This is a genomic window from Bacillus nitroreducens, from assembly GCF_964021195.1.
The window spans coordinates 57,672-173,014 of the sequence record NZ_CAXHYI020000001.1 but is presented as its reverse complement, the minus strand read 5'-3'; the positions used below and the strand labels follow the sequence as shown (position 1 = coordinate 173,014).

Annotated in this window: 127 protein-coding genes and 1 riboswitch (2 of these 128 cut by a window edge); of the genes, 100 read left to right on the top strand and 27 right to left on the bottom strand. The window is 36.7% G+C overall.

Annotated features, from left to right (window positions below; all coding sequences use genetic code 11):
• From ACWPVE_RS00905 to ACWPVE_RS00865, 9 genes are all read left to right on the top strand, one after another.
• Positions 1 to 341, top strand: partial view of a DUF6904 family protein gene (locus tag ACWPVE_RS00905; RefSeq protein WP_453989995.1) — the final stretch only. Its footprint begins 412 nt before the window's first position; 341 of the gene's 753 nt are visible here — the last part of the coding sequence; its start codon lies beyond the left edge, outside the window; the stop codon is at positions 339 to 341.
• A 14-nt stretch (positions 342 to 355) separates the two neighbouring features.
• Positions 356 to 757 (top strand): (deoxy)nucleoside triphosphate pyrophosphohydrolase, encoded by a 402-nt coding sequence (locus ACWPVE_RS00900; protein ID WP_453989993.1) that lies wholly within the window; start codon positions 356 to 358, stop codon positions 755 to 757.
• 276 nt (positions 758 to 1,033) lie between these two features.
• A complete protein-coding gene (locus ACWPVE_RS00895) occupies positions 1,034 to 2,707 on the top strand; it encodes a DUF262 domain-containing protein (protein ID WP_453989991.1) in 1,674 nt (557 codons plus the stop codon).
• A 122-nt stretch (positions 2,708 to 2,829) separates the two neighbouring features.
• Positions 2,830 to 3,156, top strand: a complete 327-nt coding sequence (locus ACWPVE_RS00890) for a pyrophosphohydrolase domain-containing protein (protein ID WP_453989989.1) — start codon at positions 2,830 to 2,832, stop codon at positions 3,154 to 3,156.
• Positions 3,149 to 5,575: a DEAD/DEAH box helicase family protein gene (locus ACWPVE_RS00885; protein ID WP_453989987.1), complete on the top strand. Its 2,427-nt coding sequence runs from the start codon at positions 3,149 to 3,151 to the stop codon at positions 5,573 to 5,575. The genes ACWPVE_RS00890 and ACWPVE_RS00885 overlap by 8 nt, the downstream gene beginning before the upstream one ends.
• Before the next feature lie 194 nt (positions 5,576 to 5,769).
• Complete coding sequence (gene istA, locus ACWPVE_RS00880; protein WP_341330073.1) at positions 5,770 to 7,332, top strand: IS21 family transposase; 1,563 nt, start codon at positions 5,770 to 5,772, stop codon at positions 7,330 to 7,332.
• The gene (istB, locus tag ACWPVE_RS00875) at positions 7,322 to 8,071 is read left to right on the top strand and encodes an IS21-like element helper ATPase IstB (RefSeq protein WP_453989984.1); all 750 of its coding nucleotides are present in this window, start codon (positions 7,322 to 7,324) and stop codon (positions 8,069 to 8,071) included. The genes istA and istB overlap by 11 nt, the downstream gene beginning before the upstream one ends.
• 432 nt (positions 8,072 to 8,503) lie before the next feature.
• Positions 8,504 to 10,423, top strand: a complete 1,920-nt coding sequence (locus ACWPVE_RS00870; protein ID WP_453989982.1) for a 3'-5' exonuclease — start codon at positions 8,504 to 8,506, stop codon at positions 10,421 to 10,423.
• A gap of 265 nt (positions 10,424 to 10,688) precedes the next feature.
• Complete coding sequence (locus ACWPVE_RS00865) at positions 10,689 to 11,432, top strand: NERD domain-containing protein (protein ID WP_453989980.1); 744 nt, start codon at positions 10,689 to 10,691, stop codon at positions 11,430 to 11,432.
• Between the two features lie 94 nt (positions 11,433 to 11,526).
• Here the strand turns inward: ACWPVE_RS00865 and ACWPVE_RS00860 are convergent, their stop codons facing one another.
• The 3 genes from ACWPVE_RS00860 to ACWPVE_RS00850 form a co-directional block, all read right to left on the bottom strand.
• Positions 11,527 to 12,516 (bottom strand): DnaD domain-containing protein, encoded by a 990-nt coding sequence (locus ACWPVE_RS00860; protein ID WP_453989978.1) that lies wholly within the window; start codon positions 12,514 to 12,516, stop codon positions 11,527 to 11,529.
• Positions 12,517 to 12,557: 41 nt separating this feature from the next.
• The gene (locus ACWPVE_RS00855) at positions 12,558 to 13,061 is read right to left on the bottom strand and encodes a competence protein ComK (RefSeq protein WP_453989976.1); all 504 of its coding nucleotides are present in this window, start codon (positions 13,059 to 13,061) and stop codon (positions 12,558 to 12,560) included.
• A gap of 91 nt (positions 13,062 to 13,152) precedes the next feature.
• Entirely contained in the window at positions 13,153 to 13,500 is a 348-nt protein-coding gene (locus ACWPVE_RS00850; RefSeq protein ID WP_453989975.1) for a helix-turn-helix domain-containing protein, read from the bottom strand.
• A gap of 362 nt (positions 13,501 to 13,862) precedes the next feature.
• On the opposite strand from ACWPVE_RS00850, the gene ACWPVE_RS00845 reads away from it, so the two are divergent.
• The 10 genes from ACWPVE_RS00845 to ACWPVE_RS00800 all read left to right on the top strand — a co-directional run bounded on the left by ACWPVE_RS00845 (position 13,863) and on the right by ACWPVE_RS00800 (position 25,421).
• Positions 13,863 to 14,093: a DUF1659 domain-containing protein gene (locus tag ACWPVE_RS00845; protein WP_453989973.1), complete on the top strand. Its 231-nt coding sequence runs from the start codon at positions 13,863 to 13,865 to the stop codon at positions 14,091 to 14,093.
• Positions 14,094 to 14,129: 36 nt separating this feature from the next.
• Positions 14,130 to 14,345 carry a DUF2922 domain-containing protein gene (locus tag ACWPVE_RS00840; protein WP_453989971.1) on the top strand — a complete coding sequence of 72 codons (216 nt, stop codon included), beginning with the start codon at positions 14,130 to 14,132 and terminating at the stop codon, positions 14,343 to 14,345.
• Between the two features lie 62 nt (positions 14,346 to 14,407).
• Positions 14,408 to 14,578, top strand: coding sequence for a YvrJ family protein (locus ACWPVE_RS00835; RefSeq protein ID WP_453989970.1), 171 nt, complete (start codon positions 14,408 to 14,410; stop codon positions 14,576 to 14,578).
• A gap of 279 nt (positions 14,579 to 14,857) precedes the next feature.
• Entirely contained in the window at positions 14,858 to 16,309 is a 1,452-nt protein-coding gene (locus tag ACWPVE_RS00830) for an IS1182 family transposase (RefSeq protein WP_453989969.1), read from the top strand.
• A 447-nt stretch (positions 16,310 to 16,756) separates the two neighbouring features.
• A complete protein-coding gene (nhaC, locus tag ACWPVE_RS00825; protein WP_453989967.1) occupies positions 16,757 to 18,184 on the top strand; it encodes a Na+/H+ antiporter NhaC in 1,428 nt (475 codons plus the stop codon).
• A gap of 361 nt (positions 18,185 to 18,545) precedes the next feature.
• Complete coding sequence (locus ACWPVE_RS00820) at positions 18,546 to 19,502, top strand: FCD domain-containing protein (RefSeq protein ID WP_453989965.1); 957 nt, start codon at positions 18,546 to 18,548, stop codon at positions 19,500 to 19,502.
• Positions 19,503 to 20,111: 609 nt separating this feature from the next.
• A complete protein-coding gene (locus ACWPVE_RS00815; RefSeq protein ID WP_453989963.1) occupies positions 20,112 to 20,561 on the top strand; it encodes a DUF3830 family protein in 450 nt (149 codons plus the stop codon).
• A 140-nt stretch (positions 20,562 to 20,701) separates the two neighbouring features.
• Positions 20,702 to 22,117 carry a dihydropyrimidinase gene (gene hydA, locus ACWPVE_RS00810; protein ID WP_453989961.1) on the top strand — a complete coding sequence of 472 codons (1,416 nt, stop codon included), beginning with the start codon at positions 20,702 to 20,704 and terminating at the stop codon, positions 22,115 to 22,117.
• A 347-nt stretch (positions 22,118 to 22,464) separates the two neighbouring features.
• The gene (gene codA, locus ACWPVE_RS00805; protein ID WP_453989959.1) at positions 22,465 to 23,727 is read left to right on the top strand and encodes a cytosine deaminase; all 1,263 of its coding nucleotides are present in this window, start codon (positions 22,465 to 22,467) and stop codon (positions 23,725 to 23,727) included.
• Positions 23,728 to 23,990: 263 nt separating this feature from the next.
• Positions 23,991 to 25,421 carry a cytosine permease gene (locus ACWPVE_RS00800; RefSeq protein WP_453989957.1) on the top strand — a complete coding sequence of 477 codons (1,431 nt, stop codon included), beginning with the start codon at positions 23,991 to 23,993 and terminating at the stop codon, positions 25,419 to 25,421.
• A 452-nt stretch (positions 25,422 to 25,873) separates the two neighbouring features.
• On the opposite strand, the gene ACWPVE_RS00795 is transcribed toward ACWPVE_RS00800, so the two are convergent.
• Complete coding sequence (locus ACWPVE_RS00795; protein WP_453989956.1) at positions 25,874 to 27,151, bottom strand: IS110 family transposase; 1,278 nt, start codon at positions 27,149 to 27,151, stop codon at positions 25,874 to 25,876.
• Positions 27,152 to 27,348: 197 nt separating this feature from the next.
• Between ACWPVE_RS00795 and ACWPVE_RS00790 the strand changes: the two genes are divergently transcribed.
• The gene (locus ACWPVE_RS00790; protein ID WP_453989954.1) at positions 27,349 to 28,254 is read left to right on the top strand and encodes a fumarylacetoacetate hydrolase family protein; all 906 of its coding nucleotides are present in this window, start codon (positions 27,349 to 27,351) and stop codon (positions 28,252 to 28,254) included.
• 50 nt (positions 28,255 to 28,304) lie between these two features.
• Here the strand turns inward: ACWPVE_RS00790 and ACWPVE_RS00785 are convergent, their stop codons facing one another.
• From ACWPVE_RS00785 to ACWPVE_RS00765, 5 genes are all read right to left on the bottom strand, one after another.
• Positions 28,305 to 29,090 (bottom strand): alpha/beta fold hydrolase, encoded by a 786-nt coding sequence (locus ACWPVE_RS00785; protein WP_453989952.1) that lies wholly within the window; start codon positions 29,088 to 29,090, stop codon positions 28,305 to 28,307.
• A gap of 163 nt (positions 29,091 to 29,253) precedes the next feature.
• Entirely contained in the window at positions 29,254 to 30,630 is a 1,377-nt protein-coding gene (locus ACWPVE_RS00780) for an alanine/glycine:cation symporter family protein (RefSeq protein WP_453989951.1), read from the bottom strand.
• Positions 30,631 to 31,002: 372 nt separating this feature from the next.
• Positions 31,003 to 32,175 carry a Ger(x)C family spore germination protein gene (locus tag ACWPVE_RS00775; RefSeq protein ID WP_453989949.1) on the bottom strand — a complete coding sequence of 391 codons (1,173 nt, stop codon included), beginning with the start codon at positions 32,173 to 32,175 and terminating at the stop codon, positions 31,003 to 31,005.
• A 1-nt stretch (position 32,176) separates the two neighbouring features.
• The gene (locus tag ACWPVE_RS00770) at positions 32,177 to 33,607 is read right to left on the bottom strand and encodes a spore germination protein (protein ID WP_453989947.1); all 1,431 of its coding nucleotides are present in this window, start codon (positions 33,605 to 33,607) and stop codon (positions 32,177 to 32,179) included.
• On the bottom strand, positions 33,604 to 34,689 hold the full coding sequence (locus tag ACWPVE_RS00765) for a GerAB/ArcD/ProY family transporter (protein ID WP_453989945.1): 1,086 nt from the start codon (positions 34,687 to 34,689) through the stop codon (positions 33,604 to 33,606). The genes ACWPVE_RS00770 and ACWPVE_RS00765 overlap by 4 nt, the downstream gene beginning before the upstream one ends.
• 326 nt (positions 34,690 to 35,015) lie before the next feature.
• Here ACWPVE_RS00765 and ACWPVE_RS00760 point away from each other — a divergent pair, with 326 nt between their 5' ends.
• Both ACWPVE_RS00760 and ACWPVE_RS00755 read left to right on the top strand, forming a co-directional pair.
• Positions 35,016 to 35,213, top strand: a complete 198-nt coding sequence (locus ACWPVE_RS00760) for a helix-turn-helix transcriptional regulator (RefSeq protein WP_453989943.1) — start codon at positions 35,016 to 35,018, stop codon at positions 35,211 to 35,213.
• Complete coding sequence (locus ACWPVE_RS00755) at positions 35,213 to 35,668, top strand: DUF3278 domain-containing protein (protein ID WP_453989941.1); 456 nt, start codon at positions 35,213 to 35,215, stop codon at positions 35,666 to 35,668. The genes ACWPVE_RS00760 and ACWPVE_RS00755 overlap by 1 nt, the downstream gene beginning before the upstream one ends.
• A 253-nt stretch (positions 35,669 to 35,921) precedes the next feature.
• Here ACWPVE_RS00755 and ACWPVE_RS00750 read toward each other — a convergent pair whose 3' ends face one another.
• Complete coding sequence (locus ACWPVE_RS00750; RefSeq protein WP_453989939.1) at positions 35,922 to 36,542, bottom strand: DUF3298 domain-containing protein; 621 nt, start codon at positions 36,540 to 36,542, stop codon at positions 35,922 to 35,924.
• A gap of 95 nt (positions 36,543 to 36,637) precedes the next feature.
• The gene (locus ACWPVE_RS00745; RefSeq protein WP_453989937.1) at positions 36,638 to 37,477 is read right to left on the bottom strand and encodes a serine O-acetyltransferase; all 840 of its coding nucleotides are present in this window, start codon (positions 37,475 to 37,477) and stop codon (positions 36,638 to 36,640) included.
• A 190-nt stretch (positions 37,478 to 37,667) separates the two neighbouring features.
• Between ACWPVE_RS00745 and ACWPVE_RS00740 the strand changes: the two genes are divergently transcribed.
• From ACWPVE_RS00740 to ACWPVE_RS00620, 25 genes are all read left to right on the top strand, one after another.
• Positions 37,668 to 38,447 (top strand): alpha/beta hydrolase family protein, encoded by a 780-nt coding sequence (locus tag ACWPVE_RS00740; protein WP_453990822.1) that lies wholly within the window; start codon positions 37,668 to 37,670, stop codon positions 38,445 to 38,447.
• A 426-nt stretch (positions 38,448 to 38,873) separates the two neighbouring features.
• Positions 38,874 to 39,005 carry a hypothetical protein gene (locus ACWPVE_RS00735; RefSeq protein WP_453989934.1) on the top strand — a complete coding sequence of 44 codons (132 nt, stop codon included), beginning with the start codon at positions 38,874 to 38,876 and terminating at the stop codon, positions 39,003 to 39,005.
• Positions 39,006 to 39,056: 51 nt separating this feature from the next.
• Positions 39,057 to 39,542: a GNAT family N-acetyltransferase gene (locus tag ACWPVE_RS00730; RefSeq protein ID WP_453989930.1), complete on the top strand. Its 486-nt coding sequence runs from the start codon at positions 39,057 to 39,059 to the stop codon at positions 39,540 to 39,542.
• Between the two features lie 232 nt (positions 39,543 to 39,774).
• Positions 39,775 to 40,785 (top strand): DUF3231 family protein, encoded by a 1,011-nt coding sequence (locus ACWPVE_RS00725; protein ID WP_453989929.1) that lies wholly within the window; start codon positions 39,775 to 39,777, stop codon positions 40,783 to 40,785.
• A 328-nt stretch (positions 40,786 to 41,113) separates the two neighbouring features.
• Positions 41,114 to 41,611, top strand: coding sequence for a hypothetical protein (locus ACWPVE_RS00720; RefSeq protein ID WP_453989927.1), 498 nt, complete (start codon positions 41,114 to 41,116; stop codon positions 41,609 to 41,611).
• Positions 41,612 to 41,842: 231 nt separating this feature from the next.
• A complete protein-coding gene (locus ACWPVE_RS00715; protein ID WP_453989926.1) occupies positions 41,843 to 42,244 on the top strand; it encodes an MFS transporter permease in 402 nt (133 codons plus the stop codon).
• 340 nt (positions 42,245 to 42,584) lie between these two features.
• Positions 42,585 to 42,881, top strand: coding sequence for a hypothetical protein (locus ACWPVE_RS00710; RefSeq protein ID WP_453989924.1), 297 nt, complete (start codon positions 42,585 to 42,587; stop codon positions 42,879 to 42,881).
• Between the two features lie 117 nt (positions 42,882 to 42,998).
• Complete coding sequence (locus ACWPVE_RS00705) at positions 42,999 to 43,316, top strand: PadR family transcriptional regulator (RefSeq protein WP_453989922.1); 318 nt, start codon at positions 42,999 to 43,001, stop codon at positions 43,314 to 43,316.
• Positions 43,313 to 44,032, top strand: coding sequence for a DUF2812 domain-containing protein (locus ACWPVE_RS00700; RefSeq protein WP_453989920.1), 720 nt, complete (start codon positions 43,313 to 43,315; stop codon positions 44,030 to 44,032). Before ACWPVE_RS00705 ends, ACWPVE_RS00700 begins: the two co-directional genes overlap by 4 nt.
• Before the next feature lie 19 nt (positions 44,033 to 44,051).
• Positions 44,052 to 44,654, top strand: a complete 603-nt coding sequence (locus ACWPVE_RS00695; RefSeq protein ID WP_453989918.1) for a nuclear transport factor 2 family protein — start codon at positions 44,052 to 44,054, stop codon at positions 44,652 to 44,654.
• A 314-nt stretch (positions 44,655 to 44,968) separates the two neighbouring features.
• Positions 44,969 to 45,409: an NUDIX domain-containing protein gene (locus tag ACWPVE_RS00690; protein ID WP_453989916.1), complete on the top strand. Its 441-nt coding sequence runs from the start codon at positions 44,969 to 44,971 to the stop codon at positions 45,407 to 45,409.
• A 144-nt stretch (positions 45,410 to 45,553) separates the two neighbouring features.
• Complete coding sequence (locus ACWPVE_RS00685) at positions 45,554 to 45,832, top strand: hypothetical protein (protein ID WP_453989914.1); 279 nt, start codon at positions 45,554 to 45,556, stop codon at positions 45,830 to 45,832.
• Between the two features lie 357 nt (positions 45,833 to 46,189).
• On the top strand, positions 46,190 to 47,038 hold the full coding sequence (locus tag ACWPVE_RS00680; RefSeq protein ID WP_453989913.1) for a pentapeptide repeat-containing protein: 849 nt from the start codon (positions 46,190 to 46,192) through the stop codon (positions 47,036 to 47,038).
• Positions 47,039 to 47,156: 118 nt separating this feature from the next.
• Complete coding sequence (locus ACWPVE_RS00675; RefSeq protein WP_453989912.1) at positions 47,157 to 48,383, top strand: erythromycin esterase family protein; 1,227 nt, start codon at positions 47,157 to 47,159, stop codon at positions 48,381 to 48,383.
• Positions 48,384 to 48,523: 140 nt separating this feature from the next.
• Complete coding sequence (locus ACWPVE_RS00670; protein ID WP_453989910.1) at positions 48,524 to 49,399, top strand: GNAT family N-acetyltransferase; 876 nt, start codon at positions 48,524 to 48,526, stop codon at positions 49,397 to 49,399.
• A 446-nt stretch (positions 49,400 to 49,845) separates the two neighbouring features.
• Positions 49,846 to 50,703: a 3-hydroxyacyl-CoA dehydrogenase family protein gene (locus tag ACWPVE_RS00665; RefSeq protein ID WP_453989908.1), complete on the top strand. Its 858-nt coding sequence runs from the start codon at positions 49,846 to 49,848 to the stop codon at positions 50,701 to 50,703.
• A 27-nt stretch (positions 50,704 to 50,730) separates the two neighbouring features.
• Complete coding sequence (locus ACWPVE_RS00660) at positions 50,731 to 51,507, top strand: enoyl-CoA hydratase/isomerase family protein (RefSeq protein WP_453989906.1); 777 nt, start codon at positions 50,731 to 50,733, stop codon at positions 51,505 to 51,507.
• Between the two features lie 11 nt (positions 51,508 to 51,518).
• On the top strand, positions 51,519 to 52,697 hold the full coding sequence (locus ACWPVE_RS00655) for an acetyl-CoA C-acetyltransferase (protein ID WP_453989904.1): 1,179 nt from the start codon (positions 51,519 to 51,521) through the stop codon (positions 52,695 to 52,697).
• Between the two features lie 61 nt (positions 52,698 to 52,758).
• Positions 52,759 to 54,342: an AMP-binding protein gene (locus ACWPVE_RS00650; RefSeq protein WP_453989902.1), complete on the top strand. Its 1,584-nt coding sequence runs from the start codon at positions 52,759 to 52,761 to the stop codon at positions 54,340 to 54,342.
• Positions 54,343 to 54,369: 27 nt separating this feature from the next.
• A complete protein-coding gene (locus ACWPVE_RS00645; protein WP_453989900.1) occupies positions 54,370 to 54,597 on the top strand; it encodes a hypothetical protein in 228 nt (75 codons plus the stop codon).
• A gap of 5 nt (positions 54,598 to 54,602) precedes the next feature.
• Positions 54,603 to 55,727, top strand: a complete 1,125-nt coding sequence (locus ACWPVE_RS00640) for an acyl-CoA dehydrogenase family protein (protein WP_453989898.1) — start codon at positions 54,603 to 54,605, stop codon at positions 55,725 to 55,727.
• 90 nt (positions 55,728 to 55,817) lie between these two features.
• Positions 55,818 to 58,016, top strand: coding sequence for a helix-turn-helix domain-containing protein (locus ACWPVE_RS00635; RefSeq protein WP_453989896.1), 2,199 nt, complete (start codon positions 55,818 to 55,820; stop codon positions 58,014 to 58,016).
• Between the two features lie 323 nt (positions 58,017 to 58,339).
• Positions 58,340 to 58,639: a DUF2089 family protein gene (locus ACWPVE_RS00630; RefSeq protein ID WP_453989895.1), complete on the top strand. Its 300-nt coding sequence runs from the start codon at positions 58,340 to 58,342 to the stop codon at positions 58,637 to 58,639.
• Entirely contained in the window at positions 58,639 to 58,926 is a 288-nt protein-coding gene (locus ACWPVE_RS00625; RefSeq protein ID WP_453989893.1) for a hypothetical protein, read from the top strand. Before ACWPVE_RS00630 ends, ACWPVE_RS00625 begins: the two co-directional genes overlap by 1 nt.
• Before the next feature lie 113 nt (positions 58,927 to 59,039).
• Positions 59,040 to 59,519: a sigma factor-like helix-turn-helix DNA-binding protein gene (locus ACWPVE_RS00620; protein WP_453989891.1), complete on the top strand. Its 480-nt coding sequence runs from the start codon at positions 59,040 to 59,042 to the stop codon at positions 59,517 to 59,519.
• A gap of 200 nt (positions 59,520 to 59,719) precedes the next feature.
• On the opposite strand, the gene ACWPVE_RS00615 is transcribed toward ACWPVE_RS00620, so the two are convergent.
• Positions 59,720 to 61,219, bottom strand: a complete 1,500-nt coding sequence (locus ACWPVE_RS00615; RefSeq protein WP_453989889.1) for an alanine/glycine:cation symporter family protein — start codon at positions 61,217 to 61,219, stop codon at positions 59,720 to 59,722.
• A gap of 490 nt (positions 61,220 to 61,709) precedes the next feature.
• Between ACWPVE_RS00615 and ACWPVE_RS00610 the strand changes: the two genes are divergently transcribed.
• Both ACWPVE_RS00610 and ACWPVE_RS00605 read left to right on the top strand, forming a co-directional pair.
• Positions 61,710 to 63,050, top strand: coding sequence for a D-serine ammonia-lyase (locus ACWPVE_RS00610; RefSeq protein WP_453989887.1), 1,341 nt, complete (start codon positions 61,710 to 61,712; stop codon positions 63,048 to 63,050).
• Between the two features lie 69 nt (positions 63,051 to 63,119).
• A complete protein-coding gene (locus ACWPVE_RS00605; RefSeq protein ID WP_453989885.1) occupies positions 63,120 to 64,382 on the top strand; it encodes a serine hydroxymethyltransferase in 1,263 nt (420 codons plus the stop codon).
• Between the two features lie 96 nt (positions 64,383 to 64,478).
• On the opposite strand, the gene ACWPVE_RS00600 is transcribed toward ACWPVE_RS00605, so the two are convergent.
• Positions 64,479 to 65,075, bottom strand: coding sequence for a TetR/AcrR family transcriptional regulator (locus ACWPVE_RS00600; protein ID WP_453989883.1), 597 nt, complete (start codon positions 65,073 to 65,075; stop codon positions 64,479 to 64,481).
• Positions 65,076 to 65,176: 101 nt separating this feature from the next.
• Between ACWPVE_RS00600 and ACWPVE_RS00595 the strand changes: the two genes are divergently transcribed.
• Together ACWPVE_RS00595 and ACWPVE_RS00590 are read left to right on the top strand one after the other, a co-directional pair.
• Positions 65,177 to 65,890 (top strand): GAP family protein, encoded by a 714-nt coding sequence (locus ACWPVE_RS00595; protein ID WP_453989881.1) that lies wholly within the window; start codon positions 65,177 to 65,179, stop codon positions 65,888 to 65,890.
• 24 nt (positions 65,891 to 65,914) lie between these two features.
• Positions 65,915 to 66,139 carry a hypothetical protein gene (locus ACWPVE_RS00590; protein WP_453989879.1) on the top strand — a complete coding sequence of 75 codons (225 nt, stop codon included), beginning with the start codon at positions 65,915 to 65,917 and terminating at the stop codon, positions 66,137 to 66,139.
• Positions 66,140 to 66,348: 209 nt separating this feature from the next.
• Here ACWPVE_RS00590 and ACWPVE_RS00585 read toward each other — a convergent pair whose 3' ends face one another.
• From ACWPVE_RS00585 to ACWPVE_RS00575, 3 genes are all read right to left on the bottom strand, one after another.
• Positions 66,349 to 66,513 (bottom strand): hypothetical protein, encoded by a 165-nt coding sequence (locus ACWPVE_RS00585; RefSeq protein ID WP_453989877.1) that lies wholly within the window; start codon positions 66,511 to 66,513, stop codon positions 66,349 to 66,351.
• 156 nt (positions 66,514 to 66,669) lie between these two features.
• On the bottom strand, positions 66,670 to 66,999 hold the full coding sequence (gene csaA / locus ACWPVE_RS00580; RefSeq protein WP_453989875.1) for a chaperone CsaA: 330 nt from the start codon (positions 66,997 to 66,999) through the stop codon (positions 66,670 to 66,672).
• A gap of 234 nt (positions 67,000 to 67,233) precedes the next feature.
• A complete protein-coding gene (locus ACWPVE_RS00575; RefSeq protein ID WP_453989873.1) occupies positions 67,234 to 68,166 on the bottom strand; it encodes a DMT family transporter in 933 nt (310 codons plus the stop codon).
• Positions 68,167 to 68,288: 122 nt separating this feature from the next.
• Here ACWPVE_RS00575 and ACWPVE_RS00570 point away from each other — a divergent pair, with 122 nt between their 5' ends.
• From ACWPVE_RS00570 to ACWPVE_RS00510, 13 genes are all read left to right on the top strand, one after another.
• Positions 68,289 to 69,167, top strand: coding sequence for a LysR family transcriptional regulator (locus tag ACWPVE_RS00570; protein WP_453989871.1), 879 nt, complete (start codon positions 68,289 to 68,291; stop codon positions 69,165 to 69,167).
• A gap of 123 nt (positions 69,168 to 69,290) precedes the next feature.
• Positions 69,291 to 69,680 (top strand): VOC family protein, encoded by a 390-nt coding sequence (locus tag ACWPVE_RS00565; protein WP_453989869.1) that lies wholly within the window; start codon positions 69,291 to 69,293, stop codon positions 69,678 to 69,680.
• A 182-nt stretch (positions 69,681 to 69,862) separates the two neighbouring features.
• Positions 69,863 to 70,792: an alpha/beta hydrolase gene (locus tag ACWPVE_RS00560; protein ID WP_453989868.1), complete on the top strand. Its 930-nt coding sequence runs from the start codon at positions 69,863 to 69,865 to the stop codon at positions 70,790 to 70,792.
• A gap of 203 nt (positions 70,793 to 70,995) precedes the next feature.
• Positions 70,996 to 71,244, top strand: a complete 249-nt coding sequence (locus tag ACWPVE_RS00555; protein ID WP_453989866.1) for a DUF3923 family protein — start codon at positions 70,996 to 70,998, stop codon at positions 71,242 to 71,244.
• A gap of 310 nt (positions 71,245 to 71,554) precedes the next feature.
• The gene (locus tag ACWPVE_RS00550; protein WP_453989864.1) at positions 71,555 to 72,562 is read left to right on the top strand and encodes a LacI family DNA-binding transcriptional regulator; all 1,008 of its coding nucleotides are present in this window, start codon (positions 71,555 to 71,557) and stop codon (positions 72,560 to 72,562) included.
• Positions 72,563 to 72,750: 188 nt separating this feature from the next.
• Entirely contained in the window at positions 72,751 to 73,509 is a 759-nt protein-coding gene (locus ACWPVE_RS00545; protein WP_453989862.1) for a sugar phosphate isomerase/epimerase family protein, read from the top strand.
• Between the two features lie 71 nt (positions 73,510 to 73,580).
• On the top strand, positions 73,581 to 74,888 hold the full coding sequence (locus ACWPVE_RS00540) for an ABC transporter substrate-binding protein (RefSeq protein WP_453989860.1): 1,308 nt from the start codon (positions 73,581 to 73,583) through the stop codon (positions 74,886 to 74,888).
• Between the two features lie 60 nt (positions 74,889 to 74,948).
• Positions 74,949 to 75,899: a carbohydrate ABC transporter permease gene (locus ACWPVE_RS00535; protein ID WP_453989858.1), complete on the top strand. Its 951-nt coding sequence runs from the start codon at positions 74,949 to 74,951 to the stop codon at positions 75,897 to 75,899.
• Positions 75,896 to 76,717, top strand: coding sequence for a carbohydrate ABC transporter permease (locus tag ACWPVE_RS00530; RefSeq protein WP_453989856.1), 822 nt, complete (start codon positions 75,896 to 75,898; stop codon positions 76,715 to 76,717). Before ACWPVE_RS00535 ends, ACWPVE_RS00530 begins: the two co-directional genes overlap by 4 nt.
• A gap of 90 nt (positions 76,718 to 76,807) precedes the next feature.
• Positions 76,808 to 77,857, top strand: coding sequence for a Gfo/Idh/MocA family protein (locus ACWPVE_RS00525; RefSeq protein ID WP_453989854.1), 1,050 nt, complete (start codon positions 76,808 to 76,810; stop codon positions 77,855 to 77,857).
• A 142-nt stretch (positions 77,858 to 77,999) separates the two neighbouring features.
• Complete coding sequence (locus tag ACWPVE_RS00520; protein WP_453989852.1) at positions 78,000 to 78,521, top strand: GNAT family N-acetyltransferase; 522 nt, start codon at positions 78,000 to 78,002, stop codon at positions 78,519 to 78,521.
• Positions 78,522 to 78,566: 45 nt separating this feature from the next.
• Positions 78,567 to 78,851, top strand: coding sequence for a hypothetical protein (locus tag ACWPVE_RS00515; protein WP_453989851.1), 285 nt, complete (start codon positions 78,567 to 78,569; stop codon positions 78,849 to 78,851).
• A gap of 31 nt (positions 78,852 to 78,882) precedes the next feature.
• Positions 78,883 to 79,254, top strand: a complete 372-nt coding sequence (locus ACWPVE_RS00510) for a peptidylprolyl isomerase (RefSeq protein ID WP_453989849.1) — start codon at positions 78,883 to 78,885, stop codon at positions 79,252 to 79,254.
• A 110-nt stretch (positions 79,255 to 79,364) separates the two neighbouring features.
• Here ACWPVE_RS00510 and ACWPVE_RS00505 read toward each other — a convergent pair whose 3' ends face one another.
• Positions 79,365 to 81,431 (bottom strand): catalase, encoded by a 2,067-nt coding sequence (locus ACWPVE_RS00505; RefSeq protein ID WP_453990820.1) that lies wholly within the window; start codon positions 81,429 to 81,431, stop codon positions 79,365 to 79,367.
• Positions 81,432 to 81,978: 547 nt separating this feature from the next.
• Here ACWPVE_RS00505 and ACWPVE_RS00500 point away from each other — a divergent pair.
• From ACWPVE_RS00500 to ACWPVE_RS00480, 5 genes are all read left to right on the top strand, one after another.
• Positions 81,979 to 82,266 carry a DUF2325 domain-containing protein gene (locus ACWPVE_RS00500; protein ID WP_453989848.1) on the top strand — a complete coding sequence of 96 codons (288 nt, stop codon included), beginning with the start codon at positions 81,979 to 81,981 and terminating at the stop codon, positions 82,264 to 82,266.
• Positions 82,267 to 82,382: 116 nt separating this feature from the next.
• Positions 82,383 to 83,057 (top strand): hypothetical protein, encoded by a 675-nt coding sequence (locus ACWPVE_RS00495; RefSeq protein WP_453989846.1) that lies wholly within the window; start codon positions 82,383 to 82,385, stop codon positions 83,055 to 83,057.
• Between the two features lie 72 nt (positions 83,058 to 83,129).
• Positions 83,130 to 83,534 carry a hypothetical protein gene (locus ACWPVE_RS00490; RefSeq protein WP_453989844.1) on the top strand — a complete coding sequence of 135 codons (405 nt, stop codon included), beginning with the start codon at positions 83,130 to 83,132 and terminating at the stop codon, positions 83,532 to 83,534.
• Between the two features lie 413 nt (positions 83,535 to 83,947).
• Positions 83,948 to 84,826, top strand: a complete 879-nt coding sequence (locus ACWPVE_RS00485; protein WP_453989842.1) for an SMP-30/gluconolactonase/LRE family protein — start codon at positions 83,948 to 83,950, stop codon at positions 84,824 to 84,826.
• A gap of 93 nt (positions 84,827 to 84,919) precedes the next feature.
• Entirely contained in the window at positions 84,920 to 85,315 is a 396-nt protein-coding gene (locus ACWPVE_RS00480) for a GyrI-like domain-containing protein (protein ID WP_453989840.1), read from the top strand.
• Positions 85,316 to 85,413: 98 nt separating this feature from the next.
• On the opposite strand, the gene ACWPVE_RS00475 is transcribed toward ACWPVE_RS00480, so the two are convergent.
• The 3 genes from ACWPVE_RS00475 to ACWPVE_RS00465 are packed head-to-tail and all read right to left on the bottom strand — an operon-like array spanning position 85,414 to position 89,179.
• The gene (locus ACWPVE_RS00475) at positions 85,414 to 86,577 is read right to left on the bottom strand and encodes a Ger(x)C family spore germination protein (protein WP_453989838.1); all 1,164 of its coding nucleotides are present in this window, start codon (positions 86,575 to 86,577) and stop codon (positions 85,414 to 85,416) included.
• On the bottom strand, positions 86,574 to 88,097 hold the full coding sequence (locus ACWPVE_RS00470) for a spore germination protein (RefSeq protein ID WP_453989836.1): 1,524 nt from the start codon (positions 88,095 to 88,097) through the stop codon (positions 86,574 to 86,576). The genes ACWPVE_RS00475 and ACWPVE_RS00470 overlap by 4 nt, the downstream gene beginning before the upstream one ends.
• Positions 88,094 to 89,179, bottom strand: a complete 1,086-nt coding sequence (locus tag ACWPVE_RS00465; protein WP_453989834.1) for a GerAB/ArcD/ProY family transporter — start codon at positions 89,177 to 89,179, stop codon at positions 88,094 to 88,096. The genes ACWPVE_RS00470 and ACWPVE_RS00465 overlap by 4 nt, the downstream gene beginning before the upstream one ends.
• A gap of 802 nt (positions 89,180 to 89,981) precedes the next feature.
• Between ACWPVE_RS00465 and ACWPVE_RS00460 the strand changes: the two genes are divergently transcribed.
• Complete coding sequence (locus ACWPVE_RS00460) at positions 89,982 to 90,131, top strand: hypothetical protein (RefSeq protein WP_453989832.1); 150 nt, start codon at positions 89,982 to 89,984, stop codon at positions 90,129 to 90,131.
• 130 nt (positions 90,132 to 90,261) lie between these two features.
• Here the strand turns inward: ACWPVE_RS00460 and ACWPVE_RS00455 are convergent, their stop codons facing one another.
• Together ACWPVE_RS00455 and ACWPVE_RS00450 are read right to left on the bottom strand one after the other, a co-directional pair.
• Positions 90,262 to 91,017 carry a DUF4367 domain-containing protein gene (locus tag ACWPVE_RS00455; protein WP_453989830.1) on the bottom strand — a complete coding sequence of 252 codons (756 nt, stop codon included), beginning with the start codon at positions 91,015 to 91,017 and terminating at the stop codon, positions 90,262 to 90,264.
• Complete coding sequence (locus tag ACWPVE_RS00450) at positions 91,014 to 91,586, bottom strand: RNA polymerase sigma factor (RefSeq protein ID WP_453989828.1); 573 nt, start codon at positions 91,584 to 91,586, stop codon at positions 91,014 to 91,016. Before ACWPVE_RS00450 ends, ACWPVE_RS00455 begins: the two co-directional genes overlap by 4 nt.
• 287 nt (positions 91,587 to 91,873) lie before the next feature.
• On the opposite strand from ACWPVE_RS00450, the gene ACWPVE_RS00445 reads away from it, so the two are divergent.
• From ACWPVE_RS00445 to ACWPVE_RS00360, 18 genes are all read left to right on the top strand, one after another.
• Positions 91,874 to 92,074: a hypothetical protein gene (locus tag ACWPVE_RS00445; protein ID WP_453989826.1), complete on the top strand. Its 201-nt coding sequence runs from the start codon at positions 91,874 to 91,876 to the stop codon at positions 92,072 to 92,074.
• Between the two features lie 139 nt (positions 92,075 to 92,213).
• Positions 92,214 to 92,825 carry a GyrI-like domain-containing protein gene (locus ACWPVE_RS00440; protein WP_453989824.1) on the top strand — a complete coding sequence of 204 codons (612 nt, stop codon included), beginning with the start codon at positions 92,214 to 92,216 and terminating at the stop codon, positions 92,823 to 92,825.
• Between the two features lie 277 nt (positions 92,826 to 93,102).
• The gene (locus ACWPVE_RS00435; protein ID WP_453989822.1) at positions 93,103 to 93,192 is read left to right on the top strand and encodes a PspC domain-containing protein; all 90 of its coding nucleotides are present in this window, start codon (positions 93,103 to 93,105) and stop codon (positions 93,190 to 93,192) included.
• Between the two features lie 256 nt (positions 93,193 to 93,448).
• Complete coding sequence (locus tag ACWPVE_RS00430; protein WP_453989820.1) at positions 93,449 to 93,856, top strand: DUF1761 domain-containing protein; 408 nt, start codon at positions 93,449 to 93,451, stop codon at positions 93,854 to 93,856.
• A gap of 568 nt (positions 93,857 to 94,424) precedes the next feature.
• Positions 94,425 to 94,877 carry a LytTR family DNA-binding domain-containing protein gene (locus tag ACWPVE_RS00425; RefSeq protein ID WP_453989818.1) on the top strand — a complete coding sequence of 151 codons (453 nt, stop codon included), beginning with the start codon at positions 94,425 to 94,427 and terminating at the stop codon, positions 94,875 to 94,877.
• A 13-nt stretch (positions 94,878 to 94,890) separates the two neighbouring features.
• Positions 94,891 to 95,415, top strand: coding sequence for a hypothetical protein (locus ACWPVE_RS00420; RefSeq protein WP_453989816.1), 525 nt, complete (start codon positions 94,891 to 94,893; stop codon positions 95,413 to 95,415).
• A gap of 701 nt (positions 95,416 to 96,116) precedes the next feature.
• Entirely contained in the window at positions 96,117 to 96,284 is a 168-nt protein-coding gene (locus ACWPVE_RS00415) for a hypothetical protein (protein WP_453989814.1), read from the top strand.
• Between the two features lie 42 nt (positions 96,285 to 96,326).
• Entirely contained in the window at positions 96,327 to 96,971 is a 645-nt protein-coding gene (locus ACWPVE_RS00410) for a hypothetical protein (RefSeq protein WP_453989813.1), read from the top strand.
• 219 nt (positions 96,972 to 97,190) lie between these two features.
• Entirely contained in the window at positions 97,191 to 97,562 is a 372-nt protein-coding gene (locus ACWPVE_RS00405) for an NUDIX hydrolase (RefSeq protein WP_453989811.1), read from the top strand.
• Positions 97,563 to 97,611: 49 nt separating this feature from the next.
• Positions 97,612 to 97,821 (top strand): hypothetical protein, encoded by a 210-nt coding sequence (locus tag ACWPVE_RS00400; protein WP_453989809.1) that lies wholly within the window; start codon positions 97,612 to 97,614, stop codon positions 97,819 to 97,821.
• 112 nt (positions 97,822 to 97,933) lie between these two features.
• Complete coding sequence (locus ACWPVE_RS00395) at positions 97,934 to 98,110, top strand: hypothetical protein (protein WP_453989808.1); 177 nt, start codon at positions 97,934 to 97,936, stop codon at positions 98,108 to 98,110.
• A 76-nt stretch (positions 98,111 to 98,186) separates the two neighbouring features.
• Positions 98,187 to 98,372, top strand: a complete 186-nt coding sequence (locus ACWPVE_RS00390) for a DUF4177 domain-containing protein (protein ID WP_453989806.1) — start codon at positions 98,187 to 98,189, stop codon at positions 98,370 to 98,372.
• A 183-nt stretch (positions 98,373 to 98,555) separates the two neighbouring features.
• Positions 98,556 to 98,602, top strand: a riboswitch (PreQ1 riboswitch).
• Between the two features lie 88 nt (positions 98,603 to 98,690).
• Positions 98,691 to 99,125, top strand: coding sequence for a 6-carboxytetrahydropterin synthase QueD (gene queD / locus ACWPVE_RS00385; protein ID WP_453989804.1), 435 nt, complete (start codon positions 98,691 to 98,693; stop codon positions 99,123 to 99,125).
• On the top strand, positions 99,119 to 99,847 hold the full coding sequence (gene queE / locus ACWPVE_RS00380) for a 7-carboxy-7-deazaguanine synthase QueE (RefSeq protein WP_453990818.1): 729 nt from the start codon (positions 99,119 to 99,121) through the stop codon (positions 99,845 to 99,847). The genes queD and queE overlap by 7 nt, the downstream gene beginning before the upstream one ends.
• A gap of 185 nt (positions 99,848 to 100,032) precedes the next feature.
• Positions 100,033 to 100,182 carry a hypothetical protein gene (locus ACWPVE_RS00375; protein ID WP_453989803.1) on the top strand — a complete coding sequence of 50 codons (150 nt, stop codon included), beginning with the start codon at positions 100,033 to 100,035 and terminating at the stop codon, positions 100,180 to 100,182.
• A gap of 139 nt (positions 100,183 to 100,321) precedes the next feature.
• On the top strand, positions 100,322 to 100,990 hold the full coding sequence (locus tag ACWPVE_RS00370) for a DNA alkylation repair protein (protein ID WP_453989801.1): 669 nt from the start codon (positions 100,322 to 100,324) through the stop codon (positions 100,988 to 100,990).
• Between the two features lie 53 nt (positions 100,991 to 101,043).
• On the top strand, positions 101,044 to 101,553 hold the full coding sequence (locus ACWPVE_RS00365) for a GNAT family N-acetyltransferase (protein WP_453989799.1): 510 nt from the start codon (positions 101,044 to 101,046) through the stop codon (positions 101,551 to 101,553).
• Positions 101,554 to 101,644: 91 nt separating this feature from the next.
• On the top strand, positions 101,645 to 102,493 hold the full coding sequence (locus ACWPVE_RS00360) for a sialate O-acetylesterase (RefSeq protein WP_453989797.1): 849 nt from the start codon (positions 101,645 to 101,647) through the stop codon (positions 102,491 to 102,493).
• Positions 102,494 to 102,569: 76 nt separating this feature from the next.
• Here the strand turns inward: ACWPVE_RS00360 and ACWPVE_RS00355 are convergent, their stop codons facing one another.
• On the bottom strand, positions 102,570 to 104,402 hold the full coding sequence (locus ACWPVE_RS00355; RefSeq protein WP_453989795.1) for an IS1182 family transposase: 1,833 nt from the start codon (positions 104,400 to 104,402) through the stop codon (positions 102,570 to 102,572).
• A 723-nt stretch (positions 104,403 to 105,125) separates the two neighbouring features.
• Between ACWPVE_RS00355 and ACWPVE_RS00350 the strand changes: the two genes are divergently transcribed.
• The 4 genes from ACWPVE_RS00350 to ACWPVE_RS00335 all read left to right on the top strand — a co-directional run bounded on the left by ACWPVE_RS00350 (position 105,126) and on the right by ACWPVE_RS00335 (position 107,040).
• The gene (locus ACWPVE_RS00350) at positions 105,126 to 105,542 is read left to right on the top strand and encodes a hypothetical protein (RefSeq protein ID WP_453989793.1); all 417 of its coding nucleotides are present in this window, start codon (positions 105,126 to 105,128) and stop codon (positions 105,540 to 105,542) included.
• A gap of 144 nt (positions 105,543 to 105,686) precedes the next feature.
• Complete coding sequence (locus ACWPVE_RS00345; protein ID WP_453989791.1) at positions 105,687 to 106,148, top strand: GNAT family N-acetyltransferase; 462 nt, start codon at positions 105,687 to 105,689, stop codon at positions 106,146 to 106,148.
• 52 nt (positions 106,149 to 106,200) lie between these two features.
• Entirely contained in the window at positions 106,201 to 106,653 is a 453-nt protein-coding gene (locus ACWPVE_RS00340) for a hypothetical protein (protein WP_453989789.1), read from the top strand.
• A 144-nt stretch (positions 106,654 to 106,797) separates the two neighbouring features.
• Positions 106,798 to 107,040 carry a hypothetical protein gene (locus ACWPVE_RS00335; protein ID WP_453989787.1) on the top strand — a complete coding sequence of 81 codons (243 nt, stop codon included), beginning with the start codon at positions 106,798 to 106,800 and terminating at the stop codon, positions 107,038 to 107,040.
• Between the two features lie 180 nt (positions 107,041 to 107,220).
• Here the strand turns inward: ACWPVE_RS00335 and ACWPVE_RS00330 are convergent, their stop codons facing one another.
• Together ACWPVE_RS00330 and ACWPVE_RS00325 are read right to left on the bottom strand one after the other, a co-directional pair.
• The gene (locus tag ACWPVE_RS00330; protein ID WP_453989785.1) at positions 107,221 to 107,490 is read right to left on the bottom strand and encodes an antibiotic biosynthesis monooxygenase; all 270 of its coding nucleotides are present in this window, start codon (positions 107,488 to 107,490) and stop codon (positions 107,221 to 107,223) included.
• Between the two features lie 49 nt (positions 107,491 to 107,539).
• A complete protein-coding gene (locus ACWPVE_RS00325) occupies positions 107,540 to 108,703 on the bottom strand; it encodes an ABC transporter permease (RefSeq protein ID WP_453989783.1) in 1,164 nt (387 codons plus the stop codon).
• Between the two features lie 129 nt (positions 108,704 to 108,832).
• On the opposite strand from ACWPVE_RS00325, the gene ACWPVE_RS00320 reads away from it, so the two are divergent.
• Both ACWPVE_RS00320 and ACWPVE_RS00315 read left to right on the top strand, forming a co-directional pair.
• Entirely contained in the window at positions 108,833 to 109,420 is a 588-nt protein-coding gene (locus ACWPVE_RS00320) for a TetR/AcrR family transcriptional regulator (protein ID WP_453989782.1), read from the top strand.
• Positions 109,421 to 109,595: 175 nt separating this feature from the next.
• Complete coding sequence (locus tag ACWPVE_RS00315; protein WP_453989780.1) at positions 109,596 to 109,787, top strand: hypothetical protein; 192 nt, start codon at positions 109,596 to 109,598, stop codon at positions 109,785 to 109,787.
• A 582-nt stretch (positions 109,788 to 110,369) separates the two neighbouring features.
• Here the strand turns inward: ACWPVE_RS00315 and ACWPVE_RS00310 are convergent.
• A complete protein-coding gene (locus ACWPVE_RS00310; RefSeq protein ID WP_453990816.1) occupies positions 110,370 to 111,140 on the bottom strand; it encodes an SDR family NAD(P)-dependent oxidoreductase in 771 nt (256 codons plus the stop codon).
• Positions 111,141 to 111,642: 502 nt separating this feature from the next.
• Between ACWPVE_RS00310 and ACWPVE_RS00305 the strand changes: the two genes are divergently transcribed.
• The 6 genes from ACWPVE_RS00305 (at position 111,643) to ACWPVE_RS00280 (ending at position 114,910) form a co-directional block, all read left to right on the top strand.
• Positions 111,643 to 112,260: an NUDIX hydrolase gene (locus ACWPVE_RS00305; protein WP_453989778.1), complete on the top strand. Its 618-nt coding sequence runs from the start codon at positions 111,643 to 111,645 to the stop codon at positions 112,258 to 112,260.
• Positions 112,261 to 112,444: 184 nt separating this feature from the next.
• Positions 112,445 to 112,684, top strand: a complete 240-nt coding sequence (locus tag ACWPVE_RS00300; RefSeq protein ID WP_453989776.1) for a hypothetical protein — start codon at positions 112,445 to 112,447, stop codon at positions 112,682 to 112,684.
• A complete protein-coding gene (locus ACWPVE_RS00295; RefSeq protein WP_453989774.1) occupies positions 112,681 to 113,181 on the top strand; it encodes a hypothetical protein in 501 nt (166 codons plus the stop codon). The genes ACWPVE_RS00300 and ACWPVE_RS00295 overlap by 4 nt, the downstream gene beginning before the upstream one ends.
• A gap of 85 nt (positions 113,182 to 113,266) precedes the next feature.
• Entirely contained in the window at positions 113,267 to 113,683 is a 417-nt protein-coding gene (locus ACWPVE_RS00290) for an immunity 70 family protein (protein ID WP_453989772.1), read from the top strand.
• A gap of 74 nt (positions 113,684 to 113,757) precedes the next feature.
• A complete protein-coding gene (locus ACWPVE_RS00285; RefSeq protein WP_453989770.1) occupies positions 113,758 to 114,174 on the top strand; it encodes an HIT family protein in 417 nt (138 codons plus the stop codon).
• A 295-nt stretch (positions 114,175 to 114,469) separates the two neighbouring features.
• A complete protein-coding gene (locus tag ACWPVE_RS00280) occupies positions 114,470 to 114,910 on the top strand; it encodes a GNAT family N-acetyltransferase (RefSeq protein WP_453989768.1) in 441 nt (146 codons plus the stop codon).
• A 305-nt stretch (positions 114,911 to 115,215) separates the two neighbouring features.
• On the opposite strand, the gene ACWPVE_RS00275 is transcribed toward ACWPVE_RS00280, so the two are convergent.
• Positions 115,216 to 115,343: the 3' end of a DUF3231 family protein gene (locus tag ACWPVE_RS00275; RefSeq protein WP_453989767.1), read on the bottom strand. The gene runs 421 nt beyond the window's last position; the window shows 128 of its 549 coding nt (coding positions 422-549); its start codon lies beyond the right edge, outside the window — the gene reads right to left on this strand; it ends in the stop codon at positions 115,216 to 115,218.

The window sequence follows — 115,343 nt, the reverse complement described above, 5'->3', positions numbered from 1 at the left end:
TTGCATCTGTTAGGGGGTTTCAGGCGGCCATTGCAACCCATCTTATGAATTCGATACCTGAAACGTCGCACGTCCGAATCCTACGTTTAATGAATGACAGGTTCATTTCATTTGATTATTATGCAACACAATATGTGGACAAGCTTAACGGTAAATTTATTCGTATGACAAAGGAAAAGCGAGAAAAGAACATCACCATCATGGTAAAACGAATTGCGGAACAAGGAGACGACTATCAAAGAGTAAGGGAAGATGTACTAGAGGCAGCAGAAGAATATAACTGTTCCATGACCGAAATCCGTCCAATCAAAGATGAGTATCCAGACGATTTTGAGTGGTAATCAGGAGGAAAACCATGCCAAAACATATCAATGTAGTAGCAGCTGTAATCATTGATAACGATAAAATCTTATCTGTTCAAAGAGGTCCGAATAATCAACTTCCTCTAAAATGGGAATTCCCAGGTGGAAAAATCGAAGCGGGAGAAACACCCGAAGAAGCACTCCGACGCGAAATCAAAGAAGAAATGAAATGTGAGATCGAAGTTGAATCCCAAATCGAAGAAACGGTCTATGAATATGAATTCGGCACCGTTCATTTATCAACCTATTGGTGCAAAGTAATAGAAGGAGCGCCAACGCTAACTGAGCATGTGGACCTACGTTGGCTGACACAAGAAGAGCTCTTTAGTTTGGATTGGGCACCAGCGGATTTGCCGACGGTGAGGAGAATAATGGATCGAGTCAAGATTAAGTAAATTTTTATAATACATTTTTTACTGTAAAGGTAATATAAAATATAATATTTTTCATGTTTGTAAATAACATTTTAAATTGACTTTAAACAATTACAAATTATGATAAGATCTTTAATTTATAATTTGTGCGAATGTGTTTTTAGATGCCAAACTAGATTTGTTGTAATAAAATAGGGAATATATTACAATGTTTAGAAGTTGAAAATGTTTACAATAGGTATAATTGTCTATTTTCCTTGAGAAAATTATACAAGCTTTAAAGGAGAATTAAAGTATATGGGGATTAAGAATTTTGGTTTTGAAACAATTGAAACTTATTTACAAAAAGGAATATATTACATTCCGGACTATCAAAGAGAATACTCCTGGGTAAAAGATGAACAAATCGATGATTTCTGGTCAGACTTAGTGAATGCTATTGAAGAGGATAGAGATACTCATTTTTTTGGTCAAGTAGTTATACATGATGATAAAGTTGAAAATCGAAAATATATTATTGATGGACAGCAAAGAACAACTACCTCAGTTATATTTTTGGCTGTTCTTCGGGATTTATTTGAAGAAATATATCAAGAATCAAATAATCTAAGCTCTCGTAATAAATTTGAGGATATTAGATTAAAGTTTATTGGTCGTTGGTCAGAAGAAGAAAATGAATTAAGACTTACTTTAGGAAGAGTAGATAGGGACTATTTTAGAGAAAATATTCAGATTGGAAAACCAAGTGTTTTAGATCCTGAGGAAGCTTCACATAACAGAATAAAGTATGCATATAAAGTTTTAGAAGATAATCTTAGAAAAGAATTAAAAGGACATAATGAAAGTAGAGAAAAACATAATCTACTTGTTCAGTTCTATAATAAGTTTGTAAAAGGTTTTCAATTAATGTATGTTGAGACTGATGAAATAAATGAAGCATTTATAATTTTTGAGACATTAAATGCTAGGGGTAAAGATTTGGAAACCTCAGATCTTCTTAAAAATCATTTGTTTAGATCAGCTGGGAGTTTAATTGATAAGGTGAAAAATGAATGGATGAGTACTGTTGATAATATCGAAAATATAGATATTACAAAATTTCTTAGACATTATTGGAATTCTCAATTTAAGTTTACTCGTGAAAAAGATTTATATAAAAAAATTCGCACTCATATAAACACCCCTAAAAAAGCTGAAGAATTTGTTGAAAACTTTAGAAAGATTTCAGATCCGTATAAAAACTTAGTGAATCCATCTGAGGAATTATATTTTGTTGACCAAGATATTCAAAGAGCACTCATTAATTTAAAAACTCTTAATGCAAGCTCATTTTACCCAATAATTTTATCAATGGTAAATAGTTCATTTACTGAAAATGATATTAAATATGTTTTAAAAGCTATTGAGAGTTTCATTGTAAGGAATAATGTCGTGGCAGGTAAGGTTGCAAATAAATATGAAATATTATTTGCAAAAATTGCCCATAAGATATCAGAAAAAGAATTAACAACTCTTGATCAAATATATAATGAAATAAAGCCAGAGATGCTTAATGATGAAGAATTTGAACATATATTTGCAACTTTTACTGTTAAGTCTGCGAAGGTTGCAAAATATATTTTAAAAGAGATTAATGATTATTATGAAAATGAAGTAAATGTGATTTCAGACAATAAAAGGGTTCATTTAGAGCACATTATGCCAAAAAAACCAGCAGAATGGAATATAGACTCAGAATTACATCAAAAGTATTTAAATAGGTTGGGAAACCTTACGTTATTAGGTCAGGAATTTAACACTAGTATTCAGAATAAGCCATTTGAATTGAAAAAACAGGTTTATCAAAGATCAAATATTAAAATAACTAAACCATTGAGTAATTATCATCTCTGGGATAATAATTCAATAGAAGAAAGACAAAAAAAATTATTTAAAATTGCTGTTAATCGTTGGAATATACCCAAGGTTTAACATATTCCTGTCAAAGAAGAACGTAGTATTTATTTATTAAATAATTTCGTTCTTCTTTTTATGTGAATATTTGAGAAGAAAAAACTATTGTTATTATATCAATCTATCTAAAGGAGTTAATTATGCCAGTACACAATAAACTAGTCCGAGATAAAATACCAGAAATTATAGAAAGTACAGGGAAAAAATTCATCACTAAAGTTCTATCAAATGAAGAATATTTTGAACAATTACGAAAAAAAAGTTATGAAGAACTTGAAGAATATATGAATGCTTCTAATAACGAGAATGCCTTAGAAGAGCTCGCAGATCTGCTTGAAATCATTCATGCTTTGGCCGCTGCTCATGGATCTTCGATTGAAGAAGTAGAAGAGATACGTGAGAGGAAAGCACAAGAACGTGGAGGCTTTCAAGAGAAAATCTTCTTAATAGAGGTTGAAGATGACTAAAATTGATTTAATTACAAGAAATCTAGTTGAGCATTTACATGTTCAGATAGAAAAATCGTCAAGTATTTTTATTTTGACTTCTTTTGTAATGAAATCAGGTGTAGAAGTTTTAAAAGAATCTTTAAAGGGAGCTGCTGAGCGTGGGGCAGATATCAAAATTTGTACTGGTGATTACCTGTTTATTACCCAACCAGATGCATTGAAGAGCTTAATTAATATACATAAAAATATTGAGGTTAGACTCTGGAGAAGTAATGGAACTTCCTTTCATCCAAAATCCTATATTTTTCAAAGTGAAAATGACGGTGTATTAGTAGTTGGATCATCAAATTTATCCCGTTCTGCATTAACAAGTGGGATTGAATGGAATTTGTCGATTGATGCGTCCAACAAAAATGAAACGTTTCTGAAGGCGATAAATCAATTCTCATACCATTTTCTGAATGAGAATACCGTTAGAGTTAATCTTGAGATTGTAAAATTATACCATCTGGAGTATGAGTATTATCATAAGAAAAATCCATCTTTGGTAAAAGCCTGGACTCAACGAGAAGAATTGGAATTAATGCTCCCACATCAAAAACCAGATATAAATTATGAAGTAATTAAAGAAGAGACGACTGTCTACGGGGACATAAAGCCTAGGTATGCTCAGGTTGAAGCACTTGAAGAACTGGAAAAAACACTTGAAGAAGATTATTCAAGTGCATTGGTAGTTATGGCAACTGGATTAGGAAAAACCTACTTAGCAGGTTTTTTTGCTCGGAATTTTAAACGTATTCTATTTATTGCACATAGAGAAGAAATTCTATATCAAGCACAAAATTCATTTGACAAAATCATTTCTAATAAAACAACTGGTGTTTTTAATGGAAGTAAAAAAGAGGGAGATGCTGACATTGTTTTTGCATCAATCTATACTCTATGCATGAAACACCATTTAGAGAATTTCTCAGACGATGAATTTGATTTGATAATAGTAGATGAGTTTCATCATGCAGCCGCCGATTCATATCAAAGAGTAATAGATTATTTTAATCCAAGGTTTCTGTTAGGAATAACAGCTACACCAGATCGAAATGACAATAAAGATGTGTATGCCATTTGCGCCGGAAATGTGGCTTATCGAATAGACTTTCTCGAAGCAATTCAGAGACAGTGGTTAGCACCATTCAGATATTATGGTGTTTATGATGAAACTGATTATTCACAAATTACTTGGTTGGGGACTAGATATTCCGAAGATGAGTTATTGCAGGTACAACTTCGTGAAGAAATGGCAGAAAACATACTACAGTCGTGGGTAAAGCATAAACAAACGAGAACGATTGTATTTTGTTCATCCATTAAACAGTCTGAATTTCTCTCTTCATATTTTAATAAAAATGGTTATAAAACTGTTGCAGTTCATTCCCAACAGCAAACAATTGGCCGTAAGCAAGCAATTACGATGCTAGAAGATGCTGAATTAGATGCTATTTTTACTGTAGATTTGTTTAATGAAGGTGTGGACATTCCATCAGTAGATACATTATTATTCGTGCGCCCGACAGAGTCTTTAACCGTCTTCACTCAACAAATTGGTCGAGGACTTCGTCTTCATCCTGATAAAGAATCTTGTGTAATTATTGATTTAATCGGAAACTATCGTAACGCTGATATTAAACTAAGCTTGTTTGATACTCAAGCAAGAGACAAGAAAAGATTAACAAACGGTATTGAACCAACATTACCAAAATCATGTTCATTAAATTTAGAAGTAAAGGTAATCAATTTATTAAAAGAACTTGCGAAAAAAAGAAAACCTCGTAAAGAAAAACTTCTTCAAAGTTATAAGGAATTAAAGATAACTCTTGGTAATAGGCCGACCTATTTAGACTTGCATTTAAAGGGTGAGACAGATGCTTCACAGTATAAGTCTGAATTTAAGTCATTTGTAGGCTTTTTATATTGGGCGAATGAATTATCAGACAAAGAGCAAGAGGTATACAAACGGTACGAACAATGGTTGATAGAGGTAGAAAAAACAGGTATGGCTAAAAGTTACAAGATGGTTGTACTTCTTGCCATGCTTTCCAGAGGTGTAAACCATTGGATTGATCCTATTACTCCCGAAGAAGTTGCTCCATTTTTTCATCGATACCTAACCGAAAAAGAATATCGTAAAAATATTGATTTCTCAGATGGTGAAACTAAAAGATTATGGGAATATGATGAAGCAAAAGTAGCAAAGCTTATTTCCAAGATGCCAATGACCAAGTGGAGTGGAAGTTCAAAAGGACTGGTTACCTTTAATGATAATCAATTTGTTATTGGATTCGAGGTACTACAAGAAGATCTGGAATTGCTTTACAATTGGACAAGAGAAATATGTGAATATCGTCTGCATTACCATTTTGAACGAAAAGCGAAGAAGTAAGAAGGGCTTATTGCTCTTCTTTTTTTATTTTTTATAGGTATATTTGAATATTGCCACCCAGTAGACCCTCCTTTGCCATGTTTTTATCCCATTAATGACAAGTTTTAGACCCACCTCTGCCAAACTGAGGACCACCCTCCTATATAATGGAATTGCACTATGCTGTGCAAATCTATTATATAGGAGGTTTTTTTGTGGTTAAATACCGAGAAATCCTTAGGCTACATGCCCAAGGAGTAAGTCAAAGGGGGATCGCTTCTAGTTGTGCCAACTCGAGAAATACAATTAGAGAGGTAGTTAAAAGGGCTCAAAAGTTAAATATTTCTTGGCCATTCGAGGAGGATATGACAGATAGCGATCTTCAAGAACTTCTGTTTCCAGAAAAGCATGAAGCATCTAATTTCAGGAGAAAACCAGATTGTGAACACATCCATAAGGAATTAGCTAAGCCGGGAGTGAACTTAGCTCTCCTGTGGGATGAGTATTGTTTAAGTTGTAGGGCGAGTGATGAAATCCCCTATAGCTATAGGCAGTTTTGCCGTTTCTATCATGATTACGCTAGGAAAACAAAAGCAACTATGCGTATTAAACGTAAGCCAGGCGAACAGCTGGAAGTGGATTGGGCTGGTCAAACTATGAGTCTAACAGATAATTTGACTGGCGAAGATATTCCTGTCTATATATTCGTCTCTGCCCTATCGTGTAGTCAGTACGCTTATGTAGAGGGTTTCTTATCTATGGACACCGAAAATTGGATTACAGCCCATATTCACGCCCTACAGTTTTTTGGTGGTGTACCTCGGATTATTGTTCCTGATAATTTAAAGACTGGGGTAATCAAAGCCTCTCGATCTGAGCCTATCATTAATCCAACCTATCAAGAGATGGCTGAACATTATCAAACAACGATTATTCCAGCACGTGTACGTCATCCAAAGGATAAACCGAGTGCTGAAGGGGCAGTTGGAGATATATCAACTTGGATTATTGCTTCACTACGAAACCAGAAATTTTTCTCTCTGGCGGAACTAAATGAAGCTATTAAAGAAAAGCTTCAAGAATTTAATACAAAACCATTTCAAAAGAAAAAGGGGAACAGGCATACAGCCTTTACAGAAGAAGAAAAGTTTGCGCTAATGCCGTTGCCTGTTTCCCCGTACGAGATGGCCACTTGGCTAAAGGCGACCGTACAATATGATTATCACATAAATGTAGACAATATGTCTTATTCTGTTCCTTATGATTATATCCAACGTCGTGTAGATGTTCGTGTAACGAGAACCATTGTGGAGGTTTTTTATAAAAATTTTCGAATTGCATCCCATAAAAAACTCACTGGTAAACTCGGACAGTCAATTACTATTCCAGATCATATGCCAAAGGAACACAAACAATTTCTTGAATTCAATAAAGAGTATGTTTTGGATTGGGCAACCTCTGCAGGTGAAAGTACACTAGCCACGGTTAAGAGTATACTAGCTTCTTATAAAGTGGAAAAACAAGCCCTGAAATCCTGTCTTGGATTAATAAAACTGTCAGATAGGCATTCTATAGAGCGTGTTGAAAAAGCGTGTGAAAGAGCTCTATCTTATACTCCAAGACCTACACTTAAAAGTATACAAACGATATTAAAGACTGGACAAGATAAACTATCTGAATCGAAAGAAACAAAAGATCCAAAAAAGGAAAAGCAGACAAATGATTATGGATTCACTCGTGGATCCGAATATTATGGAGGTAAGAACAATGACAAATGAAAGCACATTAACTAAATTAAACGAAATGAGAATGTCTGCCATGGCAGAGATGTATGTAGAGCAGTTAAAAAACCCTGATTATCAAGACCTATCTTTTGAAGACCGTTTTGGAATACTTGTTGATTTGGAATGGACCCGCAGACAAAATAGTAAACTAGAACGATTGATTAAAAGTGCGGAATTGCGTGACACGCAGGCTTCTATTGAAGATATCGAATATCACCCAGATAGAAAGCTAGATAAGTCACAAATTCTTCGCCTAGCCTCTGGACAATATATTGAGGACCACCACAATATCATTCTTAAAGGGGCTCCAGGAAATGGAAAGACATATCTAGCTTGTGCATTTGGCATTGCAGCTTGTCGCCAATTCTACAAAGTTCAATATACTAGATTGCCAGATTTATTAGATGAACTCTCTATCGCAAGAGGAGAAGGTGTTTACCGCAAGGTAGTGAAAAAATATAAAAAAGTCGATTTACTCATCCTTGATGAATGGCTTCTTACACCATTAAGGGAAAGTGAAGCTAGGGATCTCTTGGAGATTGTAGAAGCTAGACACCAACAAGGTTCTACAATATTTTGTTCCCAATTTGACCCTAGAGGGTGGCATGAAAAGATTGGAGAAGGTACTCTAGCTGACGCAATTTTAGATCGCATTGTCCATGACTCTTATCAAATTTTGATAGATGGTGAAATATCCATGCGAGAGCGTCATGGATTAGGTGGACAAGCTTGATATGACTAATATAACGAGAGATGACCTAATGAAAATAGAGGATTATTATTATAAGACTGGATACAAGCACTGGTGCCGATTCCCTGAGGAACTAAAGACAAATCTATTAGATAACCATTCCCCCAGATCTGGACTGAGCAGGATATTTATAAGGGCTTAAGAAAAATAATTATGGGGTATTTCAATAAAAGGTTTAATTAAGGTTTTATTAAGAAAGGCCCTGCAGATATAAAATTGGCCCTGTAGGGCTTTTTCTAGGCAATGGTACTCTTTATGTCAGTAGTGGGTCATTTTTATGGCAGAGGTGGCTCAAAAAGATGGCAACACTGGAACTATCCCATGACAATATTCATATTTAACTACTAATTTACAGAGATTTGTAAAATTTTGTGGTATAATTTAGAAAAATGTAGAAATTTTGGAGTGGGTAAAATGGCGCAAACTGTCCCTGAGTCTATACGATCCTCCGCTACAACTGGCGAAAGGTTATTATTCCGAACTTTGAAGATGTATTTACCTGATGATTATATTGTTTATTATGAACCAGAAATACATGGTAGAAGACCTGATTTTGTTATCATTGGCCCAGATTTAGGCCTTGTCGTATTAGAAGTGAAGGACTATACCAAAAGTACTTTGCTTCAGATTAATCCAGACGAATGGGCAATTGTTAGTTCAAGTGGTCAACAGGCAGTGGTGAAGAGTCCTATTAAACAGGCACGAGATAATATGTTTCATATTGTAAATGTCCTTAAAAAGGATAAGAGTTTAGTCCAATTAGATGGCAAATATAAGTTTCAATTAAAGTTCCCTTACGGGTATGGAACTGTATTCACAAGGTTATATCAAAAGGATTTTATTCAGGAAAATTTATATAGTGTCATTGATCCAAGTCTTTGCTTAACACGGGATGAAATTGATCCTGAAAAGGATGCATTCTCAGAAGAAAATCTTCATGAAAAAATCCTAAATATGTTTATTGTGCCATTTCGCTTAAAACAGCCACTGGAATATACAGATATTAACGCAATTCGTTATCACTTATTTCCTGAAGTTCGAATAAGTGCAGAATTCAAGCCGCCAGTACCTTATCAAGATCAGTTACTACTATCATTACATGATATTAAAGCTATGGATCTACATCAAGAGAACCTGGCAAAACAAATTGGTGATAAGAATAGGCTGATACGTGGTGTGGCAGGTAGTGGAAAAACATTGATATTAGCTAGTCGAGCAAAGTTATTATCAAAACAAAATCCGAATTGGAAAATCCTTATTCTATGTTATAACATCTCGTTAGCGCAAAACATCCGTCATATGGTTACTCACATGCTAAATGAACCAGATAATCTCTTTGATTTCGATTTCAGTAAAGAAACAGATGCACTAAGTAAAAATGGAAATATAGAGGTTTATAATTTTCATGAGTGGTTAAAGAAAGAACTTCATATACATGAGAAACAAATACCTACTATACTGGAAAAACTCGAAAATAAGGAAGCAATATTACCAAAATATGATGCGATTTTAATTGATGAGGGTCAAGACTTTGAAGCTGAATGGCTTTCGCTTGTTAGTAAACTTCTGAATGAAGATACACAATCATTGCTATTAGTAGAGGATCGAGCTCAAACAATTTATAAAAGAAAACGAAGCTATCTTCAGGATACAGGATTAAGCTTTCAAGGACGCTCTAAAATATTGTCAATAAATTACCGTAACACTGCTCAAATTGTATCATTTGCTTGGGAATTTTACCGAAATAATTCACAGTTTAAAAATAAAGTGGTTAATCGTGAATTTGAAGGTGAAATTATCGCACCACAAAGCACAAGGAGAAAAGGTCCAGAACCAGTAATTATTAAAGCAGATAACTTCGTTAAAGAAATGGTTATCGTTTCCAAACTTATAAAAAAACTCAACCATCAAAGAAAGATACCATTTTCAGAAATGTTGATTTTATACAGAGTGAAAAAAACGAACAAAATTAATATAATACATGTGATTCAACGAATACTAAAACAGGAAGGAATTCCTTACTTTTGGTTGACAGAAGATGAAAAATCTAAGCGTTCTTATGATAAAGATGAGGAATCTGTGAAAATTAGCACGATTGATAGTAGTAAAGGATTAGATTTTCAATCTGTCTTTATTGTAAACATCGATAATATGCCTTTTGCTCTTGAAGATGATAAAGAGCGTGAAGCATCACTTTTATACATCGGCATGACAAGAGCAAAACAGATTTTATGTCTTTCATATTCTGGGGTGTCAGAATTCACAAAATATCTGGATGAAATTGAAGAGGGAAAGGCTAGATTAATAGACACATCAAAAAAAAGTAATGGCTGATCCCTATAGTAAGATACTTTCGATTAGTGAAACTTACTTTATTTCCATTTTTGAAAATGTATATCATAGATTTGGATTTATACACCCCAGATGAAGATTTTTAATAAAAGGTAGAACCGAATTGGAATCACAAGAATAAGTTATGAGGGAGGTTGCGATAGAAACAACCTTCCCAATAAGTTATTATGACTACTCTGCTTCGCACGTTTTTAGATGAAGAAAACTGCTAGACATAAAATCATTAAAATAAAAAGAGGGTAAATAAATGGAACTACTAGCAATACTGCTAATTATAATTTTTATAGTTTTAGGTGCCCCAAAAGTAAAAGGTTTTATAGGAGAAGCGGCCGTACGAATTTATTTAAACAAGCTTGATAAAGAGAAGTACATGGTGTTTAATGATGTCCTAATCCCACTGAAAAATAAAAAAACATCACAAATTGATCATGTTGTCGTTTCGCCGTATGGAATATTTGTGATAGAGACGAAGAATTATAAAGGTTGGATTTATGGTGACTCTAAGGACAAGTACTGGACACAAGTTATTTATAAACGGAAGGAAAAGTTTTACAATCCGATTTGGCAAAACTACGGCCACATAAAAGCATTGAAGGAATACTTAGAAATTCAGAACGAAGAAATCTATCATTCTATTATTTCCTTTAGCCATCGTGCTACAATTAAAAAAATTGAAACGGGCAATTCGGATGTAAGAGTTGTGTATTCCACAAGACTTGTAAGTACCATTCTTGATCATAAAAGTAATTTATTGAATGTTGGTGAAGTCCAGCATATCACTGCCAAATTAGAGAGAGTACTAAAAGCTGATGGAAACAAGAAAAAACAGCATGTAAAGAATATTAAAGATTCACAACGATTTTACCAATATAAAATAAATGCTAATATTTGCCCTAAGTGTGGTTCGGATCTTGTTGAACGCAATAGTAAATTCGGAAGATTTTTGGGTTGTAGCACCTATCCAAAGTGCAGATTTGTTCTGAAGAACTAAAGAACATATTTTGATTTAGTGTTGTTGAAATATACTGATGTGCTAATCAAATTAATAAATAAAAATAAAAATTAAACAATTGGTCTACTCAACATCAAGCCCTAAGCCTCTCCTCAAACAGCCTTTTCTTTTCTTCAAATTCCATTTCAAATATGGGTTTAGGTTTATTAGGTTGTGTATCATTTTTTAGCCAATCTGGAATCATCTCTTTCCGTATTGGCTTTTTATTGCTTTGTTGCAGTTTTTGCCTCTTGTATGTAAGACGTGCTTCATGTATTTCGCTCATCGTCTGGTATCCCTTGTTACTCCAATCTTTTAAAACCGTCTCCACGTAATTCCAGCGGGTCGATCCATTTTCGAGAGCTACTTTCATGGCCTCTATGACCAGTTCGCAGGACATATTGGCACACCACGTTCTTATAATCCTCGTATAATAATTTCCGATTTTTCCAAAGCCATTTTGGATGAAAAATTTGAATACTGCTTCTATTTCAACTTCTGCATTTTTTGAAGAAGAAGTCTCTAAAGTATTCTCTGTTGTAATCTCTGAAGTACTCTCTGGTATTGCTCTGTTCACTTTGGACACATCGTTTGTCCAGGTTGAGCACTCCTTTTGCTCATATTGAACAGGTGGGCTGTCCATTTTGAGCACATCGTCTGTGCTATTTGGAACATTCAATTGGATATCATTGTTAGATTCTGAACTTACTTTTTCTATTGGAGGATGTTCAGAAATTCCACGACTGATGACATCGCCCGTTAGTTCATATACACCCTCATAATTAATAGTGTACCATTTTGTATGGTCCATTTTCATTTTGTTAAAATTGTCGGAAGAGATATAACCGTAGTTTTCCAATTTAGAGATTGTTCTTCTAATCGTGCTTTTTGACAAGAAGGGGAATTGCGCCTCTAATTGGTCATACGTAAAATAAACCCATTTCTTATCGTTATACACTTTCGTACTTCGCATCAACCAGTAATGGAACTGTTGAAGAATAATACTTTCGTTTAATCCAATCATTTTGGCAAGAGTAGGGATGATGAGTAAGGGTCTGTCATTTACAATTAAATTTCCGTTCATATGAGTAGCCGTCCTTTTTGCGATATTTTTCGAGGTTTGTTTTATATGCTTATCATTGAATGCGTTTGCAAATGATCAGGGATTGAATATTGCAAAATGCACATAGCAGTACGTTGATATTGTTTATGTAGGATATAATAAGATTCTTTCATTGGAAGTGTTTGATTGTCTTTAAAATGAATCATAGATTGAATCGTTGGATGTGTATGTTTAGGTAGAGTGATTGATTTGACTTGATGGAAGAAAATCCAGTGGCACTCAAAACTTGTTGGGGAATGAGTGGGGAAGGCGAAGATTTTTCTTCTAGGATTTACAGGAATAGGGACTTTCTGAACAGCGCTAGTTAAATAGGTTACGGCCTTACGTCTACCTTCATAGGAAGCGCCACCTTTTAAACAAGCAGCCTTAATGATCTGTAAGGGGGTTTGTCTGACCTTTATTCTCTTCTCTCCCTCCATGACCAGGGCTGAATATTCAACTTCAGCAACCGGTAGAATGGCATTTGTTCGGTCATTAATTTCATATTCATTTTGAACTTGTGACATGAGGTTCTCTCCTTTTGAGGTTGTTGTTTTGGGGATATTTCCTAGGGTGATTTCTATGTTGTATCAGGTACAAGTAAAACAGAAGTTTACGCTATTTTTTTGAGCGAAGATGATGAATTGAATCAATTACTGCTATATTAATGTTCAGTAATTCTTCGAGAACTTCGGTAGGCTGGTCTTCCATTAGCTCGATGATTGATAAAAGAGCAGCATTATTTTTCACACGTTCGATATTTTCAAAGTTAACAAAAATTTTTTCAATCGATATATCAAGTGCGAGGCAAATCTTCTCTAGAGTTTCTAGTGTAACTGCGGCCATTCCACGCTCAACTTGACTGATGTATTGTGATGAAAGATCAATCTCTTTAGCAAGTTCTTGTTGGGTATAATTTTTCAGCAATCGATACTTTCGGACTCTTTGACCAATTAGCTTAAACATAAAAATCCCCCCTAAAACTAGTAAATACTAGATTAGGAACAACGTACACGAACTGATAGATTGTATTTTTCTTGAAAGTAAAACTAACAGTTTGTATATTGTGACGAAATTGTGAATTTATTGGACTGAGATGGCTTATATGCAAAACGTCCACGATACGTGACAACTCGTCATACGATATATGCACGACACGTGGACAAAATAAACAACAACAACTACTACAACCGTAATAGGGTTGATGTACTAAGAGGGGAGAACCATCTAAAGAGATTGTTTGTGGTTGTTATAAAAAAATATAAAAAGAGGATGCCCCTTTTGCCTCCTTACTCCTCTATAACAGTAGTGAAAAGGAGGTGAGGGACATGGCAGTAACACAAGATATTCAACGTACACAGTTACGCTTTGTGTTTGAGAATGGATACGATGAGAAAGGGAAAATGACGTACAAAAACAAAAACTACAACAATATTAACCCTGTTGTAGCTGCTGAAGATTTATATGCAGTAGCGGTTGCAATCGTCGATCTTCAAGAATTACAACTAACAAACATTGAGCGTAATGATAGCTTCATGCTATCAAGTGATGGTGAGTAATCGTTTTGGAGAATAAGAGGAAAGGAGGAATAACAGATGGCAAAGACACTTGAAATGCAATTCATTAATGAGGATGGAAAGACGGCAACGGTTTCGATTGAAAACCCAATTGAACCTGTTGATCCAGCGGCAGTATCAGCTGCGATGGACACCATCGTTTCATCCAATGCGTTTCTAACACCTGGTGGACCGATTGTCTCTAAAAAAGGCGCACGAGTTGTGGAACGTAATGTAGAATCAGTTGAACTTTAATGTAGGTAGCCAGCTCTCATCAACGGGAGTTGGCTTTATTTATAGGAGAGGAGGAACTTTTCGTGGAACATCTACTGCCTTTTATTCAAGAGGTTGGCTTTCCTGTCGTCGTGACATTCTATCTACTACATCGCATTGAAACGAAGCTTGATAGTGTCATTGACTCGATCCAAATGCTACCCCAAAGCATGAAGGCCGAACAGTCGTATGAAACGAAGAAGAGTATATCGTAGGATATAGACACCTGACTATAGAGGAGGGCACTGAAAAAGTCCCTTTCTAAAATTGGTGTTGATTTCCGCTGCAGCCACTCGCATTCCGCGGGCGGTCCGGGAGCCTCCTCGTCGCTGTGCTCCTGCGGGGTCTCCCCTGGCCACGCTTTTCCCGCAGGAGTCTCGTGCCTTCCGCTCCAATCAACATTAGTTAAAAAGGTATTATTTTCTCTGAATTTGAGAAAATAATACCTTTTTTCATTGTATAATGGTTGTATCAATTCTATGTGGGTGGGTTCTATGATTCAAAAACAACAATCAATGACTTTTAGTCCGTTTATGCAAATCTATGATATTGTCGTTCCGCAGGATAATATGCTACGGAAAATTAATGAACTTGTGGACTTCTCTTTCGTATATGAAGAGCTTAAGGAAAATTACTGTCATGATAACGGTCGAAATGCTGTCGACCCTATTCGCATGTTCAAATATTTATTGCTAAAGACTATCCATGACTTGTCTGATGTTGATATTGTCGAGCGTTCTAAGTACGACATGTCCTTTAAGTATTTTTTAGATATGGCTCCTGAAGAGCCAGTGATTGATCCGAGTTCTTTAACTAAATTTCGAAAACTGCGTTTAAAAAATGTTGACCTATTAGATTTGTTAATCAATAAAACTGTAGAAATTGCGATTGAAAAGGAAATCATCAAAAGTAAAAGTATTATAGTAGATGCTACCCACACAAAAGCACGGTATAACCAAAAATCACCTAAAGAAATCTTAATGGATCGCTCAAGAAAGTTACGAAAAGCTGTATACCAAATAGATGAAACAATGAAAGATAAGTTTCCTAATAAAACTACAATTGATGCCCTAGAAGATGAAATTGAGTACAGTCAAAAACTTATAGATGTAATTGAGAAGGAAGAAACTCTTGTTCAGTACCCCAAAGTTAAGGAACAATTAAATTTATTGAAAGAAACTGTCGAGGATGATATTGAACACTTACAGATTTCCGAGGACCAAGATGCAAAAATAGGGCACAAAAGTGCCGATACTGCCTTCTTTGGATTCAAAACACATCTTGCGATGAGCGAGGAACGCATTGTCACAGCCGCGGCAGTTACTTCAGGTGAGAAAAATGATGGAAAACAACTTGAGACACTCATAGAAAAAAGTAAAAAAGCTGGAATAGATGTTGAAACGGTTATTGGTGATGCAGCCTACTCTGAAAAAGGAAATATTGAGTACACTGAGAAGAATGAAATAAAACTAGTTGCTAAATTAAACCCATCTGTTACTCAAGGTACTCGTAAGAAAGAGGATGTATTTGAATTTAATAAAGATGCTGGAATGTATGTCTGTAAGGCAGGACATATGGCCATTCGCAAAGCTCGACAAGGTAAAAAAGGCGTAGCTGCTAATCAAGTGGATACCTATTATTTTGATATCGAAAAGTGTAAACACTGTCCAGTTAAAGAAGGTTGTTATAAGGAAGGTGCTAAAAGTAAAACTTATTCTGTTAGTATTAAATCAAATGTACATACTGAACAGATGGAATTTCAGGAAAGCGACTATTTTAAAGAAAAATCCAAAGAGCGTTATAAAATAGAAGCTAAAAATAGCGAATTAAAACACAGACACGGGTATGATGTAGCGAAATCCTCGGGTCTAATTGGCATGGAATTACAAGGTGCCATGGCGATATTTACGGTAAATATAAAGCGGATTTTAAAACTATTAGGGTAATAACCCAGGGTGAAATGGTATCATATGCATAAAAAAGACGACTTTTAATTCAAAAAATGAATTTTAGTCGTCTTTTTTGATTTATCAATTTAATCACCTATAAAAAACGTAAGTTTTTCAGCTGCCTCCTATAGAGTTAGGTGTTTTTTTAAAAGCCATTTTTATCAATCGTCTCATCGATAGTTCTTTTTTTTGTGAAAAGTTCAAATCTCCAGTATGACAGAGTATATGGGAGTATTTTATATGAAAATGTAAGGATGCGTGAGCTCATGTTACTCATATACCTTCATATACAAGGAGGGTATGACATACTTAAATTTACAGAATTTTATAAATAAGTGTGAACTTGGTATACTTTACATATGCATAGTGAAGCGAAGGGTCGACCTTATTCGTTTCATAAAATCAAATGGAGTACTCCTTCTTAAAACGTTAAGGAGTGTTTAGATGAATAACGAAACAGTGAAAAAACCTACGTTAGTCTATTCATTGTTTATTTTGGCAATGGTCGTAGTCATCATTGCGACAGGGATGCTTGTCTTTGGGGCATCGATACAGATTATGATGTTTATCACGTTAATCACATTGATTCCTTTTGTAAGTAGGCTAGGACATTCCTATCAGAGTGTGGAAAAAAGCATCTTTCAGTCCATGCTTCAAGCCTTGCAGCCATCGATGATACTGCTAGCCGTTGGGGTTTTAATCGGATCATGGATGGCCTCTGGAACTGTGCCCGCCTTACTCTACTACGGAATCCAAGCGATCTCTCCACAATTTTTCCTCGTGACCACTCTTTTATTCTGTTCCATTGTTTCGCTGGCGACTGGTTCATCTTGGGCTACATTAGGTACTGCTGGAATCGCGATGATGGGTGTTGGTCAAAGTTTAGGGATTCCTGTAGGGATGACCGCAGGAGCTATTATCAGTGGTGCTTATTTTGGTGATAAGTTATCACCGCTTTCAGATAGTACCAATTTATCAGCGACAGTCGTTGGTTCAGATTTGATGGTTCATATTAAGCATATGCTGTGGACAACCGTACCAGGCTATGTTCTTACTGCGATTATATTTACATTCATGGGTTTAAGGTATGGAAAAGGATCGGTTAACTCAGTGGATGTTGAAACGCTAACCACTTATTTAGCAGAGCATTTCAATCTTGGTGTAGTTCCGTTCATTCCCGTTGTGATTTTGTTTGTTCTATTGATCACGAAACGCCCAGCGATTACATCGATCTTCATTGGAGCGCTTGCGGGTGCTGTCGTAGCGATCTTGTATCAATCATCAACAATTACACAAATTCTCCAAGTGTTTTATGATGGCTATTATGTGGAGTCAGGAATTGACATTATTGACACACTCTTGCAGCGTGGCGGACTGACGAGTATGTTACCATTGGTTGCACTCTTCTTATTTGCGCTTGGTATTGGAGGTCTTCTCCAAAAAGCAGGGGTTCTTGAAACGATTGTTGTATCGATTACAAGTAGAGTCAAGAGTAGGGGAATGTTGGTGTTCGTCTCCATTCTCACGGCATATTTTACATTAGGGATGGGAGGATCCTTCTCCTTCTCAGCGGTGATGACGGGGACATTGTTGAAACCAATCTATGAAAGATTTAACCTGCGTCCTGAAAATCTGTCAAGAATCATCGAGGATTGTGCGACACAAAGTTGTGCGTTACCGCCGTGGACGGCAAGCGGAATCTTTACAGCTGCTGCATTAGGCGTATCACCACTCGTCTATATTCCATTCTGTTTCTTAGCGATGATTACTCCATTGTTCACTCTCATTTATGGTATTACAGGATTCACTCTTAAAGAAACAGCAAAAGGTTCTAGTACGAATCGTTATAAAAATAAAACAGTGGAAGCGTAACGGATGAATTTCAAATAGCTACAGTTTCATCCGTATTGCAAACGAATAGCTTGGAAAAGGGAAAATCCTTATCCAAGCTTTTTCTACTTTTAAAAGTTGAATACTTTACGAACTTCATGATTCTCAGTGTTTGTTGTTTATTATTCTTTAGGAGTCTTGCAGGAAAAAAGTACTTTGTATCGAATATGATACTTTAATTTGATAAAGAGAGAATGTATGGATGTACTTGTACCTCAATGGAAATTATCCACCAATTCTATCTAATATTTTCTTACCTTTATTGATGATGATTGTATGAACTAATTATTGTAATCCTTGAGGAAGTACGAAATACATCAGTTAATTGAAAGGATGAAAGAAGATGGCAATTATAGTAGATGGGTGGAGAATTGTTTCACAATACCGCAAATGTGGAAAGGATACTTGTAGCACTTGTATGAATGGAAAGGGACATGGTCCTTACTATTATGGTTCAAAGGTGATTAAAGGAAAAAGGGAAAGGAAATACTTTGGAACGAAACTTCCGCTATCGCGACGAACTACTGAAATTCATCCTCAAAGTAATCATCAACACCTTAATCAAAAAACTAGTACACCTCCTGTCAATTCTAAAAAAATTACGAAGAAACAACAGAAGAAATCAGTGATTGTAAATGAAGAAGATATCTATCAGAAGATTAGAGAAGCGATTCTTTTTCAGAAATTACGACCGAATATGCAAATGAAGGAAGAGGTTTTGGCAGAGGTGTTTGGAGTCAGTCGAACCCCAATACGAAACGTATTACGAAGACTCGCTCATGAGAAAATAGTGAAGAATATTCCGAACAAAGGGACTTTTGTCTATTGCCCTACAATAGAAGAAGCAAAAGAAATATGTGAAGCACGAAAGGAAATTGAGACCGTTGTTATTCGTAAAGCATGCCAAAAACTAACGGAAGAACAGTTCGAAGAGCTTGAATTGTTTATTAAGGAAGAACATGTGACGCATGATCAGGAAGATTTTTTTGAAAGGTTGCGTTTAACATGCGATTTTCATGTACGCATTGCTGAAATGATAGAGAATCCTTACTTTTATCGCTATTTAGATGAATTAATCTCCTTAGTTTATGTAGTTTTTTCTTTCTATGGTCCTCGAAAAGTAGTCTGTAATTGTAAGGAACATCTCGGACTTTTATTTGCTTTAAAACAAAGGGATGAACATCTTGCGGAACAGCTCTTGATTGAACATCTTGATCAAATTGAATCGAGTTTCGATTTTGACAACGCACATATAACTGAAGGGGAAGTGAGTCTAGAAACGATCTTTAACGACATATAATTTATATTGCTAAGTTGAGTGAAAGGTTTCAATTAAGCAAAATAAATCTTCAATGATTAAAGTAGTGAGGTCCTTAGATTAAGGTTTTTATTAGAGGGATTGAAGGTCAATTTTTCAATTTTAACTAGTGTAAATGTTGTTTATCAATTGAAGAAATAATGATATAGAAGAAAAATGATAAAAAGAGCTACCGTTGCTAGAAACTTTTAGTAACTGTAGCTCTTTTGAATATTAAAAAATATGAATATAGTTTTACAAGGTATATATAAGGATTATTTAGTACAAATCTTGTGTCAAAACTATCAACTATCTTGTGTCTTTCTTGTGTCATTCTTGTGCTGTTTATTTTGTCAGTAAATTCAAAATATTATTGAAAAGTTATGGCATACTTGATATTATAAATCCAACGAAAGGGGTGGTTGAAAAAGAAAGTAAATATTTGTTAATTGTATACAATGTGAAGTTACTATCTTTTTAAATGGATGGATGACAATTGTACAAAAAAGTAGTCGATATGCGAGAATGCAAAACTCTAATAAGAAGGTAAAAAATATTAGGAAACGGCCTTAGTTTTTACAGAACTATTAAAATATATAGGAGGTTTGTAAGATGTCGTTAATTAAAATCAAAGCAGGGAACTACGAATTTATTGCAAAACTGGAGGAAGAGAAAGCTCCAAAGACATGTGAAGTTTTTAAAAAATTATTGCCACTATCGAACAAAACCATTCATTGCCGTTGGTGTGGTGAAGCCGTTTGGGTTCCTCTAGATGATATGGAGTTAGAAAATGAAAATCATACTACATACCCTTCGAAAGGTGAGATTCTGTTTTACCCAGGAGGTTCGATTGGAGCTGAACTACTTCTACCGTACGGAAGTTGTGTGTTTACTAGTAAGGTAGGCAATCTTTCTGGAAATCATTTTCTGACGATTATTTCTAACTTAGAAAATTTAGAAAAACTTGGCGGGGAATTACTTGAAAATGGTGCAGTTGATATTACGTTTGAAGAATTCGTAGATGCAAATCATCCAGCTACTACACAATTTGTTACGAAGTAATTCTTTAAAGTGATTTAGAAAGCGCTGTCATTCTAATAGGGAAAGGGATTTGAAAATCTCAAGGATCTGTATGATGAAACAATCCTATTCTATGTACTTAAAAAACATGAACGATGTAAATATTAAGGAGGAAATGAGTAATGAGAAAGATTATTAAAAATGGCGTAATTGTAAGTCCTTCAGATATTTATAAGGCGGATATCCTGATTGAAAATGGCAAAATTTCGATGATATCAAATGAGATTACTCCGAACGTGGATGACGACGTGATTGATGCAAATGGTCAATATGTCTTTCCAGGAGGAGTCGATGTCCACACCCATTTCGACTTCATAGGCACCGCAGATGATTTTGAAAGTGGTTCAAGAGCAGCGGCTGCTGGTGGAATCACAACAGTTGTAAACTTTGTTGAACCAGAGAAAGACCTAGATTTGGTGGAGAATTTCAGAGATTGGAAAAATAGAAGGACAAAGAATGCGTGCATTGACTATGCGCTTCAACCAATTATAAATGCTGATTACTATGATCGTTTACTTGAAGATCTGCCTGTTTTGGTCAATGAAGGTGTAGCGATTATTAAAATGTTTATGTCTTACCGAAAAGCTGGATTAATCGTAGATGATGTCCAGTTATACAAAGTCCTTAAAAAAGCAGGAGAACTAGGGGTTTTAACGAATGTTCACTGTGAAAATGGGGACGTTATTGATCAAATCGTTGAAGAATCAGTTGCGGCTGGAAATACATTGCCAGTTAATCATGGATATACGAGACTTCCAATCCTAGAAGCGGAAGCAACTTTCAGAGCAATCTCTATTGCTCAAGCGGCTAATGCGCCAGTTCGTGTCGTACACGTATCTTGTACAGAGGCAAAGGAAGTCATTGAACTCGCTCAAAAACGAGGAGTGAATGTTCTGGCGGAGACTTGTCCTCATTATTTAGCGAGAGATATTAGTTATTTTAATCAACCAAACTTCGAAGGAGCAAAGTATGTTTGTGCACCACCGCTTCGCGAAAAATGGCATCAAGATGCCCTTTGGGAAGGTCTGAACTCAGGCGTCATTACAACCATTGGCTCGGATCATTCACCAGTTAATTTTGAAGGCGAATATTCAAAGCAACTTGGTCGAGATGTATGGGCAAAGATTCCAAACGGTATTCCTGGTGTTGAGGAAATGTTCTCCATCATTTATCACTACGGTGTTCACGAGAAGCGTATCTCTTTGCAGAAATTTGTTGAAGTGTTATGTGCAAATCCTGCTAAAGAGTTTGGACTCTATCCGAAAAAGGGAAGCATTAATGTAGGAAGTGATGCTGACATTGTAATTTTTGATCCTAACCAGACGAAGACGATTACGAAAGCAACTCAGTATCACAAAACAGACTATAGTGTATTTGAAGGGGAACAAGTTCAAGGCGTTATTACTTCTGTGTTATCACGTGGAGACGTGATTGTAAAAGACGGTACATTTATCGGGAAGGTAGGACATGGAGAGTATCTAAACTGCAAAAAAATGAAGAATGAAAATTCACAGCAAGATAGCTACGCATTAACTTAATTCCTTACTTATCGTCATGTGAAGATAGAACAAGCGAAAAATACTTTTTGGTAGTTGTTTTTTATGGAGTAGTTGTGCTTTGCTTTAGGGTATTCTCTCTAGTCATCACATCATCTTTTAGTGAATATTTGCCGATATTTTATCAGTACTAGTTGGCTGCTAACAATTGAATCTACCATTTTTCACGCTACGAACTTCGGAAGATAGTGCCCTTGAGCATCTCTATCATTTCTGTTTCAAGTATACAAAGCTAAGTACAGTCACGAAAGACAATGATCAATTGTTTTAAAATGACTACTTAGATATATAAGTTGCAATTTAAAGTTGAGTAAGGAGATGTGAATACTATGAAATTTAGTAACGCAAAGCTATATGGTCAAGAAGGAAATTGGGACATTGAAATTAAAGAAGATACAATCGTTGGCATCACTCCTTCTTCCAATGTTGATGTAAAGGAAGGCGATCAGGTTATCGATCTTGAAGGAAAGGTTGTATCGGCTCCATTTGTTGAGCCACATGTCCATTTGGATTTTGCCTTGGCCGCGGGTACACCTAGATGGAATCAATCTGGTACTCTATTCGAAGGTATTCAAATTTGGTCGGATAGAAAGAAAATCTTAAAAGAAACAAAAGAAGAAGTAAAACAGCGCGCGTTAAAAGGTACGCAAATGCTTATGAAACATGGTGTGCAACATATTAGAACACATGTAGATGTTACAGATCCTAGTTTCATAGGATTAGAAGCTCTACTAGAACTGAGAGAAGAAATGAGACCTTGGGTAGACATCCAAATTGTTGCATTTCCACAGGAAGGATATTATGCCTATCCGAAAGGTGATGAATTAGTAGAAGAAGCTTTGAAGATGGGTGCAGATGTTGTTGGAGGAATCCCACATTACGAATTAACTAGAGAAGATGGGGTAAATTCTGTAAAGAAAACGATTGAACTAGCCTATAAATACAACAAATTGGTAGATATTCATTGTGATGAAAATGATGATGATCAATCAAGATTTGTCGAAGTATTATCAGCTGAAGCATACAAACTAGGTATGGGGGAACTTGTCACAGCAAGCCATACTACTGCAATGGGTTCTTATAATGATGCGTATGCAGAAAAGCTTATTAGGAAACTACAACTATCTAAAATAAATTTTGTCTCACTACCAAAGGCGAACTTGCATTTACAGGGAAGAACCGATAGCTACCCTAAGAGAAGAGGATTAACAAGGGTAAAGGAACTATTAGAAGCAGATATCAATGTATGCTTCGGCCTAGACTCTATTATGGATACTGTGTACCCATTAGGTGATGGTAATTTAATTCGTGTCGTTGAAATGGGACTACATGCATGTCATATGACAGGGTACGACGATATAACAACAGCGTTGAAGCTAATTACAACACATGGAGCTAGAACATTACGTATAGAAGACAATTATGGTGTAAAAGAGGGCAATAAGGCGAATTTCATTGTACTTGATACAGAATCGGAATACGACGCCATTCGCTGTCTATCTCCAGTACTTTATTCCGTTCGAAACGGAGAGATCATTGTTGAAACAAAACCAGCTAGGACGAAGGTAAACATTCCAGTCTTGTCTAAATAGAGTTCTACATGAAGGTGAATATCTAAAATTAGAAAGTAAGAAATGATTCATTTAAAAGGAATCGAAGCAGAATGTTCAGAGAAACATGCCTCAAGTCACATTAAATTGGATTTGGAAGATGTTTTGCTAACGATGAGATTACGTTCTCTAGTATTTATACACACTGAGGTTGGGAATACAATGCAGGAAATATCTTGCTAGTTTGGCAGGAAATTCGAGAGTTATAAAGGATCTTATTTTATTAATATTTAGGAGGGAAAAGTATGATTGGTTTTCAACCAAAACCAGAACATGATCTCTATAGTGAATCGTTGGCTCCAATAGAGTTTTCCAAGAGAACAATCAACCCATTTGGTCTAGGTATGATATGGTTCGGAATTGCGGTACAAGTGACAGGCTTTATGGTTATGACTCCTTTGATAAAGTATTATACAATTGGAGAACTTGTCTGGATTAATTTAATCGGTCAAATACTAGTATGTCTAGCATGCTTTGCGACTCAAGAGATTGGACTAAAATATGGTGTTTCCTTTGCCACGTCGATAACAGCTGTAGCAGGGCCGCTTGGAGGTAAGATTGTTGCGGTTGTGCGGGCATTGCCGGCCATCATTTTTGTCGGCTTAAACGGGTTTGTCGGTGCAACTGCGGTCAATATGTTTACCACGGCTGTGTTTGGATTTGATAACATAATCGTCGGGATAATTATTAACGCTACTCTACTCATACTTGTAACAATTACTGGTGCAAAAGGAATTGAACGATTTACTTCTTTTGCAGCACCTCTGATGATTATTATTGGTGCTATTATGTTCTATGTATTAATGAAAACGCACGCTGTTTCCATATTTGATATTTGGGATCAGGGTGTTACAGGAGGAGAAAGTAAGAACTGGCTCTATGGATTTGGCGTCTGTTTAGGTGGATATGCGGCTATTGCAATGGGATTCAATGACTTTACGAAGGATTGTAAGATAAAAAATGGCAACATGAAAAAAGCATCTAGAAATTTCTTGTTTTCGTACATGGCTTGGTCTGCTCCTGCTTTTATGTTCTTTACAATGCTAGGTATTGTTACCGTTGTTCTGGTACCTGGTATGACAGGTGCACAAGTGCTCCCATACCTTACAGATTTACTTGCTGGTGGAAATAATGCGATTATTGCAGTCTTAGCTATATTCGTTTTTGTAGCTCAGTTATCCACAAACACTGCTGCAAATCTATTCCCATCCGTGTATGTTATATGTGCACTTGCACCTAAGAAGCTTAATTTCAAGACAGCTACTATTATTGTTGGTGTACTTGCGTTTGTTTTACAACCGTGGAAATTTGGTCCTATATTGGATGTGTTCTTGGCTGTATTCGGCGCAGCGGGTGGTCCAGCGCTAGCAATCGTAGTAGTGGATTATTACTACTTCCGAAAACGAAAATTAAGTCTTGGGGATCTATTTAATAGTAAAGGAAAATATTTCTACTGGCATGGAATCAATCCCGTATCCTTGTTCTGTTATGTAGCAGGAATCGTAATGGGCCTTCTGTTCTTGGATTATAATTACTTTGTTTCCTTAGCTACTACGGCATTACTGTATATGGTTGCTGGCAATTTATTTGCGAAAAAGTTTCCAGAAATGGCATCCGAGTCGGCAGAGAATATTACAGATTTTTCAATTGAAGATGAAACGAAGTTATCTGTGTAAGTTCATTAGATTTGCATCAAGCTAATTCTTCTAATCTAGGTATTCTTTGTAAGCAATTTTTTAAAAAATATACTCCCTCTATAAATGTTGATTTACCAACGGTTTGATCCGTTAGTGGGTTGTCAAAAAAATATTTTTCGACACAATTCCTAACAGTATTTTTAAAATATGTGAAACTATTCCAATACATGGGTACGCTACGCGGTCACTACTGGATAATGCTGGTAAGTAGTGCTAGGGAATTATACGATGCACAATGGATCTCTGCGTAGCTTATGATGACGTACCCTCCCATGTCTCTTGGCATCTAAGTGCCTACATTCCTTCGTTCGGTCTAGTCATAAGGCAGAGGCTAGCGAAGCTCCTTTAGGGACTCTAGGTCGAATGGAAAAAAAAGTGCCAGCTTCTCCGTGTCATCCTGATGTCTAAGTCTAATTTAGGGGTGTAAGGACTTATACAGCCTCTTCGAGACCAGGAATATCCCTCATCATTCGCTGTGCGTCAAACGCTTTGTGCTTCGTGCAAATCCCGTGTAATACTTTTAATAGTTTTCCGCATAGAACCACGATGGATTGCTTCTTACGTAAAGGATTAACCTGACGGTTTGTGTAATACTCGTGTAGCTTTTTGAAAGCTTCATTGTGACGAATCATGGGCATCATTACTCGGAACAGGAGGGCACGTAGTTTCCTTCTGCCTCGTTTAGAGATGCGTTTTTGTCCTTTATGCAGTCCAGAGGAATTTTCGCGTAACGTTAATCCCGCAAGTTTGATTAATTGGCGTGGATTCTCGTAGTCTGAAAAGCTTCCTATTTCGGCTAATAGATCGACAATAGTGTTATCTCCAATTCCTTCAACCGTTGATAGCCATTCGTATTCTACTGATGTTTTTACAAGTTCAACTAAGCGTTGAGTAATGCTTTCAATATCTTTTTCTAGTTGATAGTAACGGCGGACAAGTGTGGTGATTTCAATTCGAGCCATCTCATGTCCTTCTGTTACTCCGATAGAATTAGCAGCGACTTCAATAAGGCGCACTGCTTTAGGCCTTTGGGGAGATTTAAGCCCCTCAACCTTTCGATAAAGGGATAAAACTTCATCGGGTTGTTTCTGTTGAAGATCACTTGGAAATGGAGTACATTCAAGTGCAGCCAAAGCCATTTTTCCGAATGACGGAAACACCTGAGTGAATTCAGGGAAATAGCGATCTAACCAGCGAATCATCATGTTTTTGACAGCGCCTAATTCCTCAGTCAGCTTACTTTTGAAAGTTGATCCAACGCGAAGTTCAGCTTCCATACCTTTTAAGATACGGGGATAGCTGAAGCGACCATCTTTTACGAGACGAGCAATCACTAATGCATCCTTACGATCATGTTTAGTCGGAAGATTATCATCCAACTCTTTTGACCGTCTGACATGCATTGGATTAACCATTACCAAAGGTATGCCTCGTTCCTCAAGGAAGTAAGCTAAATTCAGCCAATAGTGGCCAGTTGGTTCAATCCCAATGATAACCTCTGTTTTTTCGTTTTCTTCCATTGCATCCAGAACGCGTTTATAGAAATAATCGAAACCATTTCCAGCCTGGGATACGGAAAACGATTTTTGGAGCACACGGCCGCGATCATCAACAAAGCAAGCAAAATGTGTTCGCTTAGCAATATCGATTCCGACCACTAGTGTTTTTTCAGTGACTTGATTAATTTTTTGATTTTGTTTAAAATCCATTATGGAGTCCTCCTTGGTTAACAAATTAGGGGTCAATTTCTGCAGATCTTGACACCCCGTATCATACCAAGAGGGCTCTTTTTTGTTCAAGTCCCCGAAAATCCTTCTAACAGGAATGCTCCTTATAACTAGGTTTAGTAGTCTAGTCAGAATTTCTAAATTAAATAATTTTCATCGTAAAAAGGGGAATTGAAATAATGAAACTACTAACTTTTCGAACAGTAGAAGGGTTAAGGCTAGGCATCAAAACTGATAAAGGTATTTTGGATGTTTCTCAAGCTCTAACATTATTTCCTACTCGTGATATACCTCAAACAATAGATGAGGTACTTCAGGCAGAGGATAATAGTATTTACTTACTTCAACAATTTGTTAGGAAAATGGAACAAAGTAACAATAGTGAGATCTTTTTGAAAGAGGATAGTTTAAATCTTGGTCCATGTGTGCCCAATCCAGGAAAGGTTATTGGTGTGGGACAAAATTATTATGGTTATTTGGAAAAGGTAAATATGTCTAAACCTGATTTCCCACATTTATTTAACAAGTTTAGTAGTGCGGTTCGGGCAAGCGGTGATCCTATACTTATCCCATCTAACTCTACAGAAGTTGACTATGAAGCAGAATTAGTGATTGTAATTGGTAAAAAGGCAAGACATGTTTCTAAAGAAGAGGCATTAGATTATGTGATAGGTTACTGTAATACGAATGATTTCTCTGCACGGGATTTGCAATACATGACCACATCATGGGTACCTGGAAAATGTTGTGATAGTTTTTGTCCAATAGGGCCATATCTAGTTACTTCCGATGAGGTGGGGGACCCTAATAATCTAACATTAAAAGCGTATGTAAACGGAGAAATAAGGCAGAATGCTAACACTAATGATATGATTTTTAACTGTGCAGAACTAGTAAGTAGCCTTTCAGAACTTTTTACCTTAGAGCCAGGAGATATTATCCTAACAGGAACACCCGATGGAATCGTAATGACTTACCCTGAAGAAGAAAGGGAATGGCTTAAAGAAGGCGATGAAATCGTAGTAGAAATTGAGAAACTTGGACGTTTATATAATGTCATGAAACAAGAGGAGCCACAACGATAACCGTAGTTGTGGCTTTTTCCTTGTTACTGTGTGAAACCAGAGCGTTTCTTTTAAGTTGATTTTGTTTGATGGGACTTAGCAAAGTGAGAAATTAATTCATTTAATTTGTTTGCGGCATCTGTTGGAATTTGATGATCGGCTTTTTCAATAAACGTTAATTCATTATTAGGTAATTGTTGATGCAGTTGCTTTGCGTACTTATGAAATGGCTTATCTTTTTTTCCATAGATTAATAAAACAGGAAGAGAGATCTGGTGTAATTGATTGGTACAATTATATTTCAAGCTATATTGATAGTATTGTTCGATGTTTTGTGCGTCACCTTTTTGAGCTTCTGTACGCATTTTGTTAAACAGTTTTAGGGTGTTTTTTGAATTGCTCCAAGAGATAGACCAGGCTAACAATGGGACAGCTCCCGCATGCGCTAGTTTTACACCTAAAGCAATTTTTTTTCTTAAATGTGGATCACTTGCTTCGGGCATTCCGCCGATTAATATTCCTCCTAATGCTCGTTCAGGTGAAGATATCAAAAATTCTAGTACGATTGAACCACCAGTTGAATAACCACATACATAGGCTTGTTGTATCTCAAGATGATCCAACAAACGTTTGATATCCTCCACAATCAAAGGATAGGTAATTGGTTGACTCGAATAACTGCTTCGCCCGTGACCTCTAATATCAAAGGTTATAACCTGAAAGTCTTTCGATAATTCTTCTACTTGAAAGTGAAAATTGACTGAAGTAAGTGTAGGGGGATGAATAAACACAATGGGTATTCCTTTTCCCTTAACAGAATAATATAGACTCGTTTCATCAATCGTAATGATGGGCATTGGTACTCCTCGCTTCATGATGTATTAGTTATAAACTTACCCACTTATCCGTTTTTTATGAAGAAACGTAAGGAAGAAAGGATGTCTCACACTGATTTTTTTACACTAAAAACGACAGCAAGCCCTGTAAAGGGATTTACTGTCGTTTTTCTAATTCGTTCTATTACAGTTGTGCCTTTTCGCCACCTTGAGCAGCCAGTTCTCGTTCTTCTTTTACTTTTTGTTGGAATCGTTTCGTTTCATAAATAATTACACCTGATAATCCAAGTAACCCAATTAAGTTCGGGATCGCCATTAATCCATTAAGTACATCCGCTAAAGCCCAGACGGCGTCAATGGAGGCTGTTGCGCCCACAAAGATAAAGAGGACAAATACGAAACGATAGATTTTCACGGCTGTTGGATTCTTGACCAGATATTGGAAGCATTTTTCTCCATAGTAGCCCCATCCAAGGATGGTTGAAGATGCAAAGAATAATAATCCAAATGTAACCATGTATGGACCAACGCCACCTAATAGTGTTTCAAATGCAGATGATGTCAGGACACCAGCTGCGATGGATTGATCTTCCCATTGACCAGACATTACAATGGTAATACCTGTAATCGAACAAATGATGAACGTATCAATGAGTACTTGTGTCATGGATACAAGTGCCTGTCTTCCAGGTAAATCTGTTTTCGCAGCTGCTGCAGCAATTGGAGCAGAACCTAGTCCAGCTTCATTGGAGAATAATCCGCGCGCAATACCAAAGCGAATTGCCGCACCAATCGCTCCTCCAACCGCGGCTTCGCCTGTAAATGCATATGTGAAAATGATGCCAACAGCTTCTGGTATCAGATGAATATTCAATACCATGACAATTAAACCAGCAAGGATATAAAAGAGTGCCATAATCGGAACAAAGAAGGCTGTTACGCGACCAATCCATTTAATGCCTCCGAGGATAACCAATCCAGCAAAAAGAACAAGCGCTAATCCTGTTACCCAGAAAGGAACAGAAAATGTACTATGCATCAAATCAGCAACGGCTTTTGACTGAGTACCATTACCTATCCCAAATGCGGCAAGAGCCCCAAAGAGTGCAAACAAGACACCGAGCCATTTTTGTTTTAATCCATGTTCTAAATAATACATGGGACCTCCAGCCATGTTGCCTTCTGGGTCTTTTATACGATATTTCACGGCCAAAATGGCTTCTCCATACTTTGTAGCCATTCCGAATAGTCCTGCGAGCCACATCCAAAAGATTGCACCAGGTCCACCCATTACAACAGCAGTGGCAACACCAACAATGTTTCCTGTTCCAATTGTGGCTGCCGAAGCTGTCATGAGAGCCTGGAAGTGAGAAATATCTCCATCTGAATCCTTATCCTGGTTTCTGGAAAAAGCGAGTTTTAATGCATATGGCAATGATCGAACTTGAAGGAATCCAAGACGAATTGTCAGATAGATACCTGTACCGACTAAGAGGACAAGTAATGGTATCCCCCAAACAATGTCACTCATTTGACCTAAAAAAGCTTCGATTTTCTCCATCCATTTCCCCCTCTTTCTTCAAGTATGTCAGATACTTCTCTAAACACCTAAGCCTCCTCTCAAGCTAAGTTTTTAATAATCTAACTATTCTCATTAAAACGAAAATTTAAGAGTGGGTCAAGGTCTAAAGGATTACGCACACGTACAATTGAAGTTGTTTCGATGGGAGGAGTCAGGAATCGACACGATGAGTAGAAATAAGGAAAAGTCACAACAAATAAGGGACAGCGGTTATTAACCGATGCCCCTTAGACTTTAGGAAGGATATTTTAAAAAACGATTACACATTTATCGACAATTTGCTTAGATTGCATTTTTATCAGACGATTATTAGTAAAATCAACCCATGGCCTTACATTTTACCCAACTCCATTACTCGACAACCTTAAGTTTACGGTTTTTAAATGAACCAGAGTGTTCCAGGTTGATATGGGCCTCAATGGTTGAAATACTGTCTTCTCGGAGGATCGTGTCTTGATTCTTAAGTTTTTTCCAATCAGCAGGGTATTTTCTGTATATCTTATGCTCCAGGTTTAAAAAATCGATATCGTGTTTTAATCCTAGTTGATATAATTCCCTGATTTCTTTCATGATTCCTTTTTTGACGAAATCTTCCATGGCGACTACCTCTTGGATCTTGTCTGTGATCCGATTACTTACAACTCCATTGGCCAAGTAGAGAATTGAAAATTGAAAGTTTCCATCCTGTTTTTTCTCAGGTCGGATTTTTACCACTTGACTCTCCAGTACGGCAATAAATTCAGGATTTTCTTCAGATGGCAAAATGATGGATGTCCGTTGTGTTTCAGGTGTTATCCAACGTATTCCTTTGATTTTTTCAAAGGGAAAAAAGCCTTTGTATTCCTGGTTATCGAGAAAGAACGCCCCATCAATTTCTAATTTACCCTCTGGCTTTTTATTATTCTTCCATTGTGTTTCATTAATAGCTAGTGAAGGAATATAAGTGGTTTGACCAGGCTCGAAAAATCCACGTGCTAAATGATTTAATTTAATTGGTCGGATCGTTGAACTTTGACTATATGAACTTTCTGGATTATGAAGTATGGTATTCAACGAATTTTGATTAAAAAAACCTGTCGATGTTAAAATATCCTCGATGGGGTCCTTTGTTGCAAAAATCCATGGCGTCGGACGAAACTCGTGATAGCGGGTTAAGCCATCATAAATGGCAGCGAGTCCATTTTTTAGTACATTTTCACTTACAACAATGGCGGTCACATGTGCCCAAATAAATCGTTCTTGCGAAGAGGTATAAGCTTTGAAAAACGAATCAATAAAGGTTGTTCCGCTCGTTTCCGATACATATACCTCAGGTTCGGCTTTTTCTCCGTTTTCATGTTTGGCAACAGAGGATAAACCAATTAATTGGATGGATACGTAGTATTTCCCATCTCGATAATCGACTCCGATAGCGGTTGCGAAGTTCATGTTTTCAATTTCGCCCATGTCATGCTCGCAAGCGGTCATGAGGAGGAGACATAGAAATAGGTTAAGACAACAAGCTTTTGTGGTTATACGTTTCATTCTACTTTCTCCGCTTCTGTAAAAAAGATATTTCAAATTTCTTTCTATCAAAGGGATCCACAAACAGCGCTTTGAGATATTCCTTGTATGTTATGGAAGCTACAGGCTCAAGATATGCCACCTTAAACGACTCTAAATTAGCTAAGTAGATGAGTACACTAAATAACCCAATGATAAGCCCATAGACGCCCAAAAATATGGAAAGCAATAAGGTATACACACGGAGGATACTTACCGTTCCAACCAGAGACTGGTTCACAAGCGTGTAGCTCGCGACTGCGGATAAGGCAATGATGACAATCATGGTCGGAGAAGCAAGGCCTGCTCGAATCGCAGCATCCCCAATAATAATACCTCCGACAATTGAGACCGTTTGTCCAACAACAGTTGGCATACGAATTCCAGCTTCTCTAATTAATTCAAACAATGCGAGTATGAAAATCGCTTCAATTCCGATGGGTAACGGTAACCCTTCCCTTGAAACAACTACAGTGGCAAGTAATGCGAATGGTAATTGGTCAATGTTAACAGAAGAGAGAGAAACCCAAAATCCTGGTAGGAAAATGGATATGACCAAGCCGATGATTCGAATCAACCGTCCAAATAGAACAAAATAGTATGGAAAATGAACATCCTCCGGTGATTTTAGCAATTCAAAAAGATTGATTGGCCCAATTAACACTGTTGGAGACCCACTTACAATTAAACAAAATCTCCCCCGTATCATGCTTTGGATGGCAAAATCAGGACGTGTTGTATAGTCAAAGAGCGGAAATAAGGAAAACGTAGAATCCGATAGCCATTGCTCTAATTGACCACTGCTTGACACATTTTCACTGTTGAATTCCGTTAGTCTTTTCCTTACTTCCTCTAATATGTCTGGGTTGGCTTTATTCTGTAGATAGAGCAGGGAAACATCCGTATTGCTTATTGTTCCAAGCTTAAAAGACTCACTATAAAGCTGTGCCGTCTTGATTCTTTTTCGAATTAATGCGATATTCGTATCGATTTCCTCTGTAAAACTATCTTTAGGTCCCTTTATCGAAACATCTGTTGTCGATTCTTGTGGGGAGCGCTGTGGCACTTTACTAAGATCGAACACGTGAAAGTAAGGTGTTCTTTCCCGATACACAATGAATGAACCCGAAAAGACGAGAGTTGCAATCTCTTTTATACTACTCACATGCTGAACAGGAGGCAGCATTTCGGAATGACTCCGCGATACCTCCTCTTCGATACTTAGGAGGATTCGGTTATAATACTCATTTAGTTGTGTCGTATCCAGCATCCCTTTGCAATAAAACGCTTGAAGATCCTCCCTGTTTTCAATCGGTAAAAAATCGATATCTGCATAATGATTGAACATTTCTTTTACTTCCATACAAGTCAATTCTTGGTTTGCCAATTTTTGCTGTAATGTTTCCACGTTCATATGTTTTGGGTTCCTTTCCTTGTAGGCAAATAGCTAATGATCCACAAAGCTAACGTTATTAACACGCCACCTATACATGCAGATGGATAAAAATATCGACCTATTAATGTCTGCACCCACACATCACTAAGTGGTATGAATGAAAACAATCCTAAGAGAATGGAAGCAACGGTAAAGATGTGCTTTTTTTTATCGGGGTGTAAATGACCTTTTACCATATCTCCAAGTAGGTATAACCCCAATGAAACCCGAATGAGTTCTCCGCTCAATAATTGAAAGACAGCCAGAAAGTCAACATGTGAAATATAATTCCCCAACTTAACCAGTCTCCATTGTTCAAACGCTGGAAACCGAATATTAGACGCGATCGCAGGACCAAAAGAAGACAGGGAACCCATGGTAGGACCTAGGATGAGAACGGTTAAAAATGTGATTAGAAAAAAAAGATTAGGAATCGAGAACGATTTTTTTACATGATGCTGTAGTAACAAAAGCACAAGCAAATCTGCACTCCCTCCAAGAATGATCATTGCCCCTTTTAGAACGGGTTGATAGCCGTCAGCAAGGATGGGGAAAAGATAGCTATAGTCTTTTACGGGAAGTGTAAATGTAGCGACAAAAATACCAAGTAGCGAAACAAATGGTAATAAGATCGCCGAAACATAGACAATCGATTTTAACCCATTATAAGCAGACCAAATACAAATCAACAGAAATGGTAGCATGACCACAAAAGATGGTGTACGTGGTAAAAAATAGATGTTAATGGACTGAATGAGATCATAAAACGAAATGGTACTAATAGCAAATACATAAACCAAAAAAACAGTCATAAAAATCTGTGAAACAATGCTCCCAGCACGCGCTTTAATCCAATCTGAAAGATGGAGTTGCTGTTGATTTTGCTTCATGATCAAATAGAGGACTAGCCCCCAAACCAAGGTGATTGCATAGGCAAATAAGGCTGAAATCCATGCATCACGTTTCCCTGTTGTAAGTAAATGGGGCAAGATCAGCACATGATTTGAGATTCCGATAAAAAGTATGAGAACATATAAGATCTGTTTACGAGAGAATTGCATTCCACTACCACCCAACTAGAGCATCTACTGTTAGGGTTTGTATGTCTTTCCAAATTATTCATTATCTGGGAAGTGGAGTGGAATGAATGCATATGCATAGGTATCCATTCATGGATGGAGTTGGGACATAGGGAGAGTGAGGAATTTAGCTTGACTAAAATGTGTGATTTAACAGAATAGGTTTGTACAATAGAAATTACAATTGAATTCTTCAGTAGAAGGGATCGTTTCCTTTTTGTGAGCATGTAATCTTGACATTTTTAAAATCAAAATGTAACATATAAATTGCATATGTAAGATATATATTGCATAATGTAGGTGAATGTATGAAAAACAATGTGAAAATCAGTCGAATTAAAAAGTCAATTACTCAAGAACAGTTAGCGAAAAGAGTCGGTGTAACTAGACAAACAATTGGGTTAATTGAGAAAGGAGAATATAATCCTACGCTACAACTTTGTATTGCAATTGCCAAAGAACTTAATAAAACTCTAGATGAATTATTTTGGGAGGTAGAGGAGTAATGAAATCATGGATATCAAGTATTTTACCAAAAGATGAGTATAAGGAAAAAAAGATGTTATATTTTTTAGCAGAAGGGGGAATCATCCTTTTGCTCTCACTTATCATAGCGGTTTTCTGTAATATGTATTTTCAAATCCACGAAGGATTTCTACTTTTGTTACCCATTGCTGTATTCCTCTTTTATGTCACCACAAGGTATATCGCATCTGGGATTGAATATACCGATATTGTGACTGAACATGCGTACAAGCGAGAAATAAAGACTATTGGGACAAGGACAATTAGCTTCGTCGTAACATTTTTTCTGTTATACATTTTAGTTGATGGTGTACCAAATAACCTACATGGGTGGCTAACTATTGTAGGATTATTATTGATTATTAGTTTCCTTTGGTTTTTCACTAGTTTTCTATCATTAAATAGATCCTATAAGAAAAATAAGGAATTATTATAATAGAAGCTTATGAATATCTACATAAAAGATAAGGTGAAATCGTTAATGGAGCAACCAATTCGTAAGAAGCGTTGCTCCATTAATTTTGTAGAACTAGTTTGGTAAATCTCCAAACCGTTGTTACACGAGGCAAAAAGAACAGACCGAATGATTTGCGAAGGGTCTGTTCTTTTGAAGGCTATTGGTATGTGTCAATAAAAGGTTAGTTTGTACCTGTAATTGTGAAGGTAGGGGTAATTTCTTTCGCATAACGTTAGTTATTTGTTGCCAATCTCCCAAGTGGACCATTCTCATCGATAATATCTTGGATATCATAGACAGAAATCGGAAACATCGGGAAGCCAAATACATAAGGCGTGATTTCATAGAGTTGAAAATAGATCACGAGTGTTTTATCGGCAATGTAAAAAAACTGGTCTGGACGGATTGTGGTAAATTCGGAAATTAAGCCAATATCACGTTCTTTGATTTGGACGTGAATCAATTCGGATAGCCTTTTGACATAATCACTGCCAGGTTTAAAGAGATCTTTGAGATTCACTCGTCTGCCGCGTTTTAAGTCAAATGTCAACGAGTGAATGATGGTGTTCCCATGAGCTGCCCTGTCATGGTAGGTGTAGTTTGATTGGGTTAGGCTTAATACTTGCCGTTGGTTGTTTTTGATTTCGTATTCACCAATCATTTCTTTAACGGTTGTCGGGGAATTCCCAACTTGAACGGAAATCAATCCTTGTGCTTGGCGGACAATCGATTGATTGATAGAATGCTGGAGTTGTTGATTTCTCATTCTTTCAACTTGTGGGTAATAGACTTTTCTTTCGGAATCAAAGCGAAACATATGTGTTGTTATACTCACTGGAAATGAAATAGGCATCTGTCACAATCCTTTTTTTCATATCGTATTCCAGTTGACAAAAAGTGTGCAGAATAAAAAAGGAAATTGCTTATACAAACAATTTCCGTTGGGAGTTATAACATTTTATTTTGGATGACCGTCACGACCTTACTGCCAGCAGGGATGCTTTTTGTCAACCAAACATTCCCACCAACAATTGAATCTCTTCCAATCACAGTGTCTCCACCAAGAATGGTTGCACCCGCGTAGATTGTGACATTGTCTTCAATGACAGGATGACGTCTTTTTCCACCCTTGATGATTTCTCCATTTTTATCGCGATCAAATGAAAAGGCACCGAGCGTTACCCCTTGATAGAGGGTGACATCGTTTCCAATAATCGTCGTTTCCCCAACAACAATGCCAGTTCCATGGTCCATAAAAAAACTATGTCCGATTGTGGCGCCAGGATGGATGTCGATGCCTGTTTTACTATGGGAATATTCGGAAATGCCTCGAGAGACTAGTGAATACCCCATCTTGTGTAGTTCATGAGAGATCCGATGTACCATGATGGAAAAGACACCTGGATAGGTCAATACAATTTCCTCATAGCTTTTGGCTGCAGGGTCTTTTCTGAAAGCCGCATCCACATCTTTCATGATCATTTCCCTTAATCTAGGTAATAATTCTAGGAATTGATATGTATCCTGTTCGGCAGTCATGTTGTCATTTTTATAAGATAGCAAGTGTTGTAATTTGTTTTGAAGGCTTTCTAATTTTGCTAGACTATTCTCGATTGTTCGTTCAACACTTGTCACATAATATTCTGGTAGTAGGACTTCACGTATATTGTCAATAAAATCAGGAATTAGCTTTAAGTTGTGATTGATTTGTGAGCACTTCTCCCGATGTTGTGTTCCAATCACTTCATGTAAATGTTGATTAATTTTCACTAAGTCATTTTTTCCCATCAGTATCATCCCCATTTGATAATTCTACTTTTAAAGTAACGCAAAATGTTGATAAATGCAAAGCTAATAACTTTTTAGAATAGAAGATGTTTAAAAAGGAAGTATTATTCGAATTTTTAAAACCTTTATTTATCAAACTTGCATTATTTTGTATACTTTAAGTAAAGATTACGCATAAAGGTGGTCGGTTATCATCGAAAAGCCTATTGTCATTGACAATCGGAAGGGGAAGAAACTCGTAGGAATCTTACATATTCCACCTAGTCGTTCCTCTGGTCCGCTCGTTGTGTTTGCTCATGGGTTTCAAGGGACAAAATCAGCCCCGCACCGATTATTTACCAAAATGGCACGGAAATTAGCCAATCATGGAATCGCGGCATGTCGTTTTGATTATTATGGAAGCGGGGATTCAGAAGGAGAATTTTCAGAATCCACCATATCAAGTCAAATTGAGGATGTAGTCGATGTCTTTTCTTATGTTAGTAACATGGAGAATTATGAGGTTACGAAAATTGGCCTCATTGGTTATAGTTTAGGTGGTTGTATTGCTTCAATTGCCCAGTCAAAGTTATCTACGAATCTTTCAACCATTGTGTTGTGGGCACCAATCTCAAATCCTTATTGGAATTTCGTTCATCTCCTAGGGATGGATCGAGTCATAAACGGGTTGAAGGGTGAACCAGTTGAGTTTGAGGGGGAACAAATAGGGAGAGCTTTTTTCGAGGAACTATTAGAGTTTGATCCATTAGATTGTATCAATCAATACGAGAATCCTGTTCTCATCATCCATGGTGAACAAGACCAAGATGTCCTATTTGCAGACGCGGTCGCCTATAAACGAATGGTTCAACATCTTTCAAGTCAGTTGATTTCTTTTCCAGACACAGGGCATCTATTTCAAGAGCATGAAACCGAAACAGCCTTGTTTAATCACACATTAGAGTGGTTGAAGAGATATTTGGTTACATAACGAAAATGTATCCCATAAAATGGTATAGTTGTTAATATAGGTGAAACTATGAAGAAGTTTAGTAGATTGTCAATAGGATTGATGGTGTTAGGATTCTTATTCTTCGGATTCAATTGGATTATAGAGAATTTTTCTGAACCCATTGTCTAGTTGGGGATTATTTCTTTTTTGGTTGGAGTTGTATTACGTTTTATTGCAATTGCTCAACAAGAAAAAAGGAAATTCAAAATTCATCTCACTTATTACTTTCTTCGTTGTCATGTTTTTAATGACTTGGTTTGGGCCCTTTCAGTTCGTTCAAGTGTTGACTTGGCTAAAAAATGTTTCTTAAAGAAAAATGATCTAAAGAAAAAAATGGGGAATCCTATGGGGTCTCTCTAATTTATCCAATCTTAACATTATATTTTAAGGGAAGAGGTCGGAAAAATGGAATTTGTACTGACTTTCGCAGTTATTATTGTGGCCATTACGTGTTTATCCATTGATGGGAAATTGAAGAAAGTTAGCAGTCAAAACAAAGAAATAATCGATTTATTAAAACAGCGGGATGAAAAGTAAGAGCCGATGAATATTGAACAAACGAAGCAGGCTACATGAAGAGGGGTTATCATGAACGTAACATCTATTGAAGTTTTACCGAAACATAAAATCATTGAATTTTTTAACGCGCATTGGGGAAGTCCAGAAATGGTTATTTCTAGTGGAGTGTATGATTGTAGTGCATTAGATGGTTTTACCGTTCTAGATAAAGACGGTAAAATAATCGGCCTAATTACATACATCATGAAAGATAATGAATGCGAAATTATATCATTAGACAGTATCGAGGAAGGAAGAGGAATCGGTACTTTGTTAGTTCAAGAAGTCGAGAAACTCGCTAGTAAGAAAAAGTGCAAACTTCTTAAACTCGTAACGACAAACGATAATGTAGTAGCATTAAAGTTTTATCAAAAACGAGGGTTTGTTTTGTCCCGCATTTTAAGGAATGCGGTTGAGAAAGCAAGACAGATCAAACCTGAGATACCATTAATGGGTTATGATGGTATTCCTATCAGAGATGAAATTGAATTAATCAAGGATTTGAACCAAGAGTAGCTTTTGATGAACAATAAGATAGGATTAATACATAGTTTAAGACTAGGATCAGGATAAGATCCTAGTTTTTTCTTTGCTAGTAAATGACTTTTTAAATGTGACAAATTTATGTTTGTACAATCATATTTTTTGTATATCTGTTCGGCTTCTTTTTCATAATCAAAATATAATCACTCTGAATTTTTCTGTTAATAAATGGACACCTTATGAATAAATAGTGAGGTGTGTGAAATTGGATCAACATTCTAAAGTTAAATTAACTTCTGCTGAGATTGCCGCACTCTGGGTTCAGTATACGAACGAAACAGCGAGTATATGTATTCATAAACATATGATGGAACATGTAAAGGACAATGATATTAGAAGTGCATTTGAATTTGCCATGTCACTTAGCACGAAACATATCGAACGTATCAAAACGTTTTTTAAGAGCGAAGGTTTTCCGATTCCAATTGGATTTTCGGAGACTGACTACATAAAAGGAGCCCCCCAATTATTTTCTGATGTCTTTGCCTTAAACTATTTGAATATCATGTCCCTTCATGGTTGTCATGGATATAGTGGAGCAATCACAACATGTACACGTGAGGATATACGAACCTATTTTACGGAATGTCTCGTGAGTGCGACTGAATTGTGTAATCGTACAAAGGATTTGTTGTTAGAAAAAGGACTATATTATCGACCACCTGTGATCCCACCTTCTTATAAGGCAGACTACATTGATGATAAAAACTTTTTAGCAGGTTGGTTCGGGGAAAAAAGACCTCTAAGTTGTATCGAAATTACAGATATTTATTTTAATTTAAAGAAGAGTATGTTTGCTAAAACCTTTATGGCGTCAGCCTTGCAAGTGACAAAGTCAGATAAAGTGAAAAACTTCTTAAAGAAAGCATTAAAAACAAAAGATGACCATATCAAATTGTTTTTTGAGGTGTTGTATGAAGATAATCTTCCAAGTCCACCTATTTTTGATGCTGAAATTACAAATTCTACCGTGTCACCATTTTCGGATAAACTGCTGATGTTCCAAGTTGGCTTCTTATTCTCAACCGCCATGGTTTATTACGGAACGGGATGGGCCTCCTCGCTTAGAAGAGACTTATCACCAAAATACATGACGGCAATGATGGAAGATTTAAAAGTAGGGAATGATTGGGTCAACCTCATGATCAAGAACCAGTGGCTTGAGGAACCTCCATTAGCAGAAGACAGAAGTAAGTTAGCGGATATGTCAAAATAATTCCTCCTGTAGGGTCGCTTTGTATGACTCTGAGAAGACAGTTGCGATTGCGGATGAACAATCATTTTTTTGTTACATTCAAGCACCTACATTCATGGCGAATCATTTATCAACAGCAAATCCATCAACTATTACATAAAGGATACTGGAGGTTTTTTAAAGCGTAAATCCCGATAGGATTTACGCTTTTCTTTATTAAATGATTAAGTCTCAAGGCTTATCAAAAATTAATCCAAAGCCTAATTGGATGAGAAGTAGAGTAGTAGTACATTTATTTAGTAGAAATTAAGCTTTAGTCAATCAAGATTAGAAAGGAACAAGGACTTATATGAAGAAGAAAAGTAAAAATCTACTAACACCTACTACTGCAACACGAAAACTACAGATATTCATCGCCATATGTTCAGTCATTTTTACGATTGGTTCTGTATTACAGAACTTTGTCATTGTCGACATATCGTTAATTGAAGAAATGATGAAGATGGCAGGCGCACCTGATCCAACTGGAGAAGCACCAGGTTTTACTTATGGTTTTAGAATTGTAGGATGTATTTATATTCTTGGGAATGCATTAGGAATACTAGCCATAAAAAGTCGTTCTGAAGCATTATGGTGGGCTGTATTTGTCATTAATATCACTCAAGCGCTCGGTTTCTATATGATTCCGTCATCGATGTGGGCGGCTGCCATGGATGCTTATGGATTTTGGGGTGTTCTTCCATCAGCGATAACTGACGGTGGTGCCATCATACTATCATTCGTGATGATTATTTCTATGGTGAAATATAAAACAACATGGGCACAAAGCTTTACACTACAGCAATAAATGAGTTTATTATGAACGAGGTAGCTTTGATAAAAGAGTGGTCTCTAAGTTTGAAGTCAATGTATTTCGGTCTTAATTTGAAATAGCAATATTGAAGTAAAATCAATCATTTATTAACTTCGTCCAAAACTCAACACGATGCTCATTTTTGTTTATTGCTTCCGTTGTTCATGCGTTTTACACTATTCATTGTAATGAACAGGATGTTCAATTTTGGAGGGAGAAACAGTCATGAATAAAAAAGCAAAAATCATCTTGTCAATTTCATTAGCCATTGTTTTCATAATGATTGGGAAAGCCTTTATTTTAGACGAAGCAGTGAAAAGTTATTTAGTTACGTTCTTTTTTGTGGGTGCTGGATTAGCACTTCTACGTTTATTTGTTAACGGGATGATCCGCAAAATGAAAGGGAAGCACATCGGTGTCAAAGTCGCCTTTTTTGCAGGTTTATTAAGTGTAGGTTTACCATTCCAAAACTGGTTCCGTACAGATGTGTTATTCGCAATGAGTAAAACGTTTATTGTCCCAAGTGTTATTGTGATGGTAGCAAGTGTCGTCTTGATGACCGTTGTATATGGCGCTATTTATGAGCGAGTCCGTGTAACATATGTAGAAAGAAAACAGGTTGTATAACGTAAATAAAAAATCGGGGCTGTCCAAAAAGTCACTGAAAAATGACTTTTGAGGACAGCCCTCATTTTTTGTTTTTTGGGTTTACTAAAAAATCTGGTGTTGATTTCCGCTGCAGGCACTCGCTTTCCGCGGGCGGTCCGGGAGCCTCCTCGTCGCAAGCTCCTGCGGGGTCTCCCCTGGCCACGCTTTTCCCGCAGGAGTCTCGTACCTTCCGCTACAATCAACAAGGTTACAAAATTTAATAGTATTGACTCGTAACTTTTAAAAAAAACACACAAAAAAATCATCCTTTTTAGTAAAATGAAGTTACCACACAACATTCCAGAAAGGATGATTTTTTATGAGCAATCAATTAATTACTAATGAAAATTATAACACGCAAACTTCCCTTTTTCCAGAGTTCGAAGAGGAGAAACTAGAAGTTCAAAATGAAGAAAAACAAAAAGAACCTAATCCAAGACAATTAGCCCCTACTTTCAAACCCTGCGATAATCGACAAATTCAAATGACTTATGATATCGAATCTCTTATTCCACAACATCACGAGGCCCGTGTAGTAGACGAAAAGGCAAGGGAGAAAAACGGTCGTTTTTCTCCCTTGCCTTATTTTTTAGGACTTATCGGACAGCCCCTTTGATATTAATTAAAAAACAGAAAAATGTATCACTTTGTGATATAAAAGTTGTTTACAACTGTATCATAAAGTGATATATTATTTTTAGATATATCACAATATGATATAGGAGGTTATGGATTGAGTAAATCAGAGCAATTAACAGATACGATGTTTTATATTATGGCAACGTTAACTGTTCCTAGGCATGGTTATGGGATTATGAATTTAATTGAAGAAACATCAAAAGGGGCTATATCAATAGGTCCAGCTTCAATGTATACGATTATTAAAAAGTTATTAAAGCAAGAGTGGATTCAGTTATATGATGGATCAGATTCAAGACGAAAAACGTATTTACTTACGGATAAGGGCAGACGGGTACTAGAAGAAGATTTGAGAATAAGAAAGGTAATGATTGACTTAGCTGAAGCTGGGTTGAAGGAGGGGAAAGAATGAAAAGTACAAGATATATTACGTCAGGTGGGTTAGCATTCTCAGAGGGGAAGGACATGGAAAAATTACGCCGATTTTCTTTAAAAGGTTGGCATGTTAGTGATTTTGCATTCATGGGATATACACTTGAAAAAGGCGAGAGTGCAGATTATATCTACAGTATCGATTATCGATCGTTAAAAGAGGACGAAAAAGAGGAATACTTGACCTACTTTTCGTCTGCTGGATGGTCCTTGGTTGCCTCACAAGCGGATATTCATTTATTTCGAGCAAAATCCGGTACAAAACCAATCTATTCTGACCGTGATACAATGGTTGAAAAATATGAAACGTCAAATAAGAATATGAAAACATTGACCATTTCTTCTGTCTTATTAACAATACTCGCGTGGGCTGGAGCAATGTTTAGCTCTGGAATCTTACATTCCATTCTTACTGTTGTAGCCTTTATCCTCACTGTGCCTACCTTACCAATTGTTTGGACTGCAGTCTCAACCTATTCCAACAAGTGGAAAGTTGAAGGAAGAAGTGGACTTGTCCATACGGTAAAAATAATACCTACCCTACTTGCATTAGCATCCATTCTGATTTTGTTTTTTGCCAATGACACAGACAACATCGTTCGCCTCATCGCGTATATCATCATTGGAGCAGTAGGAATTCCAACGGCTGTTTGGGTTTTCATGGCTCTTTATCATATAGTGGGAAAAAGAGCCTAATATTGAGGATGAAACAAGGGTGAATGATCAGCTTGTACTATCGATCAATATAGAAATGAATTTTCTATCGCATTGTATCACTGAAGGATTCCAGGAAAGGAAAACGAGACTAGGGGCGGCATATTTGCTGCCTCTTTTTATCATGATGGGAGAATTTACTACTTTTATTGAATGCATTATTGAACAAATGAGTCAGGGGAGAGAAAGAAGGATAACTACTTCTCCTTGGAGAATTACTAGAAAAATGCTTTACATGGGGAGAGGTTTGATGGAGCAATCATTATTAGCAGAGCATATTCTTCATCTTGAAAAGAGATTAATGAACTATCAGTATCAAGACTTTGAAATGCTTCTTGCTGATGACTTTGTAGAATTCGGCAGTTCAGGAAAATCATATGATAAAAAGGCACTACTCGAAGGGCTTAAACGAATGAGTACGACCGATACAATAACATATACGGTGACTGATTTTAAAATAAAGCAGTTAGCTTCTGATGTGATATTGGCAACGTATCAAACATTCAGACATAATGACAGGAAATACGCTTTACGAAGTTCGATTTGGCAAAGAAAACAAGGTGAATGGCAAATGGTCTTCCATCAAGGAACGCCTACTAAATAATACGTATTCCTACATATGAACAGTGCGTAAATCCAAATAGGATTCGTTATGTTGAAGTTAGTGAACGGACGAGAAAGGGTAGGGAAAATGCATCTTTCATTTTCCAAGTAAGAGTTGTACAATAAAAAAGAACTGGAAAATTGTAGCTAGGGTTCCGCTAGAGATAGGTCAAGTGACCGAGGGCTACATCTTTTACACGATGTAAAAGGCACCTATTGACATAAAAGGTCCGAGGGGAAAGGTTCAGCGTATTTGTGATGCGTTGAAACCTTTCTCTTCGGGCTTTTTTTATTATTTTAAGGGAGGTTTATTAGATGAAACGAATTGATGATTTAAAAGCTGGGGTTGCAGTTATCATTTTGAATGAGGAAAAACAAGTACTGTTACAGAAAAGATCCGATGTAGGACTTTGGGGTATTCCTTCTGGACATATAGAAATAGGAGAAACCGTTTCTGAGGCAGCTATTAGAGAAGTAAAAGAGGAAACAAATTTAGATATCAAAATTAATAAGTTGATTGGAGTGTACTCTGACCCTGATTCACAGGTGTTTGCCTACCCAAATGGAAAGGTAGTGCATTTTATCACAACTTGTTTTCTTGCTGAAATTACAGGTGGTGAACTACGCTGTAATTCTTCTGAGTCGCTAGAATTAAAGTTTTTTAATCAACAAAACTTACCTCAAGACTTATTGAAAATGCATCCTCGATGGTTACAGGATGCACTTGCGAACAGAGACTCGGCGTTTATTCGGTAGTAACATTCATCGGGTGCGTTGATTTAAGAAGGATCATGCACCTTTTTGAAAAAATTTACCTAATGTAACAGAATTGTTTAATAAAGGTCGTATTGTAACAATAAAATTGTATTAGAATGAGGCTTTCCATGAGGGGGAATGGTGTTGAGCGAGAAAAAAACAAAATCAGAATTGACGAGGGCAACCGTTATTTTAGGTTTCTGTATACTTATTTCTGCGTTTACAATTTCGAGTGCGATTCGATATTCGACAAATGAAGGTGGTACAAAATCAGAAGACCTCTATCGATATGAGCTTATTTCAGCGAACGAACAAAATATCATTATGTTCGATAAGAAAACGGGCGATTATTGGAGAAAGTATATCGAACCAAACGAAGGACCAACTGAATGGGAAAAGCAAGTGTCTCCAGTTGGAAATTGATCTTTTTATAAAGAACGAATCGTTGCTTTAGTGGAAATAACATGATGACTAACTAGAATTTCCTGAGTGGAGGTTCTTTTTTTATATCAACGTTAAATATTGCCCAATAAATATGTTTCAAACAGTATCTGATTTTGAACTATCTTATATTTTAAGAAAAAATTCCTTAATCGACGATGGGAAAATTAACATTTTTTACTAACAGATACATGAATGCATGAAGGATTTACGCATTTTTTATTGAAATTAGTAAAAGAGCGGGGCAGGTTCGTTGATGATAAACGATTAACACCTGTTCCATTTGAAGAGGACACGACTATATAAAACTCAAATTTTTTTCAGATAGAGGGTAAAAAAATGGATAGGAAAGAAGCCAAAAAGATTAGAGAGCGTTTAAAAGCAGATTGTTCAGCGTGCTTTGGATTATGTTGTACAGCGCTAAATATTGTCGCATCGAGTGATTTTCCAATTAACAAACCAGCAGGTACACCTTGTACGAATTTGCAGTCTAATTACAGTTGCCAGATTCATAGTCAATTAAGGGATCATGGATTCAAAGGTTGTACAGTATTTGATTGTTTAGGTGCTGGACAGGTTGTTTCTCAAGTGACGTTTAAAGGTCAGAGCTGGCGGGAAAATCCTGAGATTGCGAAGAACATGTTTGACGTTTTTCCGATCATGGAACAAATCCATGAAATGATTGCATACGTAGCAGAAGCTCTGACTTACGAAATACCAGATGATATAACAGACAAGCTGGGAAAACAGTTAAAGGAATTGCAGGATGTAACAAAGTTGGATGCTGAGAATTTATTGTCACTTGATCTAGTGATGTACCGATTCTCTATTAGTGAACTGCTTACATCTGTGAGTGATTTTGTCAGAAGAAGAACAATCGAAACACTGCCCGGGAAACGGAAGTTTAGCGAGTTTAACCATGCGAGAGCCGATTGGATTGGTAAAAAGGTAAAAGGAAAAGACTTAAGAGCAACTGATTTTAGAGGAGCTTACTTAATTGCGGCGGATATGAGAAATACAGATTTAAGGGCAGTCAATTTTATTGGTGCAGATTTGCGAGACGTTGATTTTAGTGGTGCTAATCTGTCCACCAGTATGTTCTTGACCCAGATGCAAGTGAATTCCGCTAAAGGGAATGTAAAGACACAATTACCTTCTCATATCCATCGACCTTCTCATTGGAACTAATCTGATTTGATTATGCTTAGTCAAGAATCGAGTGCGACTGTGAACAAGTGACATCCCTAGAAATGCTGTAGAATCTACTAAAAGTAACGAGTGGTCCTTAGAATGGGGGAAGTGATATATGTGGTTTGTCAGGGAGAGTACGAAAAATCGTTGGAAGAATCAAATGAACAGAACATCTTCAGAAATAAAAACATCGAAAGACTTTTCATTTATAGACCGCTATATAAAAGATAAACGATTCATTCTGCTTGGTGAAAATTCTCACGGAATCGCAGACTATTTCACTACTAAAATAGACTTAATCCGCTACTTACATCAACATCACGGGTTTAATGTAGTCGTACTTGAAAGCGGCCTTTTAGAAGCAACATTGTGTAAGTCGTTTTTACGTGATGATCCCCCTGAAAAACAGATTCAACATTGCTTATTAGATATTTACCATAATGAAGAAATGATGCCGCTGTTTGTTGAGAAATGGGCTCAATCAATAGAAATCAGTGGGATGGACCCTCAACCTACATATCCGTTAATCTCCGAGAAGATAATAGGATGGATAAAAAATCATTCGGATAATGAATTCTATCAATCGATAAAAACAGTTGAAAATAACTTTTTTAATATAGAAAAAGAAATGATGGTAAAGGTAACAAAACCATTAAAAGAGAGAATGAAGGTCGCCATTCGAGATTACGAAACGATCCTAAATATCATAGTTCACAAACAAAAGAACGAAACGGATCCAGCATTACAAAGGATGTTACGGTTGATCCATCGAGGTATGCAAAATCGGCTGCAATGGTTACAGGTGAATCTAAAAGGGTATTTGTCCTCTGGAATTCAAAGAGGTTTTCATATGTTTCAAAATTTAGAATGGCTGATGAATGACTTTTATAAAAATGAGAAAATCATTGTATGGGCTCACAATTTCCACATTCGTAAAAGCCGCCCGCTCACGGCAAAACTATTAGGGATTCGTTCAGTTGGGTATTGGTTGCAAAAGAAATACCCTGAAGACTTTTATTCAATTGGTTTTTATGCGGGGAGTGGACAGTTTGCAACGCAATTACGAGTTGAATTAGAACTAGATGTAAAGAAGAAAAAACACTTTCAACTAGAAACATTACTCTATGAGACATCCGAATTTGATTTATTTCTGCCTTTAAACGAGAACGATCAAAATACGGATAAAAAAATGTGGTTCAACAGAAAATGGTGGTTGTTGGAATCTGGATTTTCAGGTTTATCGCCAATGGTTGTGTATCCCCAAGATCACTATGATGCCATCATTTTTATACGGGAAGTGACCTCACCGACATATTTGAAACGCCCTGAGGAGGCTCATTGAAATTATACGAACGGGGAGATCTGAACAAGGTTTGTGCTACTTCAACAGGGCAGGTTAGATGAACCAAAAACTGGTATTATAGGTTGGGTTAAAAATTCAAAAATAATCGGAAGAAGCTCGTTTTTGAAGAGGATTAGGATATGACAGTAATAACCTTAATGAAAAATGAAGAAGTTGAAAGTGTCGCTAAATTTATTTCACATATGAATAGTATTCAAGAATTTCATATTGGCTATTGTGGTCAAGATTGTTTAGAAATTGCTCACACATTAAGAGAAGACATGACAGATATTCCGTACAATAACAGTTTTTTGACTGTGTATGAGGAAGGTGAACTGATTGGTGTAGTAGGATTTGATGCAGATTTGGAGAACAATAGTGCTGAAGTATGGGGACCATTTATTAAAGAAGATAAATGGGACATTGCGATGAGCGTGTGGAGAAAGATGATTGATTTACTACCTAATGAAATAAACTCGATTAATATGTTTCCAAATAAGGAAAATAAAAAAGTTCTAGAACTTGTAAATGAGCTTGCTTTTAATAGACACAGTGATCAAACAATCTTGGAATTTAGTCGAAGTCGAGTAAAAGAATTAGAAGATGTTGTTATCCAAGAATTAACGAAAGACTATTACTCGGAATTGGTACAACTGCATGATAAATCATTCCCTAATACTTATTATAATGGTCAACAAATTATTAAACGGCTAAATGAGGAGCGAAAAGTATTTATTATTGTAAATGACGGACAATTATGTGGCTATATTTATGTAGAAGCTGAACCAACTTATGGAGAAGCAAGTATTGAATTTTTTGCTGTTGAAGAAAGTGAGAGGGGAAAAGGAATCGGGGGAAAACTATTAACGGTAGCTTTAAAATGGCTTTTCACTTTTGAAAGTATCGATTCAATTACACTATGTGTCAATGCGAGTAATCAAAATGCTATAAATCTATATAAGAAAGTCGGGTTTCAACAGAAACATGAGTTATGTTTTTTCACTAAGGAAATATAAAAGTTGTTCAACAAATAACCAATCCAATAACAACTAACAAAAGAAAACGTATGTATAGAAATTGGTCAATGACAATAGAAGATATTTATATATATGGAGAGGAAAATGCGATAAATAAAATAAAAATATGGAAAGAACAAGTTAGAAAAGATTTGGAAAAATAATATAGTTCTGTTATTCAACGATTGGGTGCTTTAGATGAACCTATTGCACTGCCAAATAAATAGTAAAACCTTACAAACTGACTCGGAGTTGAGTCAGTTTTTTTACGTAATTGCTCAGTCTTGTGAACAAAGACCCACCTTTCCGCCATTTTCCGAAATGCGTCCAGCTCAATTCCGCAAATTTAAGGTAGATAGCATTTTACTAAAAACACTATAATTAACATGAAAATTACAAAGATTTAGACTACTGTATGAAAAATAGACATAATGGAGGGGTTTACCTTGAAATTTAGCCAAATTGGTGTGGTTGGTTCAGGAACGATGGGTGGCGCGATTGCTCATCAAGCAGCCATTTGTGGATACGAAGTAGTGCTTGTAGATGTCGATCAACGATTTTTAGATCGCGCACAAACTCGAATGGAAAAATGGATGGATCGATCCATAAGTAAAGGGAAATTAACAGAGGATGATAAAGCGGTCATTCTTTCAAGAATCAAACTCACAACAAACATGTCTGAGGTCAGAGACTGTGATGCTGTTATTGAGGCGATTATTGAAGATTTAGATGCAAAAAAAGAAATCTTTCAGCAGCTAGATGAAATTTTAAAACCAGAAGCATACATTGCATCAAATACTTCCTCCATGTCAATTACCGTCCTTGCAAGTGCAACCAACAGACCAGAACAAGTAGCTGGAATGCATTTCTTTAATCCCCCGCAAGTGATGAAACTAGTAGAGGTCATTAGAGGGTACAAAACAAGTGATCAAACGATACACGCATTCAAAGAATTAGCGATTGCAATGAAAAAAGAACCAATTGAAGTGAAGAAGGATGTACCAGGATTTATTGTTAATCGAATTATGATTCCTCAATTTATTGAAGCGATCCGCTTAGTGGAAGAAGGAGTAGCTAGCCCAGAAGATATTGATAAGGCTGTTACTTTAGGGCTGAATTATCCAATGGGTCCGTTTACTTTACAAGACTATGCAGGAGTCGATATTGGGCTTCATGTGATGGATTACTTTTACGAAGAATTCAAGGACCAACGATTTGCAGCACCCCTTACATTGCGGAATTTAGTACGCGCAGGACGAGTTGGAAAAAAAGCAGGAGCAGGATGGTACGACTATCATAACTAAAATATCGGAAGGTTGTGTTACAAAACAATGGATACTATTCAATATCTTACAAATAATCAACATATCGGAATCGTCTATCTTAATCGACCTCCATACAATCCATTAAGTAGCCAAGTCTATCATGAATTATTTACGTTATTTGAGGAACTTGAAAAGGATTCAGAAGTTCGGGCTATTATTCTAACAGGAAAAGGTGACCGCGCTTTTGCCGCAGGGGCTGATATTAATGAAATGGTGAATTTAGATGGGGCAGACATGATGGAAATGTCAAGAATCTCACGCCTTGCCTATGACAAAATCGAATCCATTTCAAAGCCAGTCATTGCCGCAGTGAATGGGCTTGCTCTAGGTGGTGGTTGTGAATTAGCACTGGCCTGTGATTTCCGAATCGGCTCACCCACAACAAAGTTTGGATTACCTGAAATTAATCTTGGAATTATCCCAGGTGGGGGTGGAACGCAACGTCTTCCACGTTTAATTGGTCAAGCAAAGGCAAAAGAATTGCTTTATTTTGGAGAGATGATTGATGCCGAAAAAGCACTTGAAGTAGGTTTGGTCAATAAAGTAGTAGAATCAGAGCGTGTACTGGAAGAATCCATTCAGTGGGCTGAAAAACTAGCACAAAAACCACGGATTGCTATGAAAATGTTAAAGACATCTATAAATCGTGGGACAGAGGTGGACTTACAGGCGGCCTTAGACCTAGAAACAGCTTGCTTTGGTAATGCCTTTGCAAGTGAGGATCGTGTTGAAGGAATGAAGTCTTTTGTTGAAAAAAGAAAGCCTCAATTTGTTGGAAGGTAAGGTGAAGTATATTGAGTAAAGATATTGTAGTGATTGATGGTGCACGTACTGCTTTTACAGAATTCGGTGGATCGTTTCGTGATGTATCTGCCATTGACCTTGCTGTACATACAACAAAGGAAGCTATGCGCAGGTCATCCATTCAGCCAGAGGAAGTAAATCAAGTAGTAATCGGAAATGTTATTCAATCTAGCACTGACGCAATTTATATGGCCAGACATGTAGGATTAAAATCAGGCATTCCTGAGCATGTACCTGGATTAACGGTTAATCGACTATGTGGTTCAGGCTTACAAGCTATCGTAAATGCCGCGCAATCTATTAAACTTGGAGAATCCAATGTCAGTATTGCGGGCGGTACAGAAAATATGAGTCAGGTTCCACATGTTGTTCGTGGGGCTAGATGGGGGTTACCGCTAGGAAAAGCACCAATGGAAGATTATCTGTGGGAAGCTCTCTATGATCCGTATGGGAAATGCTCAATGGCTATTACAGCAGAAAACCTGGCAGAAAAATATGAGATTTCAAGAGATCAAATTGATGAGTTTGCATCCAACAGCCATAAGCGTGCATTAGAAGCTCAAGAAAAAGGGGTCTTTGCAGAGGAAATTGTACCCGTAACGGTGAAATTGAGAAAAAGTGAAAAGGTGATTGATGAGGATGAACATCCACGTGATACTCCGCTCAATGTTTTAAATCGATTACCAGCTCGATTTAAAGAAAACGGTGTTGTTACAGCAGGAAATGCCAGTGGTATTAATGACGGTGCCGCAACAATGGTGGTTACTTCTAGTGATTATGCCCAAAAACGAAATCTAAAACCCTTAGCAAGATTGGTTTCATGGGGAATTGTTGGCGTTGAACCAAAGTACATGGGAATTGGCCCTGCCCCTGCCATACGTCAAGCATTAGAGCGTGCAAATATGAGAGTCGAGGATTTGGATTTAATTGAAATAAATGAAGCTTTTGCTGCTCAATATCTTGCTTGTCAAAAGGAATTAGGCTTTGACCCGAGCATCGGAAATGTCAATGGTGGTGCTGTAGCATTAGGACATCCTCTCGGAGCGAGTGGAGCAAGAATTAGTTTATCCCTCATTTACGAACTTAAGAGAAGAAATAAAAAATACGGTGCATCTGCATTATGTATTGGCGGAGGCCAAGGAATCGCGGCAATTTGGGAAGTCTTGTAGGAGGAAACATTCGGGGGTAGTACCTACTAACCTAAGAAATTTTAGTATTGGGGTGAATGACTTGAAAAAAGAATTAAGCAAACAGAGTGTTTCGGAACTTTTGGAAAGCGTTTGCGTAAAAAATCCTCATCGCGAAGTTTCATACGATGGTTACACAAGGCTTTCCTATCAGGAGTTGTGGGAGAAATCTCTACTTCTAGCATCCTCCCTACAAGAAATCGGGATTACAAAGGGCGATAAGATTGCAGTTTGCCTACCAAATTGGAATGAATTTGTCGTGATTTATTTGGCAGTCTCTCATCTTGGAGGTATCATCGTACCTTTCAATACTCGTTATCGACAAGATGAAGTTGAGTACATTTTACGAAATTCTGAGGCGAAGATTGCCTTTTTTACCGAAGAATTTGGTGGAGTTAACCATTATGAACAATTTACGTTAGCGTTTCAACGTGTTTCAAGTCTTGAAAGACTCATTACAGTTCGGTGTATAAAAGATGAACTCATGAGTTATGAACAATTGCTTGAAAGAGTGGACGATCAAACAATCTCTCCTGTTCCAATCGATTCGGCGGATGATATTTTCTGTATCTTATATACTTCAGGTTCTACAGGAGCGCCAAAAGGAGCAATGTTAACCCATAGTAACTTTGTAAACACGGCGATGATTACAGCTGAAGAGATGAAGTGTACGGAAGATGATGTCTTTTATGTAGCTGTTCCACTTTTCCACGTATTTGGTATGGTGCCTAGCATTCTAAGTACGATTGCTGTAGGTGCTCGAATGGTCTTAGCAGAAAAATATAATGCCAAGGATGCGTTGGAAACGATACAAAACGAAAGGATCACCGTTAAGCATGGTGTACCGACGATGTTTATTCTAGAGCTGAATCATGCTGAATTTAAAAATTATGACCTGTCTTCATTAAGAACGGGAATTATCGCAGCAGCTCCATGTCCTGTTGAAATCGTGAAGCGTATCCGCACCGAGATGGGCTGTGATATTGTCGTTTGCTATGGGTTAAGTGAGACATCACCAACCCTAACGATGACGGCTTTTGACGATGACGATCAAATTCGTGCCGAAACTGTTGGAAAGGTACTTCCAGGTGCCGAAGTAAAAATTGTTAACGAATTTAGAGAAGAAGTAGGTCTTAACGTGGTTGGTGAAATAGCTTGTCGTGGTTTCGGTGTTATGAAGGGTTATTACAATATGCCTGAAAAAACGCGGGAAGCATTGGATGAGGATGGCTGGTTTTATTCAGGTGACCTCGGGACATTAGACGAGCAAGGAAACGTAAGAATTGTCGGACGAAAAAAAGAAATGATCATTCGAGGTGGCTACAATATCTACCCTAGAGAAATAGAAGAAGTTTTTTATACACACCCAGATGTGATGGAAGTGGCAATAGTCGGACTCCCTGACACTGTATTAGGAGAAATCTCTTGTGCTTGCGTGAAGGTTAAGCCAAACACTTCACCTAGTGTCGAAGAACTTTTGGCATTCATAAGACCTAGAGTAGCGGACTATAAAGTCCCAGATAAATTGCTCATCTTGGACGAATTTCCAATGACAGCCAGCGGGAAAATTAGAAAAATTACTCTTCAAGAACAATTAAAAGAGAAGTTGGGGGCCGAATTGCGATGAAAAAACAAAACGAGGGTCTGGTCATTTTTGGTCATTTGTTTAAGTATATTCCTCACTGCTGGTTGTAGTGGTGGTTCAAACCAAACGCAAGGTGAAAACAGTGAAGTTAATGCAAATCCGAATGAGGAATCTTCAGATACGATTAAAATCGGTGTTATTGTTTCTAAAACGGGTCCAGCATCTGCGTTAGGGAAACCTGAAGCTGACGTTATCCACATATTTAGATTATACAGAGAATGTCATATAGAAGGGTGATTTATGTGAGTTTTATCGTAACTGACGAACAACAAACAATTAAAAGCTTTGCACGTGATATCGCTACGAATGAAATTACGCCTTATGCAAGAGAGTATGACGAAGAGGAAAAATTTCCGTTAGAAATCATTAACAGATTACATGAGGTAGGTTTATCTAATCTTGCTATTCCAGAGGAGTATGGTGGGCCTGGCATCGATAAGGTCTCACACGCTTTAATTGTTGAAGAGATTGCTAGAGCATGTGCAAGCGTTGCAACAAGCATCGAGGCTAACTCTCTTTCATCCTATCCCATTCTCGTGGGAGGAAGTGAAGAGCTTAAGAAGAAATATCTAACCCAACTCACAAGGGAAGGAAAGTTTGCTTCTTTTGCCCTGACTGAACCAGGCGCTGGGAGTGATGTAAGTTCTTTGAAAACGACTGCCAAAAGAAGTAGTGACGAATACATTATAAATGGGGAAAAGTGTTTTATTACGAATGCAAGCTATGCTGACTTTTTTGTTGTATTAACCCATGTAAAAGACCGTGGTTTTACTGCATTCGTAATAGAGCGGGATTCCGATGGGGTACAGGTAGGTGTTAAGGAGAAAAAGCTTGGTTTACGAGCTTCTAATACAGCCTCGGTTATTTTTGAAGACGTTCGTGTTCCAGTCTCGAATCGAATCGGAGCGGAGGGAGATGGCTTAAAAATCTTTTTGCAAGGGCTTATGAATGCGAGACCTATGGTAGGGGCGCAAGCAGTAGGTATTGCACAAGCTGCCTATGAAGATGCCCTTTCTTATTCAAAGGAAAGAATTCAATTTGGGCAATCGATTTCTAATTTACAGGCGATTCAATTCATGCTTGCTGATATGGCTATGAATATCGAAGCGGCAAGACTCCTTGTTCATCAAGCTGTTCAATATGTACAATCTGGAACCCCATCTATCAAGCATGCTTCCTTTGCAAAATGTTTTGCCTCTGATACCGCTATGAAGGTAACAACTGATGCTGTGCAAATTTTTGGAGGTTATGGATTTATCCGTGAGTACCCAGTAGAGAAATATTTTAGAGATGCAAAAATTATGCAAATTTACGAAGGTACGAATCAAATTCAACGAGTTGTCATTGCGAGAGAAATACTTAAATAGGTATTTCTATATAAATTAGTTGCTTTAAGAAGGAATTCGAATCATCAAGTGGAATGTATATAGAAAACAATGGATAAGGTGGCGATTTCTTTGAAGTTAACGAGTGAGCGAGAAAAGTTAATGAAGAAAATTGATAATCATTTGCGCACGATGGCGCGCCACCTTGTTACATTCGATACGATTGAAGAAACACTAGATTACTTGTTAGAAGGATTTTATAAGGAATATGCATGTGATCTAGTGGGAGTCGTCCTATATGAAAAAGGAAAGCTTGTTCCTAAGGTTTGGAAAGGAGACCAATTCACTATCGACCAAACACTCCACTTAGATGTTAACAACTGCTCTCCTAAGCTCCTTAAAAAAGCCATTTGGTGGCAGAAGGATAAGCGTGAAGAAACCAACTGTGCTTTTCATTCTGCGATTAAAAATGAAAACCTATCAACATGGTTTACAGTCCCCTTACATAATATAAACGAAAGCTTTGGACTTTGCGTGATTGGCTTTCGAGAATTCATTCCATTAATTATAGAAGCAGAGCAAATCTTTACAGAATTCGGTCATGATGTCGCATCATCACTAATCATTGCGCGTGAGAAGGAAAGTCAAAAACGTAAAATGAAGGGAATTGAATGGATTAAGGAGAATATCCTCCCAAACTCTTCAATTGAACATATTATTGAGAAAGTGGTGGAACGAGCATGTAAAGGAACAAAAGCAAATAGTGCGTGTGTCTTTTTATATGATGAAGAAAACACATGCTTTAATCTCCATCCGCCATGGTATGGGCCTGTCGGACATCCATTTAAGATACATATCAATTCGGATCAATCATTAGACGCCTATTTTCCATATGTTGAGGTCACAGGAGGAACAGAACTCACAGTTCCATTACTAGTTAATTTAAAAACAATTGGCGTAATCTATGTCACAACTGGTGGAGAAGCCTATTTTACGGAAGAAGATTTGGAATTTCTGAAATTTGTTTCAGACTTCGTGTCCATGCAAATCGAAAACGCAAGACTTTATCGATTTGAATATGAAAGTAAAAAAAATCTTGAGACCATCATTGAGCATCAACAAGAATTAGTGAAAAAGACAGTAAAAGGTGCTGATTTAGTTGAGATTACAAATACAATCAGCGCTATGATCGATAGTACCGTCTTTTTATATGATCGTTTTCTGAATCCCATCACCTCAAAGGTAAAACAAGAGGAAAAACATCTACAAAATGAATACGAACATGAAATCATTTTGAATAAAAACGATATTACAAACTTACATACAGAAGACCTGACTATTACAGTGAATGGCACAGACTTATATGTATTCCCCATTTTGCAGGGGAATCAAGGATTAGGGTACATGATTGTGAGTTTATTCAAGAAAAAAATGAACCGCCTAATTCGCCTTACGATTGACCATGTCTTAAACGTGTATGCGATTGAATTCATTAAACAGAAACTGGTTCTTGATACAAAAGAACAGATACAGGAAGGGTTTATCAATCAACTGTTTACAGAAACAATTGAAAATCAAGAAAAGATTATTCAATACGCAACTTTGACTAATTGGAATATACTTAAACCCCATACGGTTGTTGTAGGTTCATTTCATCTAACGGAGGCTGATGGGGAGAATGTCGTAGCGATAGAAGCTAAAAAAACACGAGTATGGGACCAGATAAAATCTGATTTATCTTTTCATTATTCAAACATGATCTTCAGTCGTAAAGGTGAAGATTTTATCATGATTGTTCCAACACCGAGTAATCAAAGTTTTTGGGAACGTCTTTATAAACACCTCTCGGATTCAACAAAAAAAGAAGGAATCACGACTTATATCGGAATCGGTGGAAGTACAAACGCACTCGAAGACTATTATGATTGTTACATGAAAGCATCCAAAGCGAAAAATGTCATCATGAATCGTAATCCTGATGGAGGCTATACATTATACGATGATCTCGGTGCTTATACAATTCTAAGCAATACGAGTGATTTGGCATCGGCCAAACTGTTTATCAAGAAAAACCTTGGGATATTGATGCAGTATTCGAAAAAAAATAACGTCGATCTCTTCGGGACACTAAAGGTCTATCTACTCCATAATGGCAACGTAAGAGAAGCCTCTAATGCACTATTCATTCATCGAAGTACATTGGAATATCGAATGGAACGTATCTCAGAGCTACTAGGTGTCGATTTAAATCATGCAGAAGTTCGATTTGAACTCTTGATGGCGTTTAAACTTTATAGTCTTTTTGATTTTGAATCAACTGAAATAATGTAAAAGAAAGTATAAATTTTCCACACTGGGGGCGGAAGATTTATACTTTTTTTATTCATTCTAATAACTAAATGTATGTTTGATTTAAGGGCATTTCTTCTTTTCCCACTTTCCAAAAACAGTCTTCCTATCTGTATATTACTATGTTTCAAGTGATAAATAGCATACCGCACCCGTCTAGAATGAAATATCCCAAAGCCATATAAATATATTTATTATAAAAATTAAAGATTATTTTCGATAAATATTAAATAAAATTAAATAAAACCTTTACTTTATTAAAATTTATGTTAAACTAAAGTTGAATATAAAGGAGTGAAGCATATATGGAACTTAAAAAGGTGCCAGATTGGATTTTAGCTCTAGACGAGGAAGATTTGGAATTTATTAAAAGATTTGTCATGAATTCAGGGTCTTTAAAAGAAATCGCAAAGATTTATGAGGTTTCTTATCCAACCGTGAGAATCAAGTTGGATCGATTAATTGAAAAGATTAAATTAAATGACGCTGCAGATAATGAGGAATTTGTAACATTCATTAAACAACTGTTGATTGATGACCGCATTAATTTAGAGGAAGCAAAGCTAATTATTGAAAAATATAAAAAAGAAAAGGGTGAAAGATGATGTTTGGTTTTGGTTTTTATGATGTTTTTCTTATTGCTGGGATTCTCGGTGTGCAATACTTTTTATCCACCAGAAATAGTGTGTATTGGGGAGCACTTATCCCATTGGTTTTCGTGAGTTGGCGTACTTGGATATTCGTTAATGAAAATGAAAAGTTTCTTGCATATGCATTAATTCTTTTAGTTGGTCTTGCTTTTCTTATTGGAGGCTGGATTGAGGGGCGAAAAGCACTTCATAAAAAGAGAATGAAAGAATTAGACAAAATGAAGTCGTTTGATTTGAGATAAATCACCAATCATAGAAAAGGTAATGGCGAGCTTATGAAAAAGTATTAAATGATAAATGAAATGTCTGATCTGATAGTAGGGTTATTTGGAATATACAGTAATGGGGTAACGAAATGGATATAGTATTAAATTTAAAAAGGAAATACCGCGTGGAGCTTTCCTTTTCCAATTTTATAGAATGCTATCAACACGAAGTGTACCAACTTTGTTTTTATATGATTGGAAAGAGAGAGGTAGCTGAGCAGATTGCTCAAACTGCTTTTATCGAGGCATATAGGAACATAAGAGTTTACAACAACTGTGCTAAAGTTCGATCGAAGCTGTTCCGTATTACCGTAGATTTAGTATTGGAAAGTCTACGAGAGACAACCAATCAAATCACAGAAATAGAGAATGCTGAGTCTATAGATGCAATTCAAAGAGAAATCTTCATGTTAGAAGCCAGTGACCGTTTAGCCTTCGTTTTGAAGCATATCGTTGGCTATTCAGTAGAGAAGATCAGTGATATCATGCAACTCCCTAAATCTAATGTAAGGAAAAAAATTCACTTTAGTCTTGAGGTACTTCGTAAACAAATGATTGATAAAGTGTAATTGTTCAAGACGATTTGTAAAGCAACATTTCCTAGAAAATATGATCTTTGTATCTTGTAATCACAAGAAACGAATGATCCGAGAGGAATTAGGCCGAACGAGAAGCTTAAGTTAAACAATTCGATATCAATAAAATGCAAAAAGACTAGGATAAATGGAGAATCCTAGTCTTTCCTTCGTTAAAATGGATGGTTCATTTATTACATGTCTAAATGGGTGTCGGTGTTTGTATCAACTGTCTGTTTCTTTGGAGAAGAACTTTGTTCTTGTTCATATCGTTCTTCCCAATAATCCGCATTCTTAATTCCTAATGCTTTCGGGTTGAAGATAGGATCTAGACCTTGTTTCTTTTGAGCCTCGTAGTCTTTTAAGGCAATTAATGCAGGTTTCGCAAGGATGAGGATGGCTATGACGTTAATCCAAACCATGACTCCTACACCGATATCTCCAAATCCCCAAGCTAATTCGGCAGAACGAAGTGCACCATAATAAGTAATAACAATCATCCCAATTTTTAATAGACTGAATGCCCATCTTTTACTTGTACCCTTTAGTAAATAAACGAGATTCGTTTCAGCGATATAATAGTAGGCAAGTAGAGTTGTAAAGGTAAAGAGAATCAATGCAACCGCTACGAAACCAGCACCGAATCCAGGGAATACCGTATCAACGGCAAGCTGTGTATAAGCTGGGCCAATTTCTGCATCACCAGCATTATTTACAAGTAAAGTGCCGTCTGGTGCTTCTGTATTGTACATGCCTGTACTGATAATCATAAATCCTGTTGCCACACACACGAGCAATGTGTCAACATACACGGAGAATGCTTGAACAAACCCTTGTTTTGCTGGGTGGGAAACTTCAGCAGCTGCAGAAGGGTGAGCACCAGAACCTTGACCAGCTTCATTGGAGAAGATTCCACGTTTTACTCCCCACATGACGGCCATACCAAGAATTCCACCGAATGTTGAATCTAAACCAAAGGCGCTTTTGATAATGATCGAAATGACTTCTGGAAGAGCAGAAATGTTCAATAACATCATAATAAATGCCATTAAGATATATCCAAGTGCCATAAATGGAACAATGACTTGAGCAAATCTTGCAATACGTTTGATTCCACCAAAGATAATAATAGCAAATAGCAATACATAAATTGCGCCAGAAATATAAGGGTTAAAACCAAACGCATTTTTCATTGCTGCAACCGTTGTATTTGATTGAGTCGTTGGTAGAAGGAATCCCATTCCGATAATCCCAGCAATGGCAAACAGAATGGCAAACCATTTCCAGCCGATTCCTTTTTCAATATAGTAGGCTGGCCCCCCGCGGTACTGTCCATCTACTTTTACTTTATAAATTTGTGAGAGGGTTGACTCAACATAGGCAGTGGCAGCTCCTAAGAATGCCATCACACACATCCAGAAGATTGCTCCAGGTCCACCAAATGCAATGGCAGTCGCCACCCCAGCAATGTTACCAGTTCCAACACGTCCTCCAAGCGCAATCGATAGAGCTTGGAATGATGAAACCCCAGCTTGCGAGCTTTTTCCATCAACTAGTAAACGCACCATTTCCTTTATTTGTCGAATTTGAAGACAACGAGTGACGATGGTGAATAGTACCCCAACTGCTAGTAAAATATAAATGACCGGGTTCGACCATAAGACATCATTAATCCCATTAACAACAGTCTCCATAAAATCCCCCTTAACATATCTTTTTTAAAATAATAGGAATAAAGTTCAGTCCAACATGTTGTGAATCTTAGAAGTCATATATTTTTGGTCCTTACCATTCTTCACCTCCTTAAAACTCAACGATCAAGTTTTCTTTTTAAAGAACGATTTGATTGGTAACGCTTACAATTTAAGTGATTAGCTTTATGTAATATGCACAAGATGTGATAAACAACACGCAAGAAGTAGGATCGAAGTATGTAATAGAAATGAGAGTGTAGTGTAATTTACGTGAATATAATCTGATTATACAGAAAAAATCACAAGAATCAATCATTTTTATAAAATTCTATATTTTTAGTTTAGTAATAAATTACCATTATGATGATTACTATAAAGTAAATTCATTCAGTATAGTGAAAAGTTTGAATTGACAGAAAAATAGTTCATCATTATAATAAAAATTAAATCAACATAGTGAATAATACTTCTGTAAGGGGGGAAGAGAAATTTGTCTGTGACCCAGTCTGTTGAATCATGGAAGAAACATCCACTGATTCAACGAATCATCCAGTATAAAGAAGTCTTTTGGGAAAATGATACATATTCAGAATTTCAAAAAGTCTACGATAGTCTACCACTCGGTAAGAATGATGTAATGACAGCAGAGGCAAGGTTAAAACGATTTGCCCCTTACCTTGCAGAGGTTTTTCCTGAAACGAGGATGAACAACGGCATCATTGAGTCACCTTTAGTACCGATTCCTTCAATGAAAAAACAACTAGACCAAATCTATCAAACGTCGATTAAAGGCCAATTGTTTTTAAAAGAGGATTATCAGTTACCAATTTCAGGTTCTGTTAAAGCAAGAGGAGGAATCTATGAAGTTTTAAAGCATGCCGAAGACTTAGCGCTAGAGGCTGGCATGATTCATCATTCAGGTGACTATCGAAAGTTTGCGAGGAATGAGTTTAAGGAGTTTTTTTCTACACAATCAATTGTATGCGGTTCCACAGGAAATTTAGGATTAAGTATTGGCATCATGGGTGCCATGCTTGGTTTTAACGTCACCATTCATATGTCAGAGGATGCAAAACAATGGAAAAAGGATTTGCTTCGATCCAAAGGAGTCAGTGTTGTTGAGCATTCGGATGACTATAGCAAAGCGGTCGAAGAGGGGAGAAAGGAATCTCTCGCCGACCCAAACAGTTATTTTATTGATGATGAGAACTCAGTCAATCTGTTTCTTGGATATGCCGTTTCTGCCCGACGATTAAAAAATCAATTAGAAGAACGAGGAATTTCCGTCAATGCTGAACATCCACTTTTTGTTTATTTGCCGTGTGGGGTCGGTGGAGGACCTGGCGGGATTGCCTTTGGATTGAAATGTGCGTTTGGTGACGATGTGCATTGCTTCTTTGCCGAGCCTACCCATTCACCGTGTATGTTATTGGGGCTAATGACAGGGGAGCATGACCAAATTTCCGTTCGTGACTTTGGACTTGATAATAAAACAGACGCAGATGGATTGGCTGTTGGAAGAGCGTCTGGGTTTGTAGGAAAGTTACTCAATGAGCTAATTAGCGGGGTATATACGGTTTCTGACGAACAATTATTTGTCCTATTACGTGAAATAGCCGACCAAGAAGGGAAAAAGCTTGAACCCTCTGCCGTTGCTGGAATTCCTGGACCAGCCCTATTATTTTCCCAAAGTCAATATTTATCCAACAATGATTTATTCCCTTATATGAAAGATGCGACGCACATCGCATGGAGTACGGGAGGAAATATGGTTCCAGAAGACGTGTGGCAATCGTATTACGAAAGAGGAATAAGAAAAGAAGAAGCTTAGGCTTTTCCAGACACATTTTATATAAATCACAACTGTTTTTTTAAAAATAAATCCAAAGAGGTGGTAACGATGTTACAAGCTACGAAACTAGCAGATGAGGAATTGTATAACATTGTTGTAGGAGAGTTAAAGCGTCAAGAAAACAATATTGAAATGATTGCATCTGAAAGTACGGCTCCCATTCCTGCATTAGAATTACAGGGCTCAGTGTTCACAAACAAAACGTTAGAAGGGTATCCAGGCGCTCGTTATCAATCAGGTTCAGAATATGCTGACCAGATGGAAATTTTAGGTGTTGAAAGATGTAAGGCTTTATTTAAAGCAGAACATGCGAACATTCAACCGATTTCTGGTTCTACGGCGAATTATAGTGTGTATGCAGCTGTCCTTAAGCCAGGCGATACCGTCCTGTCCATGCGTCTCGATCAAGGCGGTCACTTGACCCATGGAAGTAAGGCAAGCCAAACAAGTCAATATTATCATTTTATCCATTACGGCGTTCACGAAGATACGGAACAAATTAACTACGAGGAATTAGAAGAGTTAGCATTGAAGCATAAACCAAAACTCATTATTTCTGGCGGAAGCTCGTATCCTAGATTAATTGATTACGAGAGAATAGGTGATATCGCGAAAAAAGTAGGCGCTTATTCAATGGCGGATATTGCCCATGTCTCTGGTTTGGTGGCGGCTGGAATCATTCCGAGTCCAATCCCGCACACTGATTTCGTTTCATCTTCCACAACGAAGACAATCTGTGGACCACGTGGAGGAATGGTCATGTGTAAAGCAGAGCACGCCAAAGCATTAGACCGCGGCGTATTCCCAAGAACACTAGGATCCATCCATGTTCATACGATGGCAGCGAAAACTTATATGTTTAAGCGAGCCGCAACAGAAGAATTCAAACAATTAATGATCCAAACGGTTCAAAATGCAAAGCATTTGGCATCCTGCTTAGAAAAAGACGGGTTCCGTATTGTGAGTGGTGGAACAGATAATCACCTCGTGATGGTGGATTTACGTCCGAAAGGAATCACGGGACTAGAGTTCCAAGAGGCACTAGACTTTGTAGGAATCACGGTTAACAAGAATATGATTCCATTTGATCCGCAAAAGCCGTCCATTACAAGTGGCGTTCGGATTGGTACAACAGCAATTTCACAACGAGGACTGAAGGAAGCGGAAGTAGAACAAATAGCGGCAATCATGAACAAAGTTGCACAAAATATTGGGAATCAAGAGGTGCTAGAAGCTTGTAAACAAGAAGCACGCGAGTTGATTAGCAAATTCCCACTCTATCAAGAAAAATTTGATGCAGTGACAATTTAACAGTTTCTGAAACAAAGGCGGTTTAGAACAATTCTAAACCGCCGTTTGTGTTACTGATGGTTCAGTCGAATGATATGCACAACCCAATGAACGTCATTAATTTTCCTTGCAGATGGATTCTACATGATAACGAATTATATCCTTTACCTTTTCTGGAGAGTATTCATCAGGTCTTAACAGTGCATGAATGGACAAGCCTTCAATCAATGCTGATAATCTAGATTCTTCTAATTCAACCTGAGAGGAATCTAATAACAACCCTTGATGAGCCAATATTTGAATCATTGAATGTGCTAATTCATATGTACCGTTCGTCATTTCAACTGTTTTTTCTTTTAATGTTTCACTCGTAAGGGAACGTAGTGCCAAGATCCACCAAACACTCGTTTCAATTTTCCTTTCTTCATCAATAGGTACAAGCTCTAATAAAACTTCCACCACTGCCTGTAATGGGTTTTCAGACCATTCCTTTGTTTGAGTGCGTTTTTTTCCTTCCTCCAAGTAGTAATTCATGATAAACAATAACATCTCGTCCTGAGTTGAAAAATAATGCCTTAATGCACCTGCAGACATGCCTGCTTCAGCTGCAACTCTGCGAATAGATGCTTTTTCAACGCCTTCTTTTTTTATAATGTTCCAAGCTGCCTCGGCAATCGACTTCCGCTTTTGTTCGTGATTCACAATTTTTGGCATAGATAAATATCACTTCCTTATTTTAGCACACTGTGTTATTATGTTTTTAGCACGGTGTGTTATTTTAATAATACCACATCAAGGAAAGGGGGACCATTCATTTGATTGAAACGATAGAAGCCTTAATGCCTGCTTCATCCATAGATTTGTCTATGGTTATTATGATTATTTCCATTTGTGCATGCATTGATATAGCTAGTCCTGGTGTACTTGCTGTAACTGCCTATCTATTATTGACACAACCCAATCAATTAACTTCTCGTCTACTTGTTTTTCTTTTTGTTACTCAGTTAGGTTACTTCATCATGGGTTTATTCCTATACTTTGGTGGCATTCCTTTCTTACAGAGGTTAGAACAATTATCTGAAATCGAATTCATCAATTGGTTCTATATCCTGTTTGGAGCTGTTCTTGCTCTCATAAGCTTCAGTAAACCAACTAAGGCTACAAAAAAACGTATCATTTCATTTATTCCTAAAAGAACAACCAATAAAGGGATGCTTATAGTAGGATGCATTGTTTTCCTTATTGAATTTGTGACGGCATTGCCTTACGTTTATTCCGTCTTTTTATTAGATCATCTAACAATTAAGACGACACCTTCTATCCTACTAATCATTGGATACAATCTAGTCATGATCCTTCCATCTTTGCTATTGGTAGGCGTAAACCTTATATTTAAAGAAAGACTACATCAAATACTTCATAAAATTAGATCGAAAGTTAGTGAAGCTCCAATTTCATCACTCTTAGTTGCAACAGGAGTCATCGGAGCAGTTTTTTTCAACATCGGTCTTAGAGGCATAATAAACTAAAAAATTCGTTAGAGGTGATTCATTGTGAAGGAAATTATTAGTGGAATTAGCCTTCTATTTCTTATCCAAGGAGTAGGGGGATTCATCAATCATTTAACTAATGGTGGAAAAAGTTGGTTTTTGGTAAATTATATTGATGCCTTTCAGGGAATGGAGATTGTGATTGACATTGTATTAATTGCCATTGGTGGATTGATCGCTTTAGCTTCTCGAAAAATCTCGTCAAGTCAAAGTGACAATAACAATTAAACGGCTTAGAATGGTAAAACAGAAGAAGAATATCTTAATGGATTCAAATCAGGGTGAGAAATTGTAAAACACCTTCAATTAGTAGGGTGATTAGAAATGTAGCAAAAAAAATAGACTAGGTTGATCATTTTCAACTAGTCTTTTTGCTGTATTTTAAGTTGTCCTAATGTTCCCCTTGAGCACCATGATGCTTTTTTCACAATCGCAAACTAGAAGATTTTTTTGCTTTTTACCGTTTCAAGGTCCTTTGTCATTTGGATGATTTGTTTCTTTAGCCATGTCGATTTTTTAAAACTTAATAAATACAATATTTTAAATAAAAATAGGTCAATTTTAGAAGTACCAAGCTTATCTTGATTAGCGATGATATTCATAAACTCACCTCCAAAATTACGATTTAGGTTCTCCTTATATAGTAATTCAAACCAAAGATTGGTTCAAATGAAATACTTCATATGCGAAATAGGACATTTATTCGATTTGACAATCGCATACGTAACTACTATAAACAAGTAGATGTTCTTTTGAAATTATGCGATGGGGGTTCCATTTTTAACAGGTTCATCTGGCTTTAAAAGTACAACGTCACCTTCTTCTGGTACACCTCCAATTACCAATACCTCCGATTTAAAACCAGCGATACGTCTTGGAGGGAAATTGACTACTGCAGCCACCTGACGGCCAATGAGTTGTTCTGGTATATATCTTTTGGTAATTTGTGCCGATGATTGTTTCATACCAATCTCTCCAAAATCTATTTCTAATTTGATGGCAGGTTTTCGTGCTTCTGGAAAGGGTTCAGCTTTCATAACCGTACCAATACGTATATCCAATTTTAAAAAGTCTTCAATTGTTGCCACTACTTTAGCCTCCAATCATTTACAATTAGTACCATTTTAACAAATTGGATAAATAAGTTAAACCTTCAATAACAAATGGAGGATGAATTTATTTTCTAATTCATCCTCCATTTGTTATCTTATTTCATGTTTTCTCTCTATCCTCAATATATAAGGCGTATTTCAACTTTACCGAAAAGTAACGGTGATTGAAGGGGACCATGTAAGTATAGTGAGTGATTTAATAAAGTAGGGCTACACATTAGACTTGTCAACTGTATGGTTGAATCGAACTCTGAATAGTGGTTTTTTGAATGTGAACTGAGCGAGTAATACACCAATCATGATAAGAATGGCTCCGATGTATCCATTTTTGTGAAGTGTTTCACCAAAGAAAATAAAAGCAAAGAAAGCTGCAAAAACGGGTTCTAATGAAAAGATAAGGCCTGTATGGGTTGGGGTGGTATATTTTTGCGCGAACGCTTGACCGATAAAACCAATTGCACTACACAGAACGCTTAATGCCATAACAGAAACCCATGAATCCGTTGTGCTAGGTAATTGTGGCTCTTCGAACAGGAATGAAAACACCAGTCCCCAAGCCCCTGCAACACCCAATTGTAAAATTCCGAGTGTGATCGAATCAACACTCTTTGTGAATTTATCTGTCACAATAATCTGTATGGCATAAAAGATCGCACCCAATATGCTTAGAAAATCTCCAAAATTAATACGTAATTCATTTTTTAAAGTTAATAGTGCAATCCCTGTAATGGCGATACAAACTCCAAAAATAACGTTGAAATCAGGTTTTGTTTTAAAAAACACTGCTACTAATATTGGGACAAATACGACGGAGAGACTAAATAAAAATCCTGCGTTTGAAACAGACGTGAACTTTAATCCGAAGATGACGACTGACATGACAATAAATAAAATGGTACCAAGTATAAAGCCGTAAATGAATGTTTTCAAATTCATGCGAATGATACGTTTATAGAATACAGCTCCAGCTAAAAGAAAGGCTATGCCAAAACGCAGTGCGACTAAATTAAACTCTTGAAATGAATCGAGTCCCATCTTCATAAACAAATAAGAAGAACCCCAAAGCATCGTAACAAGTAACATCATGAGATTTGCTTGTAAATGTTTGTTTGTTCCGATCCCTGATAATTTACCATGCTTCATCATTAAACACCTCTACTATCCAAAATTGATTAATAAATAGTATAGATGTAAAATTAGGATTAGAAAAATGAATGTTTATGAAGTATAACATTAAAAAAATTCATGCAAAAGGAGAGGTTACATTGTCTCTAGTCAAATTTGAGATATTTAGTACGGTGGTGGAATTAGGAAGTCTCACAAAAGCAGGAGATACACTTGGTCTAACTCAATCTGCCGTGAGTCATGCCATTTCAAGCCTGGAATCGGAATGGGGTTTTTCTATCCTGAATCGCGGTCGCTCAGGCATTCATTTGACTGGTAATGGGGAGAGGTTGCTCCAATACGTACGTGAAATACTGAAGTGGAACGAAGAATTGATGCAGGAAGTTGCGAACATCAATGGCCTTGAAATTGGGACCGTGCGGATTGGGACGATTTCCAGTGTGTCTATTCACTGGCTGCCAGAAATCCTGAAGATTTTTAATGAGAACCACCCTTCGATTGAGGTTAAGCTGCTGGAGGGTGATTATCATGATGTCGAGCATTGGATTTCAACGGGGATGGTTGATTTTGGTTTTGTATCTCTACCGACGCTACATCATTTCGAGGTCATTCCATTAAAGAAAGATCGAATGCTATGCATCCTTTCAGAAGATCACCCACTTGCTGAGAAAGAAGAGATCCAGTTTGAAATGATCAAAGAGGAGCCTTTAATCAAGTCAAAAGAAGGGAGCGATTATGATTTAATCCGAATATTAAAAGAAAACAATGTTACACCTTCTGTCAGATTTGAACTTTCTGACGACCAAGCCATTATCTCAATGGTGAAAAATGGTATGGGGATTAGTATCCTTCCTGAAATGGTATTACATCACCTACCTGCCAATGTTCGAACTCTTCAGTTAGAGGGAGAATATTATCGAACAATTGGAATAGCGGCTTCATCTATAAAAACACTTCCCCCTGCTACGAAAAAATTCATTGAATATCTGAAAACATGGATAAATGAAGCCCACACGTAAAGTATGAAGGAGGTCATAACCATTTTTTTGGATTAGAGGTAAGAGCTCCTTGAAATGTTTACAGGATTTCTTCCAAATTATAGTATTATTTTAATTGAACATACTGATTTGGGAGGGAGATACATGATTTTTGAAATGACAACTCAGGTTAGAGTTACTACTATTAAAGAAGGTCAAAAGTGGTATGAAACACTGCTAAATAGGAAGCCAGATTTTATTCCACATGAGGGATTTGCTGAGTGGGAACTCATTCCCGGTTGTTGGTTGCAAGTCGCAGAAGGCACACTGACCTACGGTAATGGACCTTTACGTCTAGGAGTTACAAACATTGAGGCAGAAAGAGATCGACTTATAGAAGAATTAAAGATTGATGGTTTTGACATACTTTCAAGACCTGAAGTACCAGTGAAATGGGGAACTTTCACAGACCCTTGGGGAAATCGACTAGGTTTTTTCGAATACGTAGATAAGGGAGAAGAATTAGAACGTATTAAAACAATTATGAAACAATAGAAGTTTTGTTACAAAGGGTCAAAAGGTAAATATTCAACCATTCAACGGGTGCGTGAATCTTAGAAGGTTTCATGCACTTTTTTTGTATCAAGTTCTCATGAAACACTGTAACTTGCCTCAATAAGAAGGAATAAGTCAAAGCATGATTGAATTATATTCTACAGAGATGATTATGGAAAAAAATGGAGGAGATACTCATTTTACCTACTTTTGTTCGTAATTCGTTAGGCGTGATTGGATTTCCTTTGACACTTTGGAATATCATGTTGGATCGTAAAAATAAGGTTGACCCACCAGGGAAAATGATTAAAACAAGACACTCAAATGTTCACGCAATTGTGACGGGGGAAGGACCTGTCACTGTAATTCTTGAAGCGGGATTCGGTTCAATCTCAATTGATTGGTGCTATGTTCAACCAGAGATTTCTAAGGTTGCTCGTGTTATTTCCTATGACCGAGGCAGCTACGGTTGGAGTAAAACGAAAAGGAAAACGATGACCTCTATTGATAGTGTTGAAGAAATGAGAGAAGTCTTACGTCATCTCAATCTAAATCCACCTTATCTCTTAGTCGGTCACTCCTATGGCGGTCTTTCCATGAGGCTCTTTGCAAGTATGTATCCTGATGAGGTGATAGGGCTAGTCTTGGTTGATACGGCACACGAGAATCAATATGTCCTTACTCAAGAAAATATGAAACGAATGAAGAAGTTTCAAAGGCTTGTAACGTTTGGATACATGACCTCATTAGTCGGTATACCTAGAATGTTTAAACAGAATATAGGTAGGAAGTTTCTTGGAAAGGAATTTGATCCTGCACTCAACTACATCGGATATACAGTAGGTGCTTATAAATCAGCCTATCAAGAATATAGGGATTCGGTCACATCCGCTACACAGCTTTTACATGCCAAACCCTTGCGTAAGGAGTTACCCGTCATTGTCATAAGTTCAAAAAATCAACCTGAAAATTGGAGGAGAAACCAGGTTTTATTAACCCATTTAACCGATAATACTGAACATATTGAAACAGATACGGGACATTCCGTTCACCTTGAGAAACCTGAAATTGTAATAGATTGCATTCACAAACTAGTCCAAGATTCGTTATAACTAAACCGATTTTTAAAAGTAAAAGAAGATTCGAGTTTTATAGGTCTCGAGTCTTAGGAGAAAATATAATTAAGGTCTAATAACGAAATAGTATTCTTGTTTTAATATGGAAATATAAGGAGTTTAATGGAAATAACGTCTATATTGAAAAAAATATTGAGAATTTGTCTTCAAAATAATGATGAAAGTTAAAGGGTGATAAGATGAAAACGCTTTGGTTCTTTTGGTGGGTCGCTAACTTATTTTGGGCTGTTGTTTTTGTAATTGGAACAGCATTCGTTTGGCTTAGGGAAGTTGATGGGACAGGTGCTGTTCAAACACCTGAATTAAAATTCATAGCATTTATTGTTTTACTTATAGCCTTCATCATACCAGCATCCATTCAAGGTGTATGGCTAATGGTTAACTTGAAAATGAGCAGAAATAAGAAAGCAAAAATACAGCAGGTTTAAAAAAGTTATGTACGACCTATTGTAACAGGCATAAACAAACATTAATTTGGCGCTTTTCTTTCATGAGAAAGCGCCTTTGTTTCTATTAAAAAAACAACTTAAATAGCTGTTCAGTTATTCATAATTATATCTATAATTTAAAATTTTCTAAAAAAGACCTTGAAATATAAAATGGAATTCATTATACTAAATGACAAAGATAACCAACTAGTTTATTTATATTTGAAACCGATTACATTTTGTGTGCTTTAAATGTAGTAGTTTAATAGTTTACTAACATGATTATACAGGAATGATGAGGAGTAATAACATGGCCAAAATGAGTGATGTTGCAAAATTAGCAAACGTATCAAAAGCCACTGTTTCAAGGGTGTTGCGAAATCCAGAGACAGTGAAAGAACAAACGAGACAAAAAGTGCTTATTGCAATTGAAAAACTAAACTATCAACCGAATTTACTTGCCAGACAATTTCGTAGAACAGAAACAAAAACGGTGCTTGTTGTTGTTCCAACTATTATCAATAATGTGTTTCCTCAAATGATTGGAGGAATCGATTTCGAAGCAACGAAGCAGGGGTATAAAGTGCTTTTAGGCAACACCAATAAAAACCCTCATAAAACAGAAATCTTTATAAATGAGTTAAAGCAAAAACAAGTGGACGGAATGATTCTATTAACCATACCCCTCGATGAAAAGGTAATTACCGAGGTCGCTGCAAACTATCCTGTTGTTCTGACATCAGATTATAATGATGGATTTAATATTCCGACTGTATCAATTGATAATATTAGTAGTGGACGAGAAGCGACGGAACATCTTATTAAACTAGGGCATACAAGGATTGCTCATATTTCTGGACCACTTGAAATATCAATCAGTAGAGATCGATTAAAAGGGTATCGCCAAGCATTGCTTCAGCATGAATTGGAATTAGATAGTTTGTTAGTACAAGAAGGAGACAACTCTTTTGAATCAGGCTACAATCAGATGCAAAAGTTGTTAGCTATCGATTATCCGCCAACTGCTGTGTTTGCAGCTAACGATCTAATGGCAATGGGGGTGGTAAAAGCTGCGAAAGCACAAGGTCTTAAAGTACCTGAAGATATTGCGGTTGTAGGTTTTGATAATATCATGTTTTCAGATATTTTTGAGCCTGCTTTGACGACAATCGAACAACCATTTTTTGAAATGGGGAAACGGTCAATGGAGTTATTACTCCAACAAATTAATGGAGAAAAGATAACCAAAATTAAGCATGTGTTAAGTACGAAATTGACAATAAGAGATTCATGTGGGTTTAAAAAGGCATCTTTTTAGCAAAGGATGCTGCATCTGATGTAATCGGTTTCAATCAAATCCTGTAAATTTCCATTAATAATCGCATTTAACGCTATTTTATAGTGGAAAAATGAAACCGGTTTCAAATTCTTTAAGGAGGTGAAAACAGCGAATCATGTACATAAAACGAAAAAATGAAAAATGATCTTAAAGGAGTGAGTTGAAGAATGAACATTCCAATTGGACTACAAATGTATACACTACGAAATGAATGCAAAGCTGATTTTTTAGGGACTTTAGAAAAAGTCGCAGACCTTGGGTATCAAGGAGTTGAATTTGCTGGGTATTATGGACTTTCTGAGACGGAATTAAAAAAGGCTTTGGATCAACTTGGATTAAAGGTTACATCAAGCCATATACCTCTTTCCTCATTAGAAGATAACTTAAGTAAGATTATCACCTACGAACAAGCAATAGGAAACGATAAAATTGTATGTCCTTTCCTTCCTCCAGAACGACGCAACGAAGAAGATTATCTACAACTGATCAAAAGCTTAAATCATATTGGCCAAGAGTGTCATAAAGAAGGCATTACATTCTGTTATCACAATCATGATTTTGAATTAGAGCTTCTTTCAAATGGACGTACTGCACTTGAAACCATACTTGAAGAAACAAATCCTGAATGGGTAAAAGTAGAGCTTGATATTTACTGGTTAACAAAAGTTGGAGAAGATCCAGTCCAGTGGTTACAACGGTATAAAGGAAGAACACCTCTTGTCCACTTAAAGGATATGACTACTGACGATGAACAATTTTTCGCTGAATTAGGAACAGGTGGAGTAGACCTAGAAGGGGTACTAAAGCAAGGACCAGATTCAAATGTGGAGTGGTTCATTGTTGAACAAGATCAAACAAGGATCTCCCCACTTGAAAGTATTGAAATCAGCCTAAATTATTTGAAAAAGCAATCTGCTCTAGCGTAACAAAATTTCGTAAGTTTGAGGTAGTTAAGGTAGACACTTACTTTCTTATTCGATAAACAGGAGGGAAAAGAATGAAAAAGTTGTTTCCTATATTAACAATTTTATCTGTTTTATTATTAGCTGCATGTGGTCTAGGTGGGAGTAGTGATACAACAAGCAATGAATCAGCGAACGAGGCCGAGGACAGCAAAAGTAATGAAGGTAAGAAAGTGTTAGAATTCTGGCATATTGATCCAGGTGAGAAAGAAAAGGTATATGAAGAAGCTGTTGCTAGATTTGAAGAAAAACATCCTGATGTAGAAGTGAAAGTACTTCGAATTCCGAATGATGCGTTTAAACAAAAGCTCTCTGTGGCTATGTCAGGTAATGAAGCCCCTGATGTCTTTAGCAACTGGGGTGGTGGCTGGTTAAAGAACTTTGTTGACCAAGGAAAAGTGTTAGATATTACAGAGGCGACTGATAAGTCTCATTTTAATGATCTTGCCCTTGCCAATACAACTTTTGATGATAAAGTGTATGGTCTGCCTTTAGGTTTATCCATTGATGTTGTGTTTTACAATAAAGAAATCTTTGAAAAGTACGGATTAACAGCTCCTAAAACGTATGATGAGTGGTTAACTGTCATTGATACATTAAAAGAAAATGGGATTATCCCGATTGCATTGGCAAATCAAACAAAATGGCCAGGGGCTTACCTGTTCATGAACTTTGCGAGTCGTATTGCAGGACCAGAACTATTCGAAAGTGCTTTTAACAGGGAAGGTAGAGGGTTTGATGATCCAGGCTATGTTCAAGCAGGGGAATATCTACAAGAAATGGTTGAAAGAGGTGCATTCAACCCAGGTTTTAATGGAGTTCCGTATGATGAAGGGCAAGGTCGTCAATTACTCTATTCAGGTCAGGCTGCAATGATGGATATGACGATTTCTTTCCTAAATAACGTAAGACAAGAAGCACCTGAGTTCGAAGAAAAACTGGACTTCTTCTTATTCCCAACAGTTGAAGGTGGTAAGGGAGATCAAACCCATGTTGGTGCAGCAACAGGACCTGTTTGGTCAGTAGCAAAAAACACGAAATACCCTGACTTAGCAACTGAATTAGTTAAAGAACTTACAAGTGCAGAAACCGCTCAAAATTATATGGATCGTACAGGTTCACTTTCCGCTATAAAAGTTGTTGAGCCTAATGATGAGTTTACAAAACGTTTTTATGATGTTGTTCAAGGAGCAACCCATTTACAAATGCCATATGACCAAACACTTCCTCCAGAATTAGCTGAACTGCATAAAGATACGACCCAAGCGATTTATGGATTGGAAATGACACCAGAAGAAGCTGCTAAGAAGATGGAAGAAAAAGCAAAAGAGGTACTAGAGTAGCACATAAAAGGGGAGGAGAATTCTCCTTCCCTTGGATATACCTAAAAAGGAGGGGACTGTTTGTTGGAAACAACAGAAGTGAAAGTAGCGAATACTAGATCAATGGTAAAGCCAAAGTCTCGAGCAAAACGCACAAAATTTAAACAAGCCATTACCATTGGACTGTTTGTCGCACCAGCAATCATCGTGTATTCGATTTATGTTTTATATCCCATTTTATCCACGTTAATCTATAGCTTTTATGATTGGGACGGAATGGGAGTCGGGGTCTTTGTTGGATTACAGAACTATCTGAACCTATTCAATGATGCTATTTTCTGGAAAGCACTCACAAACAATTCATGGGTCGTTTTAACATCCGTGTTTGTTCAAATTCCTTTAGGGTTAATCATGGCCCTTATGCTGTTTGCGCCAATAAAAGGGATTCGGTTTTTCAGTAGTATTTACTTCTTCCCGTTTCTCATGTCAACCGTTGCAATCGGTATGTTATGGGTGTTGATGTTTGATCCAATTAACGGATTGATTAATCAGCTTATTAATACCTTAGGATTTGAAAACGTTGCATGGCTAAGTCAGTCGAATACTGCCCTTTTTGCTGTACTACTCGTCATTGTTTGGCAGTTTGCACCCTTTTACATGATTCTATTTAAAGCGGCAATAGTTGGTATTCCAGAAGATTTGTATGAAGCAGCCGATATTGATGGAGCGAATCCGTTGACGAAGTTTTTTCGCATTACACTCCCGTTGTTAATGCCAACAATCGTCAGTTCTTCCATCTTAGCCATTGTAGGTTCATTAAAGGCGTTTGATATTTTCTATATCATGACTGGTGGAGGACCTAACCATGGTACAGAGTTATTAGGTACATATATGTTTAAGCAAGCATTTATTAATTTCAATATGGGATATGCTAGCGCAATTGCCTTTGTAATGTTCTTTGTTGCACTTTTTGTCACCATCATTATTCAAGTGATGGACTATTATCGCAAGAAGAGAGGGGCCTACGTATGACAATTGGATTAAAAAAGATACCTCTTTATATCATTGCCGTTTTGTTGCTCGTCTTTACAGGGTTTCCCTTTTTATATATGTTCTCAACAGCTTTAAAGACGCAGAGTCATTTTTTTGAAAAGCCATTTTCATTGTTTTCTTCTTTTAATCTAGAAAATTTCCAAACTGTATTTGAAATGGGATTAAGTCGTTACTTTTTTAATAGTATATTGGTTTCGACCATCGCTGTTTTTGCCGTCATGATTATCGCATCTTTAGCAAGTTACCCTTTAAGCAGAATGAAATTTAAAATTAATAAGCTTTTGTTTTTACTGTTTATTTCAGGAATGATGCTTCCTATTCATGCAACGCTTATCCCGATTTTTAAACTTTCGCAAAGCATGGGAGTACTTGATACGATTTGGGCGTTATTAGGCCCTTATATTGCATTTAGTTTGCCAATTTCCATCTTTATTTTAACTCAATTTATGCAAGAAATACCGAAAACACTTGAAGAAGCTGCCAAAATCGATGGTTGTAATCATTTTCAGATCTTCTGGCGAATTATACTTCCAATGCTAACGCCAGCCTTAATGACTGTTTTAATTTATAATTTCATTCATCTGTGGAATGAATTTATCTTTGCATTAGTCTTAATTTCTAGTCCAGAAAACATGACATTACCATTAGGACTACAAGATTTTAAAGGGGAGTTCTCTGTCAATATTCCTGGCTTGATGGCAGCTTTGACACTTGCTAGTCTTCCAATCCTAGTTGTCTATCTCTTCTCACAAGAAAAAGTGGTAAAGGGACTTGCTGGGGGTGCGGTTAAAGAATAAAGCCAATCATAAAATAGTGAAAATCGGTGTAGTCACCTGTGTCAATAAGAGAGATTCATACTTTTAAAACATAGTAGGGAGGATTATAGAATGAGTAAAGTTAGAGTTGGTGTAATTGGATGTGGAAGTATCGGGAGACGTCGTCATCTTCCAGAATATGCTTCTCAAGAAAATGTTGAAATAGTTGCTGTTTGTGACATTGTAGAGGAACGAGCTACTGAAATGGCGAAATTATACGGAGCAATAGCATACGTAGATTATCAGGACTTACTGAAAAATGAAGACATTGATGCGGTAAGTGTTTGTTTACCAAATGTTCTACATGCACCTGTTACAATTGATGCCTTACAGGCTGGTAAACATGTGTTATGTGAAAAGCCGATGGCTACATCTAGACAAGAAGCTGAGGAAATGATTCAAGCAGCAAAAAATAATCATAAAAAGCTAATGATCGCTCATAACCAGCGCTTTGTGGCATCCCATGTAAAAGCAAAGCGACTGCTTGACAGTGGAGAAATTGGCAACGTGTACAGTTTTAGAACAACATTCGGACATCCTGGACCAGAACGATGGAGCATTGACGGGGCGACAAGTTGGTTTTTTGATAAGAAACGAGCATTTATCGGTGCAATGGGAGATCTCGGTGTACATAAATCAGATCTCATCCGTTATTTACTCGGTGAGATTGTTGAGGTTGGCGCATTTGTTGAGACAAATGCAAAGGAAAATACGGATGTAGATGATAATGCTGTTTGTATCCTTAAAACAGAAAACAATGTGATCGGTACACTGACTGCCAGCTGGTCCTATGTATCGGGAGGCGATAATTCAACGATTATATATGGTGAAAAAGGAGTCATCAGGCTGGAAGATGACCCAGTACATTCCCTGATTGTTGAATACAAAAACGGTGAAGTGGTGAAATATGAGCTAGATAAAATCCAAACAAATGAAAAAGGCGGGCAAACAAACTCGCATGTCATTGAAAACTTTGTGGATTGTATCATCCATGACACCGTCCCACCTATCAGTGGGGAAGAAGGCATGAAGTCACTGCAAGTCATATTAGCAGCACTTGAATCAAATGAAACAAAGCAAATTGTTCGTGTAAATACAGAAACAGCTGCTGTTTCAAATTAACTCTTTGTACAAACCTATAGGATATGAATGTTATTAATAGGTGCGATTAAAGCAATCCTTGTCGAATGCTTTAATCGCGTTTTTGATTGGGTTAAAATGGAGAAAAAGGAAGAAAATTTATACAGCTAAAAGGAGAGAAAGAATGAAAACGAATTTTATTGAAGGTTTTACAATAAAGCTGGCTATGAATGAAAATACTTCTCATGTTAGAAATATGCTAAAACAAATCGCTTTATGGATGAAAATTCGAGACATCAATCAGTGGGGGTTTCTATTAGAAGGTGGTGACGATAAAGAGATTGAACAAGCCATATCGAATCAAGAAACGTATATCGTTTTAAAAGAGAACGAAATCATTGCCACATTTACACTTTTATCTAAACAAATCGAATGGGATCGACATATTTGGGGAGATGATCAATCCTCTAAAAATCTGTACTTACATAGACTTGCGATTATTCCTACATATATGAAGAAAGGGATCGGTAGAAGGATTCTAGAATGGATAGAGAACAATCACAGTAAGCAAAAATATCTTAAATTAGATTGTGTTGCGGATAATGTAAAGTTAAATACCTTTTATAAGAATAATAGATTTGAGCTTGTTGGGATCAAAGATGGGCATAGTAAATATCAGTTGAGGTTAAATGAGGATCACGAATGATAATGTAGAAGATGGATACGTGAAACAGATAATGGAGGTATCATTATGTGGCTACTAATAGGACTTATTGCCATAGGAGCGACGGTTGCAAATATTTTGTTGTTTCGTCTAGGTAAAGATTATAAGTTAGCAATGGCAATGGGATTATCATTCACAGCGCTAACACTATGTGCTAAATATAGTCTTGTGTCAAGTTGGGTAAAGGTAAACGATTGGACAGCATTAATGGATGTCGTACCTGCAATGGAATGGGCGCTATGGTTACTGACGATCATATCAATCTTTTTAAATATCACACCGATTCTTTTAGAACGAAAAGTTGAAAATTAGGTTAAGTGAACCTTGAGAAGGAGCGAAGACTTTGAAGAAATTATTAGTGGTAGTTGTTTTGGCTTTTTCAATTTTTTCGGCTTGTCATTCAACAACATCGAGTTTTAGGGAAGTAGAAGATGTGCCGAATCATGTACAAGATAAAATCGATCGTACCTATAAACTTCAATCGATTAATAATAGCGGTAAAGGTTATTATATTGTGTTTCATTCAAGTGGAGATGTAGAAGTAGAGGTAGAAACACAGGGAGAAAGCGTAACGATCCGTATAAATGAAGCCAATCTACATAATGAAAGTGTCAAACAGTATACATATTATTTAACTACGGACCAAGAACATGATGTACTAAATGTTTTGGTGAATGGAGAGTCCATGCCATTTGATAATGTAACGATTTTATAATACTGAAGAAGCCAGGAACTGCTTTGCATCTCAAACCAAATACAACGAAAGAGTCTTCGCTTATACTTCCTTAATATAAAAAAGGAGGGGAGACCCCTCCTCAAGTTGTATTATTTTGTGATTCCTGTCATTCCTTGTGACGCGCTACCTGTATCATTGTCTCGGTTCCAGAAACGGCCCTGCGCAATGGCTGTCACAAAGTTTTGCTTGAAATTTGGATTATTTACTGCAAGGACAACACCTTCTACGTTTTCCAATCCTTGTAGTGCAGTCATTTCCTGACCTGTTGACGCAATGCCAATCGGTTTGTAGAGTTTATAGGCCATGTTCACAAACTCTAAAACATTTTCTCTGAACCTTTTTTCATTCGGAGAATGTCCTCCGACAACGTAAACAGAGTCAACTAAATAAGGGCTAGAAGTGAGAAACGATTTAGTCACTTTGATTTTTGCCCCGTTGGCTCCAGTGACGAATCCAAGTCGTTCACTAATAATATCGTAAAACACTTTTTGCTCGTCAAAGAATGTAAGGACTTCATTCACTTCCTGATCATTAAACCCATCGCCAATTAGGATCCCAACTTTTTTCGTATATGCACTAGGTGGTGTGTTGTACTGGCTTAAAGATGGGTAGCTATCAGATACTGGAACATGACTACCTGTTGGCCGAGCAACACCGATATTGTCTGCAACTGCTGATGCTAGTTCCACATCGACATTCGCTAGTAGGTCCACATTTTGCTGACGAACGGATTCGTCCATGACGTTACCGAGTTGATAACTGAATGCTTCAATCGTGTGCATTTTTTCAACAGGCGTTAAGCTATTCCAAAAGATTCTTGTCTGTGAGAAGTAATCACTTACTGAATCAACCCGTTTCCGTGTTGTACGACCACCGACTTCTTTTGGGTGATGTTCATAACCACCTTCTTCAATCGGTGTTTCGTGTGGGGTATTATCTGCTAACGAATTATTATGGTAGTTCACATGGTCCACATCGATTCGATAACGCATAGGTCCACGTCTTTGGTTATTATGGAATGGGCAAACCGGTTTATTAATCGGTAACTCTTGGAAGTTCGGCCCGATCCGATATAGTTGTGCACTATGATATGCAATTAGTCGACCCTGTAATACTGGATCATTGGAAAAGTCAATCCCAGGTACAACGTTGGCAGGATTAAACGCGACTTGTTCGGATTCTGTATGGTAATTTTCAATATTGCGGTTGAGAGTCATCTTACCAATAATTTCGACTGGAATGAGTTCTTCAGGCCAGAACTTAGTCGGGTCAAGAACATCGGCATTATATTTGTCTTCATCTTCGACTGGGATTAGTTGAACGCCTAATTCGTATTCTGGATACGCACCACGTTCAATTGCCTCCCGAAGGTCTTTTCGATGAAAGTCAGGATCAATTCCACCGATTTTGATTGCCTCTTCTTGAAGTAAGGATTGAACACCAAGAACAGGTTTCCATACAAAGCGTACATACGTTACTTTGCCTTGATCATTCACAAAGGTATATGTATTAATGGACCATGATTCCATATGACGATAACTTCTAAGAACTCCTCGGTCCGACATAATCCAAGTGACCATATGAATCGCTTCTGGGTTATTCGCGACATAATCCCAAAAACGATCGTGAGCGCCAGTTGCCGTTGGAATATCATCATCTTGTTTTGATTGGTATGCATGCATCGCATCTGGGAATTTCATCGCGTCAAAGTTAATTAGGACGGGCATTGCGATGGTTGTCAAATCATAATTTCCCTCTTCGGTATATAACTTTACACCCTGACAACGTAAATCTCTCGCTGTATCATAAGACCCTTTTGCCCCTTGAACGGTTGAAAAACGAATTGTTAACGGCGTCTTTTTCCCAGGTTCAGATAAAAAATTTGCTTTTGTTACATGCTTCATTGATTTGTAGCACTCGAACTCCCCGTGAGCACTATAACCTCGGGCATGTACGACACGCTCAGGTTGCTCCTCATGGACAAAGTGTGTGATTTTTTCAAAGTACTGCCAATCCTCATGTAAGGTCGGACCGCGTTCGCCTGCTTTTAATAATTCCCTGTCATTCGCAATCGTCCTCCCTTGATTGGTCGTCAGCGGTTTCCCGATGTTCTGAACTCGATACTCATCTAGTTGCTGTTGTTTAATGTCTTTCATCGGTTCATTGTTCAATATCCTATTCCTCCTGAAATATATTATTAATTTATTCCCATTGTTAGATTTCACCAACGTTCCGTAAATATGCATACTTGAGAAAAAATGGAGTGTGGAGAGCAAGGTGGAATCTTTATGTTAAGGGGTATTAAAATCTGCGGTTTGCATCACAGACACTCATATATTTTTAAAATTTGAAAATAATTTCACTAAATCGGTTGACATTGAGAATCATTTTCATTTAAAGTATTGGTAAATGATAATGTTTATCATTTAAGGTGAAAGGAAACGTCATTTAAAAATAAGTTAATTAACAAAAAATGTACAACAATAGAGGAAATCAATAACACAAAGAGTACGCAAATAGCCAAGAGAAAATTAAAAGGAGGGAAAAGAACCATAAAATGATTTATGAATGGTGTGGTCTTATCAATGACGATGAATGGATAGACAATACAATTTTCAATGACAATGATCAATGTCCGTGTTGTGGGTTGCATGAAGCTGAAATAGGTGAGAATCAAAAAAATATATAAATGAGGAGATATTCATGAGTTCATTACTTATTATAGGTGCTGATCATTTAGGCGAAATTCAGGACAAATTAACCTCTGTGGGATTCAATGAGATCTTACATATTAATGGAAGAAAAGGAAAAATGGTAAAGAAAGAAATACCAGCCAATATTAGCTGTATTCTTGTCTTAACGGATTACGTGAATCATAACCTTTCAACTGTGATAAAGAAACGAGCGAAAAGTCAATCCATTCCTATTTATTATGCCAAGCGTTCTTGGTGTTCCATCTATAAAGTGCTTAAACAAATGGAAAAACATTAAATTTTTTTGAGAACCATTGAGAATGTTTCTCAATATTATCGAGAGCAAAATTTGCAATCATAACCAGTAAAACAAACATGAGTTCAATGGCGATTGCTTGAAGGGAGGATAACTAGATGATAAGGAGACAACCAGGAATCCCTGTAAAAACGATGACGGATTATTCCCTAGATTCATTTATAAAGTGCCCTTATACATTCTACTATCAACATATTTTAATGCTACATCCAAGTCAAATAGAATGGTGGCAGATGACCCAATGTATGATTAATCATGTGGTCCAACATTATTATCAACTTCCACAAGAAGAACAAAACAAATTAAACATAATGAAACTAATTTATAATTATTGGGAGAATATCGATTCAGGGTTGTTTCAATCTCAGGTTCATTACTACACGGTTTTAGCAAAAACAACCGATTATTTACTTCGGTTTTTATCAAATACTAAAAAGAATAAGCCTCCACTATTTTTGTATCAAAAATTCAGTACGTATATTGAGGAACTTGAAACCGACCTTACTGTTACGCTTGACGTCGTCGAATGGGCAAGTCATTCCTTTACAGTTAACACGTTTCTTGTTGAAGCAGATGAGGAAATCATTCTTTTTTATCATTATTTACTTGTAGTGTTTACGAACGCTGCATTTGGAAAACTACCAGTAAGGATTGAAATCAATACTGTATTGGATGGAAAAAAACATACGTTTTTACCAGAAAAGAATGATGTTGTAGAAGGGATAAACTTTCTAGATAATTTCCGATCATGTATACGAAACCACATTCACTAATAAAATGCGGAAGTTGTTCATATTCGACACCGACTATTGTTTATAAATTTGTATGTAATAGGAGAGATGACAATGTTTGCACCTTATATTTCTACAAAAGAGTTTGCACACAATATTGATTGTTTTTGCCCAGATACAACTCATGAGATGGTGATGACCATAAATAAAGGAGATATCATTGAAGTATTGGGCGAACGTACATTTACGATGACAAACGGGTGGTATTTCTTAGTGAAGGTCAATAACCAAGAGATGTTCTATATGGCGATGGAAGATTTGGAGTACTATGTGATGAAAGAGCGGCTTATATCTCTGTTAGACCTCGCGCTCAAGATGAATTATTCACAATTTAAAATAAATCAATCCCTTGAAGTAGGCGATAAGTCCTTATTTATGACGTCCACTAATAATTTAAAAGAATTAAGTAACCTTAAATTAAAAATGGAAGAGTATGTCAGTCAAGTTGCAGTATTTTAATGAATATGTGAGGGCCAAATTTAGCTGCTACGAAACCAATCAGTGCTTTGCTTCGATATGGAGCAAAGCATTTTTCTGTGTAAAAAGAAAACCCTACGCTAGGCGTACGGTTCCGGAAAGCTTACAGCGATGTTTATTAATCCGTTTACTGGTCAAGAAGTAAAGAGAAAAAACAAAAAGAAATAGGAGAAACCCTTTAGGGTTAGCTGGAAAAGTAGTGCGGTTGGCGAACTTTCAGAGCCCTTTGAAGGGCTGGCCAGTAACGAAGGCTTACAGCCGCAGAACAAACCACCCGTTCTCACGGGTGGTTATGATTATTAATATGACAAAGCATTCCGTTTTAAGAAGGAATTCGTCCCTTTTTACAGAATAAAGTATATTAAGATAATGAAAACAGGACGAGGTGATTTTGCTTGGTAGGCGAATTAGAACTGGTATTGGATGTAAAAGCGACATTAGGAGAAGGTCCGTGTTGGGATCGAGAAAAACAAATATTGTATTGGGTAGATATTTTAGAAAAAAAGGTATACCTATTTAATCCAGAAACAAATGAAAACCGTGGTATTCAGTTAGAACAATATGTTGGAGCCATTGTTCCCCGAAATACAGACGAAGCTGTTGTGGTATTGGAGGACGGTTTTTATTTTTTAAATTACACTACAGAGGAAGTTACTCTCATTGAAGAACCAGAGAGCCATCTGAAAAACAATCGATTTAATGATGGGAAATGCGATGCGTATGGACGTTTTTGGGCAGGTACAATGGATAAAACGTTTGTTGATAAGCAGGGTGCTCTTTATTGCTTAGAGCCAAATGGTACCGTAACAAAGAAGCTGTCAAAGGTAGGATTATCGAATGGACTAGCCTGGTCCCCAGATCAAAACTTTATGTATTTCATAGACACCTTAGCGAAAACGGTTACTCGTTTTGATTTTATAATGGAAACAGGGGATATTGGTAACCCAAAACAAATAATCAATTTCTCAAAAGAAGAAGGACTCCCAGATGGGATGACGATTGATGAAGAAGGCATGTTATGGATTGCGCATTTTGGTGGCGCAAAAGTATCGAGATGGAATCCTAAAACAGGAGAACAAATTGCTACGATAGATGTCCCAGCATTGAATGTAACCTCGTGCGGGTTTGGAGGACGAGATCTAAATGAATTATATATTACGACAGCAAGATCAGGACTAAGTGAGGAACAGCTTCAACAATACCCTTTATCAGGCGGCCTTTTTCGTATGAAATTGGATGTGAAAGGAATGCCTGCTTATTCTTTTAGAGGGTAGGAATAAAAGATGGACCGAAGCCTAGTAGATGTTTCAAAAGTAAGGTGTAGCTTAGTTTACATATAAGATAACGAGCTCAAAAGGGTGAGGATGTTGAAATTATCAATTATAAAAAGCATAAGAACCAATAATTTTAATGATGAACGTATCATGCAAAAAATCACAGACCTTTGGCAAGAGGCATCTGAACAGTTACCGAAAAACGAAAATACGTATGGTGTCTATCATAATTATGAAAGTGACTATAAAGGTGATTATTCGTTAAGTATTGCGATTGAAAATCATAACGGAGAATCTATGATAGAAATACCGAAAAACAATAAATATCGTATTTTCAAAGTAGACACAACTGATCCACAAGGTATTTTTTATACTTGGAGTAAAATTTGGGAACAAGAAGAAGCGGGTATCTTACAGAGAGCGTACTCATTTGATTTTGAAAAATACTACCCTAATGGAGAGATTGAAATTCACATAGCTATAAAGTAACAGCCAATAATGTTCGAACTAGTTTTTTTAATGAAAACCTTGATTCTTCAATGCCAGTACAGAAGAATCAAGGTGAATTGAAAACATCTCTACTTGAATCACTTTGTCGATTTACTATGTTCATGTAATTTAATTCTTCCAGAGTAAAGAATATTCACTTCAACATTTACATGGCGAAGGGAATCTTTATTTATAACGAGTTGCTTTTTTCCTTTTGCAATGTGTTGCCATTGTTTTGGATGTTTGCGATACAATGATTCCCCTAAGTTGTAAAGATCTACCCCTTTATTAAATGCCGTTTGATACGTATCTCGGATTTGTTTTTCTATTTCCTTACTGGCCAATTGTGAGATTTCCTGTTCGGATAGATCAGCATGCATTTCATTGATTCCAGCTTTCACTTTTACCCTAATATCGAAAAACGCTTTGTCTGATTGAACGTTGGGGATCACTTCAAACTTTGGTTTTTCCGCGACAATAATAGCAGCTAGTTTCTCATCAGCAAACAGTTCAAGAGGTAATCGGACCGTGTGACTATTTAGCCAGGGAAGTCCGGACAATTCCTGGAGATCGATTCGTCCATAATAATTGTTCCGGTCATATACATGTATCCCTGAATATGTAAGTAACTCTTTTGGTTTATGACTTTCCTTCCACTGGCCTTTACGGATCGATAACTCTGGGATAAAACTAGTTCTAGACTTTTCGTTTGAGTCTAATACAAATTGTTGCAAACGAATTGGCGTAAGAATGGAACGCTGCCTGAAATTTTGTTCGGGGTTGTGAAGAATTGATGCTTTTGGTGATAATCTAAAGAACGGTGTTGCGAGAAAAATATCTTCAATGGGTTCACTTGTACTAAACATCCAAGATAAGTATCTAATTTCACGATAACGGTTAATCAATTCTAGCACTTCCCCGACTTTGTTCGCTTGTAACATTCTCTCGCTAAATAAGATAGCCGAGATTTGTCCAAAGTTTAAACGCTGTTGTGATGTAATATACAAATCATTTGCTGCCTCTGTAAAAGAGGAACCTTCTCCTTTGCCTACCCAAACGGGGGGCTGTTCGGCTTTTTGCTGCCCCTCCAATTTGGCAACTGTCGAGAAATCAAGTAGTTGCACATAAAGAATGTATTGGTCATTTTGATAATCAATTCCTAGAGCCGTCGCATAGTTCAAGTTTTGTACTTCATATCTGCTCCAGCATCCAGTAAGGGTGAGGAGGAGGAGAATTACGAACATACTTTTATATCCCCTCATTTTTGCCTATCCCCTTGGTTTGTTGGATCTTGAGTATTCAACATTTTTGGTCGTGTTTTTCTCCATTGTAAAGGTAATCGTAGTAACGCGTTAGCTACGTCTTTATATGGAGGTGATACTGGAGCCAGGTAAGGTAAGCCGAATGAATGCAAAGAGGCTAAATGGCTGAGCACAACAAATAATCCAAGGAAGAACCCATAGATGCCAAGCACGGAGGAAAGTACGAATAGAAAGAACCGTAGGATGCTAATCGTCCCCGATAAGGCCTGGTTGGATAACGTTGACCCAAATACATGAGTAAGTGCCCCGATAACAACAATACCAGGAGACAAGAATCCTGCACGTATGGCCGCATCTCCCAGAATAAGTCCTCCTACAACCGTTACGGTGGAACCGACCGCAGAAGGCAATCGGATACCAGCTTCTCGTAGGATTTCCAAGAAGACAAGTGCAATAAACATTTCCACTACTACATCAATCGGTATTCCCAACCGATTAATTCCCAACATTGCAAGTAGGTAATAAGGGAGTTGGTCTTGGTGATAGGCAAGAATAGCCACCCAAAATCCAGGTAGAAATATGGAAACGGATAACCCGATTAAACGAAGAAATTGACCAAAAGTAGCAGCAAGTGCACTATAGTGAATATCCTCTGGTGTTTTCACGAGTAGGAACAAATTAGCAGGCGCGATTAACGCAGCAGGTGTCCCATCCACAATCAAGGCTACACGGCCATTTAAGATACAGTTAACGGTAAAGTCAGGTCTACCTGTATACGCCATCAAAGGAAACAAAGCTTCTATCGGTTTCATTAATTCCTCAAGTTGAGTGGCACTTAAAGCACCATCAATTTGAATCTCATCTAATTTATTCTTTATAATTTGAACAAACTTTGGTTCAGCAATGTCACGCATGTATAGAATCGCTACGGTTGTTTTCGTGCGAACGCCCACTTTTTTCGTTTCATACACCATGCTTGTTGTCTTGATGCGCTTGCGAATTAACGCTACATTCACTCCTAATTCTTCTACAAATCCATCTTTTGGTCCCTTAACGGAGACCTCAATACTAGATTCTTCTGGATTTCGTGACGGTTTTTTTGAGATGTCGAGGGAGAACAAGGTTTCTATATTTGGAATAAACAACAGCAGTTTGCCTTCAAAAATATCCGTTTCTGCCGTCTGCTCCCACTCCTCAGGAGTAATAAATTCTAATTCTAATTGACTCGACTCTGTCACTTCATTGCGATGCTGAAAACCATAGTTTTCGTAAAAACGAGTCAAATGAGGAAGGACCGTTTCATGCATTAACGTTTGGTTGTCACTTAAACCTTCACAGTATAGGAATAGGATTTTAGATTGCTCATCATTTGGTTTTAATTTGTATACATGGTGTTTTACGTCTTGACACACATTAAAGTGTTGAATCAGTGATTGTTCATTGAGAGGTTGCATGGCTTTAGTTTCTGTCTGAATGGATGAACTTTGACCTCTTGCCATCTTATTTTTGAATAGTTTCATGATCCGCTGTTTCTCCTTTTATTCTGTCTAGAGAATTTGATACGAACGACATACAAAATAAGGGTACCAATTGTAAAAATGCAGAAGGAAGGAAAATAATATCTTCCTAACAGGTCTAAAAAAGCCATGTCACTAATCGGCAATAAAATGGCAACAAGCATGGTTAATGTGCCTAGTAACATGGGAACCCACTTATGCTTTTGTAAATTCCATATTTCACCCAGGAGATAAATCGAAAGCGATACACGAATGAATGTACCAGATAGCCATTGGTAAATCGAAAAGAAATCAACATGTTCCACATATTCCCCCATCCTAACGATTCTCCATTGAGCGTAAGGAGGGTAACGTTGGTTAGCGGCTTCATCTGGTCCAAATATGGCAATCGAGCCTATCAAAGGTCCTAATGCAAGAGCTGTAAGGAACAAGCACAACAGCATCAATCCTCTGAATCTTGGTTTCTTTGTTAACTTATGCTGAAGCAGCAACATCAAGAAAGACACCTCTAACAATCCCCCAGCAATGTAAGGAATTCCTTTCCAGATTGGAGTAAATCCGTCTTCCAATATTGGTAAAAGCAAGGTATAATCTTTAAATTGAAAATTGATAAACGATACTAGAAAACCAAGGATGATAACAAAAGGCAGTAATATCCCACTCACGATTGCAATCGTGCTAATTCCATGCCATGTAGCAAAAAAACAACCGACAAGTGTTGTTATCGCAAGGAAAAACATGGGTGTTTGGGGCAAGTATGCCGCAATTGTCCAGGTCAGTGTATCTTTTAAGGAAATAATGCCTATGAGCAAAACAAACAAGCTATAGATCATGAGTAACGGTGTAGATAAAAATTTTCCAAACTGCTGCTCTAGCCATAATTTAAAGTGTAGATTCTTCATATTTTGAGTGATATAAATTAAACAGCCTATTAATAGAGATGAAGAGACAAAGACAAGTAGTATGACGAGCCAAGCATCTCGCCCTGATGCTCCTAATAATAATGGGACAATAATAACGTGGTTCAGCAATCCAACCGAAAGCAAAATGATCATGTACGATTGAAGAGGAGATATCTTAGGCAAAACCTCACCTCATTTCCAACAAATGACAACTGAATTTACTATGAGCTATAATGCCCTCAACCACTTTGTTCTATTCATTATGCAAACTGTTGATAATGTCTTAATCAAAAGTATCTACACACTTAAATAACGTTAACGCTGTATTGTGATATTCCATCTGGTTACGAGTGCTGTGACTCTCCTAATAAATGGATAATGGTGGTAGTCCAGCTCATTTTGAGTACAGTGGCTTTCCTAATAAATGGATAATGGTGGTAGTCCAGGTCGTTTTGAGTGCTGTGACTCTCCTAATAAATGGATAATGGTGGTAGTCCAGGTCGTTTCGAGTGCTGTGACTCTCCTAATAAATGGATAATGGTGGTAGTCCAGGTCGTTTTGAGTGCCGTGACTCTCCTAATAAATGGATTATGGTGGTAGTCCAGGTCGTTACGAGTGCTGTGACCCTCCTAATAAATGGATTGTGGTGATAGTCCAGGTCGTTTTGAGTGCCGTGACCCTCCTAATAAATGGATTATGATGGTAGTCCAACTCGTTTTGAGTGCTGTGACTCTCCTAATAAATGGATTGTGGTGGTAGTCCATCTCTTTCCGAGTACCCCAACTTCCTAATATCTGGATTATGGTGATACTCCAGCTCGTTTGGATTACAGTGAATCTCCTAATTATAAGTTGATACGTATAAGGTAAGAAACGTCGAAACAGCATGTCCATTAATGGTGAATCTTAACATAACGAAATAAAATAACCTAAAAAAAGGAAAAAATGTTAACATATAGAGTTATATTTGCGTGTGGGGGACAGTAGTGGTGAAATTTGTTGATGACTTAATAGGAGCTATATATGATGTGTTTAAATGTATCCTCAAGTCTATGGTCTATTTACTTGCAGGAGGAATAATGGTTGCGATTCCAATGTGCTTTTTTGTTTGGTTGATGGGTATAATTCAGAAATAAGATTCAACTGTCAGATTACAATATACAAAACTTGCAGGTTGATTATTGCGATGATTGGTAATTCATTTAAGAGAAACAGTAAAGGAGCTACCTATAACAGTTTAGTCGAACAATTATAGGTAGCTCCTTCTTATTCCATAGATTCTGCTATTGATATTAATTCTTGTCCAGATAAACTCCCTTCTATGATGACACTGGTATTCATATGAGTGAAGGTTAGCCTACTTGTCTGATCCTTAAATGTATACAGGGTTGCCCTTTCTTTATGAATCCTCATGGCTTCTACCTTGATATCTTCATTATCAACGATGGATGTACTCCTCATTTCCTCTTCAAATGCAATTTGCTGGATCTTGAGTTGGTTGCTGTAATTTAAAATAACATAATGACTCGTTTCATTCATGTCGTAAAACACAGTGACATCTATTAGTTCGGTTCCTTGTGGCAAAAAAGTCGGGAGTAGGATATCAAAATCGACTTCTAGTTCTGCGTCAGCTAAACTCATGGTCTCTTCTTTCGAAAAAGAACCTATCTCGATTAAAGAGTCAGGAGAAGGGAGGGGGGTATGAGTTGGCCCGCCAGTGCTCATTGATTCTTCTATTTGAGGAATCGAACCATTGCTTCTTTGAAAATATTTCATAATCCAACCAAATGCACTACCTGGTCTATTTTCAAATATTAATGTTCCAATCAGGCATGCGATTAAGATAGACGCAGCAAATAGGCCTGGTTTAAACCTCAGCTTCTTCTTTTTATTTTCTGTCATTCCTTGTTTTATGTTTATCCATGTTTCTTCTTTCGATGAGGGTGGTGAAGGGATGTTTTGATAGTGACATTTCAATGAATCTCCAAGAACGTGATCCCTTCGTGGATCGGGACTTTTCATAATACTTCACCATCCATATACTGGTTAGAGTTTTTACAAATTAAAATGTCTCTTAATTCTTTTCTAGCTCGAAATATTCTAGATTTCACTGTTCCTTCTTTTAAATGAAGTAATTCCGCTATTTCTTTTTCTTTTAATTCATGAATGTATTTTAATAGCAGGATTTCTCGATACTCGATTCGAAGTTCAGAAAGTACTTCTCCTACTTCTTGTAACATAAGCTTTATTTCAACCTCTTTTTCAACGGAATTTGTATGATTATCTTTATCTATTTCCAAATAGACGTCTTCTGTCGGAATTCCGTTCCATATTTTTTGTTTGCGTATTAAATCGATTGCTGTTCTGGTAGCAATTGTAGATAACCAAGCACCGATCTTAGACTTATCCTTTAAATTATCTAAATCTCTAAACCCTTTAATAAAAGTGTCCTGAACAACATCCTGGGCTAAGTGTTGATCTCTAGTAACGAAATAAGCATCGCGGTAAACACGGTCATAGAATAAATCATAAATCAGTCGGTATTCATCATCTGAATGTTTCTTTTTTGGGCCAAAAAGTTTATTAAGCAAGTCAACATACCTTCCTAACTATATTAATTCGAATAAACTTTACCAAATATGGGTATATTTTACTTTTATATTAACATATTCCAAGTTTAGGAGAAGAAAAAGATTCGTATAAATGCGATGGGTTCATAACCGAATTGGGGGTAAATACAATAGTTTGTAAGGGGCAATACTCTCGGTACGTGAATTGAGAGGATCTATTAAATTACGGATCTATTGAATTTGAGTGAATCAAGTAAGTGAAAAAATGGTATAATTATACAGAAAACTTAGAATTTTAGGGGGATATTATGATTAAGTCTATAAAAGGACAATTAATTTTGTTTATCTTCGTTGCGATTTGTCTTATTTATCATTCCTTATCTAATATTGAATTTATTGGTGACGAGAGGTTTTTGTTCGTTCGGGTATTCTTTTTCTTTATTATGATTTTTTCGGTGTTTAATGTTGGATTCCTCACGCAAAAATACATTCAATCTAGAAAAAAGTAAATCTCTTTATTAACTAAAACCTGCGGTGTTGAAGAAGACAAGTCGTAGATGGACTGTAAGTCGTCATGTTCTGTGATAAGAGAAACCAAGGGGAAATAAGATTCAGTTATCAATTAAATCATATAGAGGTGAGTCCAAGATGGTTATAGGCAGAGGGGGACTTGTAAGAGAAGATTTAAAAAAACAGTATAGAAAGTATTATTCTTTGAAAGACAAGGAAGTTGCCCTATATGTTCTTCCAGAAATGACGTATCTAACAGCATCAGGTTTAGGGGCGCGTAACATCTATCAGATGTACGATTATAAAGAAATTTGGACCATGGGAAGGTTTATCAACCGTGTCAAACATTATACAATCCATCAGCTAGAGCGAAATTTTAGCCGAATGCCCCTAGAGATGGAGTGGAAGGATATTGCACAAGAGGATTCTCTTGTACCGTACAGGGCTATGATGGCAGTACCAGAGTACATCAACCTAGATCTGTATAACCTTACAATGGAAGATTTAAAGAAAAGGCTGGGAGAAATAGATTTTAAATTGGAAATTGCCAATGTTTCTGAACGGAATTGTGCTCAACTCTTACACGAAGGTAGCTATGAATCGATCCATCTTACAAGAGAAAGACTAGTTAATGATTTACAGCAACAGGGGTACAGCCTTAAGGGTGATATGCAAGAAATCTATATGAATCATCCACATTGTAATCCTCCAGAGAAACTGAAAATATTATTGAGACAAGAAGTAGAGTAATAGTGAGAACCTTTCTGATTTGATTTTCCAGCGGTACAACACCAATTGTTGAACAAGATGATAGCCAAAAAACTAGTTATAGTCCTTTTAAATTTAAGGTTGAGCTGATTTAAGAGGGGGTTATTCAAAATTAAAACATCGAGAAACGAGTCTATACTTCTAGTATGTCATTAGTAGAGATTCCATTATCTGTTGCTTATGTGGTAATGGAATATTCAAACAAGACAAATGACAGAGTGAAGCAAAATAGATTAAGCAAGTTAGAAGGGGGACGGAAATGCTACAAAAGGTTTCGAAATCAACCACTGATAGATATTTATTTGGAGTATGTACGGGAATAGCTGAGACTCTCGGATATCCCCATTAATTGTAAGGACGATTTTTTTCGTAACTGCGGTGTTTTCTATCTATTTATATATTTTTTTAGTTGCGGTACTCCGAGATAACTAATTCGTCCCTTTTACTATGTTGGAAAGGGGTCCCTTTTTATTGAATTCCCTCTTCAACTAACTGGTCGGGCAAGCAAAGGAGGGCGGCCTCCTTGGATTCCTATTTGCTATTAAGATTTAATCCTTTTATAATTGAGAACAAATCTTGAATGGCCTAATGTTGGAGGGAAAGACGTGGATTTGTATTTTAATGAAATAAGTTATTTAGCAGTAATGATAAGTGCGGTAGCTATCTGTATTTTTGGTTCAATCTGGTACTCACCTAAAGTCTTTTGGAATACGTGGCAATCGTTAAAAGGATTAAAGGAGGAGGATCTTCCTAACATAGGAAAAGTGATGATGGGATCGATTTTGATGGCTATTGTTAATTCCTTTTTGTTAGCGATTATTGCAGGATGGGCAGGAATCGACGGTTCGGTTGATGGTTTATGGCTTGGGTTAGTAGTGGGTCTTATCATCGCCGGTACCTCTGCCACGAACACCTTCTATGAAGGAATGAAGTTGAAACTTTACTTTATAACGGCTGGTTTTCATGTTATCAGCATGATCCTTGCAGGGATAATTATCGGAAGTTTCTCGTGATCATTCAAGATATCATGGAAAAGGAAAATGTTTTAATTGCACAAAACGGTCACTCAATTAGATGGCCGTTTTGTTGTATTTGGGACAATAATATTTATATAAAATATTGGAGGGAGAAAGGTGGTAAAAATAGTAGCATTTGCAACTGACGAAGTATTACAACAAGTATCGGAACTCTAACACGAGGTATGGAATAATGAGGATCATTCCATAAAAGAACGAATTTTAAAACATAGCTCTAGGTTATAGAGGGCTCACGAATCATGTAATAGGTTGGAAGATTTGAAATTCACAACTGTCACGAGGGCAGTTTTTTTCTTTTTTATGGCCTATGAAAATTCGTAATACCGAGTGTCTTGATGGAGGAGCGGAGATTGGTTTTTCACCATTTTTCACATTCACAACAGTACAATAGAAAAAACTGCTTTCAAGTTGTATCCACCATTTTATGTAATCTATGAGGCTATATATGTAAAGTGTTCATCTTTTATTGAAATACAAAAATCTGATTGTTATAGTACGTTTAAAATATGATGGTGTATCACGGTGAAAGAAAGGAGGATACGAATTGAAAATCAAACTTGACATTCGAAATGAACGTTATGAGGAAATTAAAACCGCACTTGAGGAACGGGGAATTGAAATAGATGATCATGCCGACTTGGTATTAAGTGAAACCAATAGTTTCATTGATAACCTAACTGTAAGAGAAAATGGATCAAATGCGCGGGTTATTTTATCGGTAGAGGATATTGTGTGTATCGAATCGTTCGGTCATGTAGTAGAGGTACAAACGCAAGAATCACAATATCAAGCTACCGACCGATTATACCGAATTGTCAGTTTGCTAGACCCAACAAAATTTTTGCGGATAAGTAACTCAGTTGTCATTGCAAAAAATAAGGTAAAACGAATTAAACCTACACTCTCGTCGAAGTTTATCCTTACCATGGCGAATGGGAAAAGTGTTGATGTAACCAGAAGCTATTACTACATATTTAAAGAATCTTTTGGAATATAGGGGAGGCAATTAGATGGGTTTTCCTATTTTTATTATTGCACTGTTTGCAATTCTACTTATATTAGTCGCTACTGTTTTCGTTTATTTTCAAGTCTATAAGCGACATATCAATAAAGCGTTAGTCACAACCGAAGGCAAGCGTCCTTCAATGATCCCCCCAAATAAAGTTGCAATTGTTATGACCATCACCGTTTTACTCATTTGCATAATGATTAGCTATTTTGCAGGATATGTGAATGCCTATAAAGATTACGAAGAAGAAGCATGGTCGATGTCACATTCTGATATCCAGACATTCTACGCAGAAATAAAAGAAGTTGGTGAGAAATCTCTCATAGTTGAAGGTATTTCTCTCAATGATGAGAAGTATCGTGGGGAGTTTCAATATGATATATGGGGAGAAGTGAGTCTATATCGGCAGAATGATCTAATTCAGCTTTCTGATTTATCAGAAGGTGATTTGGTTTCAATCACAATTCTTACCGACCGCGCAGGCATAACAAATATTTTTAAAATACAGTTATTACCTGATAAGTAACTTATGTTCAAAACGATAATGGAGCAGGACTGGGGAACTAGATATCAAGAAGAGTTCAAATTTGAACTCTTTTTATATGTGAAAAAGATCATGATTTGAAGTTTCCATAAGGGGGTGTTGTGGAATAAAAATGATCGTTGTTTGGCGGATACGGGGTAGATTAACTTCCCGTTCCATTACTCGAAATGCCAACGGTAAAGCTAAATTATGGACATCAACTAAATATGTCAGTTATTAACAAATGACAAAGAGCCGATAACATGTGGTAAAAAAAATTAGTTATAGGCTCTTTTTATGATTTATTTCTTTCGTGTTCCCTTATCCATAGATATCAAATAAATAGTCGTAATCGTCCTTGTTTTTTTCGTTTGTTTTATTTAGATTGTTTTTGGGGAACTGAGAGATGGCAAATGATGCGAATACCAGAACAGAAGCACATAAGAAGATTAAGCATAAGATTCCTTTTAGGACGAACAATTTCTTCACTCCTTATCGTCTTGTGTTATTCAAAATAATTGTAATTGATGAAACGCATTTCATATCAAGAACAAAAAAATATTTCTGGGAACTTCGGCTTTGTTTACCAATAGTACTGGGCACAGTTAGTGGAAATCACGACCATTTTTTAAAAAGAAGGTGTGACTATCCAAGAAGGATTCATATACTTATATGTTGAATTTCTTAAGTAACGGGGAGAAGATTTGAATCATGATATGAAAAAATGGTTTTCTATGAAAGAGAAGCAAATGCCGATTATTACACATACGCAATTGATCCAAGCGCCTGTGAATGGATGTTTTGATTTTGCACGAATTATTGATATACATACTGTAACGACTGCGAAAACAATTCTAACTACCCCTGAGTAATTCAATTCGTTAAATACGATTTTTATAATTGGGAGAGTATAAATGATCGATTTTTTAAATGAGATTCGTAGACCAATAAAAATATCGCCATTAAGGCAGTTCTTTTATTCGACTTTACTATTGATTATAGGGGTACTTTTAGGCGTTCTTTCCAAGGTGCTTGATACAACCCCAAGTAATCATTTACCTTATTTTCTCGAAATTTTCGACTTACGTAATTTCTTTTCTCGCATGGGGGTTTGGATTTTCCTGGCGACCGTTATATCTGTTTATAGTAAATCGCCTGTTCGGTCTGCTGTAAATGTATTTTTGTTTTTCGTCGGTATGGTCGGCAGTTATTATCTATACACCGTTCTGGTAGCTGGTTTTTTTCCTAAATCGTATATGATGATTTGGATTTCTCTAACTTGTATTTCACCATTTTTAGCTTTTGTCACTTGGTATGCAAAAGGGAAAGGTGTAATGGCTCTTTCTATTTCAACAATCATATTTGTGTTCATTACAAGACAGACTTTTGTTTTTGGGTTTTGGTATTTTGATATGATTAATATTTTAGAATTTCTACTCTGGATTGCTACTATATTTGTTTTATATCAGTCTCAAAAACAAATTATCAAAGTACTTTCCATAGGACTCCTTATTTTTCTGCTTACCGCACACACCTATTTATTTTGGGGATTGTTATAGGTTACATCAAGATTGCACTGCTCAACTTTTGTTCATCTTGGGAGCAAGTACATCGCGTGGTTTACAAAATTTATCGTGTAAATGGATAGGACGGGTAAAATGATAGTATGAGTGCTTTTATCCAAGAAGGGTGAAAGCATTTTTTGTTAAAAGGTAGGAAGTTAACGAATCGGCCCACAAGAAATATGTTTAAAACTTATACATTGGAGGGGAAAACGTGTGGAAACGGAGCAATTAAGAATTTTTGATGAAAATAAAAATCACATTGGTATTGCATCTCGTGAAGATGTACATAGACTCGGTTATTGGCACGAAGTATTTCACTGTTGGTTTATTTGTGAAGAAGAGGGAACCTATAAGCTATATTTACAACTTCGTAGCAAAAATAAAAAGGATTATCCTAATCTCTTGGACATAACGGCTGCTGGGCATTTACTGGCGAATGAAAGAGTAGAAGATGGGATAAGAGAGATCGAGGAGGAAATTGGGATTGATCTTTCCTTTCAGGATTTAATCCCCTTGGGAGTCGTCGACTACACGGTTATCAGGGAAAATTTTATCGATAAGGAAATAGCACACGTCTTTTTGTAGTCCACACTACCTTGATGACTTTACTCTCCAGGAAGACGAAGTTGCAGGAATGGTAAAAGTCAATTTTCATCATTTTGAAGAACTCTGGTTAGGTGAAAGAGAAACGATCAAGATTAGTGGATTTGAAATGAAGGATGACGGAAATAAAGTGTATATTCATGAGAATGTTGGAAGGGAAAAATTCGTTCCTCATCAAGTTACATTCTATAGAACTGTAATTGAAAAAATGAAAGAAAAGCTGACACTAGAAATGCCCTAATCCATTTTGTACAAAGAAAACCTCAAGAATATTTGCATATTATGTATGAGATTAGACAAATATACCTGAAACCTAGTCTTTGTGAATTCGTATATCACAATGAATACAGGAGTTGATTGAGATTTTTGATATCACCTTTTTATTCGTTATGGCTTTAGCAGGTGGAATTGTAACAGTCATTGGTCTTTTTGTTATAGGAGGTCAACACATAACTGAACCGAAGAAGGAACTTCAGCAGAAAATTCAAAATCTAGAAGAGGAGATTCATATCCTGAAAAATCAGAAATAGTAGATAAATTGAATGAAACAAAAATGTCTTTTTGAAAAGAAAACTAACTACTATTTATTTAAGAGGAGGTAATCATATGTATGATTACAAGTTCGTTCAAATTCAGGTTGGTGCGTTAACTGGTAAAGCGAAAGAAGACTATGAAGCGATTATTAAAGAACATGCACAAGAAGGATGGCGTTTGCATACGTTTGCACCGTTAACAGTGGGTGCGGGTGGGCAGGCAACAGTAATACAAATCATTTTTGAAAGAAAGCTATAATATTTAAGAGGATAAAAGTTTTACCCTTACTCTTCTAGCGGGTGCGTTATCAATTTTTCGTATGGGATCGTTCGTTTATTTCAAAACAAATGACCTCTATTTTTGAGATTGAGAAATATTCCTTAATTCTACGTATTAGATATGGTAAAGTAATCATGTAAGTGAATAAAGAAGTCTGCGTTGGCAGGAGAGGTTCGAAATTCCATCCCTCTATAAAAAACTAAGGAGCTAGGACAGCATCTACTTAGTGTTGTCTTTTTTTATTTTGATGGATATAAGCTCCGAAAGACAAAAAAACATACGAAGGAGTGATGATTCATGTTGCAACAGATTTATCCAGTTACACAACATCCTTACGCATATGAGTTAAATAAAGATTTTCAATTTGCTGCAGCTCATTATGTTCCACATGAAGATGCTGGTAACTGTCAAAATATGCATGGACATACCTATTTTACAAATATCACCATTGCTGGTGATAAGCTAGATCACACAGGGTTTTTGGTTAATTTTAAACAGATTAAAGATTTAATTCACAAAAGATTTGATCATCGTGTCATGAATGAAGACAGCAAATTCTCCGACCAAGATTCTACTTATTTCCCTACAACAGAGGTAGTTGCTAGGACGATATATGAAATCATTCAAGAACATCTCGATTCTCTTCCGAATCAGCCAACTTGTGTTCAGGTATTTGTAAGGGAGACACCTACGAGCTATTGTATTTACCGACCCAAGGAGAAATCATTATGAGAAAAATACCTGTACTTGAGATTTTTGGTCCAACCATTCAAGGGGAAGGAATGGTGATCGGCCAAAAAACAATGTTTGTTAGAACAGCTGGCTGTGACTATTCCTGTTCGTGGTGTGATTCGAAATTTACCTGGGACGGTTCTGAAAAGGAATTGATACGAATGATGGAACCACGTGAAATCGTGGATGCGTTATTCGAAATGGGCGGCGAACGTTTTAATCATGTTACGATCTCTGGGGGAAATCCAGGATTGTTAGCACAATTAGATAGTTTGATAGATTTGCTTCATGAAAAGCAAGTGAAGGTTGCCTTGGAAACCCAGGGTAGCAGATGGCAGCAATGGTTTACAAAGATAGATGATTTAACCATTTCGCCTAAGCCACCTAGCTCAGGAATGACGACAAACTATGAAACGTTGGATTTTATCATCCATTCATTGAAGGAAGAACAGCAGGGTGACTTCAGTCTAAAGGTGGTTATCTTTGAAGAAGATGATTTACAATATGCAATTCGCATACACAAAAGGTACCCTGATGTAAAACTGTTCCTGCAAGTAGGGAATGATGACTTGGAAACAGAAGACCAGGAAAAGTTGGTACCGCGCCTAATTGAAAAATACGAACGATTAGTTGATGTTGTCATGAATCATGCAGAATTGAATGATGTACGAGTATTGCCTCAGCTTCACACGTATTTATGGGGGAATAAACGGGGTGTTTAATAAAAAATCGATACCTTTCATCTTCCTGATTAGACCTTATCATTCAAATTAAGTTATCTTTATTAAGTAAGGTATTCAACAAAAAGTGCATTAATCCTAGAAGGGTTAATGCCTTTTTTAGTGAATGTATTGAACAAGCAGAGCAGTTTAGTACAAGAGAAGGAATTTCATATTGAGGTGAGCGAATGGATAAGTCCGTTACCTTTTCATCTACTAGTACAAGTTACGAAGGTGTAGAGGCAACCGAAACATTTACTCTTAAAGAATTAGGTATTGTCGAGGAATTGGAGGATGATGCACTAAAAAAAGAAATGGAAAGAGTTTTTCAGGAGTGAGTTTGGGAAAAACTTAATATTTCATGTAGTATAGTAATTGAGTAAGATAAATGCCCAATGGTAGTATATACAAACTTGAGTTCTTGATATTTCCCATAAGTACATAGCATCAAACAATCGAAATGAAGGAGTTGTAAAAATGAGTGAAACCAAAGCTACAGAGCTAGACCGCTCATCAAAAGCAGAAAACATTCTATCACAGATCGATAGTAAATCGAAGCTAGGTGATTTACGAAAAATCGCAAAGGACATTAAACAAGATCACGAACTTGCCATGGAACTCTGGTCTACCGAAGAGTTCAAGCCTAGACTATTAGCCATCTTAATTATGGACAAAAAACTACTTGCACAAGATGTCCTAGATAAGCTTGTTAAGGATATGCTGACTCATACTTTGGAAGAGAGAAATAATTTAATGGATTGGTTAATGGCTAATCAGCTCACCAAAAGTAAGAAGACTATTGCATTGATGGAGTCATGGAAAAATAGTCCTTCGGCCCTTCAAAGGAGAGCTTTCTGGTATTATCAAGCGCGATTGAGATGGACTGGACAAACACCTCCTGATAACACGGAAGAATTGCTAGCTGTAATCGAAGCTACTATTACGCAGGAAGAACCAGAAGTTCAATGGGCGATGAATTTCACAGCAGGCTGGATAGGAGTTTATGAGGAAAAACATCGTGAGCGTTGTATTAAAATTGGAGAGAAAACGGGTCTTTACAAAGGCCAAATGGTGGCTAAAGGATGTACGCCCGACTATTTGCCAGAGTTCATAACGATTGAAGTGAATAAAAGACAAAATAAATAAATTCCACTAAAAGATTGGAAAAGCTCCTCTATCATCCATTCAAGGAGAGTCACATGCTCACGATATTACAAAAAGAACGATTTGATGATCTTTATCATTTATTTGAAGACTCTTTCCCACGTGATGAATTTAGGCCATATAACATACAACGGAAATTGTTGTCCCACCCACATTATCAAATCTTTGTTTATGAAAAAGATTGTGAGTTGGCTGCCTTTTTTGCCACTTGGGAAGGTCCTGACTTTATATTTTTAGAACATTTTGCTGTGAAATCAAGCTTTCGCAATGGTGGCCTAGGTTCGAAACTCCTTCAAGCATTTCTCGAACAACAGGTTAAACCTGTCGTGATTGAAATCGAACCACCAGAGGGGGAAATCGAAAAAAGAAGAGCCCGCTTTTATGAACGAAATGGATTTAGCCTTAGTAAGTGGGGCTATGTTCAACCAGCGCTTGCACAAGGGCAAAGCTCCGTTCCACTTGTATTAATGTCTTACCCCAAGCCATTACAGGAAGAAGCATTTTATGCTTTTAAAAACTGGGTTTTTCAACACGTCTATTCATAAGTAAATTAGACGAAAAATATATCGAAATCAATATTCATTCGACTTGGTAAAATATGTAATGATTTTGTAAACAGAGAAAGAAGGTTTTTCAATGAAATCAATATTGTTAATCGGGCAATCAAACATGGCTGGTAGAGGATTTATTGAGGATGTCCCACCGATTTATAATGAGCACATCAACATGTTGCGAAATGGCATATGGCAAATGATGGCAGAACCGATTCATTTTGATCGTCATATAGCGGGTATTGGACCCGCATCGTCTTTTGCTCATGCTTGGACAGAGGATCACCCAGGCGAGTCCATTGGGCTCATCCCGTGTGCAGAGGGAGGAAGTTCGATTGATGAATGGGCAATTGATGGACCACTAACAAGACATGCCATTTCTGAAGCAAAATTCGCTATGGAAACGAGTGAATTAATAGGCATTCTGTGGCATCAAGGGGAAAGCGATAGTTACGGAGAACGTTATAAAGCATATGAAGATAAATTACTAACTTTATTTAAACACTTGAGAGAAGAACTGGATGTTCCAAATATCCCGATTATTATCGGTGAATTGGGACATTTTCTTGGAGAAGTAGGCTTTGGAAAAAGTGCTGTCGAATATAAGCAAATAAACGAGATCTTATCAAAAGTTGCTCACTCAGAAGAAAATTGTTATTTTGTCACATCAAAGGACTTAACTGCAAATCCAGATGGCATCCATATTGATGCGATTTCACAAAGGAAATTCGGTTTGAGATACTATGAGGCTTTTTCAAAACAAAAGCATGTTTTAGATCGTTTAGAGATAGAACAAGAATGGATTGAAAAGATAGCAAAACGTGAACTAACTAAAAATGAACGTATATTTGTTCAAACCACGAAGTTTGCCTTAGGACAATTGAGTTTTGAGGAATTTTACAAAAATATCTCCACCATTAATGGAAGTAAGTAAATTGCCTAAACAATAGGGTGCTTTGCTCAATAATCGACTATGGATGTGCTCTACACATAAATAAACCTGTATTCGTTCAATAAGTGTTTTGAAAAAAAGGGGCTGTCCGATAAGTCCTAAAAAATAAGGCAAGGGAGAAAAACGACCGTTTTTCTCCCTTGCCTTTTTGTTTTTTTCGATTTTTCTCTGAAAGTAGCTGGCGTATGCCTGCTACTTTCAATATATTGTGGGCTAATGCCACAATTCCAAACTCGACATATACTTTGTCGAGCCCCCGCAGAGAAAATCTGCGAAACGACCTATTGCCCTTGATGTGACCGAACACACTTTCTACTTCAACTTTACGTTGAGCGTAGATAGCGGACTTTTCATCACATTCAAGGGCTGTTTTAGCCTTGGCTTTCATTTCTTCAAAAATCGTATTCCAATGAATCTGACGATTCCCTTTTGCTTTTGTGCATTGTGCTTTTAGTGGACAATCGGTACAATCTTCACATTCATATATTTTAAAACTTTGCTCGTAGCCAGATTTATTCTTTTTATTCAGGTATTTTTTAAACGTTACTTTCATTCCTTTCGGGCAAATAAAATAGTCGTCATCTTCCACGTAAGTCCAATTTTTTGCGTTTTTGATGTCTTTTTTATATTTACGGGTTTGTTCCTGTACATAGCTTCCATACGGAATAAGAAACTCGAATCGTTGCTCTTTCTCATCTCCGACAGCGTAAACATAATTCTCCTCACTACCATATCCTGCATCGGCAATAACCGTTTTGGGTATTGGTAAAGAAGAAGCTGCCAGTTTCTCCATATGAGGGATGAAGCACCGAGTGTCTGTTGGGCGTTGATGTATTGTATAGTATAGAATAAACTGGTTTTCTGTTCCTACTTGTACGTTGTATCCTGGCTTAAGTTGGCCATTTTTCATATGATCTTCTTTCATACGCATGAAGGTGGCATCTTTGTCCGTTTTAGAATAACTATTACGATCACCTAAAACTTCATTATGTTCCTTATATTTAGTCATACGAGGTATAAAATCCTCACGGATTTGCTTGATTGATTTCTTTAATTGACTCCGTTCTTGCCTTTTTTCTTTTCGAACGTCTTTATCTGTTTCGCTATCAATTACCTTTGTTAATGCCTCAACTTTTTCCTCAAGTTCTTCGGCAACTTCTACTAATTCCTGTTCAGTGATTTCTTGTTCCTGATTTATTAATTCTTCTGGTTGTGCTTCTGCCCTGGTTATTTCATGGATATGCTGAAGGGTTTCCTTGATTTTTTCTTTTAATTTCTCTTCAAAATTTGAAGTAGCACGTTTCCATACAAAACTATACTTGTTGGCGTTGGCTTCAATCTTGGTGCCATCCAAAAAGTAGCTTTCGAATGTTATGTAGTTCTCTTCAATCAACTTGTGAATCATTGCTTCGAATAGTTCATCCATAAAGTCTTTCATGCGTCCCCCACGGAACTCATTAATTGTACGGAAATCTGGTTGTTGCATCGCTGACAACCACATAGCTGGGATACTTTCATTTGCTAATTTTTCTATCCCTCGGCAAGAATAAACCTTCTGGGAATAACCATAAAGGATAATTTTAAGCATCATTTTGGGATGGTAAGAACTTCTGCCACCGCCTACATAGTATGAAAATAGATTTTCATCAGGAATAGCTTCAACCATTTCGTCTACTACACGGGCCTCGTGATGTTGTGGAATAAGAGATTCGATATCATAAATCATTTGAATTTGTCGATTATCGTAGGGTTTGAAAGTAGGGGCTAATTGTCTTGGATTAGGTTCTTTTTGTTTTTCTTCATTTTGAACTTCTAGTTTCTCCTCTTCGAACTCTGGAAAAAGGGAAGTTTGCGTGTTATAATTTTCATTAGTAATCAATTGATTGCTCATAAAAAATCATCCTTTCTGGAATGTTGTGTGGTAACTTCATTTTACTAAAAAGGATGATTTTTTTGTGTGTTTTTTTAAAAGTTACGAGTCAATACTATTAAATTTTGTAACCTTGTTGATTGTAGCGGAAGGTACGAGACTCCTGCGGGAAAAGCGTGGCCAGGGGAGACCCCGCAGGAGCTTGCGACGAGGAGGCTCCCGGACCGCCCGCGGAAAGCGAGTACCTGCAGCGGAAATCAACACCAGATTTTTTAGTAAACCCAAAAAACAAAAAATGAGGGCTGTCCTCAAAAGTCATTTTTCAGTGACTTTTTGGACAGCCCCTTTTTCTATTAATTAGTTATTACTAAATAGATAATGAGACGGAATTTTAACAATTATATCTTTGTTAAGTATTCATCTAATTGACCAAAGGTACCAGCATTTCTTTCTTGAGCCATTTCTTTTGAATCCTTAAAGGCTTTCAGCTTATCCTCCAACAGATCTATTTATTCCCAGAAGGATGACACGCTTTTTGGCAGATTATTTGAAAAAGAAATGAAACTCAATTAATTTTAAAACGTATAATAGAACGGGGGATGTGAGATCCACTTATTAGAATAAGAAATAGAGGTGAAATCGTGCCAATGCTCATAATAAAAAGAAACGTTAATCTACAATAGAAAAACACCTTTTCCCTATTAAACAAACGGAGCTGGATATGTAAGAAGGATGAGATAAAAGATGAACATTATGTATAAATCAAATGCTGTAATCGATGAGTATGGTGATGTCATGTTTGAAGTGGAGGGTAATAAACAAACCTTTTCATTTCGGGCTGGGATTAGTGATATGGTTTTACCCGTATTTTTTTCCGATTTGACAGCTATGTTAAATGGAGAAATACACTCTTTTGAAGTAGATGGCAATGAAGCAATGACATTTTATAAGTTTATAAGAAACGGCAGTTCCATCAGAATTGAGACAAAACATCATCATATTCGTGAAATCTATGAATTTTCCTTTTATGCATTTTGTCATGCATTGCAAGTAGCATTTAGAAAGTTTTTTAGACAACAGAGAATACATAACGAAGAAGTTACCAAAGAGATCTTAGAACAATGGAATTCTTTTAATAAGACATGTAGTTCGATGTATTAGTGCTTTTGAATCAAAACATCTTCAACCTCCAAAAGTACAGTAGAAAAAACAATTCTCCAAAAATAACAATTTTAAGTGACTAAAACGACATGAAAAAGGCGTGATGTATAGAGGAAAACAAATATGAATAGGTGGGAATATAAAATGGATTGGAGCATTAGAAAAGCCTCACTTAGTGATGTTGAAGCGATTACTGAATTAAGAATAGAACTCTTAACTGCTGTTGGTGACGTAAACGAAAAAAATCGGCCACAGGTCTTCAAAGCAAATCAGCATTATTTTAAGGATAAGTTGTCTAATGGTGGTTTTTCTGCATGGGTAGCCGAAGCAAGTGGGGCAATTATTGCTATTAGCGGTTTAGTCTTTTTTGAAAGACCTCCCCATGGTGAAAATATAAGCGGGTTAGAAGCATACATCATGAATATGTACACAAAATCAGAATACAGAGGCTATGGTATAGCTCGTTCGTTATTAGAACAGTGCATATCCGATTGTAAAAGGATGGGGGTAGGACGGATATGGCTACATACATCTAAAGAGGGTTACCATCTATACAGGAAAATGGGTTTTATTGATAAGGATTTAGAAATGGAATTACTGTTATAAAATATTTTTGTTCAACTAAAGTATATTAAATAGACTAACAACGAGTTGCGAAATGAACGTATTGATAAGATTATGTATCGGATTGATTTTTCTTTTTATAGTAACAGGTTGTATTGGTGAGGAATATGATTTTTCTCCTCCCACAATTACACTTTCTAGTAACAGCAATATTGAATCAGAAGAATTAGTAGAGGCAAATATCGATTGGCGTGGAGAAGAGAATAAGCCGATTGAGAAAGAAACAGAAAATATTGAGGAATTAGCAAAACAGCAACAACAAATGTATTTTACTGCGGGAGAAAAAGTGGATTTGCTTTCTGATCATGCAGATTTTAAACTCGAGGAGTTACGTGTTTCGATTTGGCAAAATGATCATAAACTAGATTTAGAGGTTACGGATATTTCCTTCGATTTACCAAAGGAAAAAGGGGAATATGTAATTGAGGTAAATCTCCAAACGGATAGAGGGAAAGCTCAATATGTTGAAAATGTTGTGATTAACTAAGGGTTATAGAGCTTTAAAACGAAAAAGATTTAAAATAAAAGGTACATAAATCTAAGGAGGATTCATGCACCTTTTTGTTGAATGAATGACCAAACAGTAATAGACAGTGTTTCACTTTTTTTGGTGAAGAGTAGGAGAGAAGATATGAAATATCGTGTGCAATATATTATGGGGTATATAGGGTATTTTCTACTTGCATTTATGGCCTTAAGAGCTGTGATTATCCAAGATGATATACTAGGGTTTATTATTTTAACTGTTGGCTTACTTTTCCTCATGAACTATCTAGCATTATTAGAAAAACAACACGGAACGCCTAAATATAGTGGTTATATAAAACTAATTCTAGCTTTGGCATTACTAATTTCGGGTTTTACCATGCTTTAAATGACGTGTGGTTATTACGTAGATTCATAGAATTACCCGACGTCCAACATACGATAAGTTTAAGATGAATATACCAATACTTCGCATAAACACCCTCCAAATTCAATAGATAAATTGGAGGGTGTTTGATCCATATAAATCATACTCAGTACGTAAACTGCTGATAAGTTTCTGTAAAAGTTATCCTTCCTTCGATGTTAACGTTGAAACAACCTCAGAAATAATGATTTCACTTTCTAAAATAGGTGAGTCCTGTTCGTTATTACCTGGGCCTTGATGGGCTTCCTTAAAAGCATCGCTATTTTTCCATTGGGTAAAGTCTTCCATTGTGTTCCAATACATATTTACATGAAGCTCATCATAGTCTGTTAGGTTCTTAGTCAGTAAAACTTCGACTTTTACAAAACCTTCCATTTCTTGTAAGGCACCTGGTTTTTTGAGTTTGTGCAAAATAGAGTGACTCAATCTTATAAGGTAGCTCCCACAAAGTCATATAGAATCACTTTGTTGGTTCATTCAATTCGTTTTTTTGCACACGTACTGGTTTAAAAATAGAGAGAATGTAAATGACGAAGCCTGCAATACCAATCCCTAGTATCGTGTTGAATGAAGCACCCGTGTATAAGCCACTACCGAAATAGAAAATTTCACGTAAACCTTCAGAAGCAAAGCGTAGTGGTACCCATGGACGAATAAAGTGTACGAAGAAGCTTGGTAGCATTTCTTGTGGTGTCATAAGAACACCCATCCCTAATAGCATCACGACCATGAATAAGGTAATCGCAGGTTTGCCAATCCAAGCGGTAATCGCTGAGACGAGTAAATAGAAACAGAATGCTGCAAAGGATACAAAGAATGCCACTAAGAAGTAGCTCGGCATGTTAATCCCAGCGATCTGTGCAAGTGTCGCCACAGAAAATCCAGAGAATAGGGCAATAATGATACCAAATAGCAGTTGGCCACCCATTAAGCGTAATGTTTGTTTACGTGTTAACGCTTCTTTCTTATTGATGTTTGATGTGGCTAAAAATAGAATGAATCCACCAATTAGTGCACCTACCCAAGCGGGCACTGCCATTAGTGTTGGCGCACTACCATTCGCGGTAGAAGCGGTAATGGCATTAAATATTTTTTCTTCAGAAACAATCGGGTTCACAAGTACGGAAGCTTGGCTTGCATTGATTTCTTGTCCATCCATCTGTGCAATAAAGGTTTTCGAATATTGGTTGCTAAGCTGTGTGATTAAACCGTTTAATGCTGTCTGCGCATAGTTTGCACCAGTCATATTGTAACCTTGGTTAAGATAGACCTGCAATGTTGCAGAAGAGTTGTTGGAGATGGCATTTTGTAGTGACTCATTATATCCTTTTGGAATAACTAAAGCGGCATAGTACTTTTTATCATTAAATAAATCTTCAATATCCGCTTCTTTTACAATTGTAAAAGCGAGTGTAGGCTCCTTGCCATCGATCCCTTTACTCATTTGTTCAACTACTGATTTTACAGCTTCTACATGATCGCCCTCATCATTTACAATAAGTGCTACGGGAAGATTCTTCACTTGTGGATTTCCTTGGGCGAATAAGTTTACTGAGAAGAGCGCTATAATTAATATAACAGCAATGGGAGCAGCCCATGCTAATTTATTTTTAAATAATTCCAAGTGAACTCATCCTTTCTAAGTGTTCAACATGTTGTTTAGTAATGTGTTTTTATTTTATAATCTGGGAATAGGCAAAGCAATGAACAAAATGAACAGATTGTTGAATTTTGAGGAAGAGAAGGTGTTTTTTTGAGTGTTTATATAGAAAAGAATAGACGAACGAAACAACTTATTCAGGATTCATTTATGCGAGTGTTACAAGCAAAATCATTTGAATCCATTACGGTGGGGGAGATTGCGAAAACCGCAAAAATAAATCGTGGAACTTTCTATCTGCATTATCAAGATAAATTCGATTTGCTAGACCAAATCGAGCTACAATTGTTTGCGGATTTAGGAAAGCATATTGATGAATTACAATCTCGCTACTCATCTACTCATTCGTTCGAGAAGGAACAAGAACACTTAGCAAATACGCTGTTCAGTTGCATCAAGATGCATTCACCCATTTTGCAGATTTTATTAAGTGATCATGGTAGGGCGGGGTTTCATATTCGATTCAGAAATGCCATCTCAGAGAAAGTGCGTGTTAATTTAGAGAAAAATGAAAGCTTCATTGTAAACGTAAAGGTTCCTTTGGAATATTTTCTAGCCTTTATCACATCTGCTTTTTTAGGATTAATCGAACAATGGGTTCAAAATGGGTTAGATAAAACGCCTGAAGAAATGACAGTCTTATATAAGGACATCATCTCCTTTATTCAAAAGAAAGAATGAGGAAGTGTAAAGGGAGTTGTGGTCAAAAATATTTAAAGGTTTCTAGAATTAACTGTGCGATTGCAAACGAGACAATCGCATTTTTTTTTTACGGATGAGAAAAATATATGTAGATTCGGAATATTATGTTAATATTGTTGTGAGTTGGAAGAATAGCCAAAAAGGGGAGAAGTGAGTGAACATTTTTATAATCCTACCTGCGATTGTTTCTATGCTGGGTTTATACTTTATTACAATTGGCTTATGGGAATTAAGACAAGGTGTCGATCGAAAAAAATATGTGACATATATGTTTACTGGGTTAGTTCTACTTTTGATTGTTGCATCTTTTCTCACTCCATTTTTGATGATGTTTTTGAACCATTGATACTGGTTCGATGATATTTGTTTAGTAGCTGGATTAAATAAAAGGAGAAACGGATCATGTATTTACTCTTTTACCATACTGTATTGTATGGTTACACAGTTTTTAAATCTGGCTTATGGACCTGCCATGGGAATTTATTTAATAGGATTAGGATTTGTCAAAGGGTATGTTAGTGAGGAATTAAAAGATGTCTTTAATCTCAAAAATACGAAAGACTTGTACGAGGAAAATAGATGTAAAGCCTCTTTAATGGATTTATTGTCTTTATTGTTGATTTTTGTAAATTCATATGTAATAGACTATGAACCTTTCACTTTTTTCGAGTTTATATATCTGTTTTTTATTATGCTGCTAGTCTATCGCTTTCTATTTTGGGGCACGACACGAACAGTTGATAAACTATTATAGCTTGTAGTGTGAATACTAGGTTTAAAAATATCACGATTCAATAATTCTTTGATAAAAGGACCTGATTCCTATCATGTTAAAACATGAACAAAAGAGGAATCAGGTCTCCGTTTTTTATGTTCTTATGTAGTAATGCAGAGTAACAATGATCATTCCAATGTTAAACTACTCTTCTTAATTAGCTCCCATACCACCATCTACACGGTATTGTACACCAGTAATAAAATTACTCTCATCTGATGCAAGGAATAAAACTAAATTTGCGATATCGACTGGCTCACCGTAACGTCCTAATGGGATTAATTGTGTATATGTTTCTTTCATTTTTTGCGCATCTTCTGGATTTGCACCAGATTCTACAGATCGCATCATTCTCGTATTAGCTGGAGATGGGTGAATTGAATTCACACGTACATTTTTCTCAGCCACTTCTAAAGCTGCTGTTTTTGTTAGTCCGACGACGGCATGCTTAGATGCAGCATATGGAGATAAGCCAGGAAAGCCCATTAACCCAGCAACGGAAGACATGTTAATCACACTTCCTTGCTCTTGTTGCACCATGATAGGGAGTACATGCTTTAATCCTAGAAATACACCGCGAACATTCACATTCATCACTTTATCGAAATCTTCGGCAGTTTGATCTAGAATTGAATTAAATTTCCCTTCAATACCAGCATTATTAAAGAAAACATCAATTTGACCAAATTTCTTTATTGTTTCTTGAACATAGTTTTTAACATCTTCTTCTTTTGAAACATCAGCTTGAATCGTTACTACATTCCCAAATTGACTAAGCTTTGATTTGACTTCATTTAATGCATCCTCATTTAGGTCAACTAAGACTACATTTGCACCTTCTTTTAAAAACACTTCCGCAGTAGCTTCACCAAGACCACCAGATCCACCAGTAATGATCGCTGTTTTTCCATCAAGTCTTTTCACATTAACCAGCTCCTTCATTTTGTTCGTGCATTGTTGATGTTCGAAAAATAGAATAGAGGTTTTTTCACCATTAATGGCATTACTAGGATTGTTCACCCCAATTTGTAAATAGTAATTGGTGACATGGCATTCTGTCATCTCATCTACTCTTTTTTTCTACATTTTTAGTATATAGTCGGGATTAGTTTAAGAGAATAAGTTTGTGAAACATTTCACAAGTTGTTCAAGATGTTTCGTCAAAATTGTGAAAATAACGAAGAGAATGGAAGATGATGAGATGTACCCCTCAAATGTTTATTGCATGATTACTTAGCTAGCCTTTCTCACTAGGAGTGGTCCTTTTTAGTACCCACAGCATTCGTAGATCTACATACTTTCTTCCTGCGAAGCATAATTTTATTTCAACAATCCTTCGTTGAGAGAAGCTTTCTCTTGATATCAACTTTTTAGTTTAATGAGTATATGGTAAAATTAGGTAATAGTTAATGGGTGGTGAAAACAATTGGAACCAAAATGGCTAGAATGGGCAAAACAGCTTCAATCCATAGCACAGGCAGGGCTAACCTATTCTAAAGATGTGTATGATCTGGAAAGATTTGAATTGTTACGAACTATTAGCGTTGACATTATGACTGAGTATACAGACATGGATACAAGAAAAATTAAAGAACTTTTTGCAAATGAAACGGGGTACGCAACACCGAAAGTTGATATTAGGGCTATAGTATTTAGAGGTAATAAAATATTAATGGTGAAAGAAAACAATGGAGGAGGTTGGGCGTTACCTGGAGGTTGGGGAGATATTGGATTGACTCCTAGCGAAGTTGCGGTAAAAGAAGTCAAAGAGGAATCAGGTTTTGATGTTAAAGCCACAAAATTAATAGCAGTACTTGATAAAAAATGCCATCCACATCCATCTTCTCCATATCATGTTTATAAAATGTTTATCCAATGTGAAATCATAGGTGGGCAACCAAAAAGTGGGATTGAAACAGATGAAGTGGAATTTTTCGCAGAGAATGAATTACCACCTTTATCTATCGCTAGAAATACAGAATCCCAAATTCAATTAGCATTTAGACATTTACATCATCCACAAGAACCTGTCTATTTTGATTGATCATCCAATTTACTATTTTCTTGGTTGTTCAACTAACAGGTATAAGAGATTACCAGGGTTGCTACGGCAACTCCTTTTTTGTATACGGGGCAGGTTAATGGAAGATATACAAGACAAATCAAAAAAAGAATATTGAAACTTTTCATGTCTGGGTTCCGTAAGAATACTACAAGGAGGGAGAAGAATGAAAAAATTAATGGAGCTATTTATGGTTGTACTCATTTCAGTAGGAATGGCTGATGTCATTCATGGAGTTGTTTTAACATTTATTTATACACCGAATCCCTACTCAACAAATGGTTTGGAATTAGCGAGTTTTCTAAAATATAGTATGTCTGCTATAACGGTGACTTTATCTCTTTGGATCGTGTCTAAGTTTAAAAATGTATTAAAAAGTTCTAAATCAGAAGTGAAAATCTCGTGAAGTATTATGCGGTCAAGCAAATTGTTACTGTTTTGACATTAATTCTTATAACATTAATAGCAGATTATTATTTTCGAGAAGTAAATATAAGGATTGAAAGTGTTGTACTAAAGCAGTTGATTATCTTTATAGGTATCTCAATACTACTTTTCATATGTAATCAAATGATTTATAACTACGCTAAAAAAGTAGAAGGGTTTATGCAACATAAGATTTGGAATAAAATGTTTAGCATTCTTTTTGTTTGGTTAATGATATCGTTTGTTCTATTTGTATTCTTGTTTTTTGCAACACCCCTGGAAGACTTTATTTCATCACACACTTGGATGATGTTCATTGTTGCTTACTACTTTTTATTTTTTATAAACCTTCTCATTCTATCAATTGTACATAAAATCGTTGATCGTTCGGTAAAGGTTGAGAAAAAAATAGCAATCACATGGGCAAGCTCTTCGTTATTTGTCGCTTTAATCCTATTTGCTTTACCAAGTTTTTAATAACGGAAAAAGACAGATTACCAATAGACAGAAACAGGAATATTCAATTCTAGCTTTATTGAAGTGATACAAATGAGGTGAAAGTATGGCGGTTGGCTTTCAATTTGAATATTTCTTTTATCAAGTAGGGCATGGGGATTTTCTTCATTCTTTCTTTTCAACAATAAGCTATCATCTGGAACCAGATGGCTGGGGGACCCAGTATCCCAAACTAATGAATGACTTGTACTACAATGAACTCTGTTGTAAAGATATACCATATGCGATAGAAGAGATAGATGAAATTAGAGATAAACTGGTTGATTTTCTACCTTCTCAAATCGTTTGGGATATCGATGATTTAAATTTAAGGCCACCATGGAAAGATCATATAAGTAAAGAGATTACAAATTTAGCAAATTACTTTAAAACGAGTGATGGAAGAGACTTATTCGAATTGTTACATACCGTATTAACTGCTGTATATGAAGATAAGTCTAACGTGAAAATAGTATCTTTATAGGATGAAAGTAAGTACCATTTTTGTGTACTACGAGCAATTTCGTCCCAAAAAACGAATAGATCGAGAGGTGTAGGATGGAGACTTGTATTTTTTGTGAGATTATTTCTAAATCCAAAGCTGCTTATATCATTTATGAAGACGATGTTGTATGTTGTTTTTTAGACAAATACCCTATCAATAAAGGACATGTATTAGTTGTTCCAAAAAAACATTATCAGGAATTTAGTGAAGTTGACAAAGACAGCCTGACACAAATCATACTTGTATCTCAACAGGTAGCTACAGCTCTAGAAAAAATAGTAAACACTGACGGTATAACGATCATGCAAAACAATGGAATCTTTAAGGATGTGGAGCACTACCATATGCACATTATTCCACGATTCTTGAATGATGGGTTTTCTTGGATAGAGCCAGAAGTGGAAGTTACGGAGAATGAATTTGTTTCATTACATGTAAAATTAGAAAAAGCTCTGAATATAAGTAGTTGAAGTAATGAATGGGATGCTTCAAAAAATAGTAAGGGGGAAAATGATGAAAAAGTACATACCGTCTATTATTGTATTCTTATGTTTGGTATTATTGGACAAATTTTGGTTGGCAATTGGGGATTCTTAGTAGCTGTTGTGATTGGGCTTTTATTTTTAATTTATCAGAAGCTGAGCACAATCTCATCTCTTTTAAAACAAAGTACCACAACGAAGAAAGTAGGATAACCGTTCAACTCATATGTTATTGATTCATTATAAATAAAGGCACTTTTTTTTATTGAAAGAGGGAAGAAACATGATAGATGTGAGACTGATTGAACCAGAAATGACATACAATCTTAGGCATATAGTTTTGCGTCCTAATCAGAGCATTGAGGAATCAACATATGACACAGACCATGAAAAGGATGCATTTCATGTAGGTGCGTTTTTTCAAGGGAAATTAATTAGTGTTGCTTCGTTTGTCATCGATATAAATCCTGATTTTACAATTGAAAGACAATATCGTTTAAGGCAAATGGCTACTCTAGAGGATTATCGAAAGATAGGAGCTGGAAGGGCAGTGGTACATTTTGCTGAAGAAATCATAAAAGAACGGGGCTTTGACTTCCTATGGTGTAAAGGAAGGACGACTGTTCAAAAATATTACGAGAAATTGGGTTTCAAGCCACATGGAGATGTATTTGATTATCCACCGATTGGTTTACATATCGTGATGTATAAAAAACTTGCGTAAATGAAATAAAGGAGAATACTATAAAACTCGAGGATGCGTTTACTAATCTGTAACAAAAGGTTATCTCAAAGATTAATTGACGTTAAGGCACTTTATTTAATGAAAAGGGTTAAGTCGAAATTATTGGTTGTTGTTAATTTTACAACCTTTATAATTGGGCTTGGATTTATGTTGGGTGAGGCGGAACTTTTCTTCAAGAAAGGTATAACCTTGGATTACTTTACAAAGGGAAGTATATGTAAGAAAGCCAAATTTCGGAGCGGAACATCTCGAAACTTGGCTTTTTGAATGATATACGATTTAGTTCATCTGTCTGGTGCCCCAGGTGGTATATATTTTGGTGGAATCATTAACCAACCTCGTTGCTTCATAAGTCTTTTTAGTGGTGCGGCGTATTTTATCAAGTTCATCTGTATTTCAAGAAATAGCATGC

Coding starts and splice junctions, on each gene's coding strand:
- ACWPVE_RS00900 (WP_453989993.1), top strand. CDS start 356: ATGCCAAAACATATCAATGTAGTAGCAGCTGTAATCATTGATAACGAT.
- ACWPVE_RS00895 (WP_453989991.1), top strand. CDS start 1,034: ATGGGGATTAAGAATTTTGGTTTTGAAACAATTGAAACTTATTTACAA.
- ACWPVE_RS00890 (WP_453989989.1), top strand. CDS start 2,830: ATGCCAGTACACAATAAACTAGTCCGAGATAAAATACCAGAAATTATA.
- ACWPVE_RS00885 (WP_453989987.1), top strand. CDS start 3,149: ATGACTAAAATTGATTTAATTACAAGAAATCTAGTTGAGCATTTACAT.
- istB (WP_453989984.1), top strand. CDS start 7,322: ATGACAAATGAAAGCACATTAACTAAATTAAACGAAATGAGAATGTCT.
- ACWPVE_RS00870 (WP_453989982.1), top strand. CDS start 8,504: ATGGCGCAAACTGTCCCTGAGTCTATACGATCCTCCGCTACAACTGGC.
- ACWPVE_RS00865 (WP_453989980.1), top strand. CDS start 10,689: ATGGAACTACTAGCAATACTGCTAATTATAATTTTTATAGTTTTAGGT.
- ACWPVE_RS00860 (WP_453989978.1), bottom strand. CDS start 12,516: ATGAACGGAAATTTAATTGTAAATGACAGACCCTTACTCATCATCCCT.
- ACWPVE_RS00855 (WP_453989976.1), bottom strand. CDS start 13,061: ATGTCACAAGTTCAAAATGAATATGAAATTAATGACCGAACAAATGCC.
- ACWPVE_RS00850 (WP_453989975.1), bottom strand. CDS start 13,500: ATGTTTAAGCTAATTGGTCAAAGAGTCCGAAAGTATCGATTGCTGAAA.
- ACWPVE_RS00845 (WP_453989973.1), top strand. CDS start 13,863: ATGGCAGTAACACAAGATATTCAACGTACACAGTTACGCTTTGTGTTT.
- ACWPVE_RS00840 (WP_453989971.1), top strand. CDS start 14,130: ATGGCAAAGACACTTGAAATGCAATTCATTAATGAGGATGGAAAGACG.
- ACWPVE_RS00830 (WP_453989969.1), top strand. CDS start 14,858: ATGATTCAAAAACAACAATCAATGACTTTTAGTCCGTTTATGCAAATC.
- nhaC (WP_453989967.1), top strand. CDS start 16,757: ATGAATAACGAAACAGTGAAAAAACCTACGTTAGTCTATTCATTGTTT.
- ACWPVE_RS00820 (WP_453989965.1), top strand. CDS start 18,546: ATGGCAATTATAGTAGATGGGTGGAGAATTGTTTCACAATACCGCAAA.
- ACWPVE_RS00815 (WP_453989963.1), top strand. CDS start 20,112: ATGTCGTTAATTAAAATCAAAGCAGGGAACTACGAATTTATTGCAAAA.
- hydA (WP_453989961.1), top strand. CDS start 20,702: ATGAGAAAGATTATTAAAAATGGCGTAATTGTAAGTCCTTCAGATATT.
- codA (WP_453989959.1), top strand. CDS start 22,465: ATGAAATTTAGTAACGCAAAGCTATATGGTCAAGAAGGAAATTGGGAC.
- ACWPVE_RS00800 (WP_453989957.1), top strand. CDS start 23,991: ATGATTGGTTTTCAACCAAAACCAGAACATGATCTCTATAGTGAATCG.
- ACWPVE_RS00795 (WP_453989956.1), bottom strand. CDS start 27,151: ATGGATTTTAAACAAAATCAAAAAATTAATCAAGTCACTGAAAAAACA.
- ACWPVE_RS00790 (WP_453989954.1), top strand. CDS start 27,349: ATGAAACTACTAACTTTTCGAACAGTAGAAGGGTTAAGGCTAGGCATC.
- ACWPVE_RS00785 (WP_453989952.1), bottom strand. CDS start 29,090: ATGCCCATCATTACGATTGATGAAACGAGTCTATATTATTCTGTTAAG.
- ACWPVE_RS00780 (WP_453989951.1), bottom strand. CDS start 30,630: ATGGAGAAAATCGAAGCTTTTTTAGGTCAAATGAGTGACATTGTTTGG.
- ACWPVE_RS00775 (WP_453989949.1), bottom strand. CDS start 32,175: ATGAAACGTATAACCACAAAAGCTTGTTGTCTTAACCTATTTCTATGT.
- ACWPVE_RS00770 (WP_453989947.1), bottom strand. CDS start 33,607: ATGAACGTGGAAACATTACAGCAAAAATTGGCAAACCAAGAATTGACT.
- ACWPVE_RS00765 (WP_453989945.1), bottom strand. CDS start 34,689: ATGCAATTCTCTCGTAAACAGATCTTATATGTTCTCATACTTTTTATC.
- ACWPVE_RS00760 (WP_453989943.1), top strand. CDS start 35,016: ATGAAAAACAATGTGAAAATCAGTCGAATTAAAAAGTCAATTACTCAA.
- ACWPVE_RS00755 (WP_453989941.1), top strand. CDS start 35,213: ATGAAATCATGGATATCAAGTATTTTACCAAAAGATGAGTATAAGGAA.
- ACWPVE_RS00750 (WP_453989939.1), bottom strand. CDS start 36,542: ATGCCTATTTCATTTCCAGTGAGTATAACAACACATATGTTTCGCTTT.
- ACWPVE_RS00745 (WP_453989937.1), bottom strand. CDS start 37,477: ATGGGAAAAAATGACTTAGTGAAAATTAATCAACATTTACATGAAGTG.
- ACWPVE_RS00735 (WP_453989934.1), top strand. CDS start 38,874: ATGGAATTTGTACTGACTTTCGCAGTTATTATTGTGGCCATTACGTGT.
- ACWPVE_RS00730 (WP_453989930.1), top strand. CDS start 39,057: ATGAACGTAACATCTATTGAAGTTTTACCGAAACATAAAATCATTGAA.
- ACWPVE_RS00720 (WP_453989927.1), top strand. CDS start 41,114: ATGAAGAAGAAAAGTAAAAATCTACTAACACCTACTACTGCAACACGA.
- ACWPVE_RS00715 (WP_453989926.1), top strand. CDS start 41,843: ATGAATAAAAAAGCAAAAATCATCTTGTCAATTTCATTAGCCATTGTT.
- ACWPVE_RS00710 (WP_453989924.1), top strand. CDS start 42,585: ATGAGCAATCAATTAATTACTAATGAAAATTATAACACGCAAACTTCC.
- ACWPVE_RS00700 (WP_453989920.1), top strand. CDS start 43,313: ATGAAAAGTACAAGATATATTACGTCAGGTGGGTTAGCATTCTCAGAG.
- ACWPVE_RS00690 (WP_453989916.1), top strand. CDS start 44,969: ATGAAACGAATTGATGATTTAAAAGCTGGGGTTGCAGTTATCATTTTG.
- ACWPVE_RS00680 (WP_453989913.1), top strand. CDS start 46,190: ATGGATAGGAAAGAAGCCAAAAAGATTAGAGAGCGTTTAAAAGCAGAT.
- ACWPVE_RS00675 (WP_453989912.1), top strand. CDS start 47,157: ATGTGGTTTGTCAGGGAGAGTACGAAAAATCGTTGGAAGAATCAAATG.
- ACWPVE_RS00670 (WP_453989910.1), top strand. CDS start 48,524: ATGACAGTAATAACCTTAATGAAAAATGAAGAAGTTGAAAGTGTCGCT.
- ACWPVE_RS00660 (WP_453989906.1), top strand. CDS start 50,731: ATGGATACTATTCAATATCTTACAAATAATCAACATATCGGAATCGTC.
- ACWPVE_RS00630 (WP_453989895.1), top strand. CDS start 58,340: ATGGAACTTAAAAAGGTGCCAGATTGGATTTTAGCTCTAGACGAGGAA.
- ACWPVE_RS00625 (WP_453989893.1), top strand. CDS start 58,639: ATGTTTGGTTTTGGTTTTTATGATGTTTTTCTTATTGCTGGGATTCTC.
- ACWPVE_RS00620 (WP_453989891.1), top strand. CDS start 59,040: ATGGATATAGTATTAAATTTAAAAAGGAAATACCGCGTGGAGCTTTCC.
- ACWPVE_RS00615 (WP_453989889.1), bottom strand. CDS start 61,219: ATGGAGACTGTTGTTAATGGGATTAATGATGTCTTATGGTCGAACCCG.
- ACWPVE_RS00605 (WP_453989885.1), top strand. CDS start 63,120: ATGTTACAAGCTACGAAACTAGCAGATGAGGAATTGTATAACATTGTT.
- ACWPVE_RS00600 (WP_453989883.1), bottom strand. CDS start 65,075: ATGCCAAAAATTGTGAATCACGAACAAAAGCGGAAGTCGATTGCCGAG.
- ACWPVE_RS00585 (WP_453989877.1), bottom strand. CDS start 66,513: ATGAATATCATCGCTAATCAAGATAAGCTTGGTACTTCTAAAATTGAC.
- ACWPVE_RS00575 (WP_453989873.1), bottom strand. CDS start 68,166: ATGAAGCATGGTAAATTATCAGGGATCGGAACAAACAAACATTTACAA.
- ACWPVE_RS00565 (WP_453989869.1), top strand. CDS start 69,291: ATGATTTTTGAAATGACAACTCAGGTTAGAGTTACTACTATTAAAGAA.
- ACWPVE_RS00560 (WP_453989868.1), top strand. CDS start 69,863: ATGGAGGAGATACTCATTTTACCTACTTTTGTTCGTAATTCGTTAGGC.
- ACWPVE_RS00555 (WP_453989866.1), top strand. CDS start 70,996: ATGAAAACGCTTTGGTTCTTTTGGTGGGTCGCTAACTTATTTTGGGCT.
- ACWPVE_RS00550 (WP_453989864.1), top strand. CDS start 71,555: ATGGCCAAAATGAGTGATGTTGCAAAATTAGCAAACGTATCAAAAGCC.
- ACWPVE_RS00545 (WP_453989862.1), top strand. CDS start 72,751: ATGAACATTCCAATTGGACTACAAATGTATACACTACGAAATGAATGC.
- ACWPVE_RS00540 (WP_453989860.1), top strand. CDS start 73,581: ATGAAAAAGTTGTTTCCTATATTAACAATTTTATCTGTTTTATTATTA.
- ACWPVE_RS00530 (WP_453989856.1), top strand. CDS start 75,896: ATGACAATTGGATTAAAAAAGATACCTCTTTATATCATTGCCGTTTTG.
- ACWPVE_RS00525 (WP_453989854.1), top strand. CDS start 76,808: ATGAGTAAAGTTAGAGTTGGTGTAATTGGATGTGGAAGTATCGGGAGA.
- ACWPVE_RS00520 (WP_453989852.1), top strand. CDS start 78,000: ATGAAAACGAATTTTATTGAAGGTTTTACAATAAAGCTGGCTATGAAT.
- ACWPVE_RS00515 (WP_453989851.1), top strand. CDS start 78,567: ATGTGGCTACTAATAGGACTTATTGCCATAGGAGCGACGGTTGCAAAT.
- ACWPVE_RS00505 (WP_453990820.1), bottom strand. CDS start 81,431: ATGAAAGACATTAAACAACAGCAACTAGATGAGTATCGAGTTCAGAAC.
- ACWPVE_RS00500 (WP_453989848.1), top strand. CDS start 81,979: ATGAGTTCATTACTTATTATAGGTGCTGATCATTTAGGCGAAATTCAG.
- ACWPVE_RS00495 (WP_453989846.1), top strand. CDS start 82,383: ATGATAAGGAGACAACCAGGAATCCCTGTAAAAACGATGACGGATTAT.
- ACWPVE_RS00490 (WP_453989844.1), top strand. CDS start 83,130: ATGTTTGCACCTTATATTTCTACAAAAGAGTTTGCACACAATATTGAT.
- ACWPVE_RS00475 (WP_453989838.1), bottom strand. CDS start 86,577: ATGAGGGGATATAAAAGTATGTTCGTAATTCTCCTCCTCCTCACCCTT.
- ACWPVE_RS00470 (WP_453989836.1), bottom strand. CDS start 88,097: ATGAAACTATTCAAAAATAAGATGGCAAGAGGTCAAAGTTCATCCATT.
- ACWPVE_RS00455 (WP_453989830.1), bottom strand. CDS start 91,017: ATGAAAAGTCCCGATCCACGAAGGGATCACGTTCTTGGAGATTCATTG.
- ACWPVE_RS00445 (WP_453989826.1), top strand. CDS start 91,874: ATGATTAAGTCTATAAAAGGACAATTAATTTTGTTTATCTTCGTTGCG.
- ACWPVE_RS00440 (WP_453989824.1), top strand. CDS start 92,214: ATGGTTATAGGCAGAGGGGGACTTGTAAGAGAAGATTTAAAAAAACAG.
- ACWPVE_RS00435 (WP_453989822.1), top strand. CDS start 93,103: ATGCTACAAAAGGTTTCGAAATCAACCACTGATAGATATTTATTTGGA.
- ACWPVE_RS00420 (WP_453989816.1), top strand. CDS start 94,891: ATGGGTTTTCCTATTTTTATTATTGCACTGTTTGCAATTCTACTTATA.
- ACWPVE_RS00410 (WP_453989813.1), top strand. CDS start 96,327: ATGATCGATTTTTTAAATGAGATTCGTAGACCAATAAAAATATCGCCA.
- ACWPVE_RS00400 (WP_453989809.1), top strand. CDS start 97,612: ATGGTAAAAGTCAATTTTCATCATTTTGAAGAACTCTGGTTAGGTGAA.
- ACWPVE_RS00390 (WP_453989806.1), top strand. CDS start 98,187: ATGTATGATTACAAGTTCGTTCAAATTCAGGTTGGTGCGTTAACTGGT.
- queD (WP_453989804.1), top strand. CDS start 98,691: ATGTTGCAACAGATTTATCCAGTTACACAACATCCTTACGCATATGAG.
- ACWPVE_RS00375 (WP_453989803.1), top strand. CDS start 100,033: ATGGATAAGTCCGTTACCTTTTCATCTACTAGTACAAGTTACGAAGGT.
- ACWPVE_RS00370 (WP_453989801.1), top strand. CDS start 100,322: ATGAGTGAAACCAAAGCTACAGAGCTAGACCGCTCATCAAAAGCAGAA.
- ACWPVE_RS00365 (WP_453989799.1), top strand. CDS start 101,044: ATGCTCACGATATTACAAAAAGAACGATTTGATGATCTTTATCATTTA.
- ACWPVE_RS00360 (WP_453989797.1), top strand. CDS start 101,645: ATGAAATCAATATTGTTAATCGGGCAATCAAACATGGCTGGTAGAGGA.
- ACWPVE_RS00355 (WP_453989795.1), bottom strand. CDS start 104,402: ATGAGCAATCAATTGATTACTAATGAAAATTATAACACGCAAACTTCC.
- ACWPVE_RS00350 (WP_453989793.1), top strand. CDS start 105,126: ATGAACATTATGTATAAATCAAATGCTGTAATCGATGAGTATGGTGAT.
- ACWPVE_RS00345 (WP_453989791.1), top strand. CDS start 105,687: ATGGATTGGAGCATTAGAAAAGCCTCACTTAGTGATGTTGAAGCGATT.
- ACWPVE_RS00340 (WP_453989789.1), top strand. CDS start 106,201: ATGAACGTATTGATAAGATTATGTATCGGATTGATTTTTCTTTTTATA.
- ACWPVE_RS00335 (WP_453989787.1), top strand. CDS start 106,798: ATGAAATATCGTGTGCAATATATTATGGGGTATATAGGGTATTTTCTA.
- ACWPVE_RS00300 (WP_453989776.1), top strand. CDS start 112,445: ATGAAAAAATTAATGGAGCTATTTATGGTTGTACTCATTTCAGTAGGA.
- ACWPVE_RS00290 (WP_453989772.1), top strand. CDS start 113,267: ATGGCGGTTGGCTTTCAATTTGAATATTTCTTTTATCAAGTAGGGCAT.
- ACWPVE_RS00285 (WP_453989770.1), top strand. CDS start 113,758: ATGGAGACTTGTATTTTTTGTGAGATTATTTCTAAATCCAAAGCTGCT.
- ACWPVE_RS00280 (WP_453989768.1), top strand. CDS start 114,470: ATGATAGATGTGAGACTGATTGAACCAGAAATGACATACAATCTTAGG.